At 63.7% G+C, this 114544-nt stretch carries 101 protein-coding genes, 1 tRNA gene and 1 pseudogene (2 of these 103 running past the window's edge); 46 read left to right on the forward strand and 57 right to left on the reverse strand.

Annotated features, from left to right (window positions below):
• From fabB to QQL24_RS06985, 4 genes are all read right to left on the reverse strand, one after another.
• On the reverse strand, positions 1–536 hold the start of the coding sequence (gene fabB / locus QQL24_RS06970) for a beta-ketoacyl-ACP synthase I (RefSeq protein ID WP_284311183.1). The gene continues 691 nt to the left of window position 1, outside the view; only the first 536 of its 1227 coding nucleotides appear in the window; its start codon is at positions 534–536; the stop codon falls past the left edge of the window.
• 342 nt (positions 537–878) lie between these two features.
• Positions 879–1385 carry a 3-hydroxyacyl-[acyl-carrier-protein] dehydratase FabA gene (gene fabA / locus QQL24_RS06975; protein WP_284311184.1) on the reverse strand — a complete coding sequence of 169 codons (507 nt, stop codon included), beginning with the start codon at positions 1383–1385 and terminating at the stop codon, positions 879–881.
• 169 nt (positions 1386–1554) lie between these two features.
• The gene (locus tag QQL24_RS06980) at positions 1555–1839 is read right to left on the reverse strand and encodes a type II toxin-antitoxin system RelE/ParE family toxin (protein ID WP_284311185.1); all 285 of its coding nucleotides are present in this window, start codon (positions 1837–1839) and stop codon (positions 1555–1557) included.
• Positions 1829–2137, reverse strand: coding sequence for a CopG family ribbon-helix-helix protein (locus tag QQL24_RS06985; RefSeq protein WP_284311186.1), 309 nt, complete (start codon positions 2135–2137; stop codon positions 1829–1831). Before QQL24_RS06985 ends, QQL24_RS06980 begins: the two co-directional genes overlap by 11 nt.
• A 152-nt stretch (positions 2138–2289) precedes the next feature.
• Here QQL24_RS06985 and deoA point away from each other — a divergent pair, with 152 nt between their 5' ends.
• The 5 genes from deoA (at position 2290) to QQL24_RS07010 (ending at position 6948) form a co-directional block, all read left to right on the forward strand.
• On the forward strand, positions 2290–3609 hold the full coding sequence (gene deoA, locus QQL24_RS06990) for a thymidine phosphorylase (RefSeq protein ID WP_284311327.1): 1320 nt from the start codon (positions 2290–2292) through the stop codon (positions 3607–3609).
• Position 3610: 1 nt separating this feature from the next.
• Positions 3611–4825 carry a phosphopentomutase gene (locus QQL24_RS06995; protein ID WP_284311187.1) on the forward strand — a complete coding sequence of 405 codons (1215 nt, stop codon included), beginning with the start codon at positions 3611–3613 and terminating at the stop codon, positions 4823–4825.
• Between the two features lie 154 nt (positions 4826–4979).
• A complete protein-coding gene (locus QQL24_RS07000) occupies positions 4980–5723 on the forward strand; it encodes an SDR family NAD(P)-dependent oxidoreductase (RefSeq protein WP_284311188.1) in 744 nt (247 codons plus the stop codon).
• A gap of 5 nt (positions 5724–5728) precedes the next feature.
• Positions 5729–6646, forward strand: a complete 918-nt coding sequence (locus QQL24_RS07005; RefSeq protein ID WP_284311189.1) for an RNA polymerase subunit sigma-70 — start codon at positions 5729–5731, stop codon at positions 6644–6646.
• A gap of 131 nt (positions 6647–6777) precedes the next feature.
• The gene (locus QQL24_RS07010) at positions 6778–6948 is read left to right on the forward strand and encodes a hypothetical protein (RefSeq protein ID WP_284311190.1); all 171 of its coding nucleotides are present in this window, start codon (positions 6778–6780) and stop codon (positions 6946–6948) included.
• A gap of 103 nt (positions 6949–7051) precedes the next feature.
• Here the strand turns inward: QQL24_RS07010 and QQL24_RS07015 are convergent, their stop codons facing one another.
• The 5 genes from QQL24_RS07015 to QQL24_RS07035 all read right to left on the reverse strand — a co-directional run bounded on the left by QQL24_RS07015 (position 7052) and on the right by QQL24_RS07035 (position 12259).
• The gene (locus QQL24_RS07015; RefSeq protein ID WP_284311191.1) at positions 7052–7468 is read right to left on the reverse strand and encodes a cytidine deaminase; all 417 of its coding nucleotides are present in this window, start codon (positions 7466–7468) and stop codon (positions 7052–7054) included.
• Positions 7468–8445 carry an ABC transporter permease gene (locus QQL24_RS07020; protein ID WP_284311192.1) on the reverse strand — a complete coding sequence of 326 codons (978 nt, stop codon included), beginning with the start codon at positions 8443–8445 and terminating at the stop codon, positions 7468–7470. The genes QQL24_RS07015 and QQL24_RS07020 overlap by 1 nt, the downstream gene beginning before the upstream one ends.
• Before the next feature lie 4 nt (positions 8446–8449).
• Positions 8450–9523: an ABC transporter permease gene (locus QQL24_RS07025; protein WP_284311328.1), complete on the reverse strand. Its 1074-nt coding sequence runs from the start codon at positions 9521–9523 to the stop codon at positions 8450–8452.
• 104 nt (positions 9524–9627) lie between these two features.
• Complete coding sequence (locus QQL24_RS07030; RefSeq protein WP_284311193.1) at positions 9628–11145, reverse strand: ABC transporter ATP-binding protein; 1518 nt, start codon at positions 11143–11145, stop codon at positions 9628–9630.
• Between the two features lie 100 nt (positions 11146–11245).
• On the reverse strand, positions 11246–12259 hold the full coding sequence (locus tag QQL24_RS07035; RefSeq protein ID WP_284311194.1) for a BMP family lipoprotein: 1014 nt from the start codon (positions 12257–12259) through the stop codon (positions 11246–11248).
• A 175-nt stretch (positions 12260–12434) separates the two neighbouring features.
• On the opposite strand from QQL24_RS07035, the gene QQL24_RS07040 reads away from it, so the two are divergent.
• Positions 12435–12827 (forward strand): methylglyoxal synthase, encoded by a 393-nt coding sequence (locus tag QQL24_RS07040; protein WP_284311195.1) that lies wholly within the window; start codon positions 12435–12437, stop codon positions 12825–12827.
• A 40-nt stretch (positions 12828–12867) separates the two neighbouring features.
• Here QQL24_RS07040 and QQL24_RS07045 read toward each other — a convergent pair whose 3' ends face one another.
• On the reverse strand, positions 12868–13152 hold the full coding sequence (locus QQL24_RS07045) for a helix-turn-helix domain-containing protein (protein ID WP_284311196.1): 285 nt from the start codon (positions 13150–13152) through the stop codon (positions 12868–12870).
• Positions 13153–13498: 346 nt separating this feature from the next.
• A pseudogene (locus tag QQL24_RS07050) lies at positions 13499–13807 on the reverse strand (autotransporter outer membrane beta-barrel domain-containing protein); the annotation flags it as partial.
• Positions 13808–15062: 1255 nt separating this feature from the next.
• On the opposite strand from QQL24_RS07050, the gene dnaK reads away from it, so the two are divergent.
• The 3 genes from dnaK to QQL24_RS07065 all read left to right on the forward strand — a co-directional run bounded on the left by dnaK (position 15063) and on the right by QQL24_RS07065 (position 19168).
• Positions 15063–16964 (forward strand): molecular chaperone DnaK, encoded by a 1902-nt coding sequence (dnaK, locus tag QQL24_RS07055; RefSeq protein WP_284311197.1) that lies wholly within the window; start codon positions 15063–15065, stop codon positions 16962–16964.
• An 84-nt stretch (positions 16965–17048) separates the two neighbouring features.
• Complete coding sequence (gene dnaJ, locus QQL24_RS07060) at positions 17049–18197, forward strand: molecular chaperone DnaJ (protein WP_284311198.1); 1149 nt, start codon at positions 17049–17051, stop codon at positions 18195–18197.
• 101 nt (positions 18198–18298) lie between these two features.
• Complete coding sequence (locus QQL24_RS07065; protein WP_284311199.1) at positions 18299–19168, forward strand: SDR family oxidoreductase; 870 nt, start codon at positions 18299–18301, stop codon at positions 19166–19168.
• 308 nt (positions 19169–19476) lie between these two features.
• On the opposite strand, the gene QQL24_RS07070 is transcribed toward QQL24_RS07065, so the two are convergent.
• From QQL24_RS07070 to QQL24_RS07105, 8 genes are all read right to left on the reverse strand, one after another.
• Positions 19477–19653, reverse strand: a complete 177-nt coding sequence (locus QQL24_RS07070) for an SH3 domain-containing protein (RefSeq protein WP_284311200.1) — start codon at positions 19651–19653, stop codon at positions 19477–19479.
• A gap of 316 nt (positions 19654–19969) precedes the next feature.
• Positions 19970–23164, reverse strand: coding sequence for an ATP-binding protein (locus tag QQL24_RS07075; RefSeq protein WP_284311201.1), 3195 nt, complete (start codon positions 23162–23164; stop codon positions 19970–19972).
• Entirely contained in the window at positions 23161–24795 is a 1635-nt protein-coding gene (locus QQL24_RS07080) for a B12-binding domain-containing radical SAM protein (RefSeq protein ID WP_284311202.1), read from the reverse strand. Before QQL24_RS07080 ends, QQL24_RS07075 begins: the two co-directional genes overlap by 4 nt.
• Positions 24796–25098: 303 nt before the next feature.
• Positions 25099–26853 (reverse strand): amidohydrolase family protein, encoded by a 1755-nt coding sequence (locus QQL24_RS07085; RefSeq protein ID WP_284311203.1) that lies wholly within the window; start codon positions 26851–26853, stop codon positions 25099–25101.
• A gap of 619 nt (positions 26854–27472) precedes the next feature.
• A complete protein-coding gene (locus QQL24_RS07090; RefSeq protein WP_284311204.1) occupies positions 27473–28198 on the reverse strand; it encodes a pyrimidine 5'-nucleotidase in 726 nt (241 codons plus the stop codon).
• Between the two features lie 158 nt (positions 28199–28356).
• Complete coding sequence (gene argB, locus QQL24_RS07095) at positions 28357–29247, reverse strand: acetylglutamate kinase (RefSeq protein WP_284311205.1); 891 nt, start codon at positions 29245–29247, stop codon at positions 28357–28359.
• 71 nt (positions 29248–29318) lie between these two features.
• Positions 29319–30800, reverse strand: coding sequence for an MDR family MFS transporter (locus QQL24_RS07100; RefSeq protein ID WP_284311207.1), 1482 nt, complete (start codon positions 30798–30800; stop codon positions 29319–29321).
• 185 nt (positions 30801–30985) lie between these two features.
• Positions 30986–32242, reverse strand: a complete 1257-nt coding sequence (locus QQL24_RS07105; RefSeq protein WP_284311208.1) for a cyclopropane fatty acid synthase — start codon at positions 32240–32242, stop codon at positions 30986–30988.
• A gap of 337 nt (positions 32243–32579) precedes the next feature.
• Here QQL24_RS07105 and araD1 point away from each other — a divergent pair, with 337 nt between their 5' ends.
• The gene (gene araD1 / locus QQL24_RS07110; RefSeq protein ID WP_431310647.1) at positions 32580–33578 is read left to right on the forward strand and encodes an AraD1 family protein; all 999 of its coding nucleotides are present in this window, start codon (positions 32580–32582) and stop codon (positions 33576–33578) included.
• Positions 33579–33723: 145 nt separating this feature from the next.
• On the opposite strand, the gene dapE is transcribed toward araD1, so the two are convergent.
• Both dapE and dapD read right to left on the reverse strand, forming a co-directional pair.
• Complete coding sequence (gene dapE, locus QQL24_RS07115; protein ID WP_284311209.1) at positions 33724–34890, reverse strand: succinyl-diaminopimelate desuccinylase; 1167 nt, start codon at positions 34888–34890, stop codon at positions 33724–33726.
• Positions 34891–34980: 90 nt separating this feature from the next.
• Entirely contained in the window at positions 34981–35838 is an 858-nt protein-coding gene (gene dapD, locus QQL24_RS07120; protein WP_284311210.1) for a 2,3,4,5-tetrahydropyridine-2,6-dicarboxylate N-succinyltransferase, read from the reverse strand.
• A 544-nt stretch (positions 35839–36382) separates the two neighbouring features.
• On the opposite strand from dapD, the gene QQL24_RS07125 reads away from it, so the two are divergent.
• From QQL24_RS07125 to sucD, 6 genes are all read left to right on the forward strand, one after another.
• Positions 36383–37624 (forward strand): aminopeptidase, encoded by a 1242-nt coding sequence (locus tag QQL24_RS07125; protein WP_284311212.1) that lies wholly within the window; start codon positions 36383–36385, stop codon positions 37622–37624.
• Between the two features lie 348 nt (positions 37625–37972).
• A complete protein-coding gene (locus tag QQL24_RS07130; protein ID WP_284311213.1) occupies positions 37973–38596 on the forward strand; it encodes a response regulator transcription factor in 624 nt (207 codons plus the stop codon).
• 424 nt (positions 38597–39020) lie between these two features.
• Positions 39021–40214 (forward strand): aminotransferase class V-fold PLP-dependent enzyme, encoded by a 1194-nt coding sequence (locus QQL24_RS07135; RefSeq protein ID WP_284311215.1) that lies wholly within the window; start codon positions 39021–39023, stop codon positions 40212–40214.
• A 23-nt stretch (positions 40215–40237) separates the two neighbouring features.
• A complete protein-coding gene (locus QQL24_RS07140; RefSeq protein ID WP_284311217.1) occupies positions 40238–41203 on the forward strand; it encodes an HpcH/HpaI aldolase/citrate lyase family protein in 966 nt (321 codons plus the stop codon).
• 23 nt (positions 41204–41226) lie between these two features.
• On the forward strand, positions 41227–42411 hold the full coding sequence (locus QQL24_RS07145; RefSeq protein ID WP_284311218.1) for a malate--CoA ligase subunit beta: 1185 nt from the start codon (positions 41227–41229) through the stop codon (positions 42409–42411).
• A gap of 11 nt (positions 42412–42422) precedes the next feature.
• On the forward strand, positions 42423–43307 hold the full coding sequence (gene sucD / locus QQL24_RS07150; protein ID WP_284311220.1) for a succinate--CoA ligase subunit alpha: 885 nt from the start codon (positions 42423–42425) through the stop codon (positions 43305–43307).
• A gap of 69 nt (positions 43308–43376) precedes the next feature.
• On the opposite strand, the gene upp is transcribed toward sucD, so the two are convergent.
• Positions 43377–44006, reverse strand: a complete 630-nt coding sequence (gene upp, locus QQL24_RS07155) for a uracil phosphoribosyltransferase (RefSeq protein WP_284311221.1) — start codon at positions 44004–44006, stop codon at positions 43377–43379.
• A 217-nt stretch (positions 44007–44223) separates the two neighbouring features.
• Here upp and rpoN point away from each other — a divergent pair, with 217 nt between their 5' ends.
• The 4 genes from rpoN to QQL24_RS07175 all read left to right on the forward strand — a co-directional run bounded on the left by rpoN (position 44224) and on the right by QQL24_RS07175 (position 48241).
• Positions 44224–45756 carry an RNA polymerase factor sigma-54 gene (gene rpoN / locus QQL24_RS07160; RefSeq protein ID WP_284311222.1) on the forward strand — a complete coding sequence of 511 codons (1533 nt, stop codon included), beginning with the start codon at positions 44224–44226 and terminating at the stop codon, positions 45754–45756.
• A 381-nt stretch (positions 45757–46137) separates the two neighbouring features.
• A complete protein-coding gene (locus tag QQL24_RS07165; RefSeq protein WP_284311224.1) occupies positions 46138–47085 on the forward strand; it encodes a 3-hydroxyacyl-CoA dehydrogenase in 948 nt (315 codons plus the stop codon).
• Position 47086: 1 nt separating this feature from the next.
• Positions 47087–47560 carry an MmcB family DNA repair protein gene (locus QQL24_RS07170; RefSeq protein ID WP_284311226.1) on the forward strand — a complete coding sequence of 158 codons (474 nt, stop codon included), beginning with the start codon at positions 47087–47089 and terminating at the stop codon, positions 47558–47560.
• A 177-nt stretch (positions 47561–47737) separates the two neighbouring features.
• Positions 47738–48241: an SRPBCC family protein gene (locus QQL24_RS07175; RefSeq protein WP_284311228.1), complete on the forward strand. Its 504-nt coding sequence runs from the start codon at positions 47738–47740 to the stop codon at positions 48239–48241.
• 134 nt (positions 48242–48375) lie between these two features.
• On the opposite strand, the gene trmB is transcribed toward QQL24_RS07175, so the two are convergent.
• The 9 genes from trmB to QQL24_RS07220 form a co-directional block, all read right to left on the reverse strand.
• Positions 48376–49143, reverse strand: a complete 768-nt coding sequence (gene trmB, locus QQL24_RS07180; RefSeq protein ID WP_431310648.1) for a tRNA (guanosine(46)-N7)-methyltransferase TrmB — start codon at positions 49141–49143, stop codon at positions 48376–48378.
• A 58-nt stretch (positions 49144–49201) separates the two neighbouring features.
• Positions 49202–50398, reverse strand: a complete 1197-nt coding sequence (gene metK, locus QQL24_RS07185; RefSeq protein WP_284311230.1) for a methionine adenosyltransferase — start codon at positions 50396–50398, stop codon at positions 49202–49204.
• Between the two features lie 287 nt (positions 50399–50685).
• A complete protein-coding gene (locus QQL24_RS07190; protein WP_284311231.1) occupies positions 50686–51096 on the reverse strand; it encodes a helix-turn-helix domain-containing protein in 411 nt (136 codons plus the stop codon).
• A gap of 233 nt (positions 51097–51329) precedes the next feature.
• On the reverse strand, positions 51330–52973 hold the full coding sequence (lnt, locus tag QQL24_RS07195; protein WP_284311232.1) for an apolipoprotein N-acyltransferase: 1644 nt from the start codon (positions 52971–52973) through the stop codon (positions 51330–51332).
• Positions 52970–54118, reverse strand: coding sequence for a hemolysin family protein (locus tag QQL24_RS07200; protein ID WP_284311234.1), 1149 nt, complete (start codon positions 54116–54118; stop codon positions 52970–52972). Before QQL24_RS07200 ends, lnt begins: the two co-directional genes overlap by 4 nt.
• An 11-nt stretch (positions 54119–54129) precedes the next feature.
• Positions 54130–54633 (reverse strand): rRNA maturation RNase YbeY, encoded by a 504-nt coding sequence (ybeY, locus tag QQL24_RS07205; RefSeq protein WP_284311236.1) that lies wholly within the window; start codon positions 54631–54633, stop codon positions 54130–54132.
• On the reverse strand, positions 54630–55664 hold the full coding sequence (locus QQL24_RS07210; protein WP_284311238.1) for a PhoH family protein: 1035 nt from the start codon (positions 55662–55664) through the stop codon (positions 54630–54632). The genes ybeY and QQL24_RS07210 overlap by 4 nt, the downstream gene beginning before the upstream one ends.
• 88 nt (positions 55665–55752) lie before the next feature.
• The gene (gene miaB, locus QQL24_RS07215) at positions 55753–57213 is read right to left on the reverse strand and encodes a tRNA (N6-isopentenyl adenosine(37)-C2)-methylthiotransferase MiaB (RefSeq protein WP_431310652.1); all 1461 of its coding nucleotides are present in this window, start codon (positions 57211–57213) and stop codon (positions 55753–55755) included.
• 86 nt (positions 57214–57299) lie between these two features.
• Entirely contained in the window at positions 57300–58025 is a 726-nt protein-coding gene (locus QQL24_RS07220) for a hypothetical protein (protein ID WP_284311241.1), read from the reverse strand.
• A 192-nt stretch (positions 58026–58217) separates the two neighbouring features.
• Here QQL24_RS07220 and QQL24_RS07225 point away from each other — a divergent pair, with 192 nt between their 5' ends.
• Positions 58218–59165: an alpha/beta hydrolase gene (locus QQL24_RS07225; protein ID WP_284311243.1), complete on the forward strand. Its 948-nt coding sequence runs from the start codon at positions 58218–58220 to the stop codon at positions 59163–59165.
• Positions 59166–59176: 11 nt separating this feature from the next.
• A complete protein-coding gene (locus QQL24_RS07230) occupies positions 59177–59608 on the forward strand; it encodes a GNAT family N-acetyltransferase (protein ID WP_284311244.1) in 432 nt (143 codons plus the stop codon).
• A 154-nt stretch (positions 59609–59762) separates the two neighbouring features.
• Here the strand turns inward: QQL24_RS07230 and QQL24_RS07235 are convergent, their stop codons facing one another.
• The 6 genes from QQL24_RS07235 to QQL24_RS07260 form a co-directional block, all read right to left on the reverse strand.
• The gene (locus QQL24_RS07235; protein WP_284311330.1) at positions 59763–60383 is read right to left on the reverse strand and encodes a 2-hydroxychromene-2-carboxylate isomerase; all 621 of its coding nucleotides are present in this window, start codon (positions 60381–60383) and stop codon (positions 59763–59765) included.
• 225 nt (positions 60384–60608) lie between these two features.
• Positions 60609–61151 (reverse strand): GcrA family cell cycle regulator, encoded by a 543-nt coding sequence (locus QQL24_RS07240; protein WP_284311245.1) that lies wholly within the window; start codon positions 61149–61151, stop codon positions 60609–60611.
• A 280-nt stretch (positions 61152–61431) separates the two neighbouring features.
• A complete protein-coding gene (locus QQL24_RS07245; protein WP_284311247.1) occupies positions 61432–62316 on the reverse strand; it encodes a transporter substrate-binding domain-containing protein in 885 nt (294 codons plus the stop codon).
• A gap of 105 nt (positions 62317–62421) precedes the next feature.
• Positions 62422–63003, reverse strand: a complete 582-nt coding sequence (locus QQL24_RS07250) for an SCO family protein (protein ID WP_284311248.1) — start codon at positions 63001–63003, stop codon at positions 62422–62424.
• Positions 63004–63456 carry a MerR family transcriptional regulator gene (locus QQL24_RS07255; RefSeq protein WP_284311250.1) on the reverse strand — a complete coding sequence of 151 codons (453 nt, stop codon included), beginning with the start codon at positions 63454–63456 and terminating at the stop codon, positions 63004–63006.
• Positions 63457–63616: 160 nt separating this feature from the next.
• Positions 63617–64078, reverse strand: a complete 462-nt coding sequence (locus QQL24_RS07260; RefSeq protein WP_284311251.1) for a hypothetical protein — start codon at positions 64076–64078, stop codon at positions 63617–63619.
• Between the two features lie 186 nt (positions 64079–64264).
• On the opposite strand from QQL24_RS07260, the gene QQL24_RS07265 reads away from it, so the two are divergent.
• Positions 64265–66346: a hypothetical protein gene (locus QQL24_RS07265; RefSeq protein WP_284311252.1), complete on the forward strand. Its 2082-nt coding sequence runs from the start codon at positions 64265–64267 to the stop codon at positions 66344–66346.
• Between the two features lie 190 nt (positions 66347–66536).
• Here QQL24_RS07265 and pdeM read toward each other — a convergent pair whose 3' ends face one another.
• From pdeM to QQL24_RS07285, 4 genes are all read right to left on the reverse strand, one after another.
• Complete coding sequence (pdeM, locus tag QQL24_RS07270) at positions 66537–67226, reverse strand: ligase-associated DNA damage response endonuclease PdeM (protein ID WP_284311331.1); 690 nt, start codon at positions 67224–67226, stop codon at positions 66537–66539.
• Position 67227: 1 nt separating this feature from the next.
• A complete protein-coding gene (locus QQL24_RS07275) occupies positions 67228–69861 on the reverse strand; it encodes a ligase-associated DNA damage response DEXH box helicase (protein ID WP_431310649.1) in 2634 nt (877 codons plus the stop codon).
• A 67-nt stretch (positions 69862–69928) separates the two neighbouring features.
• The gene (locus tag QQL24_RS07280) at positions 69929–70249 is read right to left on the reverse strand and encodes a hypothetical protein (RefSeq protein ID WP_284311254.1); all 321 of its coding nucleotides are present in this window, start codon (positions 70247–70249) and stop codon (positions 69929–69931) included.
• Between the two features lie 106 nt (positions 70250–70355).
• The gene (locus tag QQL24_RS07285; RefSeq protein WP_284311255.1) at positions 70356–71267 is read right to left on the reverse strand and encodes a class I SAM-dependent DNA methyltransferase; all 912 of its coding nucleotides are present in this window, start codon (positions 71265–71267) and stop codon (positions 70356–70358) included.
• A gap of 299 nt (positions 71268–71566) precedes the next feature.
• Here QQL24_RS07285 and QQL24_RS07290 point away from each other — a divergent pair, with 299 nt between their 5' ends.
• The 4 genes from QQL24_RS07290 (at position 71567) to QQL24_RS07305 (ending at position 75881) form a co-directional block, all read left to right on the forward strand.
• Positions 71567–72580: a ligase-associated DNA damage response exonuclease gene (locus QQL24_RS07290; RefSeq protein WP_284311256.1), complete on the forward strand. Its 1014-nt coding sequence runs from the start codon at positions 71567–71569 to the stop codon at positions 72578–72580.
• Positions 72577–74232 (forward strand): cisplatin damage response ATP-dependent DNA ligase, encoded by a 1656-nt coding sequence (locus QQL24_RS07295; protein WP_284311257.1) that lies wholly within the window; start codon positions 72577–72579, stop codon positions 74230–74232. The genes QQL24_RS07290 and QQL24_RS07295 overlap by 4 nt, the downstream gene beginning before the upstream one ends.
• A 3-nt stretch (positions 74233–74235) precedes the next feature.
• On the forward strand, positions 74236–74514 hold the full coding sequence (locus QQL24_RS07300) for a DUF6460 domain-containing protein (RefSeq protein ID WP_284311259.1): 279 nt from the start codon (positions 74236–74238) through the stop codon (positions 74512–74514).
• 185 nt (positions 74515–74699) lie between these two features.
• Complete coding sequence (locus QQL24_RS07305; protein WP_284311261.1) at positions 74700–75881, forward strand: aminotransferase class V-fold PLP-dependent enzyme; 1182 nt, start codon at positions 74700–74702, stop codon at positions 75879–75881.
• A 22-nt stretch (positions 75882–75903) separates the two neighbouring features.
• On the opposite strand, the gene QQL24_RS07310 is transcribed toward QQL24_RS07305, so the two are convergent.
• Positions 75904–76230 carry a nuclear transport factor 2 family protein gene (locus QQL24_RS07310; protein WP_284311262.1) on the reverse strand — a complete coding sequence of 109 codons (327 nt, stop codon included), beginning with the start codon at positions 76228–76230 and terminating at the stop codon, positions 75904–75906.
• A 60-nt stretch (positions 76231–76290) separates the two neighbouring features.
• Between QQL24_RS07310 and QQL24_RS07315 the strand changes: the two genes are divergently transcribed.
• Both QQL24_RS07315 and QQL24_RS07320 read left to right on the forward strand, forming a co-directional pair.
• Positions 76291–76689, forward strand: a complete 399-nt coding sequence (locus tag QQL24_RS07315) for a winged helix-turn-helix transcriptional regulator (protein ID WP_284311263.1) — start codon at positions 76291–76293, stop codon at positions 76687–76689.
• 186 nt (positions 76690–76875) lie between these two features.
• Positions 76876–78222: an MATE family efflux transporter gene (locus QQL24_RS07320; RefSeq protein ID WP_284311264.1), complete on the forward strand. Its 1347-nt coding sequence runs from the start codon at positions 76876–76878 to the stop codon at positions 78220–78222.
• 64 nt (positions 78223–78286) lie between these two features.
• On the opposite strand, the gene rhmD is transcribed toward QQL24_RS07320, so the two are convergent.
• The gene (gene rhmD / locus QQL24_RS07325) at positions 78287–79459 is read right to left on the reverse strand and encodes an L-rhamnonate dehydratase (RefSeq protein ID WP_284311265.1); all 1173 of its coding nucleotides are present in this window, start codon (positions 79457–79459) and stop codon (positions 78287–78289) included.
• 288 nt (positions 79460–79747) lie between these two features.
• Here rhmD and QQL24_RS07330 point away from each other — a divergent pair, with 288 nt between their 5' ends.
• Together QQL24_RS07330 and QQL24_RS07335 are read left to right on the forward strand one after the other, a co-directional pair.
• On the forward strand, positions 79748–80521 hold the full coding sequence (locus QQL24_RS07330) for a FadR/GntR family transcriptional regulator (RefSeq protein ID WP_284311267.1): 774 nt from the start codon (positions 79748–79750) through the stop codon (positions 80519–80521).
• Between the two features lie 60 nt (positions 80522–80581).
• Positions 80582–81331, forward strand: coding sequence for an SDR family NAD(P)-dependent oxidoreductase (locus QQL24_RS07335; protein ID WP_284311268.1), 750 nt, complete (start codon positions 80582–80584; stop codon positions 81329–81331).
• A gap of 151 nt (positions 81332–81482) precedes the next feature.
• Here QQL24_RS07335 and QQL24_RS07340 read toward each other — a convergent pair whose 3' ends face one another.
• From QQL24_RS07340 to QQL24_RS07375, 8 genes are all read right to left on the reverse strand, one after another.
• Entirely contained in the window at positions 81483–81737 is a 255-nt protein-coding gene (locus tag QQL24_RS07340) for a hypothetical protein (protein ID WP_284311269.1), read from the reverse strand.
• A 75-nt stretch (positions 81738–81812) separates the two neighbouring features.
• The gene (locus QQL24_RS07345) at positions 81813–82808 is read right to left on the reverse strand and encodes a Gfo/Idh/MocA family protein (RefSeq protein WP_284311270.1); all 996 of its coding nucleotides are present in this window, start codon (positions 82806–82808) and stop codon (positions 81813–81815) included.
• Positions 82805–83686, reverse strand: coding sequence for a sugar phosphate isomerase/epimerase family protein (locus QQL24_RS07350; RefSeq protein WP_284311272.1), 882 nt, complete (start codon positions 83684–83686; stop codon positions 82805–82807). The genes QQL24_RS07345 and QQL24_RS07350 overlap by 4 nt, the downstream gene beginning before the upstream one ends.
• A 187-nt stretch (positions 83687–83873) precedes the next feature.
• The gene (locus QQL24_RS07355) at positions 83874–84707 is read right to left on the reverse strand and encodes a carbohydrate ABC transporter permease (protein WP_284311274.1); all 834 of its coding nucleotides are present in this window, start codon (positions 84705–84707) and stop codon (positions 83874–83876) included.
• Positions 84704–85624, reverse strand: a complete 921-nt coding sequence (locus tag QQL24_RS07360; RefSeq protein WP_284311275.1) for a carbohydrate ABC transporter permease — start codon at positions 85622–85624, stop codon at positions 84704–84706. The genes QQL24_RS07355 and QQL24_RS07360 overlap by 4 nt, the downstream gene beginning before the upstream one ends.
• Before the next feature lie 243 nt (positions 85625–85867).
• Complete coding sequence (locus QQL24_RS07365; protein WP_284311277.1) at positions 85868–87094, reverse strand: ABC transporter substrate-binding protein; 1227 nt, start codon at positions 87092–87094, stop codon at positions 85868–85870.
• A gap of 40 nt (positions 87095–87134) precedes the next feature.
• Positions 87135–88136, reverse strand: a complete 1002-nt coding sequence (locus tag QQL24_RS07370; protein ID WP_284311278.1) for an alpha/beta hydrolase — start codon at positions 88134–88136, stop codon at positions 87135–87137.
• Entirely contained in the window at positions 88133–88849 is a 717-nt protein-coding gene (locus QQL24_RS07375; protein WP_284311279.1) for a GntR family transcriptional regulator, read from the reverse strand. The genes QQL24_RS07370 and QQL24_RS07375 overlap by 4 nt, the downstream gene beginning before the upstream one ends.
• Before the next feature lie 152 nt (positions 88850–89001).
• On the opposite strand from QQL24_RS07375, the gene QQL24_RS07380 reads away from it, so the two are divergent.
• The 3 genes from QQL24_RS07380 to QQL24_RS07390 all read left to right on the forward strand — a co-directional run bounded on the left by QQL24_RS07380 (position 89002) and on the right by QQL24_RS07390 (position 91652).
• On the forward strand, positions 89002–90066 hold the full coding sequence (locus tag QQL24_RS07380) for an ABC transporter ATP-binding protein (protein ID WP_284311280.1): 1065 nt from the start codon (positions 89002–89004) through the stop codon (positions 90064–90066).
• Positions 90067–90133: 67 nt separating this feature from the next.
• A complete protein-coding gene (locus tag QQL24_RS07385; protein ID WP_284311281.1) occupies positions 90134–91153 on the forward strand; it encodes a histone deacetylase family protein in 1020 nt (339 codons plus the stop codon).
• A gap of 304 nt (positions 91154–91457) precedes the next feature.
• Complete coding sequence (locus QQL24_RS07390; RefSeq protein ID WP_284311282.1) at positions 91458–91652, forward strand: hypothetical protein; 195 nt, start codon at positions 91458–91460, stop codon at positions 91650–91652.
• A 9-nt stretch (positions 91653–91661) separates the two neighbouring features.
• Here QQL24_RS07390 and QQL24_RS07395 read toward each other — a convergent pair whose 3' ends face one another.
• Positions 91662–91898: a hypothetical protein gene (locus tag QQL24_RS07395; RefSeq protein WP_284311283.1), complete on the reverse strand. Its 237-nt coding sequence runs from the start codon at positions 91896–91898 to the stop codon at positions 91662–91664.
• A gap of 284 nt (positions 91899–92182) precedes the next feature.
• Between QQL24_RS07395 and QQL24_RS07400 the strand changes: the two genes are divergently transcribed.
• The 3 genes from QQL24_RS07400 to QQL24_RS07410 all read left to right on the forward strand — a co-directional run bounded on the left by QQL24_RS07400 (position 92183) and on the right by QQL24_RS07410 (position 98738).
• Positions 92183–93673 carry a C45 family autoproteolytic acyltransferase/hydrolase gene (locus tag QQL24_RS07400; protein WP_284311284.1) on the forward strand — a complete coding sequence of 497 codons (1491 nt, stop codon included), beginning with the start codon at positions 92183–92185 and terminating at the stop codon, positions 93671–93673.
• A 399-nt stretch (positions 93674–94072) separates the two neighbouring features.
• Positions 94073–95497, forward strand: a complete 1425-nt coding sequence (locus QQL24_RS07405) for a hypothetical protein (protein ID WP_284311285.1) — start codon at positions 94073–94075, stop codon at positions 95495–95497.
• Between the two features lie 22 nt (positions 95498–95519).
• The gene (locus tag QQL24_RS07410) at positions 95520–98738 is read left to right on the forward strand and encodes an ATP-binding protein (protein ID WP_284311286.1); all 3219 of its coding nucleotides are present in this window, start codon (positions 95520–95522) and stop codon (positions 98736–98738) included.
• 724 nt (positions 98739–99462) lie between these two features.
• Here QQL24_RS07410 and QQL24_RS07415 read toward each other — a convergent pair.
• A complete protein-coding gene (locus QQL24_RS07415) occupies positions 99463–99588 on the reverse strand; it encodes a hypothetical protein (RefSeq protein ID WP_284311288.1) in 126 nt (41 codons plus the stop codon).
• Between the two features lie 509 nt (positions 99589–100097).
• Between QQL24_RS07415 and QQL24_RS07420 the strand changes: the two genes are divergently transcribed.
• The 4 genes from QQL24_RS07420 (at position 100098) to QQL24_RS07435 (ending at position 102467) form a co-directional block, all read left to right on the forward strand.
• On the forward strand, positions 100098–100568 hold the full coding sequence (locus tag QQL24_RS07420; RefSeq protein ID WP_284311289.1) for a cupin domain-containing protein: 471 nt from the start codon (positions 100098–100100) through the stop codon (positions 100566–100568).
• A 281-nt stretch (positions 100569–100849) separates the two neighbouring features.
• Positions 100850–101101, forward strand: coding sequence for a hypothetical protein (locus QQL24_RS07425; protein ID WP_284311290.1), 252 nt, complete (start codon positions 100850–100852; stop codon positions 101099–101101).
• A gap of 518 nt (positions 101102–101619) precedes the next feature.
• Positions 101620–101928 carry a hypothetical protein gene (locus QQL24_RS07430; RefSeq protein WP_284311291.1) on the forward strand — a complete coding sequence of 103 codons (309 nt, stop codon included), beginning with the start codon at positions 101620–101622 and terminating at the stop codon, positions 101926–101928.
• A gap of 215 nt (positions 101929–102143) precedes the next feature.
• On the forward strand, positions 102144–102467 hold the full coding sequence (locus QQL24_RS07435; RefSeq protein ID WP_284311292.1) for a hypothetical protein: 324 nt from the start codon (positions 102144–102146) through the stop codon (positions 102465–102467).
• Positions 102468–103442: 975 nt separating this feature from the next.
• Here QQL24_RS07435 and QQL24_RS07440 read toward each other — a convergent pair.
• Positions 103443–103682: a ribbon-helix-helix domain-containing protein gene (locus QQL24_RS07440; protein ID WP_284311293.1), complete on the reverse strand. Its 240-nt coding sequence runs from the start codon at positions 103680–103682 to the stop codon at positions 103443–103445.
• A 428-nt stretch (positions 103683–104110) separates the two neighbouring features.
• On the opposite strand from QQL24_RS07440, the gene QQL24_RS07445 reads away from it, so the two are divergent.
• Positions 104111–106687 (forward strand): autotransporter family protein, encoded by a 2577-nt coding sequence (locus QQL24_RS07445; RefSeq protein WP_284311294.1) that lies wholly within the window; start codon positions 104111–104113, stop codon positions 106685–106687.
• 242 nt (positions 106688–106929) lie between these two features.
• Here the strand turns inward: QQL24_RS07445 and QQL24_RS07450 are convergent, their stop codons facing one another.
• Positions 106930–107193, reverse strand: coding sequence for a hypothetical protein (locus QQL24_RS07450; protein ID WP_284311295.1), 264 nt, complete (start codon positions 107191–107193; stop codon positions 106930–106932).
• 724 nt (positions 107194–107917) lie between these two features.
• Between QQL24_RS07450 and QQL24_RS07455 the strand changes: the two genes are divergently transcribed.
• Both QQL24_RS07455 and QQL24_RS07460 read left to right on the forward strand, forming a co-directional pair.
• Positions 107918–110185: a YadA family autotransporter adhesin gene (locus QQL24_RS07455; RefSeq protein ID WP_284311296.1), complete on the forward strand. Its 2268-nt coding sequence runs from the start codon at positions 107918–107920 to the stop codon at positions 110183–110185.
• A 234-nt stretch (positions 110186–110419) separates the two neighbouring features.
• Positions 110420–110833 (forward strand): hypothetical protein, encoded by a 414-nt coding sequence (locus QQL24_RS07460; protein ID WP_284311297.1) that lies wholly within the window; start codon positions 110420–110422, stop codon positions 110831–110833.
• 696 nt (positions 110834–111529) lie between these two features.
• On the opposite strand, the gene QQL24_RS07465 is transcribed toward QQL24_RS07460, so the two are convergent.
• Positions 111530–111604 (reverse strand) — tRNA-Gly (locus tag QQL24_RS07465).
• Between the two features lie 154 nt (positions 111605–111758).
• The gene (locus QQL24_RS07470; RefSeq protein ID WP_284311298.1) at positions 111759–112784 is read right to left on the reverse strand and encodes a hydroxyacid dehydrogenase; all 1026 of its coding nucleotides are present in this window, start codon (positions 112782–112784) and stop codon (positions 111759–111761) included.
• A 280-nt stretch (positions 112785–113064) separates the two neighbouring features.
• Here QQL24_RS07470 and QQL24_RS07475 point away from each other — a divergent pair, with 280 nt between their 5' ends.
• Positions 113065–114228 carry a YbfB/YjiJ family MFS transporter gene (locus QQL24_RS07475; RefSeq protein ID WP_284311299.1) on the forward strand — a complete coding sequence of 388 codons (1164 nt, stop codon included), beginning with the start codon at positions 113065–113067 and terminating at the stop codon, positions 114226–114228.
• A gap of 31 nt (positions 114229–114259) precedes the next feature.
• On the forward strand, positions 114260–114544 hold the 5' portion of the coding sequence (apaG, locus tag QQL24_RS07480; RefSeq protein ID WP_284311301.1) for a Co2+/Mg2+ efflux protein ApaG. Its footprint extends 108 nt past the window's final position; 285 of the gene's 393 nt are visible here — the first part of the coding sequence; it begins with the start codon at positions 114260–114262; its stop codon lies off the right edge, out of view.

Raw genomic sequence — 114544 nt, forward strand, 5'->3', positions numbered from 1 at the left:
CCGTACAGGATCTGCTCATAGGAATTGCCGATACAGTGATTCGAGGTCGCGCAGGCCGAGGAGATCGAATAGTTGACGCCCTTGATCTTGAACCAGGTCGAGAGCGTGGCGGAGGCTGTCGACGACATCGCCTTGGGCACGGCGAACGGGCCGACCTTCTTGGAGGAGCCGGACTCCCGGGCCTTGTCGGCGGCTTCGACGATGGTACGGGTGGACGGGCCGCCCGAGCCCATGATGATGCCGGTACGCTCGTTCGAGACTTCGTTCGGCTCGAGGCCGGAATCCAGGATGGCCTGGTCCATGGCGACATGGTTCCAGGCCGTGCCGCCGCCATGGAAGCGCATGGCGCGCCGGTCGACCACCGAGGCCGCGTCGAGGGTGGGTGCGCCGTAGACCTGGGAACGGAAACCATGCTGGGCGAACTGTTCCGCCCGCGTGATACCGGACCGGGCTTCGTGCAGGCTGGAGAGGACTTCCTGCGTCGAATTGCCGATCGAAGACACGATACCCATGCCGGTAACGACGACACGTCTCATGGCGATCCCTTCTCGTTTCGCGTCCGGCCCGGTGCGCTTCTGGGAAGCGCAAGCGGGCTGGTCCGCGCAATACCAGCACGACCGGAACAGGGCACCTGCCTCGTCCCGGTCACCTCATAACAAAGCGTCAGCCTCGACACCGCATCAGGCGGGCCAAGGGCCGCACCCCCGGTTCATGTCAAAGCACATTGTTTCAGGCAAGCCAATTCCAGTTCCGCCCAAAAATGCGTCAGATCGACGTGAAATCCGAGGCATGGTCACAGCCCCCATATCACCCTGCGCTGGGTACTTGTCGAGAGTGCCGCGACACCCGGAAGGTCCCCGATGGTGCGGCACTGCGCCTCAAGCCTGGAACAGGCCGACCCGCAGATCCTTGGCCTCATAAATGGTGGTGCCATCCGCCTTTAGCCAGCCATCGGCAATGCCCAGGATCAATTTTCCCTTGAAGACGCGCTTGAAATCGACCCCATATTCGACGTTCTGGACGCTGGGCAGCACCTGGTTGGTGAACTTGACTTCGCCGACGCCCAGCGCGCGGCCGCGGCCGGCCTGGCCGAGCCAGCCGAGGAAGAAGCCGGTCATCTGCCAGAGGGCGTCGAGGCCGAGACAGCCGGGCATGACAGGATCGCCCTGGAAGTGGCAGGAGAAGAACCACAGGTCCGGTTTGACGGCGAGCGTGGCACGCACATGCCCCTTGCCGTTCGGCCCACCGGTCTCGGAGATTTCCGAGATGCGATCGAACATCAGCATCGGGGGGAGCGGCAATTGCGCATTGCCGGGGCCGAACATCTCGCCGCGCCCGCAGGCCAGGAGATCTTCATATTCAAAGCTGGAACGGCGCTCCGCCATTGCGTCTCAGTCCTTATCGACCTGTCAAAACCGTGCGGCCGGGCGATACGCTGCCCGCTCCACGGCCTCCCCTTAACATAGCAATCCCCGGACAGGAAAGCCGGGGGAGGGATGGATGCGCGGTATGTATCGTTAATATTGCCGTAGGTGGGAGGCGGTGCTTCGTCCCTTATAGCCTACGAGGCCATTTGCGGGCGCCATGGAAAATGCGCAGGATACGAATGCGTTCACCGATGATCCGGTAGATCGCGATATAGGAGGTATGGGCGATGACCAATTCACGAGTGCCCGGGATTCGACCCAGGCGCCCCAGCCGAGGATGATCGATTAGCATGGAGACCTGTCGCTGGATTTCGTCGGAGATCGCCAAAGCCGAGGTAGGACTATCGATGTTGATGTAGTCGGCTATCTCGAATGTGTCATTTTGCGCTCTGGGATGCCACTCAATCTCCACGCTTTGAAGCTCTCGCAATCCGTGCTTCTAAACGCTCGCGCATCTCCCGCATGACCTGCTCGTGGGGGACGCCGGGACTGTCATCGTCAAAGACTTCCTGGACCTGCTGGCGAAACCACTCATCGTAGCCGGGTTCCGGTTTGTTACGCCGGTCGACATAAGCGCGCATGAATTCACGTATGACCTGGGCGGCCGGTCTATCCTCGGCCTCGGTGGCGGCCTTAAATTCGGCCTTGAGGTCCGCGGGGATCCGGAAGTTGAAGTTCTCTTCCTTGAGGCGATTACGGGATCGAGGCATCATTCTCTCCTGAATCAGGACCTGAGCGATGATAATGCAATTGCATTATCATCGCCAGATAGATCTGTAAATCGCCAAGCACTGGCGCTATGAAGCAGGCAGAAAACCAAGGGCCCTTCGGATATAGGGCTAGGGAGAATGCTGTCTTGACCATCCTTCCCCAGGAAATCATCCGCAAGAAGCGCGACGGGGCGGCCTTGGCCCCCGCCGAAATCGAGGCCTTTGTGCAGGGGCTCGTCGCCGGCAGCGTCACCCATGCGCAGGTCGCGGCCTTTGCGATGGCGGTGTATTTCCGCGGCATGAGCATGGAGGAGCGTATCGCGCTGACCCGGGCGATGACGCAATCCGGCACCGTGCTGGATTGGCGCAGCCTGGGCCTGCCCGGGCCGGTGGTGGACAAGCATTCCACCGGCGGCGTCGGCGACAATGTCAGCCTGATGCTAGGCCCCATCGTGGCGGCGTGCGGGGGCTATGTGCCGATGATTTCGGGCCGCGGCCTCGGCCATACCGGCGGCACGCTCGACAAGCTCGATGCGATCCCGGGCTATGCCACGCAGCCTGATCTTGCCCTGTTCCGCAAGGTGGTGAAGGAGGAGGGTGTCGCCATCATCGGGCAGACCGCCGATCTCGCCCCGGCCGACAAGACCGTCTACGCCATCCGCGACGTGACGGCGACGGTTGAATCGATCGCGCTGATCACCGCCTCGATCCTTTCCAAGAAGCTCGCTGCCGGGCTGCAGGCGCTGGTGATGGATGTCAAGACAGGCTCGGGCGCCTTCATGCGGACGCTGGAGGATTCGCGCGAGCTTGCCGCCTCGATCGCCACGGTGGCGACCGGCGCCGGCCTGCCGACCGTCGCGCTGATCACCGCCAAGGACCAGCCGCTGGCCAGCGCCGCCGGCAATGCCGTGGAAGTGCGCAACGCGGTGGAGTTCCTCACCGGCGCCCATCGCGACGCACGCCTCAAGGCGGTGACGCTCGCTTTGTGCGCCGAGATGCTGGTGCTCGGCAGGCTTGCCGATGGCATTGGGGAGGCGCGGGCCAAGGTCGAGCGGGCGCTGGACAGCGGCGCCGCGACCGAGCATTTCGCCCGCATGGTCACGGCCCTCGGCGGGCCGGCCGACTTCGTCGAGCATCACGAGCGCTATCTGCAGGTCGCGCCGGTGGTGAAGCCGGTCTTCGCCAGCGAGGCCGGCCTTATCGCCGCCATCGACACCCGGGCCGTCGGCCTGGCCGTGGTGGCGCTCGGCGGCGGGCGGACGCGCCCGCAGGACGCGATCGACCATGCCGTGGGCATCACGGATCTGGCGGAAATCGGCGAGGAGGTCGGCGGGGACCGGCCGATCGGCTTCGTGCATGCCCGCAGCGAGGAGAGGGCCAGGGCGGCGGCCGAGACGCTGAGCGCCGCCTATCAGATCGGCGAGAGCCAGGAGGCCCTGCCGCCGGTTCTGGAACGCATCGTGGGAGCGTGAAATGGCACGCGCCTTCATTCTGGTGATGGACTCCTTCGGCATCGGCTCAGCCGATGACGCAGTCCGCTATGGCGATACGGGCTCGAACACGCTTGGCCATATCGCCGCTGCCTGCGCCACCGGTTCCACCGGCGAGAAGCGCCGGCGCTCCGGGCCGCTGCACCTGCCGGTGCTGGCGGGCCTCGGGCTCGGCAAGGCCGCCGAGGCTGCATCCGGCTTGGCTCCGCCGGGGCTCGCCACCGAGACCATCAGCGGCCTGTGGGGCTATGCCGCGGAGATTTCCAGGGGCAAGGACACGCCATCAGGCCACTGGGAGATCGCCGGCTACCCCGTGCCGTTCGACTGGGGCTATTTCCCGGCTACGATCCCCTGCTTCCCGCCCGACCTCATCGCGGCCATCGTCAAGGAAGCCGGCCTGCCGGGCGTGCTCGGCGAGAAGCATGCCTCGGGCACCGAGATCATCGCCGAACTCGGCGCCGAGAGCGTCCGGACCGGCAAGCCGATCTGCTACACCTCCGCCGACAGCGTGCTGCAGATCGCCGCCCATGAGGAGGCCTTCGGGCTGGAGCGCCTGCTCGACCTCTGCCGGATCGCACGGCGCCATGTCGATGCGCTCAACATCGGCCGGGTGATCGCGCGGCCCTTCGTCGGCGATGAGGCTACCGGCTTCAGCCGCACCGCCAACCGGCGCGATTTTGCGGTGCCGCCGCCGGCCGATACACTGCTCGATGCGGTGGAAAAGGCCCGGCGTACCACCATCACCATCGGCAAGATCGGCGATATCTTCGCCCATCGCGGCACGGGCGAGAACATCAAGGGCCCCGATAATGATGCCCTGATCGACCGCACGCTCGAAGCCATGAAGCGCCTGCCGGAAGGTGGCTTCCTTTTTGCCAATTATGTCGACTTCGACACGCTCTACGGCCACCGCCGCGATATTCCGGGCTACGCGGCGGCCTTGGAGGCGTTCGACCGCCGTCTGCCGGAAATCCTGGCGCGGCTCAATCCCGACGATCTCCTGATCATCACCGCCGACCATGGCTGCGACCCGTCTTGGAGGGGGACCGACCATACGCGCGAATTCGTGCCGGTCCTGGCAAGGCTCGGCGGACGCAGGGGCTCCGTCGGCCGCCGGGAGACCTTCGCCGACATGGCCGCAAGCGTGGCGGAGCATCTCGGGCTGGCCTGGCGAGGGGCGGGGCAGTCGTTTCTGTAGCGCGCTCCGGGGTGTCCAGCCATATCCGAAGCAGCCTTGCCATAGGGAAGGCATTGGAACAGCCCAAGCACGGAAAATAATTCTGGCAAAGCGCGATGCATGAGGGGACGCGCGGACGTCCTACTCCATGTCACTATCATGGAGGATCTCTGCAATGGTCGATTTGTCCCGTACTCCGATTACCGTCATCGGCGCCAGCCGTGGCCTCGGGCGTGTCCTGGCTGAAACTTTTCATCGTCTTGGCGCACCGGTGCTGGCCGTGGCGCGGGGGCAGTCCGGTCTCGACGCCCTTGCGCGCGATATGCCCGGCGTGGCGGTTCTCGCCTGTGATGCGTCGGCGGCCGATGCGCCGGAGCACGTCTTCGCGGTTCAGACGCCGCGCGTGCTGGTTCTGTGCGGCGGCGCCATGCCACCATGCAGGCCCTTCCCCGAGCTGGACTGGGAGGCATTCAGCGACAACTGGAACACTGATGTGCGCATGAGCTTCCATTTCCTGCAAGCGGCGCTGGCACGGCCTTTGCCGCCTGGCACGACCGTGGTCACGATCACCAGCGGTGCCGTGCGCCAGGGCTCACCGATTTCCGGCGGCTATGCCGGCGCCAAGCAGATGCAGATCTTCATGACCGGCTATGCCCAGAAAGCGGCGGAGCGCGCCGGCCTTGACCTGCGGTTCCTGTCACTGGCCCCGGCGCGCCTCATGCCCCAGACGGATATCGGGGCGGCAGGAGTCAGGGGCTATGCTGCCTATAACGGCACCACCGAGGCTGCCTTTCTGGAGGCAATGGGACCGGGCTTGAACCCGCAGCAAGTCGCGGACGCGCTGCTCGATCTCATCGGGGAGGCAAAGCCGGGCGGCAATTTTATCGTTTCTCCCGAGGGCGTGGCGGCGCTAGGCTGATGCGAATGGAGAATGCGATCACCCTCCCTGATGCTTCGAGCGCCTTTTCCGCTCTGGCGAGCACCATGCGCGACGAACTGAAGCGACACTGCTATCGCATGATGGGCGGCGTGCAGGATGCCGAGGATTGTGTGCAGGAGACCCTGCTGCGCGGCTGGCGTGAATTCGCCAGCCTGCGCGAGGAGGCGGCAGGGCGCTCGTGGCTCTACAGCATCGCCACTCGCGTCTGCCTCGACGCACAGCGCAGCCGCCGCCGCCGGCAGACCTTGTTCGGCCCCAGCCTCGATGAGATCGAGCCGGGAGCGGAACCTTGGATCGAACCATGGCCGGGCGGGGTTGCGCCATCCGACCCACAACGCAGGCAAGACATCCGGCTGGCGTTTGTCTCGTTGTTGCACGGGCTTTCGCCGCGAGCCCGCGCCATGCTGCTGCTCCATGACGGCGTGGGCATGACGGCGGCGGAAGCCGCAGCCGCGCTTGGCATCAGCGTGCCAGCAGCGCGCAGCGCCCTGCAGCGGGCGCGGACGGCCCTGCCGCCGCAGGATGTCGCGGCGAGAGAGGAGGCTCCGATAGAAGCCTATGTCGAGGCTTGGAATGCGGGGGATGTCGATGCGCTGATCGGTCTGCTTCACAGGGATATCATCATGACCATGCCGCCGTGGCACCGCACCTTCATCGGCCGGGACGAGGTCGCGCGTTTCATGACCGGCGTCTGGCCACGCTACAGCGGTTTCCGCGCCATGGCCGTTATCGCCAATGGGCAGCCCGCAGCGGCTGTCTACACCCGCCGCGACGACGGGCCTTATCTGCCACACTCGCTCCATGTCCTGGCGGGTGGCGGGCAGGTTGGTGAGATCGTTCTTTATGCCCCTCCGTTGGGTCCGAACCTTTTTGCCTTTTTTGGCCTGCCGCCGACAGCCTGAAGCAAGATGGGCGCCGTGGGCTTCGCTCTCCCCAACAGAGGCCTGCGCGCTCACACCTTCTCAACCATGATTTGAGACCGGATTGCGAATTCGGCGCCCGTTAACGCCTCCGCATCATCGGCCCTTCCATCATGACGCTGGACTTCGTTGAGTTGAGCGGTTTCATGATCGAGCGCATGCATTGGACATTGAAGGGCGGAATTGCGGCCGGAGACAAGGCGCAGTTCTGGGTGGGACTCGTGCTGGCCGTGGCGACCGCCATCCTGCTGTTTGCGAGCTTCCTCGATCTGGTGATGATCTGATTTTCCCGGGTGCGCGGACGTCCCGTCCGCCTCTTCCTATCTTGCACCCGCGGCGTTTCCAGAGTGCGGACGGGACGTCCGCGCACCCGGGAAACGCTCCCAGCTACCCCAGATTCTCCGGCCCGAAGCTCTCCGGCAGCAATTCGTCCAGCGTGAAGCTGCGCCTTATGCCCTCCGGTCCGGCAATATGGATCGGCGTGCCGGGCGCTGCGAATTCGCGGATGCGCTGGCGGCAGCTCCCGCACGGCGTGGTGAGGCCGGGCGCGTCGGGATGGGCGTCCATCCAGCCCAGCACCAGGATCTCGGCGATCTCAGTTTCCCCGCTCGCCACCATCAAGGAGATCGCCCCGCCTTCGGCGCAGGCGCCGACTGGGTAGGCGGCGTTCTCTACATTGCAGCCGGGATAGATCTTGCCGGAACGGCCACGGATGGCCGCGCCCACCTTGAAGCGCGAATAGGGCGCATGCGCCTTTTCGCGCACGGCCCTGGCGGCCTCGAAGAGATCGGCGAGCCTATCCATCACCGTTCCTTGACATAGGGTACGCCTGCAGCCTTGGGCGGGTGAGCGGTGCCCACGAAGCCGGCGAGCATCAGCACGGTGAGGATATACGGCATGGCGTCGATCAGCTCCGACGGGATGTTGCCGATGCCGGGAATCACCATGTTGGAGCCCATCTGGTTGGCGATGGCGTTGAGCAGACCGAAGAGGAGGCAGGCGCCCATCGACTGCCAGGGCCGCCATTTGGCGAAGATCAGGGCGGCGAGGCCCATATAGCCGCGCCCGCCCGTCATGTTGGGCACGAAGGCGGCGGAGTAGGAGGTCGACAGGAAAGCCCCGGCAACGCCCGTCAGCACGCCGCAGATGATCACGGCCCGGTAGCGCAGCCAGGCCACCGAGATGCCCGCGGTGTCGACGGCCTGCGGATTTTCACCGACGGCGCGCAGGCGCAGCCCGAATCGCGTCCGGTAGACCGCCCACACCGTCAGCGGCACGCACAGGAAGGCGAAATAGGTCAGCGGGGACTGCTCGGAAAGAGCGCCGCTATAGATGGGGCCAATGACCGGGACGTGCGCAAGCGCCGCGGCGCCCGGCAGGTCGATCGGCAGGAAGCGTGCGCTGCCTGAGAGATCCGGCGTGCGCCCACCCTGGCCATACCAGGTATTGCCCAGAAAGGCGGTAAGGCCGACAGCCAGCTGGTTGATGGCCACGCCGGAGACGATCTGGTTGCCGCGATAGTTGATCGAGGCGATGCCGTGCAGAACCGCGAAGGCGATCGCGGTGATGATGGCCGCGGCCAGGCCGAGCAGGGCGGAATCATAGGTGGAGGCCACGACTGCGGCGGCGAAGGCGCCGGCGAGCATCTTGCCCTCCAGGCCGATATCGACGATGCCCGAACGTTCGGAATAGAGGCCGGCCAGGCAGCAGAGCAGGAGGGGAGTCGCAAGGCGGATGGTGGCGGCGGGTGCGGTGATGCCCAGCGTCATCAGGAAGTCCATGGCGTCAGGCTCCTTTCGGCTTGCGATGCAGGAAAGGTCCGAGCACGGCAACGAGCTGCGGGCGCACCATCAGCTCCAGGGCGCCGACGAACAGGATGATCATGCCCTGGATCACCTCGATGAGATGGCGATCGAAAACGGGATAATCGAACACCAGCTCCTGCCCGCCCTGGATTAGGGCGCCGAACAGGATCGAGGCGAGTACGATGCCCACGGGATGGGAACGGCCCATCAGAGAAACCGCGATGCCGATGAAGCCGGCCCCGGCGGTGTAGTCGATGAACATGCGATGCTGGTCGCCCATCAGCACATTGGTGCCCATCAGCCCCGCCAGAGCGCCCGAGACCAGCATGGTGACGATGATGATGCGGGCCGGCGAGATGCCGGCATAGACGGCCGCGGTCTTGTTGTGGCCGACGGTACGCATGGCATAGCCGAAGCGTGAACGCCAGATCAGCAGCCAGACCAGGAAGGCGGCAAGCAGTGAAAGTGGGAAGGCGAGGTTGACCAGCGTGAGGTCCAGGTTGACGCCGAAATAGGCCAGCATGTCGCTAAGCGTCGGCAGGCTCGCATTATCCGGGAATAGCTCCGACTTGGGGTCGCCGGTGCCCGGTTTCATCAGCACATGCACGATCAGATATTGCACCAGGTCGGTGGCGATGTAGTTGAACATGATGGTGGTGATGACGATATGGCTGCCGCGCTTGGCCTGGAGATAGCCGGGCAGGAACGACCACAGCGCGCCGAAGATCATCGCCGCGACAATGCCGATGGGAATGGTGAGAAACCAGGGTAGTGCGGTCGCATGCAGGCAGGCAAAAGCGATGCCGAGGCCGGCGACCTGTCCCTGTCCGTCGACGCCGATATTGAAGAGGCCGGCATGGAAGGCTACGGCGACCGCAAGGCCGGCGAAGATGTAGGTCGTGGCATAATAGAGCGTGGTGCCGATGCCGTTGGCGTCGCCGAAGGCTCCCTGGATCATGGTGGTGCCGACGGTCAGCGGATCCGCGCCGACGAAGGCCCACACCACGATGCCGGAGACCATGAAGGCGATCAACAGGTTGATCAGCGGCAGCATGATGGTGTCGGCCCACCAGGGCAGCGGCGTCAGCGAGCTGGCATTGGCCGAGAAGGCCTGAATGAGAAGGCGATGGAACTTCTGGGAGGGAGTGTCGAGCGCGCTCATGCCGCTTGCTCCGAAACGCCCGCCATCAGCAGGCCGAGTTCGTTCTCGGTCGCGTTCCTGGCCAGGCGCTCCCCGGTTATCTGCCCCCCGCACATCACGAGAATGCGGTCGGACAGGCCCATGATCTCCTCCAGCTCCACCGAGACCACCAGAATGGCCTTGCCGGCATCGCGCATGGCGATCAGCCGGCGATGGATGAATTCGATGGCGCCGATATCGACGCCGCGGGTCGGCTGGCCGATGATGAGCAGCGAGGGATCGCGCTCCATCTCGCGTGCGAGCACGATCTTCTGGGCGTTGCCGCCGGAGAAATTGGCGGTCTTGAGCTTGGGATCGCGCGGGCGGACGTCGAAGCGCTCCATCTTGCCTGCGAGGTCGGAGATGATGCGGCGATAGTTGAGCAGCAGGCTGCCGCCGAGCTTGGGATCCTTCTGATAGCCGAGGATCGAGCTCTCATAGGCTGCGAAGGGCTTCACCAGCCCCATGCGCATGCGATCCTCCGGCACATGGGCGAGCCCGAGATTGCGCAGATGCGCCGGATCGGCCTCGGCGATATTTTTGCCGCGCAGGATGATCTGCCCGGACGCCACCGGGCGGATGCCGGCGATGGCTTCCAGCAGTTCCGACTGGCCGTTGCCGGCCACGCCCGCCACGCCGACGATCTCGCCGGCCCGCACGGTGAAGGACACGTTGTCGACGCGCGCGACACCCTTCTCGTCCTTCACGGTGAGGTTCTTGACCTCGAGGATGACGTCGCCGGGCTTGGCCTCGGCCTTGTCGACACGCAGGAGCACCCGCCGGCCGACCATCAATTCGGCAAGCTCGGTCGCGTTGGTCTTGGCGGTCTCGACGGTTGCCACCATCTCGCCGCGCCGCATCACCGAGACGCGGTCGGTGACGGCCATGATCTCGCGCAGCTTGTGGGTGATGAGGAGGATGGTCTTGCCCTGCTCACGCAGGACCTTGAGGATTTCGAAGAGCTGATCGGCTTCGGAGGGCGTGAGCACGCCGGTCGGCTCGTCGAGGATGAGAATGTCGGCGCCGCGATAGAGGGCCTTCAGGATCTCCACGCGCTGCTGGTTGCCGACCGGCAATTCGCCGACGATGGCATCCGGGTTGACTTCGAGATGGTAATTCTGCTCCAGCGTGGCGAGCTCGGAGCGGGCATGAGCCATGCCACCAGCCAATATCGCGCCGCCTTCGGCGCCGAGCATGACATTTTCAAGGACCGTGAAGGGATCGACCAGCATGAAATGCTGGTGCACCATGCCGATGCCGGCCGAAATCGCGTCCTGCGAGGAGCGAATCGCCATCTCCTTGCCGTTAACCAGGATTTCACCGCTGTCGGCCTCGTAGAACCCATAGATGATCGACATCAGGGTGGACTTGCCGGCGCCGTTCTCCCCGATGATGCCGTGGATCGTGCCTTTCTCAACCGTGAGGTCGATCGCCTTGTTGGCATGGACAGGGCCGAAACGCTTGTCGATTTGCTTCAGTTCGAGGGCAGTAGCCAAAGCGGCCTCGCAAGATGACCGGAAAGGTCAGGACTGTTGATGCAAGGTTCGATAGAAAAAGGCCGACGGCAATGGCGCCGTCGGCCTCTTGCCGTCAGACTCAGTTCACCGGGCAGGCGTTGTCGGCCTGGTAGTCATGCACGACAGTCTTGCCGTCGACGATGTCCTTGGTCACGGCATCGATGGCTGCCTTGTTGTCGGCGCTGACCAGAGACTTGTTGTTGTCGTCCATGGCCAGGCCGACGCCGTCCTGCTTCAGACCGAGCACGTTGGTGCCCGTCTTGAAGGTACCGGCTGCACCCGACTTGAAGCCCTCATAGATGGCTTCGTCGACATGCTTGAGCACGGAGGTCAGCACCTTGCCGGGGTGCAGGCCATTCTGGTTGGAGTCGACGCCGATGGAGAGCTTGCCCTCGTCGGCCGCGGCCTGCAGCACGCCGAGGCCCGTCTGGCCGGCCGCGGCGTAGACGATGTCGGCGCCCTGGGCCATCTGCGCCTTGGCCAGCTCGCCGCCACGGCCCGGGTCGTTCCAGGCGGCCGCGGTGGTGCCGGTCATGTTCTGGATGACCTTGATGCTGGGATTGGCGGCCTTGGCGCCCTGCACATAGCCGCAGCCGAAGGAGCGGATCAGCGGGATGTCCATGCCGCCGACGAAGCCGATGGTGCCGCTCTTCGAGGTCTTGGCAGCGAGATAGCCGGCGAGATAGGAGCCTTCGTCGGCCCGGTAGATATAGGAAGCGACGTTGGGCAGGTCGACCACATCGTCGACGATGCCGAACTGGGTCTTCGGATAGGCCTTGGCGACGGCGGTCAACGCGTCCTCATAGGCAAAGCCCAGTACGATGATCGGGTTGTTGCCGTCCTTGGCGAAGCGGCGCAGGGCCTGCTCGCGCTGGGAGGCGTTGGTGATCTCGAATTCGCGGTAGGTCTTGCCGCTTTCCTTCTTCCAGCGCTCGGCGCCGTTATAAGCGCCTTCGTTGAAGGATTTGTCGAACTTGCCTCCCAGGTCGTAGATGATGGCTGGGCCGGGCTTGTCGGCAGCCGAGGCTGTCGTCGCAACACCGGCTGTGCCGAGGCTCAGCAGGACGGCCAGGCCAAGAAGGGTCGATTTCATCACGCTCTCCCGCGCTTATTCTCGTTGGTGGATGGAGGGCAATCCCGGTTTACCCGCGACAGCCTTCGCGTGAACATGGCATGGCAGTTACACTATTGAGAAGGGGTGTCGTGCGTTCACCCTTACTTTTCACACAAATCCGGCGGGAAACGCGGGTTCAGGATGAGGATTTCCGATGGCCAAGCTGATCAAGCGCACGCTCGCTCTCATTGCCCATGACCAGAAAAAGGACGAGATGGTCGCCTTTGCCGAGACCCATCGCGCCATCCTGGCGAAGTTCGACCTCGTTGCCACCGGCACGACCGGCGGGCGCGTGCTGGCCGCCTGCCCCGAATTGTCGCTGACGGCGCTGAAGAGCGGACCGATGGGCGGCGACCAGCAGATCGGCGCCTTGATCGCGGAGGGGCAGGTGCACGGCCTGTTCTTCTTCGTCGACCCCCTGACGGCCATGCCGCATGATGTCGACGTCAAGGCGCTGACGCGCCTCGTCCTGGTCTACGACATACCGATGGCCTGCAATCCTTCGACCGCCGACATGATCATCCGGCAGATGACCCATCTGAACTGACCGGGCGGCACAGCAAGGGCCTGTGGGCCGAGGCGGCCGCCTACGCGGGTGTGGCCAAGACATAGGTATAAAGGTCGATATCGAGCATGATCGTGAGCGTCAGCAGCGTCTCGACGCCGCAATGGGTGCCGTGAGACTCGAGGCGGGAAATCGAGGAGTGGCTGAGGCCGTGCGATTCGGCGATCTGCCGCAAGGTGACGTTCCGCTGCAGCCGGCGCGTGCGGATGTCCCCGCCGAGGCGCTTCCAGTCCATGTTCACGAGCAGCAGCGTCCCGTCTCCCGTCTTCGAACTCGGCTTACCTGCAATCGGCTTTCTGGCATTCATCGCGACAGTCCAAGGTTGCGGCCTGAAGCCCATTGGATATTGGGCCCCTGGCGAAAGCAGTTTTGTTACATTCCCTTATGGCAGGTAAAGTCTAGCAGCATGTCACGACAGCCGCTTGATCATTTTTGGTGGTATTTTTAAGGCAAGAACCGGTCGCTTACAGCTATTTCCCGGGAGCGCGGACGTCCCGTCCGCTCTTGAACCGCTTCGCGAAACCAGAAGGGCGCGGCCTGTGATTGAGGACGCGCCCTTTTCATGGTCTACCCTCTGTTGCCGCCCCGGCTGTCCCGGAACGGTATCGGTTCAAGAGCGGACTGGAAGTCCGCGCTCCCAGGGGTGCTCCCGGCTACCACATATCGCGCAGGCCGGCGGTGCCCTTGACGATGTAGTTGTCCTTGCCGCCATGGCCGCTGAGCGCGGTTGAGATGTCGGCCTCGCCATAGACGCTCCACTTGTCGTTCCAGGCATAGGTGCCGCCGACGCCGACTTCGCCCCAGAGCTTCTGGTTCTTCTGGTGCACCGTGGTGCCGGCCACATCCATGCTGGTGCCGCCCAGGAACTCGTAGCTCAGATTGGCGATGCCGTAGACCTGCAGGCGGCGCATCTTGCCATCGTCGCCCTTCCAGCTCGACAGGTTCTCGAGCCGCACGCCGGCCCGGCCCTTGAGGCGCTAAAGCAAAGCGCGTTCAAGCGTGAACGCTTCTTTGCTCTAACTCTTTGTTTCGACGCGTCTTTGTGATTCTTGACGATTCCGTCAAATCGCAAAACGCTTTAGTGCTCGTGTCAATCGACGGTGCTCCGCATGGCATCCTACCCCGCCGATGACGCAGGCGTTGGATTGCGTTGAACATAAAAAGTACAAATATTGACTTTCGTTCGATCCCATGCTTTATTCCCTAACGGAATGAGGCGTCAGCAGCCGGCGTATGATCAACTCGGCTCCGAACGCCTCCATCCACCCCGACAGCCTGTCCAAGCGGCAGGCGCGCGGCGGTCCTGCTTCTCTCGAAGCCGGCCTCCAGGGGTGATGAGCGGGACAGAGGGATCGGCACCCCATGGAAGTGCCACGCGATCCCTGGACGGAGCGTGAAGGGCTTGAGCCCGGCAACGCCTTCGTCCCCACGTCCCGCCGATGCGGTGAAGACGGCTGATGCCACTGTCCGGCCAGGACTGCAGCGCTGAGCCCCTTGACCGAGCCGGCTGGCTCAGGTTCGGATGGTCCGTGCCATCCGCTCCCGGCTCGCCTCCGCCTTCATAAGGCGGAAAAACAGGTGGCCTTGCACGCCTTGTCAGCGTGCCAGGCAACCGGAACGGGGCGATGGCGGCCTGCACCGACAGTGCGGCCTGCATCTTCCATGATCATGCTTTCACGGCTGCTCCGCAGCCGCCATCGCCCGGTCTCCTCATCAACCCAGCCCGGGAGGGCGTGGGAACGAGGGCGTTTGTGCGTTGTGGTGAGAAAGCGGCGGAGGCGAAAGTGCTGGGTGAGGCACGATTGGAGTGTCGATCTCCACAATCACATCGGCGGGGCCGATGTGATGAGATCGACATTCTTGGAAACGAGGCGCTTATCGGGAAGGAAGATGTCGATCTCGCTCCATCGAATGATGGAGCCGTGGAGATCGACACTCCGCGTCTGGTGCACCTCACCTCGCGAAGTTAGCGTGGACGCCTCCGCGCGAAAACCGGCGATGAAGGCGAAAAACCTTTCTGGGGAGCGTCCTTCCAAGGCTTGCGGCACGGGAAAGCCCCCCTTATATACCCGCCGAACCCGTGAGTTTCCTGGCAACACGAACCAGTGCTCTTCATGGGGTTTCCGATAGGGACCGGCCGGGTTCCTGAGGGCTTTCCCGGCCTAGGCGTTGCTGCTTCGGGGCGCGTCGGTCTGCTGCACAGGAAGGATGAGACATATGGCTAAAGTTATTGGTATCGACCTTGGAACCACCAATTCGTGCGTCGCCGTGATGGAGGGCACGACCGCCAAGGTTATCGAGAATTCCGAGGGCATGCGCACCACGCCCTCGATCGTTGCCTTCACCGACGATGGCGAACGCCTCGTGGGCCAGCCGGCCAAGCGCCAGGCTGTGACCAATCCCGAGCGCACCTTCTTCGCCATCAAGCGTCTGATCGGTCGCACTTTCGACGACCCGATGACGCAGAAGGACATGGGCCTGGTGCCCTACAAGATCTCCCGCGCCAGCAATGGCGATGCCTGGGTCGAGGCGGACGGCAAGTCCTACTCCCCTTCGCAGATCTCGGCCTTCACCCTTCAGAAGATGAAGGAGACGGCGGAGGCTCATCTGGGCCAGACCGTGACGCAGGCCGTCATCACCGTTCCCGCCTACTTCAACGACGCCCAGCGCCAGGCCACCAAGGACGCCGGCAAGATCGCCGGTCTGGAAGTGCTGCGCATCATCAACGAGCCGACGGCGGCTGCGCTCGCCTATGGCCTCGACAAGAAGAAGGCCGGCACCATCGCGGTCTATGACCTCGGCGGCGGCACTTTCGACGTCTCGATCCTGGAGATCGGCGACGGCGTGTTCGAAGTGAAGTCCACCAACGGCGACACCTTCCTCGGCGGTGAAGACTTCGACATGCGCCTGGTCGAGTATCTGGCGGACGAGTTCAAGCGCGAGCAGGGCATCGACCTCAAGAAGGACAAGCTCGCTCTCCAGCGTCTGAAGGAAGCGGCCGAGAAGGCCAAGATCGAGCTGTCGTCCACGGCGCAGACCGAGATCAACCTGCCCTACATCACCGCCGACGCTTCGGGTCCGAAGCATCTGGCGCTCAAGCTCTCGCGCTCCAAGTTCGAAAGCCTGGTCGATGACCTCGTCCAGCGCACCGTCGAGCCCTGCCGCAAGGCCTTGAAGGATGCCGGCCTGGCCGCTGGCCAGATCGACGAAGTGGTGCTGGTCGGCGGCATGACCCGCATGCCCAAGATCCAGGAAGTCGTGAAGCAGTTCTTCGGCAAGGAGCCCCATAAGGGCGTCAACCCGGACGAAGTGGTCGCCATCGGCGCCGCCGTCCAGGCCGGCGTGCTGCAGGGGGACGTCAAGGACGTGCTGCTGCTCGACGTGACCCCGCTGTCGCTGGGCATCGAGACGCTGGGCGGCATCTTCACCCGCCTGATCGAGCGCAACACCACGATCCCGACCAAGAAGAGCCAGACCTTCTCGACCGCCGAGGACAGCCAGACGGCCGTGACCATCCGCGTCTTCCAGGGTGAGCGCGAAATGGCCGCCGACAACAAGGCGCTCGGCCAGTTCGATCTCGTCGGCATCCCGCCGGCGCCCCGCGGCATGCCGCAGATCGAGGTGACCTTCGACATCGATGCCAACGGCATCGTCAACGTCTCGGCCAAGGACAAGGCGACCGGCAAGGAGCAGCAGATCCGCATCCAGGCTTCCGGCGGTCTTTCCGATGCCGACATCGAGAAGATGGTCAAGGACGCCCAGGCCAACGCCGAAGAAGACAAGAAGCGGCGCGAACTCGTCGAGGTCCGCAACCATGCGGATGCGGCGGTTCACCAGGCCGAGAAGTCGATCAAGGAGCTTGGCGACAAGGTCTCCGCAGCCGACAAGTCGACCATCGAGTCCGCCATCGCGGCCCTCAAGTCCGCGCTGGAAGGCGATGATGCCGAGGCTATCAAGGCCCGCACCAACGACCTGCAGCAGGCTTCCATGAAGCTCGGCGAGGCCCTCTATCAGCAGCAGCAGGCTGCTGGCGCCGAGGGCGGCGAGGCTGGTACGAAGAACGACGATGTTGTTGATGCCGACTTCGAGGAAGTCGACGACGACAAGAAGCGTGCGTAATATAGGTCGATAGCGTGAGGGCCCTCGCCAGAAATGGCGAGGGCTTTCGCACACTCAATAGTTGGGATGCTCCGAGCGGTTCTTATGGCCAAACGTGACTATTACGAAGTGCTCGAGGTTACCCGCGAGGTAACCGAAGTCGAACTCAAGGCTGCTTTTCGCAAGCAGGCCATGAAGCACCATCCGGATCGCAATGCGGGCAACAAGGACGCCGAGGCCAAGTTCAAGGAAGTGAACGAGGCCTATGAGGCGTTGAAGGATCCGCAGAAGCGCGCGGCCTATGACCGCTTCGGCCACGCTGCCTTCGAGCAGGGCGGCATGGGCGGGGGAGGTGGCTTCGGCGGCGGGGCGGGCGGCGGCTTCGGCTCCTTCTCCGACATTTTCAACGATATTTTCGAGGATCTGGCCGGGCGCGGCCGGGGCCGCAGCACTGCCGGTGGCCGCGAGCGCGGCGCCGATCTGCGCTACAACATGGAGATTGGGCTGGAGGATGCCTTCCACGGCAAGACCGCCACGATCAAGATCCCGACTTCGGTGACCTGCGAAGCCTGTCATGGCTCCGGCGCCAAGGCGGGCTCCAAGCCCAAGACCTGTTCGACCTGCGCCGGCCATGGCCGCGTGCGGGCTACCCAGGGCTTCTTCTCGATCGAGCGGACCTGCCCGGCCTGCCAGGGCCGTGGCGAGGTGATCGACAATCCCTGCCCCTCCTGCGGCGGCGCCGGCCGGACCACGCGCGAGCGCACCCTCTCGGTCAACATCCCCGCCGGCGTCGAGGACGGCACGCGAATCCGCCTTGCCAATGAGGGCGAAGCCGGCTCGCGTGGCGGCCCGTCGGGCGATCTCTACATCTTCCTTTCCATCGCGCCGCATGAGTTCTTCCAGCGCGACGGCGCGGATCTCCACTGCCGCGTGCCGATCTCCATGGTGACGGCCGCACTCGGCGGCGAGTTCCAGGTGCCCACCGTCGAGGGCAGCAAGGCCAAGGTGGTGGTGCCGGAGGCGACCCAGACCGGCAAGCAGATCCGCCTGCGCGGCAAGGGCATGCCGGTGCTGCGCTCGCGCGAGCATGGCGACATGTATGTGCAACTCTTCGTCGAGACGCCGAAGAACCTCACGCGCCGCCAGCGCGAGCTCCTCGCCGAGTTCGACGAGCAGTCGTCGAAGGAGACGCAGCCGGAGAGCTCGGGCTTCTTCGCCAAGGTGCGCGATTTCTTCGACGGGCTGGGGCAGTAGCTCCTGTCCCGGGTGCGCGGACGTCTCGTCCGCTCTTCCTTTCCGGCGGATGCCACCGGTTCCAAGAGCGGACGAGACGTCCGCGCTCCCAGCAGGGCCTCATGAACCTCCTCATCTTCGGCCTCGGCTACACCGCCTCGCATTTCGCGGCCCGCTACGGCCGGCGCTTCGCCCATGTCGCCGGCACCTACCGCTCGCCGACGCCCGGCGAGAGGCTGCCCGATCTGCCCGATGTCGAGCGCCTTGAATTCGACGGCCTGAAGGCGTCGTCCGCGATCGAGGCCGTGGTCGCGAGCGCCACCCACATCCTCACCTCCATCGCGCCGGACGATGAGGGCGATCCCGTGCTGCGCCATTTCGGCGGGGCGATCGCGCAGGCGCCGCATCTGGCCTGGATCGGCTATCTGTCCACCGTCGGCGTCTACGGCGATGCGGATGGGGCCTGGATCGACGAGACCGCCCCGCTCCGGCCGACCCTCGAGCGCAATGGCGTGCGGGTGAGAGTGGAGCAGGCATGGCTCGACCTCGCGCGCAGGCGCGGCGCGGATGCCCAGATCTTCCGCCTTGCCGGCATCTATGGTCCCGGGCGCAACGCCATCGTCAATCTCCGGCGCGGCACGGCCCGGCGTGTCGTCAAGCCGGGCCAGGTGTTCAACCGCATTCATGTCGAGGATATCGCCGGCACGGTGATGGCCGGCATCGACCATCCCAAGGCGGGGCCGTTCTTCAACGTCACGGACAATGAGCCCGCGCCGCCGCAGGATGTCGTGACCTTCGCGGCCAGGCGCCTGGGCGTCGAGCCGCCGCCGGAAATCGCCTATGAGGCCGCGCAGATGTCGCCGATGGCGCGCTCCTTCTATGGCGAGAACAAGCGCGTCTCCAACCGGCGCATCCGGGAGGATCTCGGCTACCGGCTGCGCTATCCGACCTACCGAGAGGGTATTCACGCCTGCTTCCAAGCGGATGCGTGACGGCGTCGCCGCAAGTTTACCGTCAAGGTTGCCACGACGGAAATCCGGCATTCGGTGTCGCTGAGCCACCGCTTGGGCGGATGGCCCTCCGCTCTTTGCGGGGTGACTGGCTGCGTGGTGCCGATCGGCTTTCCGAGCCGGCTGGGGCGGGAACCCCGGGCGGCGATGATGGGGCGGACGGCCCCCGGGCGGGCCGACAACCTGCGGACGCGGTCGAAAGCCTGGCTTGTGATGCGGTGGCCGCGGTAGGGCATGCGCCACCAGGTACGGTACCAGGGGTGCTTTGAATAATGGCGATCCCGAAAGGCTTAGCTGAATGCGATAGCCAGTATCGCCAGCTCGGCGATGCCGACATTGCTGTTGGCGGCGGACGACAGATATTTGTTCGAGGACCAGCCACGATCGCCGCGGAGGGAAATGTCGCACGAAAAGCGATCGGCGAGGCAGCCGTGGATGAGGACGGGCTCGCCAGGCCGAAGCGTCATGACGGCCGGGTAATGGGTGCCGGGATCGGCAGTAGATTGACGTTGGCGGTGGCGTCGCCGCGGACGGCTCCCGGGCTCCCGTTGCCAGCAGGATAAGGCCACCGCCGGCCGGTAGGGCAACGATCAAGGCTCGAACGAGGCCGTGGATACGAGCAAAGAGACCTGTCGGAACGGGTTGAAATGAGGGCATCGTGCGACCCCATGTGGTGGAAGCCGCTCTTCGGCGAGCCGAAGCGTCCTTACGAGCGACAATGCAATGCGGGCACGCCTTCGCCAAGTGACCTGGCCAAATATTTCGGTATCATTCGCTAGACGGTCAGCCCGGTGTCGCGCCGCGATGACGCTGGTGCCGGGCCTCGGTCACATTCGCCGACAGCGGCTCGAGCGCCGACAACAACTCGATTGTGGAGGTGACGAGGCGCATGGCGAGGTGAGCGACCCTCGTGCGACGGAGATCGAGCGCCAAACGCAGAAGCTCGGTGGTGCTGCGCAGCATGAAGGTCGGCGACTGGTTTTCCCAGGCCATGCGAACCGACTTCAGCGCAGCCAGTAGCGTGACGGCCGGCGGCAATCCCCGACGTTGCAGCAGAACGGCCTTCACCCGCCAGCATTCGGATTTGAACCAGACCTCGCCGCCGGTCGCGATGATCCGCAGGGCCTCCTCGATGGCTGCATCGGCCGCTTGGAGATCGCCGGCGAGCATATGGCCCTCCGCCATCCACGCCAAATAGGTCGGGCACCAATAGACAAGATTCATCTGACGAAGGGGCAACAGGCCACCGGTCAGCAGATCCATTCCTTTCTGAACCTGTCCCTGCTGCAGGCATTGCCAGCCTGAAAAGCCGGTGGCAATGACGCCCCAGAACGGGAGCTGCCGGCTTGTGGCGAGATGGCGCAACTGTTGGACGAGCAGTTCCAAGCCTTTCACGTCCTCCGTGAGGACCCGCAGCATACAAAGATGGGTGAAGGCGTAGCCTTGCGTGTTGGCATGATCGAAGGCCAAGGCCGCATGATAGGCTTTCTCTCCCATCCGCATTGCTTCGTCCGCCCGCCCTTCGAGCCAAAGCGTCAATGCAAGATGGCATTCGCTCATTATGCCGAAGTCCGTGCCATAGAGGTAAGCCAAGTGGCGCGGCCTGGTCCTGTCATAGAGGGCCAGTGCGGCGACAAGATGAGCCTCCGCCTGCTGCAGGTTCCCTCCGAGCAAGTGGGAGGTCCCTACCAGACGGTGAGCGATGATCAAGCCATGTTCCGAATGGCTCGCTTCAACACGCTGCAGGAAGGAATGGGAGAGAGCTGCAGCCTCCCGGATCCGGCCCGTGACCTGCAGATGCGACCACTCGCTGTAATAAAGTAAGAAGGGCTCGTTACCGTTGTGCAGAAGCTCTTTGCCGTGGCGATCCAACAGGCTTAGGGCGTGGCTGGTCAGGGTGGCGACTTCAGGCGAGCCATAGCCGCCCGTGGCGATCACAGGCGCGATTTTCACCAGGCAGGCTTCGAATTCCAGCTTGTGCCGGCCGAAGGTGTCGTCGATCCTGGGCAGGAGTTCGAGCACAAGGCCGATCTGCCGCAGAGCTTCCTGGTTGGCGGACCGGCTCACGGACAGGCGTGCCGCTCGCATGCCAAAGTCGGCTGCTTGCGGGAAATCACCAGCATGGCGCCAATGATTGGCGATCCGCTCAGGTTCCTCCTCGCTCAACTGCCGAAACTCGGTGACCAGAATTTGCGCCAGGACGCGATGTATCACTAGCCTTTGCGATTTCAGCAGCGACTCATAGGCGGCGTCGCGGATCAGGGCGTGCCGGAATGCCAGAAAGGCCTGTTTCTCCGGCACCGAACTTTCTTCGATGATGCCTGACTGCAGGAGCGTATTGATGACGCCATCGAACTCGTCGCTGCCCAGACCCGATAATTTCGCAATTACGGCCAAGGGGAAAGTTCGCCCGTACACAGCGGCCAGCTGCGCCACGCGCTTGGCGGAGCCGAGCCGGTCAAGACGTACCATCAGGGAGTCACGCAAGGTTGCCGGCACGGTTTCCTTCTCGCTGGCCAATTTGCCGGCGGGTTGCGCCTGCTGTTGTGTAATACCTGTCTCGAGATAGCTTCGAGTGACCTCTTCGATGAAGAGGGGGATGCCGTCGCTGCGTTCGGCAATGGAGGCAGCGATATCGGGCGGCATCGCCTGAGGGCCGACGAGATCATGGATGAGGCCTAAGGCGGCGGCCGGTGCTAACCGCTTCAAGGACAGAATGTGGCCCAGATGTTGGAGTGGCGCGCTCTGTAGGGCAGATCTGGTGGTAATGACGAGCAAGAGCTGGCGGGTGGGAAATGTCGAAGCAAGGTTTTCCAAAAGCTCGATCGTGGAGGGGTCGAGCCACTGGGCATCTTCAACGATGACGAGGCGGCGCCCTGTTTGCTCTTGACCCGCAAGCACGGAGAGAAGGATCTTCTTGAGAGCCAGGCGTCGCTCGGGGCCGAAGAGGCGTCCTTGGACGGCAGAGCCGGTCGCCAGCTTCAAACCCGAGATTTCTTCCAGAAGCTGCGCCGTCTCCTCGCCACAGTCGGGCCCAATAAGCCCTTCCAGGGATTTGGCATTCACCAAGCCATCGGGCGACGTTGCAAAGTCCAATCTCTCCTTCAGAAGGCGCAGAAGAGGGTGAAACGCCGTATTCTGGTAATGGCTCGAAGCCAGAAGCCTGAGATCGGCGGTGACGCCAAGCACTCGCTCGAATTCCCTTAACAGACGGCTCTTGCCGATACCGGCTTCTCCTTCGACAATTGTGAGGCAACCACCTTGAGTGGGGATACCGTTCCACAAGCCCATAAGTGTCGAAAGCTCGCTCGAGCGCGCCGTGAAGAGATCCTTCTGACTAGCGGGATTCGACCTCTTTTCGGTAACCCAACGCCGCTCGCTGACGACCGAATAGGCATCGATCGGTCTGCTCATACCTTTGAGCGTGAGGTTACCAAGCGGCTCGAGATCGAAGGCATCCTTGAGAAGGGCGCGCGTGGTGTCACCCACCACGGTGCTGTTGGGCGCCGCAAGTGCCTGTAACCGCGCCGCGACGTTGACAGCCTCACCCACGACCGAACTGAAGACGTTCGTGCCGGCTAATCGTCTGTCGCTCACCACGACGATGCCTGTGTAGATTCCGACCCTGATCTCGACGCCCTCGCCATATTGCCTGCGCAGGTCGATGGCGAGCGAACGTATGTCCTCGATCACTGCCAAACCTGCCCTGACGGCGGATTCTGCGGAATTCTCCAGGGCTAGGGGAAAGCCAAATTTGGCCAGGATGCCGTCGCCGCTGAGATCGGAGAGCGTGCCTCCGAAGCGTTCGATAGCAGCGATCGCCACAGTCCGATATTCCTCAAGGATCTGCCCGACGGTTTCGGGATCCTGGCGCCCGGCAAGTTGGGTGAACTGCACTATGTCGCTGAACATCACGGTCAATTGCCGGCGTTCGCCCGCGACATCCCAGCACTGGTAGCCGTCAAGGGAACTGTTCATTCTGTCATCCTCGCAGTGACGTTGGTGACAGCCACCCGTGGCCGAAAATGCCGGTTCTCCTGCCCGGTCTGTTCCGGCCTGGCAGCCCTGATCCAACCCTCCACGGCGCCGTTATCATCCGTCACCATGACCGGATCGAAATATCGTATCCGGTCGGCCGCCGATATGCCGACGGGATATTCGGAATATTGCGGGTCCAGACGGTCCCGACCGGCAATATAGCTGCGGGAATCGGCATGCTGGTAGCTGTTGGCATACCCCAGATAGCGAGCGATCGAGCCCAGGGCGGCGATCCAATTCAAAAAGGATCCGAACCCGATATTCCGGAGCCGGTGAAGCGTCGTGACCGCGATGCTTCTGCGGTTGAAGAGGCGGCCGGGCGCAGCGTGGAGCATGCGTGAGAGCTCCGTCAGGGATCGATCGTCGTCGCGCGCATTGCTGAAGACAATGCATTCGCCGTCCATATCCCGCAGCCTGATATTGGGGCGCAATTCCCCTTTGTCGACACTTTCCCAGAACGTCGCAGTACCTGGCAGCGGGATGAGGGCGCTGCAAAAGGCGGGCAGGGGCGTGCCGCGGCTCCGTGCGATGGCCCCGAGCTGGGCGCGGATGTCCTCGACCGTGGAATAGCGCGGATCGAACAGGAAGCCATAGGCGAGGGTGATGCCGATGGATTCGGCATAGAGCATGTCCGAGATGACACTGCCGACGTTGGCGAGGTTCTGCTTCTTGTTGGAGCGCCTCAGAAACTCGATATCGAGAGATTCTAAGCCGGCAAACAGCATGCGGCATTTGCGAGCTCGCAATGTCGCCAAGAGCTTTCGATCCTTCAGAATGTTCTGGGTCACCAGGGCACCCCAGGCTCGCACGCACTTATCTCGCCCCATGAGATCGCTGACTTGCATGAGATGTTCGGCCGAATCCGACGCATTGTTGTCCATCAGCCAGACGATCGGATACCAGCGGCGCAGGCTTGTCCAGGGAGCCGAGGAGAGTGCTCTGTCGAGGGAGAATTGCAAACTGTCGAGGCTATAGGGCGCGTGATGCGCCTGCTCGGCCGGTATGACGCAGAATTTGCAGCGGAAAGAGCATCCGCGCGAGGCCTCCAACAGATGAAAGGGCAGGTTCAGGTCGTTGCCGTCAAGAAGCTCGTAAGGTACCTCATGCACCGGCGTGATAGCCTGCGAACTGCGGTAAATGCGCTGGACTTGTCCGGCTTCGTAGTCCTGCAGCAGAGTACGGATGCTTTCGACACCACCGACGCAAACGCAATCGAAGAACTGTGCAGCAAAATCCGGAAAGAGCGTGCAGAAATTGCCGCCTGCAACGACCACGGCGCCCTGCCTGCGGAAATGATAGGAGAGCTGGCGCATGCGATCGAAATCGGCATGAAGGCCGGTGAGGAAGACGAGTGCGCAAGATGGGCAGCGGCTTGTGTCGAAGGGGCCGTGCCAGTTCTCGTGATACAGGACGACCTCATATTGATCGGGATCGATGAAGGAAGCGATATGAAGACCGGTAATCGGCTGGAGCGGATCGCGCGAGCGCCGCTTGGATCGGTCGCGGCGCAGATGCGTGCAGATGACCACGATACGAGGCCGGAACCGGTTCTCGGCAACGGAAATGAACATGGCGGCACCTTCCGCGAGAGGACGAGTTACGGCATCGGCCCGCGTGGCTGATTTCGATGCGATATCGTAAGGCTTTGGCGCTGCGTCGGTTTCGGCAGAGAGCCAGCAGCAGTCATTGCCAGCGATGCTTTGGACAATGGAAAGTCGGCAACGAAGCTTGGCACAGGTTGCCCTGACACTTGCCACGGACGGATACGAAGCTCAGGCCAATGGGGCCAGGCCGATAATTGTTCGCTCGAACGAATATTCCGTACTGGAATTCCGTATCGAATCTCGTAAGGGCTCGATCCAGCAGACCAAACGCTAGGTAAGACTCGCAATCCGCGGATGATAGAATTTATCGAGGATGGAATCATTTTTTGAATTCGCCTTGTAAAATGCCTTCAGTCTTCCTCGTGTTCCCTTATCATCGGAAAGGCCTAGAAACGCTGCCGCATTGCCTGAAAAGAAATTGTCAAGGTCGGCGCCAAGCACAGGCCCCATCGCGGTCCGCATGGCGTCTCTGTACGTTCCTGCTTCGCCATAACGGCCCATCAGCAGCCAGTCCGTGCCGTACATCAGCCTTGCCTTGGCGCAATCGGGGAGCTTGCTCACATTGGCGAGGATGGCATCCTTCTGCGCCTTATCCTTTCCGCTCGTGGCGGTGACGATCGCGAGATCGCTGACATCGGCATAGAGGTTGGGGTAGCGACCCAGCATGTCCGCGACCTCGTTCGTCCAGACATTGCTGTCGGTTGGCTTGTCGTAGTCGAAAATGCCCCCCGCATGGCCAAGGTTCAAACGTAGGCTGCGGAACTTCGGAATATCCAGGAGCCGGCGCCAGTAACGAGGATGAGCCCGCTGCATCGCCCTGTCGTCCGGCCCCTGCGAGTGGGAACAATGCGTTAGGATCGGAACATCGTTGTCGACGCAGTAGCTATAAAGTTCCGTCAGCGCCCGATCGAGAAGGACACCGAGATGCTTCATTCTGACGTGAGGAGGGAAGCAATCGTCACCGAGATCGGCGTTGCCGATCGCCCTGAAACCCATAGGAGGATAGACTTTGACGCCCACGAAACCTTGCGTCTCGACCGCCGCCCTCACGATGGCCAGGGCATCCTGACTGTTGCCCTGCTGCTGATCCTTGATGTAGCGTAGCGGATCGAAACCTATATAGCCATGTACCGCGACCCCGGGCGGCTGAACAAGGGAAATCAACCGCATGATACGCGCCTGCTGTGCAAGCGATGTCGAGGGTGGGCTCTTGTAGCCGGGGTCGTCGGGAAGCCAGTTGCCCGAGTCCAAGATGGCCGGGGCGACGAAACGAATAGGCTCGTTGGGGCCCGCGACGTTCTCCAGCTGCGATGCCAGACGATAACGGTATTTCGACCAGAGCGGGGCCCATGACTTGATGAAATTGACGACTTCGTCCCAAGTCGGCAAGCTTAGGCGGCTGGTCACTCTAGGATGCCTGTTCGTGCCGGCCTGCGTCGCAATTCTTGCCGCATTGATGCGATAATAGGCAAGTTCGGCCTCCGCATCCAGCAACAGCCCGTTCTGAGGTGGGAAGCGCGGGTACTGATATAGAAATCGCAAAAATTCCAGATTGTTGTCGCGGGCCAGAAGTCCTCTTGGTTGGCTCTCGATATGCTCGTCGATGAACCTATTAACGCCCTCAACGAACATCTGCACGGGGTCACGCCTTGGGTCATCCGTGCCGACGCTGCTGCCGCTCAGGCGCATCAGCTTCAACTGCTTCTCTTCCATTTCGCCCGTCGGTGCCCGGGACGTGACCATTGAGACAATGAACAGGGCTGCGGGTGACAGCCATTTGCCGAGTTCGCCCGATAGTTCGACTTTGGTGAGAAAGTTGTAGATCGGCAGGTCATGGACGTTGAAGATATGGCTATGGACATCGATCTCGGGTGGCCGGTCTGGATCGGAGGGGTATACTTTGTAGGCTGGATCGGACGCGCAACCCGACAGAATGGGAAGCAAAGCACTGCCAGCGCCCTGGAGAAAAGCTCGTCTCGACAGCCGATCGCTGTGTATCATTGCTGAATGACGATGGAGCATCATCTGGTTCCACGTGCAGCTAAGTTCGTACTGTGGCGCCTTTGTGGCAATTTGACAACTATCACAAAGAGATCAAAGTATACTGGCCTCTGAGACCTTCGAAGCGGTACGGGCGGCCAAAGACCGGGTGACTGTTTTTCTTTGAGACGCCGGAAATCTATGTTAATGTGTGCCTATTGTCCAAAATATGAGTAACAGACAATAAAAAGCCGCATTTTCTCTATGATTTTCGGCCAAGAGGCGCTAATATAAATTTATAATATATCCACCATGAGGTAAACAGCGAAGGTATATTGCTAGATGGTAGGAAATTGTTCGAGCATGATTATCTGATTTCAGATATAAGCTGGACAATTGGCCAGAGATATTGCTCATTGCCAATACGGGAACGGGTCGGCGCGCTGTCGCGGCAAGGGTGGCTACGGATGCCTTGGCCGCGAGCGTCATCCATAATGATGATGCTTGGATTTTTCCGCTACGCTCCTGGCTTGGCGCAGGCACATGAGCGGCAGCGCTGTCGAGGCTGTCGGGACAAATCCTGGAGTGACGAAATCGAGCTCTACCTCCGCGGGCCTGTCTCACGAGGAGCGTCCGTGATCGCCTGAGAAGCAGCGCTCCCAGGTTACCCCAGCGCTTGCGCGAGATCGGTCACGAAGCCCGCTATATCGTCGGTGATGTAGTCGACATGCTCGGCCTTGGCGCCGTCCAACTCCCAGGCGTCGCGCTCGATCCGGGCATCGCGCCGGGGCACCACCAGCACGGTGCGCATGCCCCGCTGATGCGGCACGATCAGGTTGCGCGACAGATCCTCGAACATCGCCGCCCGGGCGGGATCGACATCGTGGCGCGCAAAGAAATTGATGTAGGTGTCCGCTGCCGGCTTGGGCAGGTAGTCGGCCGAGACGATATCGAAGACGTCGGCGAAGTGCTTCTCGACGCCGAGCTTCTTTACGATGTTCATGGCATGGCGGGTGGTGCCGGAGGTGAAGATCAGCTTGCGGCCCGGCAGCAGGCTCAGCGCCGTGCCGAGCAGGGGATTGGGCTCCAGCGGCGAATGGTCGATATCGTGGGCAAAATCGAGGAAATTGGCGGGATCGAGGCCTTCGTCGATCATCAGCCCGCGCAGGGAGGTGCCATAGCGCTGATAGTAATATTTCTGCAGGCCGCGCGCGCTGAGCCCGTCGACACCGTAGAAATTGGCCATCCAGGTGGTGATGCGATTGTCCACCTGCTCCCAGAGATTGGCGTGATGAGGATAGAGCGTGTTGTCGAGATCGAACACCCACGTCTCGACATGGGCGAAATCGATCGCCAATTTCTCTTTGCTTGAATAAACGGTCTGATCCATCACCTGTCTCTATCCGCAAGATATGACAGTATCCTGCGGCAATGTTAAGGACGGATTGCGCGGCGTCGTCCTGTGAGCGGAGAAGGGCGCCCTAACATTGTACGGTCCCGAATCCACGAAGCGTCACTGCGTGCCGCATCGCGTTCGGGATGACTGCACTATCGTCTGATCAGCGTGCCCGCGCCGTGATTGGTGAGGAGCTCCAGCAGCACCGCATGCGGCACCTTGCCGTCCATGATCACCACGGCTTCCACGCCCCGTTCCAGCGCGTAGATGCAGGTCTCGACCTTCGGGATCATGCCGCCTGTGATGGTGCCGTCGGCGATCAGGCGGCGGATGCCTTCGACGTCGATCTCCTCGATCAGATTCTTGTCCTTGTCGAGGATGCCGGGCACGTCGGTGAGCAGGAGCAGGCGCGTCGCCCCCAGCGCCCCGGCGATGGCGCCGGCGAAGGTGTCGGCATTGACGTTGAAGGTGCCGCCATCGGCCGAAGCGGCCACGGGAGCCAGCACCGGGATGATGTCGGACTTGATGATTTGGTCCAGAACCGTGGTGTCGACCTTGTCGGGTTCGCCGACGAAGCCGAGATCGACCACCTTCTCGATGTCCGAATCCGGATCGTAGATGGTGCGCGTCGCCTTCCTGGCGATCAGCATGCGGCCATCCTTGCCGGAGAGGCCGACGGCCCGGCCGCCCTCGGCATTGATGAAGCCGACGAGCTGCTTGTTGATGGAACCTGCCAGCACCATCTCGACGACCTCGACGCTGGCCGCATCGGTGATGCGGTGGCCAGCGGCGAATTCGGACTTGATGCCGAGACGCTGCAGCATCTCGGAGATCTGCGGGCCGCCGCCATGCACCACCACCGGGTTGAGGCCGGCCTGTTCGAGCAGCACGATGTCGCGGGCGAAGTCGCGGGCGACCTGCTCGCTGCCCATGGCGTGCCCGCCATATTTGACGACGATGGTGGCATCGTCGTGCTGCTGCATATAGGGCAGGGCCTCGGAGAGGATCTCTGCCTTGTCGTGGACGCTGAGATTGGGGCTCATGGCTTGGCGATTCCGGGGAAGGTTGGAAGGGCTTTTACAGCATGCTGCGGGCATGAAAAGGGGGATTGCGCTCACTCCGCCGGCGCGGCGCCGACCTTGGTGCGCAGCGGCCGCTCCTCCATCACGATCAGGCTGTAGAGCGTGAGGAGGATGCCGAGCGCCGCGGCGCCGAACACGAAGCGGAAGACGGTGCCGATGTCGCTGCCGCCGGAGGCGAGGGTGGTGGCGAGATTGTCCATGGTGACGGTGGCCGCCTTGCCGGCCGGCAGGCTGCCCATCACGATGGCGCCGAAGCCGGCGACGATGATGGCCCCGCCCAGCGAGCGGAAGAAGTTCATGGTGCCGGTCGCGGTGCCCATCTGGTGTGGCATCACGGCGTTCTGGATTGCCACGGTGGTGACCGGCAGCACCGTGCCGATGCCGACGGCCGCCACTGCGAAGATCACCTCGATCACGGCCAGCGGCAGGCCGACGGGCCGGGCCGCCACGATGGCGAGGGCGATGACGGAGACGGTGAGGCCGATCATCGGCGTGCGCTTGTAATGTGTCATATGCGCCATCAGGCGGCCTGAGAAGGTGGCGCCGGTGACGGTGCCGACCATCAGCGGGATGAGCGCGAGGCCGGACTGGCTGGCGGTGAGGTTGTAGACGCCTTCCAGATAGATCGGCGTGTAGATGGTGAGGCCGATGAAGACGCCCATGCCGAAGCAGGCCGCCAGCGTGCCCATCGCCACCACCTGGTTCTGCAGCACCTCGGGCGGGATGAGTGGTTCCGGCGCCGTCAGCAGGCGGGCGACGAAGGCGATCCAGAACAGCACGGAGCAGCCGACGAGCCCGAGGATGGTGAGCGAGGTCCAGGCATAGCGCGGCCCGCCGAGGCTGAGGGCAAGCAGCAGCGCGACGGTTGCTGTTGTCATCAGGGCGGCGCCGAGGAAATCGAGCTTGTGCGGCCGTTCATGCCGCGGCAGCTTCTTCAGAAGTGAGTTCGTCATCCAGAAGGCGAGCAGGCCGAGCGGCAGGTTGATCCAGAAGATCGCGGACCAGTGCAGCTTCTCGGCCATGAAGCCGCCGAGCACCGGGCCTGCGATGCTGGAGGTCACGAAAACGCCGGCGATCAGGCCCTGGTAGCGCGGGCGCTCCTTGGGCGGGACGATATCGGCGATGATGGTCTGGGCCAGCGAGATCAGGCCGCCGCCGCCAAGGCCCTGCAGCGCGCGGGCCAGGATCAGCACCAGCATGCTCGGCGCCAGGGCGCAGAAGATCGAGCCGACGACGAAGACGGTGATGGCCACCAGCAGCGTCACCCGCCGGCCGGCGATGTCGGACATCTTGCCGTAGAGCGGCGTCACCGCGGTCGAGGTGAGGAGGTAGGTGGTGACGACCCAGGGCAGGTTCTCGAAATCGCCGAGGCTGCGGCCGATCGTCGGCATGGCGGTGGCGACGATGGTCTGGTCCAGTGCCGCGAGCAGCATCGCAACCATGATGCCGATGATGATCGAGCGCACCTCGCTGGGGCTCAGCGCGGCTGCCGTCGCCGGTTCTGGGTGGGTCATTGGGGATGTCCGAGAAGAAGACTTGAAAAGGGCTTGTGGTATGAAAGTCGGATTATCGTGGAAACATGATCATAGTTTGATCATCCGCTCTAAAGGGCAACGCGCACCCGAGGATTTCGGATGCGCGCCTGTCGAAAATCTGCAAGAGACGGGCAGGTTGACAGCGCCTGGCGGCGGTCTTGGCCTTACTCCGCCGCTTCGCGTGCTGGGGCGGGGACCGGCCGGAGATCGAGCGGGAGGCGCCTTTCCGCCTCGCCGATATAGTCGCGCGTCAACGGAACCGCATTGATCGATTTCGCCACCTGGATCTGAAAGACCATGTGACCGCCCCAGCGGAACGTCGCCTCGGAGGAAGCCAGATACATCTCCCACATGCGGCAGAAACGGTCGTCATAAAGGGCGCGGATCCGCTCGAGGTTGCGGTTGAAGCGCACACGCCAATGCCTGAGCGTCTCGGCATAATGCAGGCGCAGGATCTCGATGTCGGTGACGACGAGGCCGGCCCGTTCGATCGCGGGCAGAACTTCCGACAGGGCAGGGGAATAGCCGCCCGGGAAGATATATTTCTGGATCCACGGATTGGTGGCGCCCGGACCGTCGGAACGGCCAATGGCATGCACAAGCGCCACGCCATCATCGTTGAGCAGTTCGGCGATCTTGCGGAAATAGGCATCGAAATGGTTGACGCCGACATGCTCGAACATGCCGACCGAGACGATGCGGTCGAATTTCTGCGTCACCTTACGGTAGTCGATCAGTTCGAAGCGCACGCGATCGGCGATGCCGGCGGCAGCCGCACGGGCATTGGAGACCTTGTGCTGCTCCTCCGAGAGCGTGATGCCGGTTACGTCGGCCTTGGTGACGTTGGAAATGTAGAGCCCCAGGCCACCCCAGCCCGAGCCGACATCGAGCACCTTCACGCCCGGCTTCAGCAGAAGCTTGGCCGCGATATGACGCTTCTTGTAGGCCTGCGCCTCCTCCAGCGTGACGTCGTTGGAGGGGAAATAGGCGCAGCTATATTGCCGGTCATCATCGAGGAAGAGATCGAACAATTCGTCCTTCAGGTCATAGTGATGGGCGACATTGTTCTTCGAGCGACTGGCGGGATTGTACTGGGCGAGGCGTCGACCGACCTTGCGGGCCGTCGAGCCGATGCTGCTCAACGGGCCGATATGAACGGACCAGCCGATATTCTGCATGAAAAGGGCGATCATGTCGTAGACATCGCCCTTTTCGATCACGAGCCGGCCATCCATATAGGCTTCGCCGACTTCCAGCTCGGGGTGCGTGAGAAGCTTCCAGGCCGTCGCCTTGTCGGTAATTCGGATTGCGCTCGCAAAACCTTGGCCGCTCCCGTAGCTATGTACACGCCCGTCGGGATCGATAACCGTAAGTGCGCCCTTCTTGACCAGGCGCTTCAACATTGTATCGAGAATAAACATCTGCAAGACCCTAGCGGATACATGTCGCTGGAGCCTGTTCTGCCGCACACCGCATATAGTCACGCCCGGCGGACGAACTCTGTGCGGCTGGCAGATTCGACACGATCCGTTCCTAAATTGAACGCAATTTCGTGAGCGATGCAATGGTTTTTCTACGGGCGAAGCTGATTCGGCCTTGCTGTTATGCATGGCAGGCCTCGAATACATTCATAGCCTCAGATTTTGTGCAGTGCAGCGATTGTTGCCAATCCGGCCAAGGCCGCATTTTGCCGTTGCGCCATGCCAAAGGATTTCTATGATGCGCGCGCCAAGAACAATTGTCTGAGGAATGCGCTCCGTGGCCCACTCGTCTCTTCGTCTCGCCCAGATCCACCGTGACGGCCAGCGCGCCGTGGTCGCCACCGAGGGTGGTGCCTCTCGTGTCGTCAAGAACACGGCCAGCGTGCTGGAGCTGGCGCAGGCCGCCATCGCCGCCGGGCGCTCGCTACAGGCAGAGATCGAGACGCGTGGCCTCGGCGAAGGCGTCGATCTCGCAGCCCTGCTGAAGGCCGGGCAGGTACTCGCGCCGATCGACCACCCCGATCCCAACCATGTCATGGTGGCTGGCACCGGCCTCACCCATCTCGGCAGCGCCGAGGGGCGGGACAAAATGCACAAGGATCTGGCCGATCTTTCCAAGGCCACCGATTCCATGAAGATGTTCCGCATGGGCCTCGATGGCGGCCGCCCGGAACACGGCACGGCGGGTGTGCAGCCCGAATGGTTCTACAAGGGCGACGGTTCCACCCTGGTGCCGCCGCAGGGCGCGTTTCCCTCGCCCTCCTTCGCCCTCGACGCCGGCGAGGAGCCGGAGCTTGCCGGCATCTATGTCAACGGCCCTGACGGCACGCCCTGGCGCATCGGCTTTGCGCTCGGCAACGAATTTTCCGACCATGTCACCGAGCGGCAGAACTATCTCTATCTCGCCCATTCCAAGCTGCGGGTGTCCTCGATCGGGCCGGAACTGCTGGTCGGCGAGCCGCCTGCCGATATCCGCGGCACCTCCCGCATCCTGCGTGATGGCAAGGTGGTCTGGGAAAAGCCCTTCCTTACGGGCGAGGCGAACATGTCGCACACCCTCGCCAATCTCGAGGGCCACCATTTCAAATACCGCCTGTTCCGCCAGCCCGGCGACGTGAACGTGCATTACTTCGGCACGGCGACGCTGAGCGTGTCCGATGGTTTCCAGACGCGCGAGGGCGATGTCTTCGAGATCTCGGCCGAGCCTTTCGGTCTGCCGCTGGCCAACGCGATCGGCCGCGCGGAGGCGCCCTGGCCGGTGGTGAAGGTGCTCTGATTGGGAGCGTCCCTGGGAGCGCGGACATCCTGTCCGCTCTTGAAACGGCTCGGCAACAGAAAAAGGCGGATCGCTGACGACGAGCGATCCGCCTCTTCTTTCAATGCTTGTGGTTCAAGAGCGGACAGGATGTCCGCGCTCCCAGTTAGGAAAAATATTGCCCCAGGATGCGCTGAAAGATCCGCGCCAGGCTCTCCAGATCGATGATCGCCACGCGCTCGTCGGTCTGATGCATGGTCTTGCCGACTAGGCCGAACTCGACCACCGGGCAGATATTCTTGATGAAGCGCGCGTCCGAGGTGCCGCCGGAGGTGGAGAGCGCCGGCTTGCGGCCGGTCTCCGCCTCGATCGAACTCACCACCGCGTCGACGAAGGCGCCCGGCGGCGTGAAGAAGGCTTCGGAAGAGGAGCGCCCGAACTCCAGGGCGTAGACGATGTCGTTGCCAGCCGCGCCGTCGAGCTTGCCGCGCACCCAGACTTCCAGCTTCTCGCGGTTCCAGTGGTCGTTGAAGCGGATGTTGAAGATGGCGCGCGCCTCGCCGGGGATGACGTTGGTCGCCTTGTTGCCGACGTCGATCGAGACGACTTCGAGGTTGGAGGCATCGAAATGCGCGCTGCCATGGTCGAGTTCGTCCGCCATCAGGCCGGCGAGCAGGCGCACCATCTGCGGCACCGGATTGGTGGCGAGATGGGGATAGGCGACGTGGCCCTGCTTGCCATAGACGGTGATGGTGCCCGACAGCGAGCCGCGGCGGCCGATCTTTACCATGTCGCCGAGCTTGGCCGGGTTGGTCGGCTCGCCCAGCACGCAATGGCCGATGCGGTCGCCCTTCGCCACGGCCCAGTCGAGCAGCTTGACCGTGCCGTTGATGGCAGGGCCTTCCTCATCGCCCGTGATCAGGAATGCAATGGGATCATCCGGATGCTCTTCGAGGTGGCGCAAGCTCGCCGACACCGAGGCGGCGACACCGCCTTTCATGTCGACCGCGCCGCGGCCATAGAGCTCACCATTGACGATATCGCCCGAGAACGGCCCCCGGCTCCAGCGTGCCTCGTCGCCCGGCGGCACCACGTCGGTATGGCCGGCAAACATCAGGGCCGGCCGGTGGGCCGGGCCGACATGGGCGTAGAGATTGGCGACGTCAGGCGTATCCTCGTCGCTGAAGGAGACGAGATGGGTCTCGAAGCCACGGGCCTGCAGGATCTCGGCGAGGAGATGCAATGCACCGCCTTCCTCCGGTGTGACGGAGGGACAGCGGATCAGGGCCTGGGTGAGGGCGACGGGGTCGCGGGGGTCGAAGGTGAAGGACATCGATATCCTGGGATCGCAGGCATCCTTGCCTGCTGGAAACGCCGCGCTTGAAGGATGGGAAGAGCAGGCAGGGATGCCTGCGATCCCAGATTAATCCCGCAGCAACTCGTTGATGCCGGTCTTCGAGCGGGTCTGCGCGTCCACCGTCTTGACGATCACGGCGCAGTAGAGCGAGGGCCCGGGAGCACCATTGGGCAGCGGCTTGCCGGGCAGATTGCCGGACACCACCACCGAATAAGGCGGCACATAGCCGCGATAGGTCTGGCCGGTGGCGCGGTCGATGATGGTGGTCGAGGCGGAGATGAACACGCCCATGGCGATCACCGAGCCCTGGCCGACAATCACGCCTTCCACCACCTCCGAACGCGCGCCGATGAAGCAGTCGTCCTCGATGATGGTGGGGTTGGCCTGCAGCGGCTCCAGCACGCCGCCGATGCCGACGCCGCCCGACAGATGCACATTCTTGCCGATCTGCGCGCAGGAGCCCACCGTCGACCAGGTGTCGACCATGGTGCCGGTATCGACATGGGCGCCGAGATTGACGAAGGATGGCATCAGCACCACGCCCGGGGCGATATAGGCGGAGCGGCGCACCACGCAGTTCGGCACGGCGCGGAAGCCGGCATGGCGAAATTCGGTGGTGCTCCAGCCTTCGAACTTGGAGGGCACCTTGTCCCACCAGGTGGTGCCATGCGGACCGCCGGGAATGGCCGCCATGTCATTGAGACGGAAGGACAGCAGCACGGCCTTCTTCAGCCACTGATGCGTATGCCAGCTCTCCTTGCCGGTGGCGCCCGCCACCTTCTCGGCCACGCGCAGCTTGCCTTCGTCGAGCAGGCCAAGCGTGTGGTTGACGGCGGCGCGCAACTCGCCCTTGGTCTCGAAATTGACCTGGGCGCGGTCTTCCCAGGCGGCATCGATGACGGTTTGCAGACGGGCGATTTCCATAATGTCTCCTCACAAGCTTTCGCCGCAATTGCCGTGCGAAAGCGGCCTGTGTCAAGCATTAGCGACGCTGAACGGCGTCAGGAATAGAATGCCTGATAGCGAGGAGAGCGTTCAGTATCGGACCGAAACCGTCCTGATTTTTCCGTGTTGCGGGCACCGGCGTTTCGGAGGCCCCGAGGGGGTATATCTCGATGTCGCCGAGATTATTGTGTCGCGACGATATCCTTGCGCAGTTCTGAGGTGTCTGTGCCGGAGGCCATACCTTCCCCCACCATGCAGGGCTCCCCCATAAGCTGAACAATAGATGATCACGCGTGAGGTAACCGTGACCGCATAGACCATGCTTATGCCTCATCTTGCCAGCAATGGTTTGAAAGACCAGCGGAGCGCGGTTCTCTCTGAGCTATCCTTCTACCCCATATCCACTGACCGGCTTGCCGGCTTGATCGTTGGCTTCGCTCCCCGCTCTCGCCCACAAAACGCTTGACGGCGCGATGCATCGTTGATGGTCTGCGCGCCTGTTTCGATCCCAAAGAGGTTTTCCATGCACAAGCCCATTTCGACCCATGACATGCGTCTCGACAAATTCGCCGAGACGGCAGTGAAAGTCGGCCTGGGCCTGGCGCATGGCCAGGAACTGGTGATGACGGCCCCGATCGAGGCCCTGCCGCTGGTGCGGCGCATCACCGAGCATGCCTACAGGGCCGGCGCCAGTCTCGTCACCACGCTGTTCTCCGACGAGGAAGCAACCCTGGCGCGCTACCGCTTCGCGCCCGACGATGCCTTCGACACCGCTACGGGCTGGCTGTTCGACGGCATGGCGGCGGCCTATGCCAGGGGGGCGGCGCGCCTCGCCATCGCCGGCGAAGACCCGGCGCTGCTGGCCAGCCAGGACCCCGCCAAGGTCGCGCGCGCCAACCGCGCCCGCTCGGCCGCCTACAAGCCGGCGCAGAAGCTGATCGTCGGCTTCGACATCAACTGGAACATCATCTCCTATGCCTCGCCCGCCTGGGCGCGCACCGTGTTCCCGAACGAGAGCGAGGAGGTGGCGGTAGCGAAATTGTGGGATGCGATCTTCGCGGCCTCCCGCATCGACGCGGAAGACCCCATCGCCGCCTGGACCAACCATAACGACAGTCTCCACGCCCGCGCCGCCCATCTCAACAACAAGCGCTATTCGGCGCTGCATTTCACCGGACCGGGCACCGACCTCACGGTCGGGCTTGCCGACGAGCATGAGTGGCATGGCGGTTCGGCCAGGGCCAAGAACGGCATCACCTGCAATCCCAACATCCCCACCGAGGAAGTCTTCACCACACCGCATCGCGACCGGGTCAGCGGCCATGTCTCCTCCACCAAGCCGCTCTCCTACCAGGGCACGCTGATCGACAAGATCTCGGTGCGCTTCGAGAGCGGCAAGATCGTCGAGGCGGATGCGGCTAACGGCAAGGACGTGCTGTCGAAGGTGCTGGAGACCGATGTCGGCTCGCGGCATCTGGGCGAGGTGGCTTTGGTGCCCTTCTCCTCGCCGATCTCGAAGAGCGGCCTCTTGTTCTACAACACACTGTTCGACGAGAACGCCGCCAGCCATATCGCGCTCGGCCAATCCTACAGCCAGTGCTTCATCAATGGCGGCTCGCTCAGCCCCGAGGAACTCGCGGCGCGCGGCGCCAACAACAGTCTGATCCATATCGACTGGATGATCGGTTCCGGCGAGATCGACGTCGACGGCATCACCGCCACCGGCAAGGCCGAACCACTGATGCGGAAGGGCGAGTGGGTGTAGTGGTGGGAGCGCGGACTTCCAGTCCGCTCTTTAACCGCCTCCACCAGCAAAAAGGGCGCGACCGTCATGGTCTGCGCCCTTTCTCTTATCGCCTGCGTTTCCAGGAGCGGACTGGAAGTCCGCGCTCCCGGGACGGCCGGGAGGCAGGCGAAGCTGATGTCCTTGCCTTCGAGACCCTCCTTCGGCCCATGAAAATGCGAGCGGCTTCGCCGGCAATGGCCCTTTTCTCGAGATTTCCCGGCAGCGAGGCGAATTCCGAATGGCGAACAGCGTCCGGACGATAGAAGTTTCCCCGAATTCCGGTCATGCTATATAAGGAAACAAATATTCCTGGGGAGAAAGGCGCCTATGGCTGCACGCGAAACGCCCCGTCTGGCAATCGCTGACGCGAACCCGCTGGTCATGGTGGCTTTGCGTGAATTGTTCGAGCGGGAGGGACGTTTCAAGGTCGTGCACACCTGCACCGGCGGCGCCGCGCTCGTCTCAGCCTTGTTGCAGTCGCGCTGCGACGTGGCAGTCGCCGGCTGGCGCCTGTCCGACATGACGGCAGCCGACCTTCTTGGCCGGCTGAAGTCCGGCGCCCCGGCAACCCGGGTAATGGTCCTGTCGAGTGACCACGATCCGACGATCCTGCGGCGCTGCGTCAAACTTGGAGCCATGGGTTTCTGCTGGCAGAGCGATGCTCCTTCGGTGCTGATCGAAACCGTCGAGGCGGTGCATCACAACCGCATGAGCCTGCCCTATATCGATGTCTCCAAGATGGATGACACGCCGCTGTCGGCGCTGACCCCGCGCGAGCGCGATCTCCTCAAGGCGCTCAGCGACGGCTGGAACAATCTGCAGATCGCCTCGCGTTTCGGCGTCTCGCAGAACACGGTCAAATACCACCTGAAGAACGTCTACGATAAGTTGGGGGTCAAGAACCGGGCGATGGCGATCACCTTGTTCGTGAGTGAAAACCGCCGCGGGTGAGCTGTTCCGGCCTTTGGGAACCGTCGATCGCATTAGGAAACGTTGGAAAATAAGTGCTCCTGTCATCCCCGGCCGAGCGAAGCGAGGGGAAGGGGATCCAGGGGCCAAGGTTCTCGACTATTAAGCCCCTGGATTCCCTTCCCGCCGCCTGCGGCGGCGCCGGGAATGACAGCCTCTAAGCGATTCATTGATTCTGCGAAGTTTCCTTATCGATCACCCTCGCCCTGCAACCGTTCGGTGCCCAACCGGGTAGGAAGCAACCTACCCACCTGGCCCGGCAGGGCATACCCGCTGGTGTGAAACGGGCTGCCCGATCGTCGCGATTTCCTATCCGAGCGGGTGTTGTGGCTGGCCGGCAAGCCGCCGATGCTCCCCCCATGGCGGCGAGTGTTCAACCAAGCCGCGATCTCTGGGAGAATATCGAATGCCTGGTTACACGCACCTCTTCACGCCCGGACCGACCAATATTCCCGAGGTCGTGCGCCAGTCGATGAACCTGCCGATGGAGGATATGCGCTCGCCGACCTTCCCCGATTTCACCTTGCCGCTCTTCGCCGACATCAAGAAGATCTTCCAGACCGAGACGGGACGGGTTTTCATCTATCCATCGTCCGGCACGGGTGCCTGGGAAGCGGCGATCACCAACACGCTCAATCCAGGCGACAAGGTGCTGATGTCGCGCTTCGGCCAGTTCTCCCATCTGTGGGCCGACATGGCCGCGCGTCTCGGCCTCGATGCAGAGGTGATCGATGTCGAATGGGGTGCCGGCGTGCCGGTGGAGGCCTATGCCAGCCGCCTGGCCGCCGACAAGGGCCACGCCATCAAGGCGGTCTTCTGCTGCCACAACGAGACCGCCACGGGCGTGACGAGCGACATCGCCGCGGTGCGCGTCGCACTCGACGACGCGGGCCATCCTGCGCTTCTGTTCGTCGATGGTGTCTCCTCCATTGGCTCGATTGACTTCCGGATGGACGAATGGGGTGTCGATTGCGCCGTGTCCGGTTCCCAGAAGGGCTTCATGCTGCCGACCGGCCTCGGCTTTCTGGGCGTCAGCCAGAAGGCGCTGCACGCGTCAAAGGCGGCGACCATGCGCCGCTGCTACTTCAGCTTCGACGACATTTCACGAGCCAATGACAGCGGCTACTTCCCCTATACGCCTCCCACGCAGCTGCTGCGCGGCCTGCGGGTATCGATCGACCTCCTGCTGGCGGAGGGCCTGCCAAACGTCTTCGCGCGCCACAGGCGCCTGGCGGAGGGCGTTCGCAAGGCAGTCGACGCCTGGGGGTTGAAGCTTTGCGCCAAGGAAGCGAAATGGCAGTCGGATACGGTGAGCGCCATCGTCGTGCCGGATGGCATCGACAGCGCCGAGGTGGTGCGGCGTGCCTATCATCGCTACCAGATCTCGCTTGGCGTCGGCCTTGCCAAGGTGGCCGGCCGCGTCTTTCGCATCGGTCACATGGGCTCCTTGAACGAGGTGATGGTCTGCGGCGCGATCGCCGGGGCCGAACTCGCGCTTATCGATGCCGGCGTCGCCATCAAGCCCGGCTCCGGGGTTGGCGCTGCGATCGAGCATTTCAGCCTCACGCCTCACCACGCCGCCCTCGCGGCCGCCGCCTGATCAACCGGGACCGGAGACCGACCATGAGCCATACCCTTCATCCCCTGCGCAAGCCGCGCCTGCAGCGCAGCGAGTTGGCCGTGCCGGGTTCGAACCCGACCATGATCGACAAGGCCGCCTCCAGCGCTGCCGATTTCATCTTCCTGGATATCGAGGACGCCGTCGCTCCGCCCGACAAGGACAGAGCGCGGAAGAACATCATCCAGGCGCTCAACGACATCGATTGGCGTGCCAAGGGCAAGACCATGTCGGTGCGCATTAACGGTCTCGATACCCACTACATGTATCGCGACGTCGTCGACGTGATGGAACAGGCAGGCGACCGGCTTGATACCATCCTGGTACCGAAGGTCGGCGTTCCCGCGGATCTCTACATGGTCGAGGCTCTGGTCAGCCAGATCGAGGCGGCAAAGGGCTTCGGCAATCGCGTCGGCCTGGAGGCCCTGATCGAGACGGCACTCGGCATGGCCAATGTCGAGGCGATCGCCGCCTTCGGGGGGCGGCTCGAGGCCATGCATTTCGGCGTCGCCGATTATGCGGCCAGCCTGAGGGCGCGCACCGTCAACATTGGCGGGCTCAACCCGGATTATCCCGGCGACCAGTGGCATTTCGGCCTGGCGCGCATGACAGTGGCCTGCCGGGCCTATGGCCTGCGCCCCATCGACGGTCCGTTCGGCGATTTCAGCGATCCGGAAGGCTACCGCCTTGCCGCCAGGCGCGGGGCGGCGCTCGGCATCGAGGGGAAATGGGCCATCCATCCCAGCCAGATCGACCTTGCCAACGAAGCCTTTTCTCCCCCGGACAAGGAGGTCGACAGGGCCCGGCGCATCATCGCAGCCCTGAAGGAGGCCGAAGAGCAGGGCAAGGGTGCCGCCGCCCTCGATGGCAAGATGATCGACGCCGCCTCCGAGCGCATGGCACGCAATGTCCTGCTCATGCACGACGCCATCATCGCTTCGACCCCCAGCCACAATGCCGTTCCGGCCTGACCGCAGCCAAGGAAGCCTCTTCGATGGACATTCATGAATATCAGGCCAAGGAGATCCTCTCCCGCTTCGGAGTCGCCATTCCGCGCGGCGGCCTCGCCTACTCGCCCGAGCAGGCGACCTATCGCGCTCGCGAGATCGGCGGTTCGCGCTGGGTGGTGAAAGCCCAGATCCACTCCGGGGCCCGTGGCAAGGCTGGCGGCATCCGCCTCTGCGCAAACGATGTCGAGATCTCCGATGCGGCCGATGCCCTGCTGGGGCGGCGCCTCGTCACCTCGCAGACCGGGCCGCGCGGCAAGCTGATCTCGCGCCTCTATGTCGAGGCGGCCTCGGAGGTCGACCGCGAATATTATCTCGGCTTCGTGATGGACCGCACCTCGGAGCGGATCATGATCGTCGCTTCGGCCGCAGGCGGCATGGAGATCGAGGACATCGCCGAGAGCAAGCCCGACTCGATCATCCGCCAGACCGTCGACCCCGCCGTCGGCATGCAGCCTTTCCAGGCCCGCGAGATCGCCTTTGGCCTCGGGCTCGAATCCGACCTGATCGGCAAGGCGGTCGATACCATCATGGGTTCCTTCCGCGCCTTCAGGGACCTCGATGCCGCCATGCTCGAGATCAATCCACTGGTGGTCGCCAAGGATGGCTCCCTCGTGGCGCTCGACGCCAAGATGTCGTTCGACGACAACGCCTTGTTCCGGCGTCCACAGATCGCCGAACTGCGCGACAAGTCACAGGAGGATGCGCGCGAGACCTATGCCAGCGACCGCGGTTTGGCCTATGTCGGCCTAGACGGCCAGATCGGATGCATCATCAATGGCGCGGGGCTCGCCATGGCCACGATGGACATGATCAAGCTTGCCGGTGGAGAGCCGGCTAACTTTCTCGACATTGGCGGCGGTGCTTCGCCGGAGCGGGTGGCCAAATCGTTCCGCGCGGTGCTGTCCGACAAGAATGTCGAGACGATCCTCGTCAATATCTTCGCGGGCATCAACCGCTGCGACTGGGTGGCCGAGGGCGTCATCAAGGCGATCGAGGAGGTCGGGGTGAATGTGCCGCTGGTCGTGCGCCTGTCCGGAACGAATGCCGAGAAGGGCCTCGCCATCCTGCGCAATTCCGGGCACGCCATCACCACCGCCGAGACGCTGGCGGAAGCCGCGCAAAAGGCCGTCGCCGCCTGGCGCGCCAGCACGATGAAGAAAGCAAGCTGAGGATTGATGGGATGAGCATTCTGATCGACAAGACCACCAAGATCATCATCCAGGGCTTTACGGGCCGCCTCGGCTCCTTCCACGCCCAAGAGATGGTCGACTATGGCAGCCGCGTGGTCGGCGGCGTGACCCCTGGCAAAGGTGGCTCGACCCATTTGGGCCTGCCGGTCTTCAACACCGTCAAGGGAGCGGTAGCGGAAACCGGCGCCACGGCGAGCCTCGTCTTCGTGCCACCGCCTTTTGCCGCCGACTCCATTATGGAAGCGGCGGACGCCGGCATCAAGACCTGCGTCTGCATCACCGACGGCATCCCGACGCAGGACATGATCCAGGTGAAGCGCTTCATGCGCCGCTACCGCTTCGAGGAGCGCATGCGGTTGATCGGGCCCAATTGCGCCGGCGTCATCACGCCCGGCCAGGCGATGATGGGCATCATGCCGGGCCATATCTACAAGCCGGGCCGTATCGGGATCGTCGGACGCTCGGGTACGCTTGGCTACGAGGCCGCCTCGCAGATGAAGACCCTCGGCATCGGTGTCTCCACCAGCGTCGGCATTGGCGGCGATCCCATCAACGGTTCGTCCTTCAAGGATATTCTCGAGCTCTTCGAGGCCGATGACGGTACCGACGCCGTGGTGCTGATCGGTGAGATCGGCGGGCCGCAGGAGATGGAGGCGGCGGATTATATCCGTACGTCGATGACTAAGCCGGTCATCGCCTATATTGCCGGCCTGAGTGCGCCGCGCGGCCGCAAGATGGGGCATGCCGGCGCGATCATCTCGGCATTTGGGGAGGGCGCCGCCGAGAAGGCGACGATCCTGCGCGAAGTCGGCGCGGCCATTGCTCCGACTCCCTCCGACATCGGCTCCACCGTCGCGCGGGCGCTTGCAGCGTGAGAACGGCGTATCGAGCCGGCTACAGCGATTGCGATTTTCCCGATCAGGCTCGGGAAAGTCCGCCCCTGGCTACTTGGTCCCGTAGATCCGGTCCCCCGCGTCCCCCAGGCCCGGCACGATATAGCCGTGATCGTTGAGGTGGCTGTCGACCGCGGCCGTCCAGATCTTCACGTCGGGATGGGCTTCGCGCAGGCGCTTGATGCCCTCGGGGGCGGCCAGGAGGCAGACGAAGCGGATGTCCTTCACGTCGCGCGCCTTCAGCCGCTCGATGGCGGCGACGGCGGAGTTGGCGGTGGCGAGCATCGGGTCGAGCACGATGACGAGGCGCTCGGCCACATCGGGCGGGGCCTTGAAGTAATATTCGACGGCCTGCAGCGTCTGCGGGTCGCGGTAGATGCCGATATGGGCGACGCGGGCCGAGGGCACGAGGTCGAGCATGCCTTCGAGGAAGCCTTCGCCGGCGCGCAGGATGGGGGCGAGCACCAGCTTCTTGCCGGCGACGCGGGGCGCCATCATCTTCTCCAGCGGCGTTTCGATCTCGACCTTTTCGAGCGGCAGGTCGCGCGTCACCTCGTAGCAGAGCAGGCGGCCGACTTCGTTGAGCAATTGGCGGAAGCCCTTGGTGGAGCGGTTCTTGTCCCGCATCAAAGTGAGCTTATGCTGCACCAGCGGGTGATCGACGACTGTCACGCCTTCCATCGGGGTCTCCCTTAATCGGCCATTCCCTCTACCTAGCCGATTTCGCGCGCGGGGTAAGGCGTCGCGACGCGCCTTCCACGTCTTTCATCATCGAGGCGTGACATTTTGTGACATGCATGCCAAACAGGTGGCGCGAAACTTGCATCGAGCTGTCGCCTGGAAGGCGTGGCCCGTGCAGGATCGTTCCCGACCCTGGCAATCTGAACGGGCCCCGAGTATGGCGTTGTCGCAAAGGCTTGAGTTCCGCCAGACGCAGTCGCTGGTGATGACGCCGCAGCTGATGCAGGCGATCAAGCTCCTTCAGCTCTCCAATCTCGATCTCAACGCCTATGTCGAAGCCGAGCTCGAGCGCAATCCCGTGCTCGACCGCGCCGACGGCGAGCTCTCGCGCGAGCCGGAAATCCTGGCGCCGGCCCCTGCAAGCGATCCGGCCGATGGCGACTGGCTGCACGAGGACATGGCCCCCTCGCGCGAGGCGCTCGAGCAGGGACTCGGTACCGATCTCGACAATGTCTTCCCGGATGAGCGCCCGCCCGAACGCGCGCAGGCGCCGGCGGCGATCGAGCAGCTTTCTGGCAGCGACCCCTATGTCTCGTCCTGGTCCAATGTCGGGGCCGGCGGTCATGGCGGCGAAGACGACATCAATTTCGAGGGGCTGGCGGCGGCGGAGATCTCGCTCGCCGACCACCTGGAGGAGCAGCTCGCGCTGGCGGTGGAAGACCCGCGCCGTCGGCTGATCGGCCATTTCATCATCGATCTCATCGATGAGACCGGCTATTTCACCGGCAGCGTCGAGGAGATCGCCGAGCGGCTTGTAGCGTCGCCGGGTGAGGTGGAGGCGGTGCTGCGCGTCGTGCAGGGCTTCGAGCCCTCCGGCGTCGGCGCGCGTTCGCTGAAGGAGTGCCTGGCGATCCAGCTTGCCGAGCGCGACCGGCTCGATCCCGCCATGGCCGTGATGCTCGACAATCTCGAACTCGTCGCCAAGCGCAACATCGCAAGCCTGCGCCGCCTGTGCGGCGTCGACGAGGAGGATGTCGTCGAGATGATCGCCGAGCTGCGCGCCCTCACACCGAAGCCCGGCCTCGCCTTCGGCTCGATGCCCATCCAGCCGGTGGTGCCCGATGTGCTGCTGCGCGCCGCGCCCGACGGCACCTGGCTGGTCGAGCTCAATGCCGACACGCTGCCGCGCGTGCTGGTCAACCAGACCTATTATTCCAAGGTGGCGCGCACCGCCCGCAACGAGGCGGACAAGATCTTTCTCGCGGAGGCCCTGCAGACCGCCAACTGGCTCACCCGCAGCCTGGAGCAGCGCGCCCGCACCATCCTGAAGGTCGCCACCGAGATCGTGCGCCAGCAGGATGCCTTCTTCGCGCTCGGTATCCAGTATCTGAGGCCGCTGAACCTGAAGACGGTGGCCGATGCCATCGGCATGCATGAATCGACGGTGTCGCGCGTGACGGCCAACAAGTTCATCGCCTCAGCCCGCGGCCTGTTCGAGCTCAAATATTTCTTCACCGCCTCGATCTCCAATGCCGAGGGCGGCGAGGCGCATTCCGCCGAGGCCGTGCGCCACCGCATCCGCCAGATGATCGACGCCGAAGCGCCCGATGCTATCCTCTCCGACGACACCATCGTGACCCTGCTGCGCGAGGCCGGCATCGACATCGCCCGGCGCACCGTGGCCAAATATCGCGAATCGATGCGGATCTCCTCCTCGGTCGAACGGCGGCGGGAAAAGGCGGGGCGATAGGGGAAGAGGTCGGAAGGCACACACGATTGGGCGAGATGAGACGTGTGAGAAAAAAGGTGCGCCGTCGAAGTCCCCTCGCCCCGTTCTTACGGGGAGAGGATAGAGGTGAGGGGCTGCGTGACATTGGCGGGATTATTTTCTTAAATAAATCAAAGAGATAAGATGCGTCGGTGCGTCACCCCGATTTATATCACGCCAATCCCAGAGGTCCTGCACTGCCCCTCACCTCTATCCTCTCCCCGTAAGAACGGGGCGAGGGGGCGCAACCGGCCCGCCTTATTCCGAGATGCCCTATCTCGCTCAGCCGAATGACAGCGTTGTCTCTATCGTCAGCACCCGGCTAAGCTGGCACGAAAGAACCGCACGCAGCAGGAGGAACCGATGGCCAGAATCGCCATCGTCGGAACGGGATTTGTCGGCCGGGCCTGGGCGATTTCCTATGCCCGCGCCGGCTATGACATCGCGCTGTGGGATCAGGATGCGGACGCGGCCAGGAAGGCGCTGGACTACATCGTCGGCGTGCTCCCGGATCTCGCGGCCAACGATCTGACCGATGGTCAGGCGCCCGAGGTCATTCTCGACCGTCTCAAGCCCGTGGCCAGGCTCGCCGAAGCGCTGGAAGGCGTTGACCATGTCCAGGAGAACACGCCGGAGAACCTGGAGGTCAAGCGCGCCGTCTTCGCCGAGCTCGACCGGCTCGCCGCGCCCGAAGCCGTGCTGGCCTCCTCGACCTCGGCCCTGCTGCCATCCGCCTTCACCGAAGGCCTGCCGGGCCGGCGGCGTTGCCTGGTCGTCCACCCCTTGAACCCGCCTTATCTCATCCCCGCCGCCGAACTGGTGCCGGCGCCCTGGACGTCGCCGGAGACGATGGAACGTACCGCGGACCTGCTGCGCCGGGCCGGGCATGCGCCGATCGTGATGAAGCGCGAGATCGATGGCTTCCTGATGAATCGCCTGCAGGGGGCGCTGCTGGAGGAGGCCTTCCGCCTGGTGGCAGACGGCTATGCCTCTGTCGAGGACGTCGATATCGGCCTGCGCGACGGGCTGGCGCTGCGCTGGTCCTTCATGGGGCCGTTCGAGACCATCGATCTCAACGCGCCGGGCGGGGTGCGCGACTATGTGCTGCGCTACCAGCAGATCTATTCGAACATCTTCCCCTCGATGCAGCGCCGGGTCGACTGGGCCGGCCCGGTGATCGAGACCGTCGAGGCCGACCGGCGCAAGCGCCTGCCGCCCAGCGATCTCGGCCGCCGCGCCATGTGGCGCGATCGGCAACTAATGGCGCTCGCCGCCCATAAGAGACGCACTCGAAGGGAACTCGGAGACTGACGTGTCGCTGCCGGTCCTGCCCGTCGACGGCCGCCAGTCGGCCGCTGCCCTGACCATCCAGCGAGGTGCCAGCCGTCTGTTGCGCCAACATGGCCTGGCGCCGGTGCCGGAGGTGACGCTGCCGAACGGGCGGCGCGCCGATCTCGCCGCCATCGGCCGCAAGGGCGAGATCTGGATCGTGGAGATCAAGTCCTCGGTGATCGACTTCCAGGTCGACCGCAAATGGCCCGATTATCTCGGTTTTTGCGACCGCCTGTTCTTCGCCGTCGGCCCCGATTTCCCGCTGACGCTCCTGCCGGAAGAAGCCGGCGTCATGGTCGCCGACGCCTATGGCGGCACGCTCCTGCGCGAGGCGCCCGAACAGAAGCTCGCCGCGCCCACCCGCAAGGTGATGACCCTGCACCTCGCCCGCCTCGCCGCCGCGCGCCTGCATCAGGCGATGGATCCGGAAGGGGCGTTCGGGTTCGGGGAGTGAGGAACTCGGAATGAGGCGTCCGAGCAGAAGGCGGGAACCATGGTGCCTGATCCAGTCGATGTTGCCGCTCTCCGCTTGCTCCCGCCCGGCGCATCGTGATCTATGGAAGGAGCGGGCGCGAGGGCTGCCGCAAGGCTCCATATGGGAGAAGGCCGTCGCCCGAGGAGGAATATGTCCATGGAAATGAGCGGTTCGCAGCGCATCGAGGCTTCCCGTGAGAAGGTCTGGGAAGGCATGAACAATCCCGAGATTCTCAAGCAGTGCATTCCGGGCTGCGAGTCGATCGAAATGACTTCGCCCACCGAGATGGTAGCCAAGGCGGTGCTGAAGATCGGGCCGGTGAAGGCGACCTTCAACGGCAAGGTCACCCTGTCGGATCTTGATCCGCCCAATGGCTATACGATCACGGGCGAGGGGCAGGGCGGCGTCGCCGGCTTTGCCAAGGGTGGCGCCAAGGTGCGGCTCGAAGCCGAAGGCGAGGGGGCGACCATTCTCCACTACGACGCCAAGGCCGATGTCGGCGGCAAGATCGCCCAGCTTGGCGCCCGCCTGATCGACGGTACCGCGAAGAAGCTGGCGGGGGATTTCTTCGAGAAGTTCGGGCAGGCGATTGCGCCCAAGGCGGAGGGGGAGGCTCCGGCGGAGCCGGAGAAGAAGAAAGGCTGGTTCGGGAAGAAGTAACCTGGGAGCGCGGACATCCTGTCCGCTCTTGAAACGATAAATTAGAAGAACTGGGGCGCCCTTGTTAAAGGCCGCGACCGTTTCAGGGCTCGACATGGGATGATCGCCGAGCCCTCTCCGGCGTGCGGGTCGTTTCAAGAGGCAGACAAGATGTCCGCACTCCCAGCAATTCGCCGGAATGTGAAATACGCACCCCGCCGCCCCTCGCGCAGCGCTTTCGCCTCATATCGCGTCGAGCGCCAGCCCTCCCAGGGCGTCAGCCAGTCGGACTGGCGCTCCGCCGTCCAGACGAAATCCGGCGAGCGGGCGATGCGGGCCAGCGCATAGGCGGCGTAATCGTCGATGTCGGTGGCGAAGCGCAGCTCGCCGCCCGGCTTCAGGATGCGGGCAAGGCGCGCCAGCATGTCCTCGCCCAGGAAGCGGCGCTTGCGGTGGCGGCGCTTGGGCCAGGGGTCGGGATAGAGCAGGTAGATGCGTGCGATCGATGCCTCGGGCAACCATTCCACCACCGCCTTGGCGTCATCGTCCCACAGGCGGATATTGGCGAGCCCGTTCTGCTCGATCTGGGACAGCATCTTGGCGGTGCCGTTGATATAGGCCTCGCAGCCGATGAAGCCGACATCCGGGTTCTCGCCGGCGCGCTGGGTGAGATGCTCGCCGCCGCCGAAGCCGATCTCCAGCCAGATGTCGCCGACGGCGGTCGGGAACAGCGTGCGCAGATCGGTGGGGGCAGAGGTGTCGAGATCGAGCCGCAGGTCCGGTAGGGCGCCCGCCATCAGGCCGGCATGGCCCTTACGCAGAGTCTTGCCCTTGCGCCGCCCGAAAAAGGCGCCGTGGCCGCGCTGCGGTGGCTCCACGCCATTCTGCGTGTCGTCGTTTTCGACCGTCACTGTCGTCCCCATAGAAAAAGCCTTCCCCACTAACGCGGGAAAGGCTTCTTAATGCAGTTGGCTGTGAAGATTAAGCGCGAACCGCCTTCTTCAGCGCGTCGGCGAGATCGGTCTTCTCCCAGGAAAAGCCGCCGTCGCGTGCCGGCTTGCGGCCGAAATGGCCATAGGCGGAGGTGCGGGCATAGATCGCCTTCGAGAGGCCGAGATGCTCGCGGATGCCACGGGGGGTGAGGCTGACGACTTCGCGCAAGGCCTTTTCCACCTTGTCCTCGGACACCGAGCCGGTGCCGTGCAGGTCGACATAGATGGCGAGCGGCTCGGAGACGCCGATGGCGTAGGCAAGCTGGATGGTGCAGCGGTCGGCGAGCTTGGCGGCCACCACGTTCTTGGCGAGGTAGCGCGCCGCATAGGCGGCCGAACGGTCGACCTTGGTCGGATCCTTGCCGGAGAAGGCGCCGCCGCCATGGGGGGCCGCGCCGCCATAGGTGTCGACGATGATCTTGCGGCCGGTGAGGCCGGTATCGCCATCCGGACCGCCGACGACGAACTTGCCGGTGGGGTTGACGTGCCAGACGGTGTCGCCATTCACCCAGCCTTCCGGCAGGGTCTTGCGGATATGGGGCTCCACCAGCTTCTTGATGTCGCCGGAGGTCAGAGTCTCGTCGAAATGCTGGGTCGAGAGCACGATCTGGGTCACGCCGACCGGCTTGCCGTTCTCATACTTCACCGTGACCTGGCTCTTGGCGTCCGGGCCGAGCATGCCGAGTTCGCCGGACTTGCGGGCCTTGGTTATGTCCTCGAGGATCTTGTGGGCGTAATAGATCGGGGCCGGCATCAATTCCGGCGTCTCGCGGCAGGCGTAGCCGAACATGATGCCCTGGTCGCCGGCGCCCTCATCCTTGTTGCCGGCGATGTCGACACCCTGGGCGATATCCGCCGACTGGGCGTGCAGCAGCACTTCAATCTTGGCCGTCTTCCAGTGGAAGCCGGACTGCTCATAGCCGATCGCCTTGATGGCGCGGCGGGCGGCAGCCTTGACCTTGCCCTTGGTGATGCTATCGGGGCCGCGATATTCGCCGGCGATCACGACGCGATTGGTGGTTGCCAATGTCTCGCAGGCCACGCGAATCTGGGTGGGATCCATGCCGGTCTTCACGGCTTCGCGATAGAACAGGTCGACGATTTCGTCGGAGATACGATCGCAGACCTTGTCGGGATGGCCCTCAGCGACGGATTCGCTGGTGAACAGATAGTCGGAACGAGACACGAGAATTTCTCCACGCCAAAACGGAACCATATCTCCCCGTTTTGGCGAGGGCCGACGCCCGCGTCAAGCGGCAAATCGTACGTTTTGTTCGTTTAAAGGAACGGTAGAGACGATTCTTGGAAGTGGGAGCGGTTTTCCGAAGCCTGACCAAGAAGCCTGACCAAAAGGGCGGCTAAGCCGAATGAGGCGAGCCGCCTCCTGAGTTGGGATCCCTGAGGGCACAATCAAAAACAAAAACCTTCCCGAGCCAACAGGAGCGGGAAGGCTGCAAAAAACCGATCGGTACTTCAGGCCGCTGTCTCGTTGCTGAGCGTCGAGACGAGGTCGACGACCCGGCGACGCACCTTCGGATCCTTGATCCGGGCGAACGCCTTGTTGAGCTGCAACCCCTCGGTGGTCGAGAGGAACTCGATGACATGGGAGGTATCGCTCTCATCCATCGCCTGGGCACGGGCCGCGCTGGTCTCGGAGGGAAGGCCCTCGAAAAAGAAGGAGATGGTAACGCCGAGGATCGATGCGATGTGCTGGAGACGGCTCGCCCCAATGCGGTTCGTGCCCTTCTCGTATTTCTGCACCTGCTGGAAGGTCAGGCCGAGGGCCTCGCCGAGCTTTTCCTGACTCATGCCCGTGAGGACACGGCGAATCCGGACACGGCTGCCCACATGTTGGTCAATGGGATTAGGTGCTTTCTTGATCATCAAATTTACTCCGGATCACATGCAAGTATTTGAAAATACGCATACTATTCTAAAAGGAATTGTGGCTAAACCGTGGCAAAAGTACGGTAACCCAAGGACACAATTGTGAAACTACAATCTGAGGTAGTTTGAGTCCGCGGCTGCACGCTGCGACAGGGAATATATGCTTATAAGCGATAAAATCCATACCAATACGCGGCATGAACGCGCGGCTAGTTCACAATAATGTGCGTTCAGGCGCGTTTTTGCTCACGCCAAAGGCCGTAAATCGCGCCGATTGTGGCAAGCAGAAACAGTGTAGCAATAATTGTATTCCCGGCCTTGACAAACACCGTCGGTGGCAAGCCTTCCGGCAGGCGCGAATCGAGCACGCCGCTCACGCCCAGGGGGAGGCTGGCGACGATGCGGCCAACCGGATCGATCACCGCCGAGATACCGTCATTGCCCGCGCGCACCAGCGGCAGGCCCTCCTCGATCGAGCGCGCCCGCACCTCGACGAAATGCTGGTAGGGCCCCGGCGTCATGCCGAACCAGGCGTCATTGGTGACGTTGAGCAACCATCCCGGCCGGTTGGCGGGATCATAGGCCTCGCCTGGGAAGATCGCCTCGTAACAGATCAGCACGCCCACCGGCGGGGCATTGGGGATATCCAGCGTGCGTAGGCCGGGCCCCGAGGTGAAGCCGCCACGCTGCTCGGTGAGCTGCTGCAGGCCGATCGATTCCAGGAAGGACTGGTAGGGCAGATACTCCCCGAAGGGAACCAGATGCACCTTGTCGTAATTGCCGATGATCGTGCCGGTGGCGTCGATCACGTGCAGCGAATTGAAGAAGCGCCAAGTGCCACTATTAGAAGTTTCGCCGCCATCGGGATTCCCGCCGTCGTCAAGGTTCTCCTCGGCCCTGCCGGCGCCCGTCAGCAGCACAGCATTGGGGGCCACCAGATCGCCAAGCGCCTTCAGCGCGTCGTCGTCCTGCGCCACCAGGAAGGGAAAGGCTGATTCCGGCCAGATCAGATGGGTGACCTTGGCCATGCCGTCGACGCCATCGGGCGTGGGCTGGCGCGACAGGGCCAGATATTGCGCCATGATCTGGTTGCGCATGCCCGGGTTGAACTTGGCGTCCTGCGGCACGTCCGGCTGCATGATGCGTAACTGCACCTTGTCGACGAAGCGGGTGGGATATTGGTCGAGGCGCCAGGCGCCGAAGCCGGCCAAGGCGGCGAGCACCACCAGGGACAACACGGGCCAGCGCCAGCCGTCACGCTCAGCCAAGGCGACAGGGGTTGCGAACAGCACCAGGGCGAGCAGCGTCAGGCCGTAAATGCCGAAGATGGCAAGGCTCTGCGCCAGATGGATCTCGGCCGCCAGGCCATAGCCGAACAAGTTCCAAGGAAAGCCGGAGAAGATATGGCCCCGCAGCCATTCGGTGGCGAAGATTGAGGCCGCGAAGGCAAGGATGCGCGCCTTCCCCCGCGACCAGGCGAGGCGCGCTAGGGCGAAGGCGGCGGCCATGAAGAAGGCGAGACCCGCCGGCAGCAGCAGCACCGCGAAGGGCAGGAGCCAGGCGAACTGGTCGGCATCGACGAGGAAGGCATTGCCGATCCACCAGAGCCCTGCCAGGAAGAAGCCGAAGCCATACCACCAGCCGAGCCTGGCCGCACTCCAGAGGCTGCGCAGCAGCGAGGGCCTTGGCTCGTCCGGCGCGCCGAGGGCGATGCCGTCCAGCAGCCAGATCGCCAGGGGAAAGCTGATGGCCAGCACCGGAAAAATGTCGAAGGGCGCCATGGCAAGCGCCGCCACCGCGCCAGCCAGGAAGGCCACGCCGGCCCGGCGCCACCCCTTCAATGCGGCAATGTTGGAGGCGAAGCGGACGATCACGTGGCGCCGTCGGTGCCTGCCTGGCCCGCCGCTGCTTCTTCCATGGGCACGGCTTCGGCGGGAGCCGTCGCGCCCTTCCTGTCACGCTTGCTCTTGTCGCGCGGCCTGGCGCCGCTGCTGCCCAGGGTGTGGATGCGCACGCGCTTCACACGCCGGGGATCGGCATCGAGAATTTCGAATTCCAGCGTGCCCGGCCCCGGGACGATCTCGCCGCGCACCGGTACGCGGCCCGCCAGCGTGACCAGCCAGCCGCCCAGCGTGTCGACATCGGCCTCGATGTCGTCGTCATGCAGCTGGATGCCGACGGTTCCCGTCACATCGTCGAGATCCGCCCGTGCATCGGCGGTAAAGATGCCCTCGCCCGAGGCGACGATCATGTCGCCGCTGTCCTCGTCATGCTCGTCCTCGATATCGCCGAGCACGATCTCGACGATATCCTCCATCGAGACGAGGCCATCCGTGCCGCCATACTCGTCGATGACCAGTGCCAGCTGGGTGCGGGTCGTCTGCATCTTGGCGAGCAGATCGATCGGCGGCATCGAGGGTGGCACGAACAGCACGTTGCGCATCAGCGAGCGCACGGAGCTCAGCGGCGCCGTGAGCGAGATGTTGCCGAGCGCGAGAGCTGCCTCCTTCGGCGAGGCGGGCTTGGCCGGCCCCTCGCCTTCCTTCGGCGGCTCGCTCTGCCTGACTTCACTCTCTCGGGCCTTGCGGCTCTTGCGGGCCGCGATCGCAGCCCGGGAGGCGAGCCAGGCCACGAAGTCGCGGATATGGACCATGCCGCGCGGATCATCGAGCGTCTCGTTATAGACGGGCAGGCGCGAATGGCCGGCGGTCTGGAACACCTTGAGCAGGTCGCCGAGCGAGATGTCGAGCGGCACGGCCACGATGTCGGCGCGCGGCACCATCACGTCATCGACGCGCTTGCCGCGCAGCCCGAGGATGTTCTTGAGCATGGCCCGCTCCTCCGGGGAGAAGCTGGAATCCTCCGATGCCCGCGAGTCCTCGAGCGCATCGGCGAGGTCTTCACGGATGGAAGGATGGGATTTGAGGCCAAGCGCCGATTTGATGCGCTCGAACAGGCCCTCGGGGGCCTCATGAGAGTTGCTGGTTTGGCTCGTACTTCGGTCGTTGCTATCGGACATGGTGGCTTGGGCTAGCTTGCTTCGCGCAGCAGAGGCGCGTCGGCATAGGGGTTGTCGATGCCGAGCGTGGCGAGGATGCGCACTTCCAGCGCCTCCATCGCCTCGGCTTCGGCGTCGGTGAGATGGTCATAGCCAAACAGATGCAGGAGGCCATGAACGGTGAGATGGCTGAGGTGGTTCTCGAAGCTCTTGCCGGCCTCCACCGCCTCGCGGGCGATGGTCTCATGGGCAAGGATGATGTCGCCCAGCATCGGCGCCCTGGCGATGGCTTTGCCCTCGGCCTGGGGGAAGGACAGCACATTGGTGGGCTTGTCCATGTGGCGCCACTGGGCGTTGATCGTGCGGATCGAGGCATCGTCGGTGAGCACGATCGAAAGTTCGGCACCCGGCGCGTGCTTGAGCTTCGCGACGGCGACACCAGCCGCCACGGCTGCGCTTATTCGATCCTCGATGGCATCGAGGTCCTGCCATAGATCGCTTTCCTGCGCGATCTCGATGGCGATTGCATCGCTCATGGCCTGCTTTCACCCAAGGGCTTGGTTTCGCTCTTCGCCTCGTAGGCCCGCACGATCTTGGCGACCAGTTCGTGGCGCACCACGTCGGCGGCATTGAAGCGACAGATGGCGATTTCCGGGATGTCTTTCAACAGATCGATGGCTTCCACCAGGCCGGATTTCTGGCCGGGCGGTAGATCGATCTGCGTCGGGTCGCCGGTGATGATCATGCGAGAGCCTTCACCCAGGCGCGTGAGGAACATCTTCATCTGCATCGCCGTGCAGTTTTGCGCCTCGTCGAGCAGCACCACGGAATTGGCGAGGGTGCGTCCGCGCATGAAGGCGAGCGGCGCCACCTCGATCATGCCGGAGGTCAGCCCACGCTCGACCCGCTCGGGCGGCATCATGTCATAGAGCGCGTCATAGAGCGGGCGCAGATAGGGATCGACCTTCTCGCGCATGTCGCCGGGCAGGAAGCCGAGACGCTCGCCTGCTTCCACCGCCGGGCGCGACAGGATGAGGCGGTCGGCCTCGCCCTTCTCGATCAGGGCGGCGGCATGGGCGACGGCGAGATAGGTCTTGCCGGTACCGGCCGGGCCGGTGGCGAAGACGAGCTCGTGCTTCTGCAAAGCGCGGATATAGGCATCCTGCGCCAGAGTGCGGGCGGCGATAGTCTTCTTGCGGGTGCCGACCGAGGCGGCGCCGCCCGTCGCGGCGACTTTCGGCTTGCCCTCCGGCGTGAACAGCACGCCTTGCGAGCCCGCCATGCGCAGGGCGCCGTCGACATCGCCCAGCGCGATCTGCTGGCCGGCGCGCAGGCGCTGATAGAGGCTCTCGAGCACGCGCCTGGCTTGCTCGACGCTGTCCTTGGCGCCGCGCAGGGCGACATGATTGCCGCGTGCCGTGGCCTCGATGCCAAGCTTGCGCTCGATAAAGGCAAGGTTCTGGTCGTGCTGGCCGAACAGCAGCGTTGCGAGGCGATTGTCCTCGAAGGCTGTGACGATCTCCGCCGGCACGTCCGTCGCCGGCAAGGATTGAGGCTGTGATGTCATCCGTGTTCGCCGTTCCTCGTCAACCTTCAAGCAACTGCCTCCGTAAGCGGAATTTTGGAGCCCATGGCTCAAAAATTGCCGCGTCTTCTTAAAGTTCTAACAAAGACTCACGCGTCGGAATTGGATTCCAGCCCGTGAGTCTTGGTTTTGGACTTGAGCCTGCCAGAATACCATGAAGCGACCAGGCGCCGGTGGTCGTAATCTCGACCGGCGCCACCGTGCCGATCAGGCTCTCGTCGGCATCGACCTGCACGGCCTGCAGATAAGGCGAACGCCCGGCGATCTGGCCGGGATGCTTGCCCTTGCGATCGAACAGCACATCCATCGTGCGGGCGATGCTCGCCTGGTTGAAGGCCTTCTGCTGGCCCTCGGTCAGCGCCTGCAAGCGGGCGAGGCGCTCGGCCTTCACGGCCTCGTCGACCTGATCGGCCATGCCGGCGCCGGGCGTGCCGGGGCGCGGCGAATATTTGAAGGAATAGGCCGACACGTAGGAGACGTCTTCGATCAGCCGCAAGGTCGCCTCGAAATCCGCATCCGTCTCACCGGGGAAGCCCACGATGAAGTCGGAGGAAAAAGCCATGTCGGGCCGGGCATGCCGAATCGTCTCGATCAGCCTGAGATACTCCGCCGATGTATGCTTGCGATTCATGACATCCAGAATGCGGTCCGAGCCCGACTGCACCGGAAGATGCAAATACGGCATCAGAGCCGGCAGGTCGCGATGAGCCTCGATCAGGCTGTCGTCCATGTCGCGCGGATGCGAGGTGGTGTAGCGCAGGCGCGTTACCGGCTCAATGCGGGCGAGACGATGCAGAAGCTCGCCCAGCGTCCAGATGCGGCCATCGGGGCCTTCACCGTGATAGGCGTTCACATTCTGGCCGAGCAGGCTGATCTCGCGTACGCCGGCCTCGGCCAGGCGCTCGACCTCGGCGACAATGCTGGCAACGGGGCGCGAGGTCTCGGCGCCGCGCGTATAGGGCACCACGCAGAAGGTGCAGAACTTGTCGCAGCCTTCCTGCACGGTGACGAAGGCGGAGGGCCCGCGCGCCAATGTCTTCTCGCGCCGCGGCGCCGGCAAGACCTGGAACTTGTCCTCGACGGGGAAGTCGGTGTCGACGGGCTTTTTCGCACCCCTTGCCTTCGCGATCAGATCCGGCAGGCGATGATAGGTCTGCGGACCGACGACGAGATCCACCGCCGGCGCCCGACGCAGGATCTCCGCGCCCTCAGCCTGGGCCACGCAGCCCGCCACGGCGATCTGCATGTCGCCGCCCGCACGGCGGCGTTCGTCGCGCGCCACGCGCAGGCGCCCGATCTCCGAATAGACCTTCTCGGCCGCCTTTTCGCGGATATGGCAGGTATTGAGGATGACGAGATCGGCGCCCTCGGGGCTCGACGTCTCGACATAGCCAGCCGGCGCGAGCGTATCGGCCATGCGCTGGCTGTCATAGACGTTCATCTGGCAGCCATAGGACTTGATGAAGACGGTTTTCGTGCCGGTATCACCTTGCGGGAGCGCGGGGCGTTCGGTCTTGGTCTCGTCGGGAATCATGGGTCTCGTGGTGGCCGCCTATTAGGGGAGAAGGGATAGCCGGTTTTGGGGGGGATGAGAAGGGCTGTGATCGGAGGGGCGGCTCACCGTCCAAAATCCACCGTCGCAATGATCTTCGCCGGTCTGCCCGGATTTACGCGAGGCGTTCCAGGCGCCAGATTGAAGCTGTGCAGGAGCCTGGCTTCGGAAACGCCGGGTAATGCAGCCTTGACTTGCGCCAAGTCCGCCGGCTTGATCGTGCTGATCGGATCCTCGCATTGACCGTGTGCGTCCCATTGGTTCTTCGCCACGAAGCTGCCGACCGCTGCGGTGATGGCGCTGGCGGCGACATCATCTTTCTTGACCTGGTTTGAAGCAACCAGAGCCCTTATCGCTTCCCCGAGGATCTCGACCGAATTTGTGAAGTCGACATTGCGGACATCCTTGAAGCGGCCGTCATCCTTGTTGTCGACAATGCAATGGCGAGCAACGAACAGCCAGTCATGGATCATATAGGCGGGGGCATAGCCCCACGGTGACAAGCCTTTGAAAACCTGGGCGATGCGGGGAATCGAGCCGCCATCCGTATACATCATGCCAGGTTGGATGAAGGCGCCGGGGCTATTGGGGTTCTGCCGGCGAAAGATTAGGGGCTGGTTGGGATCAGGAACGAACAGGAAGTTCCCGTCGCCGGATGAGCCGCCTTCGCCGACCCACATCACGAACACACGTCCGCTGAAACTTCCAGGCGCGAGACTGGCGTAATTGACCGAAACGCACCCACCTAGCGAGATTAGCAGGCCCAGCGCGATCGCAAGGCAGCGCAACATCGTCCCTCCCGGAATATTGGCCCGCTCCCCACGTGGCGATCAAGGCGCGCAAGGGCAAGTTATCCTAGTTTTCGTATCTCACAACGGGGATCCGGCGATCTGATCCCATCCAGCCGCAAGCGCGTGTTTGCCCTTGCCAGCCCCGCTTCGATCCCTGCACTCTGCGCCATCCTTCCAAGGCGATTCAAATCCATGCCCCCTGCCGATCCTGCCGTGTTTTCCGATGAGGCCGTGGCGCCTGCCACCGCGGCGCTCAATGCCGATATCATTGCGAAGATGACGGCCCTGCCCGATCTGTGGGCATTTCCGCCCGAACTCGTGCGCGAGAACCGGCGGCAGGGGCGGGGGATCTTTCCGCTGCAGGCCAAGAGCAAGCGGGCAGAGGTGATCGAGATCGAGGGCAAGCACGGTAAGGTGCCGATCCGCGTCATCGCGCCCGACAAGCCCAGCGGCGTCTACATGCACATCCATGGCGGGGGCTGGATGTTCAACCAGTCCGACTTCCAGGACGAGTCCCTGGAAAAGATCGTGGCCGAGACGGGCATGGCATGCATCTCGGTGGAATATCGTCTCGCGCCCGAACATCCCTTTCCCGCCGGCCCGGACGATTGCGAGACGGCAGCGCTCTGGCTGGCGACCGAGGGCGCAAGGCGCTTCGGCACGGATCGCTTCTTTATCGGCGGCGAGAGCGCTGGGGCTCATCTCTCCGCCGTAACGCTGCAGCGCCTGCGCGATCGGCACGGCCTGACGCCCTTTCGAGGCGCCAATCTCATCGCGGGCTGCTACGATCTCGGCATGACACCGAGCGCGCGCAACTTCAACCGTGGCAAGCTGATCCTGACACCGCGCGACATCTTCCTGTTCACGCGGGCCTGTATCCCGCCGGGCGTCGATTTGCGCTCGCCCGACGTCTCGCCGCTCTATGGCAGCCTGGAGAGCATGCCTGCCGCTTTGCTGTCGGTCGGCACCCATGACGCGCTGGTCGACGACAGCGTGTTCATGGCCTCGCGCTGGCAGGCGGCGGGCCGGGAGGCCACGCTGAAGCTCTGGCCGGGCGGCTGCCATGTCTTCCAGGGCTTCGACTTCCCGATGGCGCATGAAGCCTTCGCCACCGAGGTCGCCTTCTTCAACAGCCACTGAGGGTCAGCGGTATGGCCAGCGATGGACGGATTTCGGTTTCCGACACGTCTTCGCTCGAGGATCTGCACCACCTCGATGATTTGCTGGACCAGGACAATATAGAGCGCACCGGCATCCGGGACGCGCGGCTTCTGGCTGTCATGCTTCGCTCCGCGGATGGCGACCTCTACGCCGGCTTGCACGGCCATAGCTGGGGCGGCTGTTGCGAGATAAGGACACTCTGGGTCGCTGAAGGCCATCGAAGGCAGGGTATCGGCACGCGCCTCATGGCAGCCGTGGAGGAAGAGGCAGTGAGACGGGGATGTGGCCTCATCGTGCTGACCACCCATAGCTTCCAGGCGCCCGCTTTCTATGAGAAACGCGGTTTCCACAGGCTCGCTTCGGTCGAGGATTATCCGCGAGGATATGCCAACATCCTGATGGTGAAACAGCTGAGCCGGTAATATTTTTCCGGGTGCACCTGCATCTTGCCTGTTCTCCCCATCGTAGGAAGCGTGCCGATTCAAGAACGGGCAAGATGCCCGGGCACGCCCTGCTCCCAGTCGCCGGCCATGATCGAGCCGTAAGGGGGACAGTGTCGGCGTCACGCAAGCGATCTTACGGTGGGTCGCTTCCATTCGCCTCGGGACGGAAAGGCGGGCGGCCGGAGATCAGTGCCTCTTCCAGCAGGCCGAGCCGGTCCTGACCCCAGAAGACCTCGCCGTCGAGGACATAGGCGGGCGAGCCGAAGACGTCAGCCGTCACGGCGTCCTGGAGGTTCTGCCGGTAGGTCTCGGCCGTTGCCTCCGACTGGGCCTGTGCCAGGAGGGCAGAGCCATCGAGGCCTTCCTCGTCGGCAAGGCGCTGCAGTGTCGCTTCGTCCGCCAGGTTCTCCTGCTTCTCCCAGAAGGCCGAGCTGGCGCGAGCGAAAAAGCCCAGCGCGTCGCCTCCGCTTCGTTCGATGGCGATGATCAGGCGGTCGGCCAGCGCAGGGTCGAAGGGCCAGTGGCGCGACCGGAGATGGAAGGACAGGCCGAGATTGTCGCGCCAGCGCTGCAGCTCCACGAGGCGGTAGCGCTGGCGGGCAGGGTGGCGCTTGGCCAGCACCGGGCCGCCGGTCTCGGCGAAGACATTGCCGAGCAGCACGGGCTTGACCCGGACGCCGAGGCCATGGCGTTGCGCCATAGCTTGGAAGCGGCCATGGCCGAGATAGGCCCAGGGGCCAAAGCGTTTTGCGATTTGACGGACTCGGCAAGAATCGCAAAGACGCGTCGAAACAAAGAGCCAGAGCAAAGCAGCGCTTACGCCTAAACGCGCTTTGCTCTGGAGAGCGAGAGGTAGTAGTCGATCCTGCGCGGCACGCGGCTCACCCCAAAAGAAAAGGCAGGGAAATCCCTGCCTTCTTAAGCATCATGCCGGGCTTCCTGTATCGGATTCCGGCGCCCGCGATGCGACAAAAAATCTTCAGGCGCGGGCGGTGCGGCGCTCCCTGTCGCGATCGCGGCGGCGATCCAGCACGGGCTGATAGGCGATCGAGGCATGATGGCTGCAATAGGGGCCGGTAGGGCCGACGCGGCTGCCGCAGAAGCGGAAATCCTCCCGGCCGGGGTCGCCCAGCGGCCAGCGGCACATGTGGTCGCGCAGCTCCATGATGGTGACCCGTTCGGACATCGGGATCACCACCTCCTCGATGGGGCGCAGTTCAGGCTCCGGACGCTCCTCGATCACGGCGAGGGGAATGATCTGGGTAGCGAGGGCGGTGTTGCCGCGCACCACCGGAGCGGTGGTCTGCGGGCGCAACGGATGGGAAGGTGCGCGGGTCGGCTTGACACGACGTTGCGGTGCCGGCGCTGGCGCCTTGGCGCGGCCAGACAAACCAAGCCTATGTACCTTGCCGATCACGGCATTGCGTGTGACGCCGCCAAGTTCTGTGGCAATGGCGCTAGCAGAAAGACCTTCTGACCATAGCTTTTTCAGAAGTTCTACCCGCTCGTCTGTCCAGTGCATCAGCCTCTCCTGCATTCCGCCTTGTTTTCGCCCGAATTGCATACGCCGAATCCTTTCCCTTCAGCCGCGATGTCGACGTGACATCGTTGCGTGTTCACGCTGGGAGCTGATTGGAGTTACGAGACGCCGCACGAGATGTCGTGCTTAACGAAGCCTTAACTACAATAGGCAGTGACTCCGGCGCAAGAGTCCACCTGAACTCAGGCGCGTTTTCCCCAGCTTCAGTGCGAAAGTGAGTCTTTTCGGCAACAGCGTTTGATTGTTTCAATTGCCGCTTACGTCACGGAAGCTTCGCGAATGGGTCGATAGGGAACCAGCGCCTCGCGATATCGGCATACAGACCCTGTTCCCAGATCTGGAAAAGGGCGTAGTCAACGGCCTGGCGCAAATCATTGTCCTCCCGGCGCATCGCCATGCCGATGCCGTCTCCGAAGAAATGGCTATCGAGATAGGGCGAGCCCGCGAAGGTGCAGCAGCCTTTCGCTTCCGAACCGTTGAGCCAGAACGAGAGGCCGATACCGTCGCTGAAGATGAGGTCGACCTCGCCGTTTTTCAAGGCCGCCCGCAAAGCGTCGTCGCTGGAGAAGGGCACCAACCGGGCGGTGGTGAGATAGGTCTTCGCATAGGCCTCATGCGCGGTGCCGGCCACCACGCCGATCCGCCGGCCGGTGAGGCCCTGCTGGGTGAGGATGGGCGGCGGATCCTGCCGCCGTGCCGCAAAGCGGGCCGGCCGCAGATAATAGGGGCGGGAGAATTGCAGGCGTTCCCGCGCCTGCGCGGTGGGCACCAGCGAGGCGGCGATGACGTCGGCCTGGCCTTCCTCCAGAGCCGCGACGATGGTGTCCCAGCGTCGCGCCTGGATGGTGCAGGGCACTTTCAACTGCAGGCAGATGGCGCGGGCGAGGTCGACATTGAAGCCTTCCAGCGATCCGCTCGCACCTTGGAAGTCGAAGGGCGGGAAGTCGTCCTCGGTCAGGAAGCGGATCTGCCGGATCGATCTGAGATCGGGCTTCTCGGGACGGCGATGCGGATCCCACAGGCCGTAGGGACCGGTCGAGGGCGCCTCGGCGGCGCGCGCGCTGCTGGCGCCGGGCAAGGCGGCAAGTAGGAGCAGCGCGAGCACTGTCAGGCACATACTGCCGAGCTGGAGCACGGTTCCAGCCAAGGCGTGTCCGCCGGGATTGTGCGAAGACGCGGCAATCTTCGAGTCAGTCCGAAGGGTAGACTCGGAGATTGTGCCAGGCCTGCGGGTTTTCAAGCTGCGACATTCCTATGCCAGCAGGGCGCGGACATCGGCCAGCGCCACCTCCAGCTTCGTGTTCAGGTCGAAAGTCGACCTGAAGCGTCCGCTTTGGTCAAGCAGGAAGACGTCGCTGGTGTGGTCCATGTTGTAGTTCGAGCTGGTGGTGGGCACCACCACGGCCTCGATGCCATAGATATCCCAGGCCACCGCAAGATGAGCGCGATCGCCCGTCAGGCCCCGCACGGGCGGGTAGGCAGTCAGATAGGATTTCATCTGGTCCGGCGTGTCCCGGTCGGGGTCGACGGTGATGAACAGAGCATTGATCCGGCTGGCGTCGGGGCCGAGCCGGTCAAGCACCTGCGACATCAGGAACAGTGTCGTGGGACAGATGTCAGGGCAATGCGTGAAGCCGAAATAGACGAGGCTCGGCTTGCCCTGGATATCCTTGAAGGTGAAGGGGAGGCCATCAGCATCCACCAGCTGAAAAGGACCGCCGACTTGACCGGCGGGACTCTTCGTCTGTGGCCAGAACAGCCAAAGGCCTGCGCCTGCCAACGCACAAAAGCCTGCGATAGCCGCAAGGCTTTCTCTGCGTGTTAAGGTAGCCACTTACCGCGACAGGGCGTTGGCCAGACCTTCATAGCTGCGGCGCAATTCCACCAGCGCTTCGTCGATCTCGCGACGTTGGCGTTCCAGATGCTCGATCTGGTCGCGAACGGTGTTTGCACTGATGTCGAGGCTCGCGCCCCTACCTTCTCCGTGATGGGCGATCATCTCGCCAATCTCCACAAGAGTGAAGCCAAGACGCTTGCCCTTGAGGATAAGCTGAAGGTGTTCACGATCCCGTGCACTGTAAAGCCGGGTTAAATTGTCCCGGGTGGGATTTAAAAGGCCCTTGTCTTCATAGAAGCGCAAGGTGCGCAGCGTGACACCAAACTCTCGCGCAAGATCCCCTATCGTATAGGTGATCGCGCCATTCGAGGCTTTCTCGTGATCTGCCATGAATACAGTCACGGGTTGCCCCTTTGCATTTGTCGCCGATGAGGCTTCCAACTTTGACATGGTCTCTCTCTCATGCCTGATACAGGCCAACAGCACCGCAACTCAAGATGTGACAGCCGGTAGCATCATACGAAATCTTGTGGGCTTCAGCAATTAATATATTACCAAACAGTCGCCCAAATCTCCAGCAGAGTGACCATATCCCTCACTCTGCTTCATTTCAAGGGTAACGCACAAAATTAGTGCGAAATAAGCGTTCCAAATAACACGTTCCCAAAGTGAATATAAACCTTTTTGCAAAGTCTAATTCGGGTTCTTGCAAGGTATCCCACTTTCCTGTCCAGGCCGCAGCTTGGTCCTCGCCAATGTCGTCAAAAAAAGCGCTTTGAATGCTGGGTAATGTTGGCCCCTCCTCCAAAAGCGTTAGGGCAGCCTGAGTTAACGCGATATTTACCCTGTTGAACGAAAACCTGTTGATGAGGGCATGGCGTTTCGCTGCCAATTCTCGAATCGGCGTCGCGGTGGCGCGCAGGACCAGGAGGCGCGAGAATCGGGCGGATTCGCCGATTTTGCGTAGGATTTGATGAGTCAAAGCGTGCCATGGAGTGTCAAGGGAGTGGATCCCGAGACGCGCGAGACCGCCCGGGTCTTGGCGCAACGCTCCGGCATGACGCTTGGCCAATGGCTCCAGAGCTTGATCACGGAGCGGAAAGAGCCGGAAACACCGCTCTTTCGCGACCTCGACGGGAGTGGCGAGTCACCACTGGCACGCATTGCGCGTCAATTGGAATCAGCGGATAAACGGTATCATAGTAGCGATAGTCTGAGTCGATGGGCAGGAGAAAAGGCGGTAAGTGTAAGCGCCGCCGTGCTCGCCCGTCACATCCGCGCCAGCGAGGCCCGCATGGCCGGCCTGGTCGAACGGCTGATCCGCCGCCAGGAGGAGAGCGAGGCCCATATCGCCGCTCTGGTCGATGCCGTGGTGGACGGCTTTGCCGGCCGGCAGGCCGAGCCCGAAGCCGCGCCGCAGCACCGGAGCGACAATGCCCCTGACTATGGCTCGGTGGAGGATCTCGAGCGCCGCTTGGCCGAGATGTCTGCAGGGCTTGAGGTCGCGCCGGCCCAGCCCGAGGTCGAGCCGCCGCCGGTCGATGCCCTGAGCGAGCAGATCGCCGCCCTCACGCGTGAGATCGCCGAACTGCGCCGCGCCAATATGGCGTCCGCCGCGGGCAAGGGGGACGTGGCGGATCTGCGTGCCGACATCGCCGCGCTCGGCCAGCACCTGACCGGCATGGCGACGCCGGCACACATTGCCCAGATCGACCGGAAGCTCGACTTGCTCGCCCGGCAGGCGCAGGACCCGACCGTGCTTGCCTCGATCCAGCGCGAGACAGCCGATATCCGCACACGCCTTGGCGATCTGGCTCGTCAGCCCGATCCCTCGCAGCGTCTTGAACAGAAGCTCGATGCCCTGCAACTGGCCGTGGAGGATGGGCAGGCCGCGACCTCTTCCTCCCTGTCCGCCCTGTCGACCCGGCTTGAGGCGCTCGACGCCCCTGGTCATGATGATGCCGCCCTTACCGCCCTCGAGCAGCAGATCGCGGCCATGGGCCGCTCCATCGAGGCGCTCGGCCAGGTGAAGCCCGATCTTTCCGGCCTGGAGCCGGCGCTGCGGACGGCGTTCGCCCAATCCGCGCTCCAGACCCTGCCCGAGGAGCTCAGGCGCCATTATCGCGAACTGCGCGGCCTGCAGGAGGGCGAAGTCCGCGAGGGCCGCAAGGCGCTCGATGCCCTGCAGACGCTGCTCCACCAGGTCGCCAGCCGGCTCGCCGCGGTGGAGGACTTCGTGCGCGCCCGCACCATCGGCACGCTGGTACCCGGGCCGCCCGAGATCGGGGACGTGCCGTCCCTGTTCAGCCGCGAGCGTCCCGACGATATCGTCTGGTCGCAGGAACTGCCGCGTTCGCTCGCTGGTGATGCGCCGTTCGACGCGGTGGCGAAGGTACCGCTGGATGGCCGCCCGAGCCAGGTTTCCGTACTGGCCCGAGGCGGTTCCGTTTCGACAGGCAATACCCGCGGTGCCTTTATCGCTGCGGCACGGCGCGCCGCCCGTGCGGCAGCCGAGGCAGAGGGCAGCCTTGCTGCCGAAGAGACAGCCAAGCCGGGAGGAAACCATGAGCCGTTCTACAAGCGCCACAAGCGGCCCATCCTGCTGGGGCTGGCGGCCGTGACGATGATGATGGGCGCCCTGCAGGGTGGAAGGGCTCCGACAGCGCCCAGCAATGGCCGTCAGGTCACGCGGGCGGTTCCCGCCGTGCCACCGCCAGGGCCTAGCACCAGGCTGGGCCGCACCGCAACTGCTCCCGAGGTGGGGCCGGCGGCTCTGGAGGACCAGGCGCCCGTCGCCTCGTCGTCGCTGCAGCCGGCTCCCCGCAACGAGGCTGTCTCGCTGTTCGAGGAAGCGCGCCAACTCGATACGTCGCAGGCCTCCACCCTCGATCTCGCCAAGGCGGCGGGCCTCTACAGGCAGGCCGCGCAACTGGGCTATGCGCCCGCGCTTTTCCTGCTCGGCCTTGCCTATGACAAGGGACGCGGCGTCGGTCATGACGCCATGCTGGCGGGCCTGTGGTATCAGCGCGCCGCCGAGCACGGCTCGGTGAAGGCGATGTACAACTTGGCGGTGCTCTATGCCGGCGGAGCGGTGATGGGCGTGCCCGATTACGAACAGGCTGCCCGCTGGTTCCACCAGGCCGCCGAGCAGGGCCACGTCGCCAGCCAGTATAATTTCGCGCTGCTCGCGGCCCAGGGGCTGGGCACCCGGCGCGATCTCGTCACGTCCTACCAATTCCTCGCGCAGGCCGCCGCCAAGGGCGACCTCGACGCTCTCGCCAAGCTGAATGAGATCGAACAGCGCATGACACTGGACGAGAAGGCCAGGGCGAAGGGGTAGCCGGGAGCACGTCCCCGGGAGCGCGTCCGTGGGAGCGCGGACGTCTCGTCCGCTCTTGAAACAGTGTGAGTTCAGGACGAAGCGGAGGCTGTTTTCGGTTCAGCGACCGAAATCAAGTACCACCTTATCTTTCAACCTGGGCGGTTCAAGAGCGGACGGGACGTCCGCGCTCCCAGGGACACGCTTCCAGTTATCCCCCCAGGCACCTCGCCTTCGGGAAGGCGAAGACGCGTTCGTCCCCCATCAGGTGGGCGGTGAAACCGTTGGGAAAGAGAGGCGCGAACGCGGCGTCACGCACGTTGAGCCCGCCCGCATAGGCGCCGAATGCGGGCAGGATCGCCCGGCTGCCGTCGCAGGCAAAGCAGCGCCGCCGCAGCGAGCGCCCGCGCGTCGCCACCCTCGCCACGGGGTGGAGGTGTCCCGCAATCTCGCCAGGCTCGGCGTCTTCGGTGGGCTCGTGGCGGAACAGCACTGGACCGATGGCAAGCTCCGGCGTCGCCGTCCCGGTGAAGCCCGAGGGCGGATGCGGGTCGTGATTGCCGGCGATCCAGAACACCTCGCGCCGGTGAAGGCAGTGGGAAAGGGCCTCGCGATCGCGCGCGGCGATGCGGCTATCGGCCCTGCGGTCATGAAAACTGTCGCCGAGGAAGATCAGGCGCCTTGCCGCGAAACGGGCGAGCAGGCGAGCCAGGCGCGCCAATGTGGCGGCGGTGTCGTAGGGCGGCAACAGCTGGCGTCGCTCAGCAAAGGAGGAACCCTTTTCGAGGTGGAGGTCGGAGACCACCACCAGGCTCTCTTCCAGCCAGACCAGCGCGCCGTCGGCTGTGGCGAGGAATTCGCTGCCGGCGACGCTGAGCACGGCTTCGTCGCGCCGGATCATCTCAGGCTCCGCCTCCTGTTCCTGCTGCACCGTTGCGTCCAACCATGGCCTCCGCGATCAGATCCTCTGCTGCCCCGGCAAGCGCACTGTCGGTGCCCTCGCCATAGACCGGCTCCCGGCCGATCTCGAGCATGATCGGCACCGCCAAGGGCGTGATGCGATCGAGATCCTTATGAATGATTCGGCCCTTGATACGCGAGAGCATGGTTGAGAGGCGGGCGAGATCGAGCAGGCCGGTGCGCGCGTCGTCCCAGGCGGCGCGCATCAGGATATGGTCGGGCTCGTGCTGGCGCAGCACGTCATAGACGAGGTCGGTGGAGATGCTGATCTGCTTGCCCGTCTTCTCCTTGCCTGGGGCACGGCGCTCGATCAGGCCGGAGATGATGGCGCAGGTGCGGAACATGCGCTTCATCAGGGCGGATTCGGCCAACCATTCCTCCAGATCGTCGCCCAGCATGTCCTGGTCGAAGAGTTGGCTCATCGCGCCCCGGCTCATATCGCCGACGCCCCAGACAGCGAGCGCGTAGTCGTTGGCGACGAAGCCCATCGGCTTGAGCCCGGCGCGCTCCAGCCGGCGCGTCAGCAGCATGCCGAGCGTCTGGTGGGCAAGGCGCCCCTCGAAGGGATAGCAGACGAGGTAATAGCGATTGCCACGCGGAAAGGTCTCGACCAGCAGGTCGCCGGCCGGAGGCAGGCGCGAGATATCGCGCTGCAGGCGCAGCCAGTCCGCGACCTGGTCGGGCAGGGCGCTCCAGCTCTCGGGATTGGCGAGGATCGAGCGCACGCGCGCGGCAAGATGGGTCGAGAGCGGGAACTTGCCGCCGGCGAAGGAGGGGATCTTCGGGTCCTTGCCGGGCGGGGCGCGGGTGACCAGCACATCCTCTTCCGAAATGCCCTCGAAACGCAGGATCTCGCCGGCGAACAGGAAGGTGTCGCCGACGCTCAGCCCTTCGGCGAAATATTCCTCCACCTCGCCGAGCACGCGCCCGAAGCCGCGGCGCGGCGCGGCGTCGCCGGGCTTCTTCCGGGGCGGGCCGGAGCTCTTCGGGTCCATGAACCAGGGCAGATAGGGCGTCGGCTTGTCGGCGGACATCCGCGTCGGCTCGCGCGGGCCGCGATTGGAAAGCCGCACCTTGAGCAGGGCCTCCTCCACGATGGTGCCGACATTGAGACGGTAAGCCTGCGCCACCATCGGGTTGGAAACGCGCCAGAGTCCGTCCTTTCCCTGGCGGATCTTGGCGAAGCGGTCATAGGTCTTCAGCGCATAGCCGCCGGTGGCGACAAAAGAGACGATATCGTCGAAGGTCTTGCGGTCGAGTTTGGCGTAGGGTTCCGCGGAGGTTACTTCCTCATAGAGATGCGTCGCCTCGAAGGGCGCGCCGCAGGCAACCCCGAGCACATGCTGGGCAAGCACGTCGAGCGCGCCTGTGCGGGCGACTGGCGTGTCCTGCTCGCCGGCATAGGCGGCATCGACGGCAGCCCGGCATTCCAGCACCTCGAAACGGTTGCTCGGCACCAGGATCGCCTGCGAGGGCTCGTCCAGCCGGTGATTGGCGCGGCCGATGCGCTGCAACAGGCGCGAGGCGCCCTTTGGCGCGCCGACATTGATGACGAGATCGACATCGCCCCAGTCGATGCCGAGGTCGAGGGTGGAGGTGCAGACCACCGCCTTGAGCTTGCTCGCCGTCATCGCCTCCTCCACCCGGCGGCGCTGGCCGACGTCGAGCGAGCCGTGATGCAGAGCGATCGGCAGGGCGTCCTCGTTCACCCGCCAGAGTTCCTGGAACACGAACTCGGCCTGCATACGGGTGTTCACGAAGACGAGCGTGGTCTTGTGCGATTTGATCAGAGCATAGAGCTCGGCCATGGCGTGGCGCGCCGTATGCCCGGCCCAGGGCAACCGCTCCTCGGTCTCCAGGATGTCGAGTTCCGGCGCCGCACCACCCGCGGCGATGACGAGATCGGCCATCTTGGTTTGGCCGGGGCGTTGCGGCACGATCCAGCGGCACAACTCGTCGGGATCGCGCACGGTGGCGGAGAGGCCGACCACTTCAACATCGGGCACGAAGTCGCGCAGCCGCGCCAGGCCGAGCGCCAGCAGATCGCCGCGCTTGGAGGTGACGATGGAGTGGAGTTCGTCCAGCACCACGCGCTTCAGCGAGCCGAAGAGATCGGCCGCTTCCCGGCTTGCCAGCAGCAGAGCGAGCTGCTCGGGCGTGGTGAGCAGGATATCCGGTGGATCGCGCTTCTGGCGCTGGCGCTTGGCCTGGGGCGTGTCGCCGGTGCGCGTCTCGATCCGGGTCGGCAGGCCCATCTCGCCGGCGGGCCGTTCCAGGTTGCGGGCAACGTCGACGGCGAGCGCCTTCAACGGCGATATATATAAGGTGTGGAGCGAGGCTGGCGCATTGGCGCGGCGAGGTGCAAGATCGATCAGGCTCGGCAGGAAACCAGCGAGCGTCTTGCCGGCGCCGGTGGGGGCGATCAGCAGGGCCGAACGTCCGGCCCGCGCCTTTTCGACAAGCTGAAGCTGATGGGCGCGGGGGCTCCAGCCGCGGGCCGCGAACCAGTTCGCAAACAGGGGAGGGAGGGAGGAGACATGATCCTGTGAGGCCATGTCTCCAATTTGTCTGTTCATGCCGCTATCGCTGTTTCAGGCAGCGATATTGGGTGGCCTTACGCATAAGTCCAGAGCGCAGGACGACTTAGGAGCACTTGTAGAAGGTCGACAGCATGTACATGCGATCGCTGTTGATTTCGATGGTGTTATTGTACCGGGGAGTGGCACCACTAAGGCAGCCGGTGTTGCGGGCAACCCGGTTGAACAGGCCGACGAGGGCGGCCTTGCTCTTGTGCCGCCCGTTCCAGGCGATGGTGCTGACCATCAGGCCGCCATCGGCGCGGCGGTTTATGTGGATGCTTTCGCCGCCGTTCTCGATGCTGCCGATACGGGTCAAGCCGGAGCTGGTCGCGCAGCTTGCGCAGGCGAGGCCAAGCATCGCCAATAAGGAAAGTTTCAGATACACGTATTGCCCCTGATGAGATCTTCGCGATCAAGCAATGCTGCAATCCAATGATTCGCAGCCGTGCCCCGAGGAGACGATTACGTTAGGGAATTCCGTTTGCCAATACCTATCGCTTGAATATGGCGACCATGCCGGGTACGGGGCTGCCGCGATCCTGCCGAGCCCAGTCGTCGTTCCGGCGGAGAAGGGTCAGCCCTGCCGCCCTGGCCCAGCTCTCGATGCTGGCATGGGAGTGCGCATAGCGCATGTCATGGTTGAGGATGAAGGGCTCCGGCCCGTCATGGCGCTGCGCCGTGAAGGCGAAAAGGCCATTCGGCTCAAGCACCCGCGCGACTTCACGGAACAGCGCTTGCAAATCGCCGAGATAGACGAAGACATCGGCGGCAAGCACCAGCTCGGCGCTTGCCGCTGGCTGGCTTTCGAGAAAAACGAGGGCATCCTTGCATAGGAGACCGCGATAGAGCCCTTTGCTGCCGGCCTTGGCCAGCATGGCCTGCGAGAGGTCGACGCCGATCATCTCGCCGCAGAAGGCCTGGAAGGCCTCGCCCGCCAGGCCCGTGCCGCAGCCCAGATCCAGCATCCGCCGGAAGGCCAGGGGCTGGCGCAGGTCGGAGAGTGCGGCCTTGAGCAAGGCCGGCCCGCGATAAGCGAGGTCGCCCACCAGCGAGCGCTCGAAACGCGGTGCATATTCGTCGAACAAGGCAGCGACGTGCGAGGTGGTCATCGCGCCATCGGCGGGACGTTCTCCGAGCCTGGCCAATCTTGCGCCGGCGCCGGCAACATCTCCGGCGTCGAGGGCAAGGCTCTGGCGATAGGCTTCGATCGCCTTGCCCCGCTCGCCGGTTTCCTCCCGCAAGTCACCGAGCGCGTACCAGCCGGCCGCCCAGCGAGGCGCACAATCCAGGGTCTGCTCCACCAGCTCCGCGGCGGCCGCAAGGTCGCCCCGCGCCTTGTAGTCCATGGCATAGGCGAAACGGCGGTCGGCGATGGGGTCGCCGGAGGTGTGGAAAGAGGGCATGGCGGGGGTATAGGGCAGGCGGAAAGGAAATGGAAATGGGGAGGTGCGCGCACAGGAGAAGTGGGGGAGGCTTCCCGCGCTAGGTCTGATACCGCGCCAGTTGCTCCTCCAATCCCGGCTCGCGCCGCGATGTTCCCCGCCGTGATGGCGACGACCCCCTAGCGGCAGGGCAAAGTCCTGCCTGAGCTTGCGGGCGAAGGCGCCGAGTTCCGCCGCCTCGCTTTCCAAAACCAGTTCGGAGTCCTGCGATGTTTCGGGGAAATCTTGGCTAGCACCGCCGTTATACCTATCTTCCCCCCATGCGGCCATCCGATTTGCTGATTCCGACGCCATCCGGACTCTATTGTCCGCCTGCCGATGTCTATGTCGATCCGGTGCGTCCCGTCGATAAGGCGCTGATTACCCACGCCCATTCCGACCATGCCCGCGCTGGGCATTACCAGGTGCTGGCGACGCAGGAGACGCTGGCGATCATGGCGGCGCGGCTCGGTGAGGAATTCTGCCATACGCGGCAGGTGGCTAGATACGGTGAGACGCTCGATCTCAACGGCGTCAAGGTCTGCTTCCATCCCGCCGGCCATGTGCTGGGATCGGCGCAGATCGCCTTCGAGGCCGAGGGGCTGCGCATCGTCGCCTCCGGCGACTACAAGCGCCAGGCCGATCCGACCTGCATGCCCTTCGAGGTGGTGCCCTGCGATGTCTTCATCTCCGAGGCCACCTTCGCCCTGCCGGTGTTCCGCCATCCCGATCCCGCCCATGAGATCGCCAAGCTGCTCAACTCCCTGGAGCTCTTCCCAGAGCGTGCCCATCTCGTCGGCGCCTATTCGCTCGGCAAGGCACAGCGCGTGATCGCCATGGCGAGGGAGGCTGGTCACGATGCGCCGATCTATCTGCACGGCGCCATGGAGAAGGTGACGCGGCTCTATGAGCAGCACGGCATCGCTCTCGGCGAACTGCATCTGGTGCGCGACACCAAGCCGGCCGAGCTTGCCGGCGCCATCGTGCTCTGTCCGCCGAGTGCCGCGCAGGAACCCTGGTCGCGCAAGATGCCGGAGCCGCTCAGCGTCTACGCTTCGGGCTGGATGCGCATCCGCGCCCGGGCCCGGCAGAGCGGCGCGGAGCTGCCTCTGGTGATCTCCGACCATGCCGATTGGCCGGACCTGCAGCGCTCCATCCTGGAGACCGGCTGCTCGGAGCTTTGGGTCACCCATGGCCAGGAGGATGCGCTGGTGCACTGGGCACAAAGCCGGGGCCTCAAGGCCAGACCCCTTCACATGGTTGGTTACGGCGACGAGGAGGCAGGAGAGGCATGAACCGCTTCGCCGCGCTCCTCGACCGCCTCGCCTATGAGCCCGGCCGCAACGCCAAGCTCCGTCTGCTGACCGATTATTTCCGCGCCACCCCGGATCCCGACCGCGGCTATGCCCTGGCCGCGATGACCGGTGCGCTCACCTTCCGCAATGCCAAGCCGGCGCTGCTGCGCGAGCTCATTGCCGAGCGCACGGATCCCGAACTCTTCGCGCTCTCCTATGACTATGTCGGCGATCTCTCCGAGACCATCGCGCTGATGTGGCCGGTGCGGCCCGGCGCCAATCACTCGCCGACGCTCACGGAGGTGGTCGAGGCTCTCACCCATGCCGGCAAGGCGGCCATGCCGGGGCTGATCGCCCGACATCTCGATGCGCTCGACGAGACCGGGCGCTGGGCCTTTCTCAAGCTGATCACCGGCGCGCTGCGCATCGGCGCCTCCGCCCGCCTCGCCAAGAGCGCGGTGGCGGCCCTGGGTTCGCTGGCGCCCGACGATATCGAGCTGGCCTGGCCCGGCCTTACGCCGCCCTATGAGGGCCTGTTCGCCTGGGCCGAGGGCAAGGGCGAGCGGCCCGAGACAGGCAATCCCGCGCCCTTCCGGCCGGTGATGCTGGCGCATGCGCTGGAGGAGGGTGATCTCCCGGTCATGCTGCCGGAGGATTTCGTCGCCGAATGGAAATGGGACGGCATCCGCGTCCAGGCCGTGGGGGCCACAGCGCATGGCCTGCCGATGCTCCGGCTCTATTCGCGCACGGGCGAGGATATTGCGCCGGCCTTTCCCGATCTCGTCGAGGCCCTGCGCTTCGAAGGCGCCATCGACGGCGAGTTGCTGGTGCGCCGGGAGACGCGCATCGAGAATTTCAACACGCTGCAGCAGCGGCTCAACCGCAAGACCGTCACGACGAAGATGGTGGCGGAGTATCCCGCCCATATCCGCGCCTATGACCTTCTGGCCGAGGGCGAAGAGGACCTGCGCGGCCTGCCCTTCGTCGAGCGCCGCGCGCGGCTGGAGGCCTTCGTCGCACGGCTCGCCTCGCCCCGTCTCGACCTCTCGCCGATGGTGGCTTTTGCGACGCCGCAGGAATTGGCCGCGGCGCGCTCCGATCCCCTGGCCGCCGGAGCGGGGGAGGATGCGGATGCCGTCGAGGGCCTGATGCTGAAGCGGCGCGACAGTCTTTATGTGCCCGGCCGCCCCAAGGGGCTGTGGTTCAAATGGAAGCGCGAGCCCTACCGCATCGACGCCGTGCTGATGTATGCCCAGCGCGGCCATGGCAAGCGCTCCTCCTTCTATTCCGACTACACCTTCGGCGTCTGGAGCGGGAATGAGCTTGTACCTGTCGGCAAGGCCTATTTCGGCTTCACCGACGAGGAACTGCGCGACATCGACCGCTTCGTGCGCAACAACACCGTCAACCGCTTCGGCCCGGTGCGCGAGGTGACGCATACGGCCGAGACGGGGCTGGTGGTGGAGGTCGCTTTCGAGGGGCTGGCGCGCTCCACCCGCCACAAATCCGGCGTCGCCATGCGCTTTCCGCGGCTGGCGCGCCTGCGCTGGGACAAGCCTCCCAGCGAGGCCGACCGCCTGGAAAACTTGACCGCCCTGCTTGACCGAACGCCCGCCACACCCGAAATAGAGGCCGGTTCGGCAGGAGACTAGGGCATGGCAGGCGGGGTTGAACGCTTCATGGGCGGCTCGATGACGAACACCATCATCAAGCTGGTGGTGATCTCGATCGCCGTTGGGCTCGTGCTCGGCTGGCTCAACCTGACGCCATGGGAGCTGCTCGAAAACATCAGGCGCTCGCTGGAGCATCTCTTCGCCCGCGGCTTCGGCATGGTGCGCGACCTCTTCGGCTATTTCCTGCTGGGCGCGGTGATCGTGATCCCGGTGTGGATCATCCTGCGCCTGCTGCAATCCAGCCGGGGCGGGGGGAAGTAGAGGGCGGCCCGGGTGCACGGGCATCCTGCCCGTTCTTGGAACCTGGGACTTTTGGAAAGGGAAGAACGGGCAGGATGCCCGTGCACCCGGAAAAAGCTTCCCTCCCTCTACAAGCCGGCTTGCGGCGCAGCGCGGCGTCATTGCATGGTCTCTTCAGGACAGACGAGAAAGACGGCGGGTGCCAGATGGACGGTTCCAAGACGATCGCGCTCGGCGGCGCCATCCGGGCTGAATGGCCGCTCGACTGGAGCAAGCTCACCGTCAACCACGGCGCCTATGGCGCAACGCCCAAATGCGTGCTGGCGGCCCAGGAGATGTGGCGCGATCGCATGGAGGCGCAGCCCAGCATCTTCATGCGCAGCATCCTGCCGGATGTTTTGCGCACCAATGCCGGCGCCCTCGGCTCCTTCCTGAACGCGGACGCGCAGGACATCGTCTTCGTCGACAATGCGACGACCGGCTGCAATGCCGTCCTGCGCTCCCTCGATTTCAAGCCAGGCGACGAGATCGTGCTGCACGGCCAGATCTATGGCGCTGTCGGCAAGACAGCCCGCTATGTCGCCGGGCGCACGGGTGCCAGCATCGTCGAGGTGCCGCTGGCCTTCCCAGGTGGGGATGCTGCCGCTTTCATCGAAGCCCTCGGGGCGAGGCTGAATGATCGCACGCGGCTCGTCATCGTCGATCACATCACCTCGCCGAGCGCCCTGGTCCTGCCGGTTGAAGCGGCGGTGCGCCTCTGCCGCGATGCCGGTGTGCCCATTCTCATCGATGGCGCGCATGGCCCTGGCCAGATCGAGGTCGATCTCAAGGCCATCGATGCCGACTGGTATGTCGGCAATTGCCATAAATGGTTGGCGGCGCCGAAGGGCTGCGCCTTCCTGTGGTCGCGCCGCGACCGGCAGGTCGGACTGCATCCGACCACGATCTCGCATGGCTTCCAGCAGGGCTATCTCAGCGAGTTCGACTGGACAGGCACGCGCGACGCCACGGCCTTCCTTGCCATCGAGACCGCGCTCGCCTTTCACGAGAAGCTGGGCGGCATGGCCCTGCGCCGGCGCAATGCCGATCTCGCCCATCAGGCCGGGCGCCTGCTGGCCGACCATTTCGGCACCGCCTATGGCAATGAGGCGCATCCCGTCGCCATGGCCATGGTCCGTCTGCCGTTCAGCGGCGCCACCTCGGCGGAGCGGGCACTCGCACTGCGCGACCGGCTGCTCGACGAATTCCGCTGCGATGCCCCGCTGATCGCCCACCCCGACGGCATCTGGGTACGCGTGTCGGCGCATGCCTATAACGAGATCGGCGACTACGAGAGGCTGGCAGGGATTCTGGACCGATTGATCCGTACGGATCGGGCGGCCGACTAAGGCGCTTGGAGACCACCGCACATCAGTGAATCTCCAGGCTGGAGATCAGCCCATCCGTCAGCCCGAAGCTGAAGTCGAGATCCACCGGGCTGCCGGGAAAATTGCCCGTCACCTTGCCGACGACGACGGTGCGGCCGCCCTTCTGCGAAACGCGGAGCGGCTCGATGCTGTGCTGGTATTTCGCCTTGGAGGATGCCTTCCATTCGGCGATGGCCCGCAAGCCCCTGATGTCCCGTCCTTCGTCATGAACCACGGCGTCCGGCGCGAAGCAGCCCGGTATGACGGAGGCGTCGCCGCTGTTTTCGATGGTGAAGTAAAGTTCGATGGCTCTTGGCAGGTCGAGGGCCATATCCCTATCCTGAAAAAGGTTGCTGTTGAGACAGGCCGTATCTGAGCCTAAGCTGCAGAAATGACAAGAACGCACGAAAAAGTAGGGTACTTACCTGAAAGTAAGGAAGCTCAGCACACGCTCGACAGCGCCGTCGACGGTGTGGAGCAGATCTTCCGGCTGTTGGAAGGACGCTGGAAATTCGTGATCCTGTTCCATCTGTTCGGGGGCAAGCTCAAGCGTTTCTCCGAGCTGGAGCGGGCGATTCCGGGCGTTTCCCAGAAGATGCTGATCCAGCAGCTGCGCCAATTGGAGGCCGACGGCATCGTGCGCCGCATCGTCCATCACCAGGTGCCGCCCAAGGTGGAATACGGCCTCACCGAGTGGGGCCAGGCCCTCTGCCCGGCTCTGGACGCACTGCTGAAATGGCATGCGCAACGGGAGAGGCTGGGAGCAGGAGAGGGCAGGGCAAAGGCGTGAACCTTTCCAAGATGACCTGGCCCATCGTCATTGCGAGCGCAGCGAAGCAATCCAGGGGCGGTATACGCGCCCTTGGCCCCTGGATTGCTTCGCTGCGCTCGCAATGACGGCGGGTGTTTGCGCTTGGAAATTGCCTGCCCACGGGATAGCTAGGAAGAAGCACTCCCAGGACTTTTTCCAATATCCATGACCGCCATTTCCTCGCCCGAAGGCGCTGCCGTCCGTCCGGTCGCCGTCAGTCACCGCGTTGTCTTCGGCATTGCCGCGCCGATGACGCTAGCGCATCTGTCGACGCCGCTGCTCGGTCTGGTCGACACCACGGTGATCGGCCAGATCGGCGATGCAGCGCTGATCGGCGCGGTGGCGCTGTCGGCCGTGTTGTTCGACTTTCTATTCTGGGGCTTCGGCTTCCTGCGCATGGGCACCGCCGGCCTGACGGCGCAGGCGCTCGGGGCCGGCGACAAGCTCGAACAGCGCGCCGTCTTTCTGCGCGCCTTGGTGATGGCGGCGGTGCTCGGCCTGGCGCTTATTGCGCTGCATGACCTGATCGCCACCGTGGCCTTTCCGTTCTTCGAAGCCTCGCCGGCGGTCACCGACGCGGCCCGGCTCTATTTCGCCATCCGCATCTGGTCGGCGCCCTTCGCTTTCGGCAATTATGCCGTGCTGGGCTGGCTGATCGGCATGGGGCGCACCACCACCGGCCTGTTCCTGCAGATCGGCATCAACATCATCAACATCCTGCTCTGCGTGCTCTTCACGCTGGGCCTGGGCTGGGGTGTCGCCGGCACGGCCTGGGCGACGCTGCTGGCGGAAACCGGCGGCGTGCTGGTCGGGCTGGTCGTGGTGGCCCTGCATTTCGGCGGCGAGTTCGGCGTGCCGCGCGCTTTGGTGTTCGATCGCGCCAAGTTCATCCGCATGGCGGCGGTCAACCGCGACATCATGGTGCGCACCGTGGCGCTGCTCGCCGCCTTCGTGTTCTTCAGCCGGGAGGGGGCGAAGGCGGGCGACACCACGCTCGCGGCCAACGCCATCCTGAACAATTTCTTCCTCGTCGGCGGTTATTTCCTGGATGGCATCGCCACGGCGGCCGAGCAGCTCTGCGGCCGCTCGATGGGTGCCAACAACCGCCCCTCCTTCGAGGCGGCGGTGCGCTATTCCGTGTTCTGGAGCCTGGTGCTGGCGGTGGCTATGTCGCTGCTGCTGTTCGCCGCCGGCGGCGCCTTCATTGACTTCATGACCAAGAGCGCGCCTGTGCGCGAGGAAGCGCGGCTGTTCCTGCCCTTTGCCGCGGTGACGCCGCTGGCCGGCGCCCTCGCTTTCACCTTCGACGGGGTCTATGTCGGCGCCACCTGGAACGGTGCCATGCGCAATTTGATGCTGGTGGCGCTGGCCTGTTTTTTCGCCGTGTGGTGGCTGTTGCAGAGCTGGGGCAATACCGGTCTGTGGATCGCGCTGGTGAGCTTCCTGGTCGCGCGCGGAGCAAGCCAGGGCATCGCCTATTTCAGGCTGATGCCGAAGGCGTTCGGGAGGTAAGGGCGACGGGCGAGGGCACCACGAAGGCAAGGTCCGTTTTCAAACATCTCATCTCGCCCAGCCCTTATCCCGCCTCCATCAGCACGGCGTCCCGGCTCTTGATCAGACCAAAGCCGGGGGTGTCGGGCACATCCAGGCGGCCGTTCTCAGGCACGGGTTCGTTCGAGAACAGCGGTCCGAACACTGGCAGCACGCTCTGCCCGTCGGCGCTGTTGGCGACATATTCGCAATAGGGTGAATGGGGCTGCGACATCACGAAATGATAGCTGAACGGGCCGCTGCCATGCGGCACCACCGGGATATCGTAGGCCGCTGCATGGGCCGAGATCCGGAGCAGTTCGGTAAGGCCGCCGACCCACATCACGTCGGGCTGCAGAATGTCGATATTGCGGCCCTCGATCAGCTTGCGGAAGCCGTAGCGGGAATATTCATGCTCGCCGGTGGTCCATTTGGTAGCGGGCAAGGCACGCTTCAGCAGTGCATAGCCGTCGAAATCGTCGGGATGCAGGACCTCTTCCCACCAATAGATGCCGAGATCCTTGCAGGCGGTGGCGAGTTCGATGGCATAGGGCACGTCGAGCGCCATGTAGCAGTCGACCATCAGCGGGTAATCGGGGCCGATGGTCTCGCGATGGGCCTTGAGGAAAGCGACATTGGCGCGCAGCCCCTCGATGCCGTCGGCTGGGCCATGGGGCAGGGGCACCTTGCCGCCCCAGAAGCCCAGACGCTTGGCCGCCTCCGGGCGCGGGCCGGTGCAGTAGAAGGTGATCTCCTCCTTGGTGCGCCCGCCGATCAGCTTGTAGACCGGCTCCTGCCTGATCTTGCCGATCAGGTCCCAGAGTGCGAGGTCGATCACGCTGATGGTGGCGAGCGTCAGGCCCTTGCGGCCGTAATACATCGACGCGCGGAACATCTGGTCCCACAGGCGATTGAGGTCGCGCGGGTCGGCACCTTCCAGGAAGCGCTTGAAGTGATGCTGCACCAGCCAGCAGGCGGGCTCGCCGCCGAAGCCGGTGGCGAGGCCCACATGGCCGCTCTCGCTCTCGATCTCCACCACGACTGAGCCCATGATGTTGATGCCCCAGGAGGCGCGCGAGGCCTTGTACTCCCCGTAGCCCGACATCGGGTTGGCGATCAGCGTGTCGATCAGCCAATGACCCTGCTTCTGGCTGAAATAATCGCCGCCGCCCGAGCCGACGAGATAGGTCCGCACTGCCTTGATGCGAGGGGCGGTCATACCGGCTTCCTTCTGGTGCTGGGACAGTAGAACTGTGAAACGAAGGAAGTTGTAAGTCAAGTTTTCTTGGAGCACCGACGCCTTGGCGAGCTGCTTCCTCTCCTACGCGTAGTGCTTCCAAGCAACTGGGATGCCCGCCGATCCCAAGGCGCATCGCCCGGCGGCATCTACGTCCAGGTTGACTGACAAATTTTGGGATGCCACCTTCAATCCTTGCGTACCCGTCCTGATTTGTCGGATGATACGCCTCTGATTCCGGTCCTACCCGGGGGAAAAGGGAAGACCGCAATGTCGGTGCTCGAAAGCATTGAGCCGTTCAGCCGCAAGCCGATCGCCGAGCGCGTAGCGGACCGCCTGCTCGAGCTGGTGCGCTCCGGCAATCTCAAGCCGGGCGACAAGCTGCCGACCGAGAACGAGCTCGCCGAGGCAATGCGCGTGAGCCGCCCGGTGGTGCGCGAGGCCCTGCGCGGCCTTTCCATCCTCGGCGTGGTGGAATCGCGCCAGGGCGGCCGCTGCTATGTCACCGATCTCGCCCCCTCGCGCTTGCTCGGGCCGCTGGAACTGGTGCTCTCGCTCGACGAATCCAATGTCGATGCCCTCTACGACGCCCGCGTCGTGGTCGAGTGCGGCCTGATCCGCCGGGCTGCCGTCAAGGTCAGCGACGCCGAGCTCACGCAATTGCAGGACCTTGCGGTCGCCGGCTACAAGCTCGCAGCCGATCCCGTCAGCTTCCGCGTGCTGGACCAGGAATTTCACACGCTGCTCATGAAGATCGCCAGCAATCCGGTGCTGGAGCGCGTGGCCGCCAGCCTCTATCAGCTCGGCATGGAATATCGCCGTGTGGCTTCCGAGACGCCCGGCGTGATCGAGCGCAGCGCGGCCGAGCATGACGCGGTGGTGAAGGCGCTGGCGAAACGCGATCCCGACAAGGCCGACGAGGCCATGCGCGCCCATCTTCAATCGATTAACCGCACCACCTATGATGCCATGCGCAAGCTCGCCGGCGAGCGGCGCGGCGAAGAGCCGGCCCCGATGATCGAGCGCGCCAAACTGCCTTTCTGAACCACCTTTCCGACGTCTCCAAAAGCCCAACATTTTTCGATTTTCAAAGGGAAGAAACGCATGACCACGATCATTCGCTATGAAGGCCGCGGCGCCGTCATCACCGGCGGGGCCTCAGGCATCGGCCGCAAAACGGCCGAGCGCATCGTGGCCGAGGGCGGCTCCGTCTGCATCTGGGATGTCGATGCCGCCCGTATCGAGGCGGTATGCAACGAGCTCGGCCCCAAGGCCCATGGCGTCGCCGTCAACATCACCGATCCGGCGGCGGTGGAGAAGGCGGCGCAGACGGCCGAGCAGCATCTCGGCCGCATCGACGTGCTGGTCTGCTCGGCCGGCGTGGCGGGCCAGAACGAACTGGTGGCGAAGTACCCGATCGACGAGTGGAAGCGCGTCTTCGATATCAACGTCAACGGCCTGTTCTATTGCAACCGCTTCATCGTGCCGCTGATGCAGAAGCACGGCTATGGCCGCATCGTGAACGTGTCGTCCATCGCCGGCAAGGAGGGCAACCCGACGGCCTCGGCCTATTCGTCCTCCAAGGCGGCGGTGATCGGCCTCACCAAATCGCTCGGCAAGGAGCTGGCCAAGGACGGCATCACCGTCAACGCCATCGCGCCGGCCACCGTCGACACGCCGATCCTGGCGCAGGTGAGCCAGGCTCATATCGACTATATGCGTTCGAAGATCCCGATGGGCCGCTTCGGCACGGTGGACGAGCTGGCCTCCATCATCACCTGGCTCGCCAGCGAGGAATGCTCCTTCACCACGGGTGCGGTGTTCGACATCTCGGGAGGACGCGCGACGTATTGAGCCTGGAGCCCCGTGGGATAAACGCGCAATGTCATTCCGGGTCTCCGCTTCGCTGCCCGACCAAACCCAGGTTTGGTCGTGGGAATGACGGCGGTGCCGATCCAATGATTCCGCCAAAACCCAAACGAAACCAGCGCGAGGCACCACCGTCTTAGTGGCTGTGCCTGTCCGTGACGCTCAACTCGAACACCAGCACCGCGAGCGCTACAGCGCCGATAAGAAGCGCCGTCAGCATCGCATCGGTGCTGGTGGCGGCGTAGCAGGGCACCGCGCCATGCGCGTTCGGCAGGCAGGGATCGAGGCGGTTAGTGAGCTTGCCGAAATAGCCGCCCTTGTTTTCGAAGTAGAGGAAGGCCGCGCAGGCAAAGGCCAGCGCGGCAGAGAAGGCGATGCTGAGTGACCTCATGGCCGTGGCTCCAGCGTTAGCCATATGTATATAAGTATGGTTAACGCCGGTTGCATCAGGGGGCTGTTCCACCAGCTACAGGGCCAGGGCCTTTCGGAGCGCCTCCAGCCTTTCCATGGCGACGACGCCGTCATGAATGGTCGGCGCGGGCGTCTTTTCGCCCTTCAGCGCCGGCACGACATCGGCGAGCAGGGCGTGGTAGCCCTTGAAATCCTCATTGGCGGCGGCGGTGAAATTGGGCTTCCAGGTCAGGCTGTCCTGGCCGTCGCCGAGCGTCGCCGCCGCGTCCGCCGTCTTGAAGGGCGGATCACGGTGCCAGCGCACCTCCACGACGTCTTCGATCTCCAGGCGCTGATGGTCGCCCATGATTTCGATGCGCTCGACCGGCGTGCCGCGTGACTGGATGGTGCCCATGGCGATGGTGCCGATGGCGCCGCAGTCGAAGTCGAGACCGATATGGAAGAGCACGCGGCCGGGAGTCTTCTCCACCTTGCGCGCCGTCAGCCCGGTGACAGGTGAGACCAGAAAGGAGACGAGGTCCATATAGTGCACGCAATGGTGCAGGAAGAAGCCGGTATAGTCGACACTGCCGGCGAAATAGCCCGGGGCCGTCATGTAGTAGCCGGTGAGGCCGAGCACCGGCCCGAAGCGGCCCGACTTCAGGATGTTGTGGGCGATCTTGTTGCCCACCGAATAGCGCTTCATGAAGCCGAGCAACAGCGGCTTGCCGGTGCGCTCGGAGGCATCGCGCAGGGCGCGCGCACCTTCGGCCGTGCCGGAGGGCGGCTTTTCCATGAAGACGGGCAGGCCATGCTCGAGGGCGGCCTTGCCGAAGGCGAGGTGCTGGTCGGGCCCGACGGCCATGCCGACAGCATCGATGCCCGGGGTGCGGATCAGGTCCTGCGCGTCGCTGAGCAGCGTCGAGACGCCGAACTGGCGGCCGGCATCGGCGAGGCGGGCAGCATCGATATCGCAGAGGGCGGCGATCCTAACGTCATGACGCACCAGTTGGGGCAGGAGCATCTGGGTGGCATGCACGCCGCAGCCGATCCAGCCGATATTCAAGGTCATCTGCGATATTCCGTGAGCAGCAAATGGGATCTGATGAAGGAGGCCGAGGCGGCGAGACGCTCGCTCTCGTCCTCGTGGGGCGGCCGCCATTGCGCGAGGGGCACGCCGAAACGGTCGTCATTGCGGCGGAAAGGCTCTAGCGAGATCGGGCCGGAATAGCTGACGTTGTGCAGCGCCCGCATCACCTCCACCCAGTCGGTCGCGCCTGTGCCTGGAAAGCCGCGATGGTTCTCATTGGCCTGGAAATGCACCAGGCGCCGGCCGGCGAGGCGGATCGCTTCGGGGATGGAAGCCTCTTCCATATGCATGTGGAAGGTGTCGAGCATCAGCCTGATTGCGGGATGATCGACGGCGTCGAGCAGCTCTATCGCCTGCTGTGTGGTGCAGAGCACATCGCTTTCGAAGCGGTTGAGCGGTTCGACCGCAAGGGTGACGCCGACGCGGGCGGAATATTCGCCCGCTTCCTTCAGACCGGCAACGCAGCGCGCCTTGCGGGCGAGGCGCTCATCCTCGGAGACCGGCTGCGGCGGGCGGCCGGCAAAGACCAGCGGATTGCCGGTGAGCGGGCCACCCACCAGTGTCGCCCCGAGATCGGCGGCGGAGTCGGCGGCATATTTCAGATAATCGATGCCGGCGCGATGGCTGGCGGCATCCTCGGAGGCAAGATTGCGCTGCAGGTTGACGCGCGCCGCCAGCACCACGCCAAGGCCGGCATCGGCCAAGGCGGTGCGGGCCGCGCCGAGACGCAGCTCGCCCGGCTCGGGCACCAGCAGCTCGACGAAATCATAGCCGAGCGCCTTCATGCGGGTGAACAAGGGAAAGTGCTCGGCCGTGAAGGGCCGGGCATATTGCATGGAGATCAAACCGATTGGATTCATTGGGTTATTTCACATTGTCCGTGAGAGTTGGCGGAACGTATGTGGCGTTCCTGGGACCGCAGGCGTCTCGCCTGCATCTTGAACCGCCCCGTTTCCAAGAGCAGGCGAGACGCCTGCGGTCCCAGGAGCGTTGGTTCACGCGGCGACTCGTCCTGCTTGCCCGCAAAGCGGTTGTGTTCCATCCCCCTCATCCCTTCACCGCCCCCTGTGTCAGCCCACCCACCAGGCGCCTCTGCACGACCAGGAACAGCAGCGTCGCCGGCAGGGCGCCGACCACACCCCCCGCGGCAAGCAGGCCCCATTCGATCTGGTATTCGCCGATCAGGGTCTGGATCGCCACGGTCACCGTGCGCACGTTCTTGCCGCCCAGAGTGAGAGCGTAGAGATATTCGTTCCAGGAGGTGATGAAGATGTAGATGCCGGTGGAGATGATGCCGGGCATGGCGAGCGGCAGCACCACGCGACGCAGGGCCGTCAGCCGTGAGCAGCCGTCGATCATCGCTGCCTCGTCGAGGCTCCGTGGGATGGCGCCGACATAGCTGGTCAGCATCCACACCGCGAAGGGGATGGCGACGGTGGCATTGGCGAGGATCAGGCTGAGATGGGTGTCGAGCAGGCCGAGCCGGCGCATCAGCACGAAGAGCGGCAGGATCAGCAGCACCACTGGGAACATGTTCACCAGCAGGAACTGCAGCATGATGGCCTTGCGGCCGAAGAAGCGGAAGCGCGAGAAGGCATAGGCCGCCGTCACCGAGACGCCGAGGCCCACCACCACCGTGCCGAGCGCGATGATCAGGCTGTGGCCCATATTGCCGAGGAAGGAGGTCTGCTCGAACAGGCGGGTGTAGTTGTCGAAGCTCCAGCCCGTGGGCGAGAGCGAGACGCCGCTCGCGGCGATACGATCGGATGGGGTGAGCGAGGTGAGGATCATCCAGGCGAAGGGGCCGAGAGCGAAGAGGACGATCAGCGCCACCGGCAGGTCGGTGGTCAGAATGCGGCGGAGCGTCGATGGCCTGTTCATCGTTCGACCTCCTTCATGGTGCGGATGATGTAGACGGTGACGAAGGCGCCGAGCAGGATGGTGAAGGTCACCGCGATCGCCGTGCCATAGCCGAAATCGAGGTTCTGGCGCGCCTTGATGAAGGCATAGAGCGGCAGCGTGTGGGTGGCGTAGCCGGGGCCACCGCCCGTCATCACGAAGATGACGTCCATGGAATTGGCGACCCAGATCACGCGCAAGAGTCCCGCCGTCGCCAGCACCGGCCCGATGCCGGGCAGGGTGACGTTGACGAACTGGCGCCAGGGCGTGGCGCCGTCGATGGCGGCGGCTTCATACTGGCTGCGCGGAATGCCCTGCAGGCCGGCGAGGATCATCACCGCGAAGAAGGGGAAGCCCTGCCAGGTGAGCGTGGCGATCACCGCGTAGAGCGCGACATTCGGATCGGCGAGCCAGGGTATGGCGGTCTGGATCATGTGCATGCTGAGCAGCATCTCGTTGAGCACGCCGGTGTTGGGGTCGTAGATCCAGCGCCACATCAGCGCGATGACGACGCTCGGCAGCGCCCAGGGGATGATGATCAGGGCGCGGGCGAGGCCGCGCCAGGGAAATTCCCGGTTGAGCAGCAGGGCGGTAACGAGGCCGAGGCCCATCTGCAGGGGTACGGTGAAGCCGATCCAGACCACGGTGTGCCAGAGCGCCGTCCAGAACACGGGATCGGCGAAGAGCTTGATGTAATTGCCGAACCAGACGAATTTGGCGGCGTTCGGCTTCCAGAGCACGAGGTCGAACAGGCTCGTATAGACAGCCTCGATCATCGGCACGAAGACGACGACGAACACCACCAGCAGCGCCGGCGCGACCAGGGCATAGGGCATCAGCCGCGTCCGCAGGGGAACGGCGAATTCCCGGTCGAGCTGCGAGGTGGTGAGGAGCGACATGGCCTGGGCCTCACAAGAGAGTGGCAGTGAACGGCTGGGCGAGACGAGGCCTTGCAGGCTTCGCTCGTCCGTGAAGTCCCCTCGCCCCGTTCTTGCGGGGAGAGGATAGAGGTGAGGGGCTGCGTAGGCCTGTCAGGCAGGAGTCCCGCAAATACGCCCCACTTTTGAAAAGTCACGCTGCCCCTCACCCTTACCCTCTCCCCGTAAGAACGGGGCGAGGGCGTGGTCGGCGTCGCGCCCTTCCTAATTCTCGAACAGCGTCTGCAATTGCTGCATCATCTGCTCCGGTGTCTCCGCCCCGGTCAGGGCCTGCTGCATGTTGGTCTGCCAGGCGGTGTTGACGAATTCGGCGGTCGCGGTGTTCTGCGGCAGCGCGGCGGCGAAGGGCAGGGACTGTACGGTGGCGTCGACAAAGCGGCGCTCATGCTGCGTCCAGTTGGCCGAGCCCGACTTGGTCACCGTCATCTGTCCCGTCGCCTTGTTGAACTCGACATTGTTCTGGCCCTCGGCGAGGAAGGAGATCCATTTCCAGGCCGCATCCTTCACCTGCGAAGAGGAGAAGATCGCCAGCGATTCATCGCCGTAGGAGGTCCATTGCTTGCCGTTGCAGGCCGGGGCCGGCACGGCCGAGACCTTGTCGCCCAGGGCTTTGACGAGGTCGTTGGACGAGCCGATATGGTGGATGGTCATCGCGGTCTTGCCGGCCTTGAAGGCGGCGATGATCTCCTGAAAGCCGTCATTGGGCGCCGAAGGTGGGATCGACTTGTCGACCTGGAACATGTCGACCAGCCATTTGTTGGCGGCGATCGCCTCAGGCGTCACGAGGCCGCCCGGCTCCAGCTTGGCGCCCTGCGAGAACACGAAGGTGCCCCACTGGTCCCAGCCGCCCTTGCCGCCGCGCAGGCCGAAGCCATAGGTGTCGGGCGCCTTGGTCAGCTTCTTGGCGTCCTCGCGGAATTCATCGCAGGTCTTGGGCGGCTCGAGGCCGGCGGCCTTGAACAGGTCGGTGCGGTAATAGAGGTAGAGCACGACATATTGGATCGGCAGGTAATATTGCTTGCCGTCCGGGCCTTTGTTGAGGCGAAGAAGGTTGTCGAGCAGGTCCGCCTTGCCGGACCAGGCATCGATGCGGTCGCCGATCGGTTCCAGCGCACCCATCTCGACGAGGCGGGGCTGGGCGAACAGCTTCACCATCGCGGCGTCAGGCGCATTGCCGCCGACGACCGAGGTGTAGAGATTGTCGTAATAGGAGTTCCACGGCACGTTCTCGGCTTCGATCTTGATGCCGGGATTGGCGGCCTCGAACTTGTTGACGAGGTCGTCCATCGGATTGGCCGGATTGTCGAAATGATACCAGAAGTGCACGGTCTCTGCCTGCGCGCTGCCGAAGGTTAGTCCGGCGGCCAGTCCGATAGCCAAGCCACAGGCGGCGCCGATGGTCTTGAGCGTCTTTGTCAGTCCTGTCTTCATCGTTTCCTCCCCCTAGGATTTCAGGTTCGAGCCGCCCGGTTCAGCCGGACGTGATCATGGCTTTGGCCGCTGCGGCGGCTGTCTTGAGGCCATCTCGCGCGGCCGCGAGGTGAAGCGTCATCTGCAGGAAGCCGTGCGTGACGCCCTCGACGACATGCATTTCGGCCGGGCGCCCGAGAGCGCGCAGGCGCGCTGCGAAATTGAGCGTGTCGGACAGCAGCGGATCGATCTCCGCTGCCAGCAGGAAAAGCGGCGGCAGGGCACGCAGCGCCTCGTCGCCGGCACGCAGGGGCGCGGCGAGCGGCGCCGTCCTCGCGGTCTTGTCGGCGAGATACCAGTCCCAATAGCGCTGCATCCGCCCGGTGGTGAGGCCGGGGCCTTCGGCGAAGCGCTGGTAGGAGGGCGTCTCGAAATCGGCGTCGTAGACACCGTAGAAGAGCAGGGCGCCGTCGACCGGCTTGCGCTCCCGGGTCTGGCTGAACAGCAGCGCCGCGAGCGCCAGATTGGCACCGGCCGAGTCGCCCGCGACCAGCAGGGGGCCGGGCCGGATGCCCAGCGCCGCGGTACTTTCGAAGACGTTGCCGAGGCAGGCCACGACATCGTGCAAGCCGGCCGGGAAGGGGTGTTCGGGCGCGAGGCGGTAGTCCGGCAGCAGCACGGGCAGGCCTGTTTCGGCGGCGAGCACGCGGGCACAGCGTTCATGCGTCTCCGGGCTGCAGAAGGCAAAGCCCCCGCCATGGACGAAGAGGAGAGCACCGTCACCGGACTGGGGCGGGATCAGCACCTTCACGCGGCAATCGGCCGAAGCCAGCACGGGATCGGCCGGGATGACGATCTCGCTGACCGCAGCCATGGCCGGCAGGTCGCCGTTCCAGCGCTGGTTGAGCCTGGCGGCGAGGGCGCGGCCCTCGGCGGGTGGCAGCATCGTCGTGTCGGGCTGCGGGCCGATTTCGGCGTCGATGGCGGCCAGCAGCCGTGCCAGCTCGGGCGACAGGCGCCCCGGCAGATGCTCCACGGCAGGGTCGCGAACCAGGGTGTTCATTGCCCGGCTCCCGGAAAGACGTTGGGGCCGAAATCGACGATGGTGGCGATGTGATGCTCGAGGGAGGCCAGGGCCGCGGCGCTGTTGCCGGCCTCGATCGCCGCCACCAGCGGCCAATGGCGCTGGGCAGTGAGCACGAGATCGCGCCTGCCCTCGCTGCGCGAGATCTTGAAGCGGTGATTGTGGATCAGACAGCGATGCAGGATCGGATCGAGCGCCGGCAGATCGGCATCGCGGAACAGGCGGCGGTGGAAGTCGCGGTCGAAGGCGGCGAGCTCCATCTCGTCATCGTCCCGCGCGGCGTTCTCCATGGCTTCGACCAGCCCCTTGAGATCGGGGACCAGGCCGCGGCTCGGATTGCGCAGGGCGCGCAACACGCCGGCACATTCGATCTGCTGGCGCACGCGGAACATCTCCACGGCTTCGTCCGCCGTGCAGTCGGAGACCTGCGTGCCGCGATGGCCGCGCCGACGCACCAGCCCTTCCTCCTGCAACTGCAGCAGGGCCTCGCGCACCGTGCCCTGGCTGCAGCCGAAGCGGGCGGCGAGTTCCAGTTCCACCAGTGGTTCGCCGGCGGCGAGCTCGCCGAGCATGATGTCGTGCTTGAGGGCATCGAAGGCGGCCGCGGAGCGTGCGACTGAGACTGCGCGGCCGTTCCGGCCAGCCTGCAGCGGCGGATCGAAGCGGCGGGATGATGTGGGCCGGTCGCTCATGTCTCTCCCTTCCGCAGGTCGTTCTCCGGCCGGTCCTCGTTCTCCAAGCCCGGTCGGCCGGTTGCCTCTTGCAATTATCATTATTGATATTGATAATGGCGTCAAGGGCCATAAAGGCTCCAAGGGATAAAGGCGGCATCGGGGAGGATGGCATGGCGGGCATTGCCCTCAGTCGGATTCGCAAGTCTTACGGCGGCCACACGGTGATCCACGGCGTCGATCTCGACATCGCCGAGGGCGAGTTCCTTGTGCTGGTCGGCCCCTCGGGTTGCGGCAAGTCGACTTTGCTGCGCATGATTGCCGGGCTGGAGGAGATCACGGGCGGGGAGATGCGCATCGGCGGCAGGATCGTGAACGCGCTCTCGCCCTCCGAGCGCAACATCGCCATGGTGTTCCAGGACTACGCGCTCTACCCGCATATGACGGTGGCCGAGAATATGGGCTTCGGCCTGCGCATGCGCGACGAGAACCCGCAGGTGATCGGCAAGCGCGTCAAGGAAGCCGCCGATACGCTGAAGCTCGCCCCTCTGTTGGAGCGGCGCCCGGGGCAATTGTCCGGCGGCCAGCGTCAGCGCGTGGCCATGGGCCGCGCCATCGTGCGCGCGCCGCAGGCCTTCCTGTTCGACGAGCCGCTCTCCAATCTCGATGCCGGGCTGCGGGTGGAGATGCGCCTGGAAATCGCCAAGCTGCACCGGCGCATCCAGGCTACCACCGTCTATGTCACGCATGACCAGGTCGAGGCGATGACCTTGGCCGACCGTATCGTGGTGATGAATGCCGGGCGCATGGAACAGGTTGGCCCGCCGCTCGACCTCTATCACCGCCCCGCCAGCCTGTTCGTCGCCCGTTTCATCGGCAGCCCGACCATGAACACGCTGTCCTTGCCTGCGAGTGGCGGCGCGGAATTGGCGGTCGGCAAGGCAAAAGTACCGACGCCTGGCCTCGCGGTGGCGCCGGGCACGCCCATCGTGCTCGGCGTGCGGGCCGAGGACCTGTCGCCCTGCTATCCGGATGAAGCCTGGTTCACCGGCGAGCTCGCCATGGTCGAGCGCCTGGGCGGACAGACCTTCGGCTACCTCGACAGTGGTGGCGAACGCATGATCACCGTGGAATTCCCACGCAGCAGCCCGGTGAAGGTGGGCGATGTCGTTTCCGTCAAGGGCGATGCCGAAGTGCTGCACTTCTTCGACGAGGAGAGCGGCCGCCGGCTGAACTGAACGGTCTTCCGCAGGCAGACTTTTCGGCTAAGACTTCCGCCGATTTCCTGACGGGAGGCGAGTCGGCATGAAGGTCGTGTTCAGCGAGGCCCAGAGGCGGCACGATCCGACCTTCTTCCTCTCCAGCGGTGCCCAGCGTCCCAATCCGGAAGTGCCGCGGCGTTGCGACATCCTGCTGGAGGCCGCGCTCGGGCTCGGCCTGGCCCAGGTCGCGCCCCCCGATACCGGCCTTGCGCCGGTCGCCGCCGTGCACACGCCGGACTACATCCATTTCCTGCGCCGCATCTATGAGCGCTGGCAGCATATCGAGGGCGCCTCGGCCGAGGTGATCCCCAACATCCATCCCGACCGCCGCGAGGGCGCCTATCCTGCTTCCGCCGTCGGGCAAGCGGGCTACCACATGGCCGATACGGCCTGCCCGATCTCGGCTGAAACCTATGAGGCCGCTCTGGCAAGCGCACACACGGCCTTCCATGCCGCGCAGCTCGTGCTCGGCGGCGAGCGGGCCGCCTATGCGCTCTGCCGTCCGCCCGGGCATCACGCCTTCGCCGATCTTGCGGGAGGCTTTTGCTATTTCAACAATTCCGGCATTGCTGCGCAGGCGCTGAGGGCGCGGCATGAGCGCGTCGCCATCCTCGATGTCGATCTTCATCACGGCAACGGCACGCAAGGCCTGTTCTACGGCCGGCGCGACGTCTACACCGTCTCCATCCATGCCGATCCCATCCGCTTCTATCCCTTCTTCTGGGGCCATGCGGACGAGCGCGGCGAGGGCGAGGGGCTCGGCTACAATCTCAACCTGCCGCTCGCCCGCAAGACCGGCGACCAAGGCTTCCTCGCCGCCCTCGACAGGGCGCTGGAGCATATCGCCGCCTTCACGCCGGGCGCGCTGGTGGTGGCACTCGGGCTCGACGCCTTCGAGGGCGACCCCTTTGGCGGGCTCTCGGTGACCACGCCGGGTTTTGCCGCCATCGCCGGGCGCATCGCTGGGCTCGGCCTGCCGATGGTGATCGTCCAGGAAGGCGGCTATGTCTGCGATGAACTCGGCGCAAACCTCGCGAGCTTTCTAAAGCGTTTTGCGATTTGACGGAATCGTCAAGAATTGCAAAGGCGCGTCGAAATAAAGATCCAAAGTAAAGCGGCGTCTACGCGTAGACGTCCTTTTGTATGGTCGAAGCCGTTATTGAAGATCCGCTAGGGAAATATCGATAGCGGCGTTTCCAGAGTCTGGAAGCGAGAATCGCCATCTCGGAAGGCATTCTTGGCCAAAAGCACGGCTTTATTGCCGCCTTTTAATCCTGAATGACCGTTTATGACATCAAATTGCCCGGCTGAGCGCGCATTCTTCCTGCTTCCTCGTATCTTGTCGAGGAAAGGTTGGAGACGGTCGGATGAACAGCTATCTTGAGGAGGCAGCCGCCCTCCTGGCTGCATTCTGGCTGCCCTATTTTTGGAAGATCCTGATGGCCGACGTCGCAATCGCGGTGGTCGTCCTGTCAGGCTATATCTGGCTGAGGCACGCGGAGCACTGCGTCTCTGCGCCCACCGAATTCAAGTGGACCGACAAGCGGCATCATCGCCGGTGAGCGAAAGCGTCAATGCCGGACCACGCCCCCCGGCGCGGTCCTCGACATCCATGTCACCAGCGCCGAGCTGAACGAGGCAACCACCTCGCTGGCGATTGGTATGCGAATGATGGTGCCGCCTTCGAACTCGAACTCGGCGACCGCGAAACGGCGATGATCCGGCGTGGTCAGGCCTCGAAACCGGGTCAGGAGCGGCGTGACGACCGGGCAATCATTGCCTTCATGCAGATCCGTGGGATTGCTCATCGCACCACCCGATTCCGTATATGCATTGATCCCCATCTCGTATGGGGAAATCCTGTGACACGCCTGTGATTTAACAACAAGATTTTGAATCTTCATCCGATTTTACGAAACGTCAGCTCATGCGCGGAAGGTATCATGATGCCTGATGGCGTGGGGCTGGATGGCCTTGCCGATTTTGCGGATGGAATGTTGCAGCAGTGCAACCTGAGCGAGATGTCAAGCGGCTTGCGCAGGGCGGGCCGCAACTATACCGTGAAGATGGAAGATCCTGGAGCTATTCTGCAATGTCCCTGGACAAGAAACTGCAGTCTCCAACCACCGGCAGGTCCGGATCGGGGTCTCTTTGTCAATATAAGGGCTGGCTGTATCTTCACGTCGAAGGGGAGCCTTATGATCGGGGCTGGCATCACGGCTTTCTTCTTGCCGCAGAGATAAGAAGTGCACTGGACAGTATCAGCGCATTATTATGGCAGGATACGGGGCTGCCCTTCTCCTGGTATGCTGCCAATGCCCGCGCGATGTGGCTCGACCGCCTGGCTGGTGACGACCAGGGCAGGCTGGCGGACGGTTCCGGCCGCGCGGCGATCGAGGAACTGCGCGGCATCGTCGATGGGGCGAACGCCAATCGCGCGGCCGATGCTGCCGAGATCACCATCGACGAAATTCTGGGCTGGAACGGCTATCCCGAACTGATCTGCCAATGGCTGCCGGCAGTGATGTCCGGGGCGCTCAAGCCGGCCGTCCCTGTTCCTGGCGATCCCGGTCGCCTGGAAAAGATCGTCGCCAGCGGACGCTTTTCGACGGTTCATCATTTCCACCCACACCATTGCAGCGCCTTCATCGCCACGGGGGCCTGGACCGGGGATGGGGAGATCGTGGCGGCGCACACGACATGGCAACGCTTTGCCAACGGCGATTTCTACAACGTCGTCATCCACTTGGTGCCGCCGACGGGCGAGGGGATGCCGATCCTCATGCAGAGCGTGCCGGGCTATATCGCCAGCAGCATGGATTTCGGCCTCAATGCGGCCGGGCTCGTCGTCACCTCCACCTCGATCTCGGCGTCCGGCTTCGATCCGGAGGGATTGCCCTATTTCTTCAGGGCGCGCCGCGCCGGCCAGCGTGCGGCAACGATCGAAAATTGGGTCGAGCTGTTCCGGCAGGGCAACAATGGCGGTTACGCCAATAGCTGGCTGCTGGCAGAGGCTCCGAGCCGGCGCATTGCCGCCTACGAACTCACCAAGGCCCACGAGGAGTTGCAGCCACCGCTCACTTCAGGGGCCTATTGCAGTTGTAACATCCCGCTGTCGGTGCCGATCCGGGTGCTCGACACCGGCGGCTCTGGATACGACAACATCCTTGAAAGCGGCGGGCGACGCGTCCGGTTCGACCAACTGATGGCCGAGCACAAGGGCCGCATCGACGCCTCCGTTGCCCGCGCCATCCTGGCCGACCATCGCGACCTCTACACTTGCAACGACCTGCCGAGCGGGCGTACGATCTGCGGCCATATCGATGTGGATCCCGGCAATTTCGGCGGCGGCCACGCTCCCTACTATCCCTGGGGTTCCCTCGACGGCAAGGTGACCACCGGGGCCATGGCAAGGGAATTGTCGCTGCAGGGACGCTGGGGGCGGGCGTGCGGCACGCCGTTCCAGGCCTCGGCTTTCTTCGCGCGCGCGCCCCAATATGACTGGATGAGGACTCTGACCCGCGATCGGCCGAGCCAACCCTATTGCCTCTTCCGGGCAGGTGGAGAGCCGATCGGCCTCTAATCTTTCGGTTTTAAATAATTTTGATCGTTTCTTGAGGGTTGTGCTTATAAATTGGGCATTCTGGCCGTCGGAGCGCAGTTGTGAAGGCGTTGTTGCCGGCATTACACTCCGCATGGGCTGGTTTCAATTGCCCTTCAGTTTTGAATTTCGCTATTTGGATAAGAAGGGCTTTCGCAAAAATTGAGAATAAGTATGCTGTCTTGATTCCATGCTGGAGTAAAATGGTTGTCAGGTTGAAATTTGCTGTACTGCCTTCCGATTTTGGTAATGGTGGAAGATTGTTCGTATCAATATCGTCCCTGTCGTAACAAATGTGCCGTGTGACCTTTCAATTCGCGGAGATGAGCTGCCATGTCAGCCTGGAGACGAGCCTTAAGATATAGTATACGTGACCTGGGATTGGCCGCGGTCCTGATTTTCACCGGCTTTCTCTGGGTAATGCCGGACGCCTTTGCTGCGGATCCCTTTGCCGCCAACAATGGTCTCTACCCAACCGCGCAGGAGTGGCAGGGTCCCTACCGTGTCTCCAACTACAATTATCCGGAGACGGCGGAGAGTGCGTGGCTCAAAAAACTCGAAGACCTCAGGCAAAAGCAGCCGCAGTTGCGTGGCAAGCTCACACCGGACACGGCCGGGCTCTACGTCGATGCGCTGAAGCAGTTCCTCGAGCCTTCGATGGAAGCGATGATCGACAGGCCGGACAAGTTCGACCCGGCGGCGACCAACTGGTACAGCATGCCCTGGACTGGGGAAGGCAGCCCCACGAGCACCGGCGCCACCGATTCCACCAGTGGGCGCGAGGCCATCCTCGGCTCCTTCTCCGGGCAGGTCATCCAGGGCAGCAGTTTCAAGCTACAAGCCATGGCCATGATGCTGAAGACCGGGCAGCAGATGCAGCTGGCCTATCCCGACCTGCTCGCGGATATGCAGAACCATACCGTCATCTACTACGATCCCGTCGCAGCCCTGATGCTTCGCAAGGTCTGGGCCGATCCCTTGAATCCCAATGCCCGGGCTGCTGACTTTCCCGAGGGGGCCCTCGTCATCAAGGCCGGTGCGGTGACGGCCACCGAGAGCCAGTGGCCGGTGGTCAAGGGCTCGGCCATCTGGCACGTGTTCCGGCCGCCCTTCCAGCCCTATAATGATCCCAATCCTCCCTCCAATACGCCGAAGGTGACGGAACTGCGCGTGCTGCAGTTCGATGCCATCGTGAAGGATTCCATCGCCTCACCCGACACCGGGTGGGTGTTCATCACCTGGGTCTATAAGTTCAATGCGCCCGGCCCACGGCCTTGGGACCGGCTGGTGGCGCTGGGCGCCATGTGGGGCAACGATCCCGAACTTGCCCAATATCCCGATGGCGTCGGCCCTTCGGGCAAGCTGCAGGAGACCTGGATCAATCCAGACGCTCCCGACTATGCCAGGAAGACCCTGGGGTGGGGCGGCCGGTTGTCGGGGCCCATCGACGTGTCCCTGCGCCATGGCATCGTGTTCACCAACGGCCAGATTCCCGGCAGTGGCGTGCGCGCTTCCTCGTGCATGAGCTGCCACGGCACGTCGCAATATCCTTTCGTCGCCAATCTCTATCCCTCGCCCAACAAGATCTTCCCGAAGGACGGCGACACCTTCCTGCTCTATCCGCCGGGTTCGCGCGAATGGTCGTGGTGGTTCGCCAACCGGCCAGGCAAGGAGGCGCAGAACAAGGCCAACGACGTCAGTGCGGTCGGGCTCGACTACGATATGCTGTTGACCTTCGCCCTGAGTAATTTCAACAATGCGTCGGGTCATCCGGCGCTCGTCCAGCCCCGTTTCAGGGTGCATTGATGGTTGCGGAGGTGCCAGGCGCGTGAGCAGGATCTGCCGGGAATGTCTCTATGTGAATGCCGCCGCGGCACGCTTCTGCGGTGGCTGTGGCGTTCGTCTCGAGGAGGAGGCGCCGCTGCCGGTGCTTGAAAAGGCTCCGGACGGGAGGGCGGCCAATGTGGCGCAGCTCTCCTTCGGCGAACGCCGCCTCCTGACCGTGCTCTTCGCCGATGTGGTGGGCGCCACCCAGCTCGTCGACAGGATGGATCCCGAGGATCTCGTCGACCTGATGGACGGCTACCAGAGCACCATCACCGCCGTGGCCGCGCGTCATCGCGGCGTTGTCAGCGCGCGGCTCGGCGATGGCATGCGCATCCTGTTCGGCCATCCCGTCGCGCTGGAGGACGCCGCCCATGCGGCCGTGCGCGCAGGCCTCGATATCGTGCGTGCCGTCGAGAATCTGGGCGAGCAGTTCGGAGCGCCCGAGGATGTGGCGCTCCAGGTCCGGGTCGGTATTGCCACCGGCACGGTCGTTGCCTCCCAGAAGAATGCGGCCGAGGGCCTGGAGGACAATCTCGTCGGTTCCCCGCTCAATCTTGCGGCCCGCCTGCAGCATGTCGCGCCGCCCAATGGCGTGGTGATCGCCGAGTCGACCTACAAGCTGGTCTCGACCTCCTTCGCGCTCCGCGACATCGGCCTGCACGATCTCAAGGGCTTCCAGCAGCGCGCCCGCGTGTTTGTGGTGGGTGGGGAAATCCGCGACCAGAGCCGCTTCGAGCGCCGGCTGCGCCAGGCTCGCACGCCGATGATCAACCGGGCCCATGAGCAGGAGATCCTGGCGCAATGCTGGGCGCGTGCGCGCCAGGGCCAGTCCGAATTCGTCTCCATCTATGGCGAGGCCGGTATCGGCAAGTCCCGCCTTGCCAATGCCCTCACCGAGCGGCTGGCGGACGAGCCGCATCTGGTGCTGTGGATGCAGTGCCAATCCACTTTGGTGAACACGGCCCTGCATCCGCATATCGACCTGCTCGAACGTATCTGCGGCATCGAGGCGGATGACGGACCGCCGGCCCGCATTGCCAAGCTGCGCACGTTGCTGAGCGATGAGGACGAGGAAAGCGAGGAGGCCCTCGCCTTGCTGGCGCCTCTCCTGTCGATCCCGCCCGGCCCGGATGTGCCCCGTCTCGTGATGAGCCCGCATCTGCAGCAGCAGCGCACCTTCGATTTGCTGCTGCGCCTGCTGACGAGCGCCGCCGCCCGGGCGCCGGTGCTGCTCATCTATGAGGACCTGCACTGGATGGATCCCTCCTCGGGAGCCCTGGCGGCGCAGATCGCCAGCCAGGCGCGGGCCGCGCCCCTGATGGTGGTCGGCACCTCCAGGCCTGGCCGTCCCTTCCCCTGGGGCGAGGGGCGCAATGTCACCACCCTCAATCTCGGCAGGATGAGCAGCAGCGAAAGTGCCGCCATCGTTTCCTCCTTTACGGCCGGATCGAGCCTTGCGCCCAAGGTGGTCTCCCGCATCGTCGCCCATACCGATGGCGTGCCGCTCTTCGTCGAGGAGATGACCCGCATGATCGTCGATGCCGGCCAGGACGGCGTCGATTCCGACCTGCCCGAGACCCTGCGCGACCTGCTCACCGAAAGGCTCGACAGGCTGGGCCGAGCCAAGACCGTCGCGCAAATCGGCGCGGTGATCGGGCGCGAGTTCCCCGTCGAGCTGGTGGCCGCGGTCGCGCGCGTCCCGGCGGCCTCCCTCGCGGACGAGATCACGCAACTGCTCGAATCCGGCCTGGTCACCGGCTCCGAGGAGAGCGATGTGCTGGCGTTCAAGCACGCACTGGTGCAGGACGCGGCCTATTCCTCCCTGCTGGCCCGCGATCGCCGCGAGTTGCATGCCCGCGTCGCCGCGCAGCTGATAGCGGATGCCGAGAACAGCGTACCGGATTCGCCCGAACTGGTGGCGCGTCATCTCAAGGCGGCGGGCGATCCGCTGGCTGCGGCGCAATGGTGGTTGCGCGCCGGCGTGCAGGCCATCCAGCATGGCGGCGTGGCCGAAGCCGTGGCGCATCTCGAGACGGGCCTGGAGGGCCTCGGCGAGGCGAAGCAGGGGGAGGCGCGGCAACTGGCGGAACTCGATCTGCTGGCGCTGCTGGGCCCGGCCCAGATGGTGCGGAACGGGCCGGGCAGCCCGCTGTTCGGGGATGTGCAGCGGCGCGCCTTCGACACCATGAAGCTCCTGCCAGGCCAGCCGGCCCAGTTCCCGGTTACCTACGGCCTCGCGCTCTTCCACTGGGCGCGCACCGAGCTCGATCTCGCCGAACGCCTGGCGCTGGAACTGGTGGCGACGGCGCAGACGCAGCCGACGCCTGAATTCGTCATGGCCGGCAACAACATGCTCGCCATGGTGCTCTTCCACGCCGGCCGGCCTCAGGAGAGCCGCCGCCTGCTGCAGCAATCGGTGGGCCTTTACGATCCGCCCGAACATGGCGGGCTCTATCCGCGCTACATGATGGATTTCGGGGTGTTCGGGCGCTTCTATCTTGCTCTGGCGAGCTTCGCCTGCGGCGATGCCGAGACGGCGCGGGCCCTGGTGAAGGAAGCCCTGCCGCTGGCCGAACAGCTGCAGCAGCCCCATTCCCAAGGCTTCGCCATGCTGGCGAATTTCGTGATCGCCTGCATGCGCCGCGACATGGAGCATGCCCTGTTTTATGCCGAGCGCTGCATTGACTTCTCCGGCGAGCAGGGCTTTCCCGAATTCGTCGCCATGGCCACCATCGTCAAGGGCTGGGTGATCGCGCATCGGGGTTATATCGCCGAGGGACTGCCGATGCTCGAGCGGGGCATCGCGCTTTGGAAGACCACCGGCTTCGAAGCCTGGCAAGCCTGGTTCGGCGCGCTCAGGGCCGAGCTCCTGGTGAAGGCCGGCAGGGGCGGGGAGGCGCTCGAGGAGATCGCGGCTCAGGAAGCGCGCATCGCCCGCAACGGCGAGCGGCAGTTCGCCAGCATCCTGGAGGTCACCAAGGCGCAGGCCCTCGAACTCGAAGGCGCCGCGCCCGAGCTGATCGGCAGCACCTATGACAGGGCGCTCGACATCGCCAGGAGCCAGCAGGCGAAGGGCTGGCACTTCCTGGTCTCCACCGCCCATGCCGGCTGGATCCAGCGCGTCGGCCAGTTCAAGCAGGCACGCCTGCTTCTCGCCGGCGCCATCGCGCTTCTTCCAGCCGGTGTGGTACCGGCGGATCTGATTGCGGATTGGCTGTGAAGGAAATCCGAACGTTCGTGCGTTTTGCCGTGCGTTTTCGTTGGAGCCGGGCAAAACAAGGCGATGAGAGAGGGGGTGCGCTGAAGGTATGATCAAGAACCATACCTTTGGCATGGCCCCCGATCTTGACCACCGCGCCGCGCCGGCATCATAAATTTGTCTGACAAGAAGAAATATTGAGGGCCTGGCACGGTGATAATAGACGGTTCGACTCCACTGACATTGACGATTGGGATTCTGCTTGCTGCTTCGCTGGTTGCGGCGATCCTGGTGCGCGTATCCGATCACTGAGCCACTCGCGAACTTGGAGCGTTTTACTTTCAGATCGAATCACCAGGAATCGCAAAATGCTTCTGATACCAGTGAGTTAATTTCGAAATCCGCTCCTGCCTGAACGCATTTCGCTCTAGGGATCGTTAAAAAATAAGTATTTTCAGCGCGACGTTTTCTCACCGCAATGCGCAAACGCTCTCGTTCCCACGCCCTCCCGGGCTGGGTTGATGAGGAGACCGGGCGATGGCGGCTGCAGGGCAGCCGTGAAGGCAGGATCATGGAAGATGCAGGCCGCACTGTCGGTGCAGGCCGCCATCGCCCCGTTCCGGTTGCCCGGCACGCTGACAAGGCGTGCAAGGCCACCTGTTTTTCCGCCTTCTGCAGGCGGAGGCGAGCCAAGAGCGGATGGCACGGACCATCCGAACCTGACCAGCCGGCTCGGTGAAGGGGCTCAGCGCTGCAGTCCTGGCCGGACAGTGGCATGAGCCGTCTTCACCGCATCGGCGGGAGATGGGACGAAGGCGTTGCCGGGCTCAAGCCCGTCACGCTCCATCCAGGGATCGCGTGGCACTTCCATGGGGTGCCGATCCCGTCTGTCCCGCTCGTCACCCCTGGAGGCCGGCTTCGAGAGAAGCAGGACCGCCGCGCGCCTGCCGCTTGGACAGGCTGTCGGGGTGGATGGAGGCGTTCGGGGCCGGGTTGTTCCTGCGCCGGCTGCTGACGCCTCGTTCCGTTAGGGAATAAAACATGGGACCGAATGAAAGTCAAGATCCGTTCTCTTTTTGTGTCAACGAACGCCAACGGTGTATATCACCGGCGGAGGAGGTCGCGCGGCGTGTTGTCGATTGATCTGGTCGCTGACGAGGGTTTGACCGGGTAACCGAGGGATCGTTTAAGAATGAGCGCTTCTAGTGCCGCGCCTCTCATGCAATCTTAATACCCACATTCCGATTCACTTATTTTTAACGACCCCTTGGCGAGCGAGGGCGAAGGGAAGGACAGCCTACAAGGCGATGCACTTATACTCTGAAGTTTACTGAGTTATGCTAGCCATAGGCCCTGTCAGCGAAGATTGGGAGGCTCGGCATGCCCAGGATCGACCTTGCAGTTGTTCCGCAACGCCAGGGCTCGGGATATCCCCCACCGTTCGATGGCCCCTGTGCCGAACGCGTGCGCCAGCGACTGGGCAATGCCGGCGGCCTCATCGATTTCGGGATCAATCTGATGCATCTGCCGCCGGGCAATTGGTCGAGCCAGCGGCATTGGCATTCGCATGAGGACGAATTCGTCTATGTGCTCGCCGGCGAACTGACACTGATCGAGGATGACGGCGAAACCCTGCTGCGCGCCGGGGATTGCGCGGCCTTTCCCAAGGGCTCCGGCAACGGCCATCATATGATCAACAGATCGGGCGAGATGGCCGTCTACCTCGAAGTCGGCTCGCGTCATCCCGCCGACCTCACCACCTGTTCGGACATCGACATGATGAGTGCCAACGCCGACGGCCGGTTCGTGCACAAGGATGGCACGCCCTATGAGACCGATCGGCATGGCTGAAGGGCGTCAGAGCTGAGGGTTTTCAAGGGGTGGCCCGCAGGGAGGGGCGAGCCACAGGAAGCGGCCGACCACCGCTTGGAGTCGATGGCCGGCCGGTATCTGTAGGAGCCGATGTCGGGCATTCGGCAAACAAAACCGTAATACAATTGCGGAGATCTTCAACTTACGGTTTTGTAATTTCCGCCTGACCAACTATTTTGTAATATCCGCAAAGAGCACTAGTCGGCTAAAGATTTGGCGATTATTGTTGCCAGTCGGAACTCGATAGTTGGGAGCTATCCGTGTCTGCGGATACCTTTTACGTGGTCGTGCCCTTTGTTCGGGACGAGCGTAATGAATTGGTGGCGCTGGAGCCTAAGTCGGCGCCTACCCGCTATGCGGCATTTCGGGAAGCCTCCTTTTCGGTTGGAAGAACTGAAGGAGATGTCTGCATCGTCGGCGCCGTGGTGTTCTCCAGAGACAGGGATGACAGCGGCGCCTTTGAGGACATCGTCGTTCTTGCCCGCTACGGAGAAACGCCGACCGGCGATTAGAGCGCTTTACTTTCAGATCGAATCACCAAGAATCGCAAAATGCTTTTGATACCAGCAAGTTAATTTCGAAATTCGCTCCTACCTGAACGCATTTTGCTCTAGCGTTGCGGTCCGCGCGGATGCCTTCAATTGCCTCCCCGCCAGCCAGCGCGCGTTTGCATTCGGCATCGGCAAAGGTCGTTCGGGCTGGTGGGGCTTTTGTGTTCATGATCCAATGGCCCCGCAGCGCCTTCTGGCAGGTCCAGTTGCCGGCGCGCAACAGAGCGGCAAAATAATAACGATAAGCATATTGCTTTACCGCTAGAGCAAAATGCGTTCAAGACGAAACGTTTTTCTAGCCTAGCTCATTGAAATCAGAAGCAATTTGCGATTCTTGCTGATTCGGTTTGAATGTGAAACGCTCTAAGGCCAGTTTCTGCGACTTTCACGTGTACCGCGCGGCACTGACGGGGCACAGCAACTTTGCCAATCTTAGGCTGCAATCCATCTATCGGGTTGAACCTAGGAGTTGGCTTGAAATGACAATGATCACTCATTCCAAAGTCGTCGCATTCGTCGCGACCTTGGCATTTGTGGCGATCAGTTCTGTCGCCAATGCACAAGGTCCCTACATCGTAAATGGCGCGCAACCGACACCCAGAATCGCAGCTCTGATGGCTCGCGCCAATTTGCCGCCGGGCTATTACTGGTGGGATTCCCAGACCTGCGCCTATGGAAGGGGCACCAATCCCCTCCCGCTCGGCAAATATTGCCCCGGCGAAGACCCTGGCAATGATCCAACGCTTCGTGGGGACAGCCCCTTAACGCTTTGGGACCTCATGCACTGAGCCAAGGAGGTCCGCGGTTCCGTGAAAAACGGCGCCGCGGGCCGAAGATCAGCCTCTTCTCGCAATCCCTTGAACGAGGCATGTCGCTGCGTCCGATCATCCGTCCAGCCGCGGAACTCGATCCCGGCGAGCGTGAACGCCGAGGAACTTTTTTGTTCAGGTGGAATTCAATCTTCGAACGCTACTGTGGCGTGCACCTCAAAAAGGAGGCGAAGATGTCTCGATTACTGCAATTTGGTATTTTTACGGCGGGCCTGCTTGCTGCAAGCTCGGCACTGGCCGTCCCAACAGCCCCGCTCTCGTCCTCGGATTCGAAGTCGACCGTCGAAGTTCGGTACCATGGGGGCTACTGCCCGCCAGGCTCCAAGCTCACGAGCAAGGGCGGTTGCAAGGTCACGGATTGGACCAGGCATCATCCGGCGCAGAACCCCAACCGCTACTACAATGGGGGCTACTATGACGACTACAACTACAACTACAATAGACCCCCGCCATACGGATATAGAAGCCCGCCGCCGTCTTATGACGATGGCTACTAAGCACAACGTCACTTTTGACGCCAACAGTTGGGGCTAATTCTGTGGCGAGTCATCGCCACAGCTTGGGCGAACAAATGCAGACGCCGAAGCGGCGCCCCGCGGGATATCGGGCTGGGCATGCGTCGGGCGAGGAGTGCGGGGCGTGGCCATGTCAGAATTGTGCCGCCACGCGGCGGCAGGACGAGGCAGGTTAAACTATATGGTAAACATCAGGTTGCGGTGGGTCAGTCTCGGTCAGCTTGGCAATAAGAGAGCACTGTGCGGCGTCAGATCAAGGTAAGGAACTGTCAAAGGAGCTAGATACATTTCCGAAACTGCACACGCTACCTGTTCCCTGCATCGCCACATCTGAATCTGACGAACTGCTCGTGAAAGCGGTGTCACACGTGTTTGTTGTTGTATCGCCAAACGATCCATTAGACCCGACGCTTGTTCTGTCACCGTCAGTAACGGCGTTCTCGGCGCTGCGCTGTTCAGCGAGTTCATAACCTAAGACGGCGCCAATAACGGATCCGCCAGCTAAATATCCCAGCGCAATATTATCGGTTGCGTCAGCTACGAGGACTGATAGCGCAAAGTTAGGCTCGGAATCTGTAATCGAAGGGTTTACCGGCGATGTCGAGGGAGAAGGCGTTGCACCCTTTGCTCCGACGCCCAATCGAGTCGCCGGTTCTTGATCTGCGGGGGCGGGGCCACAGGAGGCTGGTTCTGTGGCGCTATCGATGACGGACGCGCGCCTTCGCGTCATGTAACTGGCGATTGCCGCCAGCAACAGGACGCCTAGAGCGAGAATGAAAAGCTGCATGCTCGCCTCTCGAAGCCTGTCCAGGTCGTGAGATCCCCGGCTCTGCCGATCTCCCGCATCAGCCTTGGTAAAATTAGACTATCTGCCTCAATGCAAGGAAGACAACTGCATTCGATGGAGATGCCACAAAAAGTGGCGGCTGATCCTCCTCTCATCCAGCGATACCTGCATTACCCACTGCGATCACACCGCCGTCGCCACGCTCTGCGCATCCCAGAGGCCACCACCACGAAGGTGAGAGGTTGGTGTTCATGCGTCCGATCAAGCAGATCCATGAGTTCCCGACGGCCAATCCCGCGCGTATTCGAGATATCTTTGCGCGCCTGCCAGAACGCGTCTTCGAGCGAAATGCTCGACTTGCGTCCATTGAGCGTGATGGAGAGGGCAGGCATTTCACTGGGCTTGTTCATATTCCCCACTATTGGCGACGGCCAATGCAATCTCGGCCGTCCCCCGTTCGCTCACGCTGCCAGCTTTCGATGATAGAGCGACGCGACCTGGTACGGGGTGTTGCCGGAGCGCTACATCGTTAAACATAGCGTATCACTTTACCGCCTGCATCTTGTCTGACAAATGCGTTCCTGCCACCAATGCTGGCATTTAAGCCGCTGATTTGGGGGAATTTTTTATGCGACCGCTAGGACGCGCTATTGGTATTATTTTACTTAAATCCGCGAGGAAACGGCTCCTGGCAAACGCCTGCGGCGCCGCGCTGATCCTGGGTTGCTGGCCCTCGGCGCTGGCTTTAGCCGCGGAATACACAGCGGACAGCCAGGCGGCACTCCAGGCCGACATCGCCCTTGCCAACACCAACAATGATCCGAACCCGGTCATCAAAATGACCGCCAGTTTTGGAATAACCGGCACTATATTACCCGCCTCGAATAATCCGATTACCATCGACACCCAAGGGTTCACCCTGGTGGGGACGCAGTTCAATGGCGCGACACATCCGGTAAGCGTGTTGGGTAACTTGGTCGGCGCCAATGGCGTTACGGGATCCAACGGGGCTAACTTGGCGAATGGCTCGATCCTGATCAACGGCGGCACGATAACGGGCGGGACCGGCACCGGAAATCCCCCAGGCGCTGGAGCCGGAGGAAGCGGCGTGCAACTTAGGTCCGGATCGTCGCTGACCAACAACGGCACGATTCAAGGTGGGAGCAGTGTACTCGGCGGCGGAGGCGGCGGGGTCGACTTCGGCGGGCTCGGTGGTACGGTCACTCTGACGAACAATGGAACGATCCGCGGCGGGGCGGGCTTGCTCAGCAATGGCGTAGCAATATTTGCGCGCACCGGGGGCGGCCAGATCGTCAATACAGCGAGCGGCACGATCGAGGGTGGGGCTGGGACGCAAGCCATCATCACCAACTCCAGCAACAATCTCGATATCATCAACAGCGGCACCATCAGCGCTGGCGCCGGGCAGGCCAACGCCATTCAGCTTGCTGTGGGGTCGGCGGGCCATATCAGCCTCGAACTCCAGGCCGGATCGGTGATCAACGGCAATGTCGTGGGAGGAAGCGGCAACGCCAACACGCTCACCCTCGGCGGGGGGGCAAACGACACCTTCGATGTCTCGACCATTGGCACGCAATACCAGAATTTCGACAGCTTCCAGAAAACCGGCACCAGCACCTGGACCCTGACGGGCACAGGCACGGCCGTCACGAACTGGGTGATCAGTGCAGGCACGCTGCAATTGGGCAATGGTGGAACGTCCGGCTCGATCATCGGCAATATCACCAACAACAGCGTGTTCGCCTTCAATCGCTCCGACACCCTGACCTATAGCGGCGTCATCTCCGGCACCGGCACGGTGCGCCAGGATGGCACCGGTACCACCGTGCTCACGGGCGCTAACACCTACAACGGCCCGACGCAGGTGAACGCCGGCACCCTTCGGGCAGGCGCTGCGGGCGCCTTCAGCGCCGCCTCGACCTTCAGCGTCGCGCAGGGCGCCCAGCTCGACTTGGCCGGTATCGACCAGACCGTCGCCGGCCTCACCAATGCCGGCCTAGTGTCGCTGAACACGGCGAATGGCACGCCGGGAACGACGCTCACCGTGACCGGCAACTATGTCGGCCAGGGCGGCACGATCGCCCTGAACACGTATCTCGGCGCTGACGGGTCGCCCACCGATCGCCTCGTCATCAACGGAAACGCATCGGGCAGCACGCTGCTCGATATCCGCAATGTGGGTGGGCCTGGCGCGCTGACCGCGGCCAATGGTATCCAGCTTGTCCAGGTCGACGGCACGTCGACGGCGGATGCCTTCCGCCTTGCGCATGCGGTCGCCGTAGGCGCCTTTGACTATGGCCTCTTCATGAATGCCGCCGACCAGGACTGGTATCTGCGCAGCGCCGGCGCGAATGGCGGCCCGACCCTCAACGCCTCCGCACAGACCACCGCACCCTATGCCGACATCCTCGGCAATTATGCGCTGGCCAGCCTCGGCACGCTGGCCCAGCGCGACGGCAATCGCGTCTGGCCTGGGGGCACGCCGCCCCAGCTCGCCGCCGACCTGCCGCCCTCCGAGGCGATGCGCTACGCGCCCGCCGGGCCGGTGATCTACGGCGCCGGGGCCTGGGGCCGGATCGTGGGGCAGTATTCCTCCTATGACCCCAAGACGGGCTCGTCCTACACCCAGAGCCTGGGCTTCACGCAGGCCGGCTATGAGGGCACGGCCTACGAATCCGCGGCCGGCGATCTTTCGCTTGGCGCCTATGCCACTGTCGGCACCTCGCGGGCGGACATCGACCTGACGCGCGATCCCGTGACGGGCGCGGCACGTGGCACGGCCCATATCACCAGCACGGGCTACGGCCTCGGCGCGACCACGACCTGGCTCGGCAGCGACGGGCTCTATGCCGACGGCATCGGCCAGTTCACCTGGTACGACAGCGACCTTTCCAACCAGACCACAGGCAATGACGAGGGCTGGTCCTCGGCGCTGAGCCTGGAAGTCGGCCAGCGCTTCGCCATAGGCTCTGGGTGGGCCGTGGTGCCGCAGGCCCAGCTGGCCTGGACGCATGTCGACTTCGACAGCTTCACCGACGAGAACGGCTCGCTCAACGAACTCGGCAAGGGCGACAGCCTGAGGGGACGCGGCGGCCTGCGCCTCGAGAAACTCGACAATTGGAAGGATGAGGACGGCCAGACGAGGCGCCTGCAGCTCTATGGGGTCGCCAATCTCAGCTACGAGTTCCTGGACGGGACCTCGGTGGAGGTCGACAGCACCGAGATCGACCAGGAGGAGAAGAGGCTGTGGGGCGAGATCGGCCTCGGCGGGACCTATGCCTGGAATGACAAGTGGAGCCTGAACGGCGAGGCCAGCTATGGCGCGGCCCTGGCCTCGGATGCCGGCAGCAATTACGCCGTCAAGGGCACCGTCGGCCTGCGCTACAGGTGGTGAGGCTCGTCGCACCCGCTGGTCTGGTCGCAGCCCTGGTCGCAGCGCTCCCTCGTGACCAGAAAGTGGCCAGCACGTGTCAAAATAGTGGCAACGCTCTCTCAACCGTGCTATTGTTTGCTAGTCGGGAAACAGTAAAATATTACCTTCTGGGACCGGTCAGGGTGTCTGTACCCAACCGCGGCTGCCTGGCCGGGACCCCTGGACATTAAACCTCGACCTGGTGGGGCGCGTCGGGGCCCCTTTCACATCCCCTCCACATCCTCCGGCGTCTCGCCATAGCGCGCCAGAATTAAAGCGTCTTCGAAGCGGCCGGTCCCAAGATCGCCCGATCTCGAGAAGGCGACGGCGCCGACGATGGTGTCCTCGCCTCTTGTATCGCCCACCATGTTGAATGCATGGATCTTCGCCTTCGATACGTCGGGCGCTTCTTCGGCCTCAAGGCCGAGCAGCTCACCCTCGGGCGTGCGGATGAAGGGAATAACGACGTAGTAGGTGATGCGGGACATGATTTTCACCCCCAGCATAATATCCCGGAACTGAGCTCCGCTTTCTAACATGGCGCGGCTCGATCTCAACGCGAGAGAACATGGGCGAACCGCCATGGGATTTTTTGTCCCGAGCCTGCATCGGGCTTCCCGCAATTTTCCGATCCGTTTCTATGCTCATTTTTGAGCAGCACAGAGCGCTTGCTTGCTGTCGACAAGCACGAAGCGTCGACCGCTCCAGTATTGAGTTTACAAGTTCTAATCCATATAGCCGTAGCCCCCTTACCATTGAGTATATTTCGAAATCCTTTCCTCATCTTAGCAGTAGCTCAAACCGCTTGCATTGGATTCTCGATATTGTCTTCGACGGAGATCTGACGCGATTACAAGCCGGTCGCGGCCAGCAGAACTTGGCTATTGCCAAACAACGGCAATGAACCTCGTCCGACGGGCCGGCGACAAGCACAGCCTCAAGGTCCGCCGAAAACGCGCTGTACGCGATCCCGACTATCGGGAAAACCTCTCGCGATATAAACGGCGTTGACCTGAGCAGATTCCCTTGAGTCATAGGCCGTAGCGATATTTATCGAATTGTAAATAAAGATGGACACACCCCTTGCGATTCGCTGGCTTTATGACATTGAATGGGCTGCCATAACCTTGGGGAATCTACATGCTGAGGGTCGGACGCCTGCTTTTGAATACCAGTGTGGCCACCGGGCTCGTTTGGAGTCCGACGCAGAGTATGATCCTTTCCGCCAGCACCATTACAGTTTCTGCCTTTGCGGTACCGCGGGCCACCGCCAGCACCTGCGTCACGGGCGTGACGGCCGGCTTTACCAATGTGGTCGACAGCGTGAATGCCACCACCGGCAAGGCGGTGACCGCCGTGACCCCGACCTTTGGGAACGCCGTCAACAGCGTCAGCACCACGTCCACCGCTGATTCCTTTCTGAAAAGCGCGGCCTTTGATGGCAGTTCCGCTAATGCCGTGACTGGCGTGACCCTCAACAGCACGACGGGCTCGGTGCTGACGGGCGGTTCGGTGAACACCACGACCGGCAATGCGCTGACCGGTGTTTCGACGACGTCGACCACCGGCTCCTTCCTCCAGGATGCCACGCTGAACGCGGCGACCGGCAATGCGCTGACCGGGGTGACCACCACCAGCACGACGGGTTCGGTGCTGACGGGCGGCTCGATCAGCGCCACGACCGGCAATGCGTTGACCGGTGTTTCCACCACCACCACCAATGGCGCTTTCGTGCAGTCGACGAGCCTCACTGCGGCCACGGCAAATGCCGTTACGGGCGTGTCGGCCGGGTCGACGACCACGGTCAGTTATCTCGCCGGCGCGACCCTTCAATATGTACCTGTCAGCCCGACGCCGGACTGGTATCAGGACGGCAACAGCCCGGTGGTGAAAAGCGGGGCTGCGATCACCAGCGGCACGGTACTCAGCGGCGGAACACTGACGTCGGTCGATGTGGTGACCGGTATCTCCTCGACCTCCGGCTCGTTCCTGACCTCGGGCACGACGATCTCGTCCACCACCGGCAATGCGGTGACGGGGGTGAACACCACCTCGACCAACGGCGCCTTCGTCACCGGCGCGAGTTTTAGCGGCACCACCGGCAATGCGGTGACGGGCGTCAGCACCACCTCGACCAACGGCTCGTTCCTGACCGCCGGTACCACCCTCTCGACCACGAGCGGGAATGCCGTGACCGGCGTGAACACCACCTCGACCAACGGCGCCTTCGTTACCGGCGCGAGTTTTAGCGGCACCACCGGCAATGCGGTAACGGGTGTCAGCACCACCTCGACCGACGGCTCTTTCCTGACTGCCGGCACCACCCTCTCGACGACAAGCGGCAATGCCGTGACCGGCGTGAACACCACCTCGACCAACGGCGCCTTCGTCACCGGCGCGAGCTTCAATGGCACCAGTGGCAATGCGGTGACCGGTGTCGGTCTGACCTCGAACGCGGGCTCGTTCTTGACCAGCGGCTCGGTCACTACCGGTAGCGGCAACGCCCTGACCGGGGTGAACACCACCTCGACCAACGGCAGCTTCGTCAGCGGGGTCGCTTCGACCAATGGCGATTTTGTCACTGGCGTCAATGCAGGTACAGCCAGTGTGGTGAACGCCATAACCGCCGACAACAGCGGCGCCAATGCGCCCTCCACCTCCTCGCTCGGCTGCGGCAATGGGGCGACGGCCACCGGCAATAATTCAGTCGCCATGGGGGCTGGCGCCTCGACCGGTGCATTCGACAATGCGGTCGCCATCGGTGCCGGTGCCATTGCCGGCGACAAGGCGGTGGCGCTTGGCCAGGGCGCCAAAGCCTTGGGTACCGGCGCGGTGGCGCTGGGTCAGAATGCCAACGCAGCCGGCACGGGTGCCGTGGCACTCGGCCAGAATTCCAGCGCCGGTGGCGCCGGGGCGGTAGCGCTCGGCCAGAATACGGTCGCCAACGGCGCCGGGTCGACCGCGGTCGGCAACGGTGCGTCGACGGGCTCCTTCACCAATGCCACGGCGATCGGCAATGGCGCGACCGCGACCCGCAACAATCAGGTGGTGGTCGGCACCGGCACCAACACCTATACGATGCCCGGCATTGCCTCGGGCGCCAGCAAGGCCGCCCAATCCGGCGCCTTGCAGGTCGTCACCACCGATTCGAACGGCAACCTGGCCACCGATGGCGGCGCCATTTTCAACGCCCTCAACAACATCAACAATATCGCCAACAATGTGAACCAGTTGAACCAGGCGGTGAAGCGTCTCGATGGCGGTGTCGCCATGGCCTTCGCCATGGGCGGCATGTATCTGCCGGAGAACAAGCAGTTCGCCATCACCACCAATGTCGGCTTCTATCAGAGCGCCCAGGCCTTCTCCATGATGGGCATGTACCGGGTGAATCCGAACGTCGTGCTGAACGGCGGCATTGCTGGCAGTTTCAACGGCAAGCCTCAGATTGGCGGGCGAGTCGGCATGACGTTAGCGTGGTGACCTGCTCGCCAACGATTGCCGCGTATGATTGATGGGTTTGACGTGTTGAGACGTTTTGGCTTGGCTGTTGGCCTACTGCTGCTTGGACTTTGCCAGGCAAGTGCCCAGACGGCTCCGCCGGCAAGCGAAATCACTCCGCAGCCTCAGCCCGCCCCACAGGGTTCGCCGCCGCCACTTTCTGTCGCGTTGCCGGCGAGCGCTCCGGCGATACCGGCACCGGAGCAGTTGCTGACCATGGTGAGGACGGTGCTCCTGGCGGTGAACGATGCCAATCTCACCGGCAATTACACCGTGCTGCGCGATATATGCGCCCCGGATTCGCAATCCCTCAATTCGCCGGAGCGGCTGGCCGCCAGCTTCGAGAACATGCGCCAGCAGGGCTTCGACTTTTCGGTGGTCGGCATCGCAACAGCGAAGTTTTCGCAAATGCCGGCGATGACCCCCCAGGGCTATCTGCGGGTCACCGGGGAATTCGACAGTTCGCCGCGCGTAACCTTCGACATCTTCTACCAGCATGTCGTCAATCGCTGGCGGCCTTACGCCATTGGCGTGGGTCTGGTGCCCGTGGAGGCCGCGCCTCCGCCGGTCGTCAAGGCGGCGCCGAAGCCTCAGTCGCAAAGCAAGAAGCAGCGCGGCAAGCCGAAATGAGGCGATACAAAACGGATGCAACGGCCGCCCGCGACCTCAAGCTCGGCCCGCTGGTGATGGACGGATGGACGTCATCAACCGCGTGCCGCCGGCGGCACGGAGAGGCCCGCTGATTATGGATGAACGGCAGGTCGCTCCTACGCCAAGTGCGCTTACGGATCGCCGGGAACGCTGCGCCTTCTACCGAGCACTATGCGACTTCCGCCAGACGTTGAGCGACGCACGCCACCAGCAGACCATTGGCCAAGGCACGACCCGGCACATCGTCTTGTGCTTCAAGACAGATGCTACGGCGCAGACCTTCCGGGAGCGGTTTGGCGGCTTCAGGATCGAGCCGACGCATGAGGCGCGCCGCCCGGCAGCGGAGCGGTTGCGCGGCGAGCACGCTTCGCTCGTGGACGGTGTCGCCCATCCAACTCAGAATTTTGCGTCAGAGACAAAAACCCCCGGCCTATCGGGTGAAGGCCGGGGGTGCGCAGCCGCCTCCACGTGGTGGTGGCGGGCGCATGACCGTCTGGCAGGTCAAGGGGGCAGTTTGCATGACCCCCGCGACATACTACTTCTGGTTGAAGCAAGAAATTGACGAATTTACCCCGAAACTAAACAAAAATAGCCAGCACCCGGCCTGGATGGGCGCCTGTTGGTGATCGAAAACGGCCGGGTGCTCGCTAAGCTTGATATCTTAAGGGGATTTCTTGGAGCGGGCGATGGGAATCGAACCCACGACATTCAGCTTGGGAAGCTGACGTTCTACCTCTGAACTACACCCGCGCCAGCCGTCTTGTATCCTGTTTCTAGCGAGACAGGCAAGGGTCATCCCTGGAGCAAAGCGCGTTTAAGCGTAAACGCTGCAATGCTCCAACTCTCTGTTTCGACGCGCCTTTGCGATTCTTGCCGATGCCGTCAAATCGCAAAACGCTTTAGCTCACGTCCTGCTCACCGGCTGGGAGCGCAGGCGGGCGGCGATGGTGGGGTCGGCGCGGCGGCAGAGTTGCGGTGGCAGGCCGCGCAGGATGAGTTCGAGATCGGCGACGGCCATGCTGCCGATCTGGAGGAGGGCGTCGTTGGTGCCGCCGGAGCGGTGCGCCGAGAAGATCATGTTCGGCGTGGTGCGCACGGGATCGTCCGCCGGTACCGGCTCCACCGGAAAGACATCGGTGGCGGCGCGGATATGGCCGCCTCGGGCCGCATCGAGCATCGCCGGGAAATCCACCACCGCGGCGCGGCTCATCAGGAGGAAGGCGGTGCCCTTGCGCATCAGGGCGAATTCCCGCGCGCCGATGAAATGGGCGTTTTCCGTCGTCACGGAGGCGAAGACAACCACGAACTGGCTCTCGGCGAGCAGCGTATCGAGATCGCTTTGCCGGCAATCCATCCGCTCGATGATCTCGGCGGGCAGCCAGGGATCGAAAACCCGCACCTCGTTGCGGAAGGGGCGGATCAACTCGCGGAACTTGCGGCCGAGATCGCCGAAACCGACGATGCCAACGGATGAGCCCTCGAAGCGGATCGTGTCGACATTGGCCTCCAGCCCGTAGGTTTCCGTGCCTTCGCGAAAGGCGCGGTCGGCCGCGCTGATGCCGCGGGCAAGGTCGATGCACAGGCCGAGCGTGGTCTCGGCCACCGGCGCGGCGAAGGCGGAACCGGGCGTGATCACCCAGATGCCGCGCTCCTGGCAGGCGGCGTAGTCGATATTGGGCAGGAAATTCGTCTCGACATTGATGATGGCCTTCAGCTTCGGCGCCCGCTCCAGCCGCTCGCGCGGCATCGCCGTCTGGCCGAGGATCGCCACCGTCTCCGGCAGCAGCCGTTCGATCTCCTCCTCGCTCATCGGCTGCTCCTCCGAGATGACAAGGCGTCCAAGCCTTTCGAGGCGCGCCCGCACCGGCGGCGTCATGATCAGGTCGAGCGTGCGGGGGAGGGGATCGACGAGAATGACGGGCTCGGACATGGGGATGGTCCTGTGAAGGGGTGGTCGACCCGCAGCATGGAGTCTCGCCGGGGAGTCGGCAATGCGCGGTGTGCCGATCCGTAGACAGCCCCTCCGACCTGGATTGCTTCACTGCGATCGCAAGGACGGAAGCGGACCGCCACAAGCTCGGAACATCCTGCCGCTTTGTCTCGCCTGCCATTTCTTGCTAGCACGGTCTCAAGCCTTTTCAGAACTCGCGACTGCCACAGGTCTTTCATGCATCCCTTTGCCGCTCATATCCTTTACAGGGCCTGACGTCATGGCCCGGAACCAGCCCAATTCCCTTGCCGTCGGCGGTCTGGCGGCATTGGCCGCCGGGCTTGGCGTCGGCCGCTTCGTCTATACGCCCATCCTGCCGGGCATGATGGCCGATCTCGGCCTCACGGGCGGGCAGGCGGGGCTGATCGCCTCCGCCAATTTCGTCGGCTATCTCGCCGGGGCGCTCGCCGCCGCGCTGCCGATACCAGGTTCCCGCCGCCTGGTGCTCGCCGCCTGTCTTGGCGTGAGCTGCCTCACCACGCTCGCCATGGCGGGCCTCTCCGATTTCTGGGCGATGATGGCGGTGCGCTTCATCGGGGGCTTTGCCAGCGCCGGCGTGCTGGTCCTTGCCAGCGGGCTCGTGCTGGAGCGCAGCGCTGCCCGCGGCGACAAGCGGGCGCCGGGTATCCTCTTCGCCGGTGTCGGCGTCGGCATCGCACTATCGGCTCTCCTCGTGCTGATCGTCGAGCAAGCAGGGCTCGACTGGCGCACAGACTGGCTGCTCACCGGCCTGGTCTCGATCCTCCTGGCCGGCATGGCGGTGGCCAAGATCGACGAGGAGCCGCCCAGGCAGGCCGCGCGCCAGCCGGCCAAGGCGCGGTTCAGCGGCGGCCTCGCCCCCCTCGTGCTGGCCTATGGACTGTTCGGTCTCGGCTACGTCGTGACCGCCACTTTCCTGGTCGCCATCATCCGCGCCGATCCCAAACTCTGGGCGATCGAGCCCTATACCTGGTTCCTCGTCGGCGCCAGCGCGGCCTTCTCCGTCACGCTGTGGCTGGTGATCGCCGCCCGCCAGGGCACGCTCGTCGCCTTTGCCGCCGCCTGCATCATCGAGGCCATCGGGGTGGGGGCCTCCGCGGCCGTCGCGACGGAAGCGGGCATGCTGCTGGCCGCCGTGCTCCTGGGCGGCACCTTCATGGGCATCACGGCGCTCGGCCTGGTGGCGGCGCGCGAGCGCATCAGCGGCAATCCGCAGCGCCTGCTGGCGGTGATGACGGTGGCTTTCAGCGTCGGCCAGATCGTCGGCCCTTCCGCCGCCGGCCATCTGCATGACGTCACCGGCGATTTCACCCTGGCGTCCTATGGCGCGGCCGGGGCGCTCGTGCTCGCCGCGCTGTTCGCTCTCCTCGCCCAGGGCCTGTCGCGTCCGGCCGCGAAGGTTTGACCGAAGCCCCGCCTCGGGCGTAAACCAAGGCATGTACACCCGCATCACGCGCCACATCAAAGTGACGGTCCGGCCGAAATACGTGCCCGGCGAGTCGCGGCCGTCCGACGGGCGTTATTTCTGGGCCTATACGATCGAGATCGTGAATATGGGCCCGGAAACAGTGCAACTGCGCTCACGCGCCTGGCAGATCACCGATGAGAGCGGCCGCCGCGAGGAAGTGCGCGGACCCGGCGTGATCGGCCAGCAACCGGTGCTCGATCCCGGCGAGCGCTTCGAATATACCTCGGGCTGCCCGCTCGGCACGCCGTCGGGC

It is taken from the genome of Labrys miyagiensis (genome assembly GCF_030160835.1).
GTDB classification, from domain to species: Bacteria; Pseudomonadota; Alphaproteobacteria; order Rhizobiales; family Labraceae; genus Labrys; species Labrys miyagiensis.

What these genes read in the sequence shown, in the direction of transcription:
- QQL24_RS07420 (WP_284311289.1), top strand. Translation starts at nt 100,098, where the DNA reads ATGCCCAGGATCGACCTTGCAGTTGTTCCGCAACGCCAGGGCTCGGGA.
- QQL24_RS07340 (WP_284311269.1), bottom strand. Translation starts at nt 81,737, where the DNA reads ATGAGGTCACTCAGCATCGCCTTCTCTGCCGCGCTGGCCTTTGCCTGC.
- QQL24_RS07440 (WP_284311293.1), bottom strand. Translation starts at nt 103,682, where the DNA reads ATGAACAAGCCCAGTGAAATGCCTGCCCTCTCCATCACGCTCAATGGA.
- QQL24_RS07225 (WP_284311243.1), top strand. Translation starts at nt 58,218, where the DNA reads ATGCCCCCTGCCGATCCTGCCGTGTTTTCCGATGAGGCCGTGGCGCCT.
- QQL24_RS07295 (WP_284311257.1), top strand. Translation starts at nt 72,577, where the DNA reads ATGAACCGCTTCGCCGCGCTCCTCGACCGCCTCGCCTATGAGCCCGGC.
- QQL24_RS07065 (WP_284311199.1), top strand. Translation starts at nt 18,299, where the DNA reads ATGAACCTCCTCATCTTCGGCCTCGGCTACACCGCCTCGCATTTCGCG.
- QQL24_RS07210 (WP_284311238.1), bottom strand. Translation starts at nt 55,664, where the DNA reads ATGACATCACAGCCTCAATCCTTGCCGGCGACGGACGTGCCGGCGGAG.
- QQL24_RS07020 (WP_284311192.1), bottom strand. Translation starts at nt 8,445, where the DNA reads ATGGACTTCCTGATGACGCTGGGCATCACCGCACCCGCCGCCACCATC.
- QQL24_RS07400 (WP_284311284.1), top strand. Translation starts at nt 92,183, where the DNA reads ATGTCCCTGGACAAGAAACTGCAGTCTCCAACCACCGGCAGGTCCGGA.
- QQL24_RS07360 (WP_284311275.1), bottom strand. Translation starts at nt 85,624, where the DNA reads ATGTCGCTCCTCACCACCTCGCAGCTCGACCGGGAATTCGCCGTTCCC.
- QQL24_RS07105 (WP_284311208.1), bottom strand. Translation starts at nt 32,242, where the DNA reads ATGTTTATTCTCGATACAATGTTGAAGCGCCTGGTCAAGAAGGGCGCA.
- argB (WP_284311205.1), bottom strand. Translation starts at nt 29,247, where the DNA reads ATGAGCCCCAATCTCAGCGTCCACGACAAGGCAGAGATCCTCTCCGAG.
- QQL24_RS07190 (WP_284311231.1), bottom strand. Translation starts at nt 51,096, where the DNA reads ATGATCAAGAAAGCACCTAATCCCATTGACCAACATGTGGGCAGCCGT.
- QQL24_RS07165 (WP_284311224.1), top strand. Translation starts at nt 46,138, where the DNA reads ATGGCCAGAATCGCCATCGTCGGAACGGGATTTGTCGGCCGGGCCTGG.
- dapE (WP_284311209.1), bottom strand. Translation starts at nt 34,890, where the DNA reads ATGTCCTTCACCTTCGACCCCCGCGACCCCGTCGCCCTCACCCAGGCC.
- QQL24_RS07430 (WP_284311291.1), top strand. Translation starts at nt 101,620, where the DNA reads ATGACAATGATCACTCATTCCAAAGTCGTCGCATTCGTCGCGACCTTG.
- QQL24_RS07315 (WP_284311263.1), top strand. Translation starts at nt 76,291, where the DNA reads ATGACAAGAACGCACGAAAAAGTAGGGTACTTACCTGAAAGTAAGGAA.
- QQL24_RS07175 (WP_284311228.1), top strand. Translation starts at nt 47,738, where the DNA reads ATGGAAATGAGCGGTTCGCAGCGCATCGAGGCTTCCCGTGAGAAGGTC.
- QQL24_RS07255 (WP_284311250.1), bottom strand. Translation starts at nt 63,456, where the DNA reads ATGTCAAAGTTGGAAGCCTCATCGGCGACAAATGCAAAGGGGCAACCC.
- QQL24_RS07290 (WP_284311256.1), top strand. Translation starts at nt 71,567, where the DNA reads ATGCGGCCATCCGATTTGCTGATTCCGACGCCATCCGGACTCTATTGT.
- QQL24_RS07300 (WP_284311259.1), top strand. Translation starts at nt 74,236, where the DNA reads ATGGCAGGCGGGGTTGAACGCTTCATGGGCGGCTCGATGACGAACACC.
- QQL24_RS07220 (WP_284311241.1), bottom strand. Translation starts at nt 58,025, where the DNA reads ATGTTGCGCTGCCTTGCGATCGCGCTGGGCCTGCTAATCTCGCTAGGT.
- QQL24_RS07375 (WP_284311279.1), bottom strand. Translation starts at nt 88,849, where the DNA reads ATGAGCGACCGGCCCACATCATCCCGCCGCTTCGATCCGCCGCTGCAG.
- QQL24_RS07305 (WP_284311261.1), top strand. Translation starts at nt 74,700, where the DNA reads ATGGACGGTTCCAAGACGATCGCGCTCGGCGGCGCCATCCGGGCTGAA.
- QQL24_RS07435 (WP_284311292.1), top strand. Translation starts at nt 102,144, where the DNA reads ATGTCTCGATTACTGCAATTTGGTATTTTTACGGCGGGCCTGCTTGCT.
- QQL24_RS07350 (WP_284311272.1), bottom strand. Translation starts at nt 83,686, where the DNA reads ATGAATCCAATCGGTTTGATCTCCATGCAATATGCCCGGCCCTTCACG.
- sucD (WP_284311220.1), top strand. Translation starts at nt 42,423, where the DNA reads ATGAGCATTCTGATCGACAAGACCACCAAGATCATCATCCAGGGCTTT.
- QQL24_RS07070 (WP_284311200.1), bottom strand. Translation starts at nt 19,653, where the DNA reads ATGACGCTTCGGCCTGGCGAGCCCGTCCTCATCCACGGCTGCCTCGCC.
- rhmD (WP_284311265.1), bottom strand. Translation starts at nt 79,459, where the DNA reads ATGACCGCCCCTCGCATCAAGGCAGTGCGGACCTATCTCGTCGGCTCG.
- QQL24_RS07045 (WP_284311196.1), bottom strand. Translation starts at nt 13,152, where the DNA reads ATGAATGCCAGAAAGCCGATTGCAGGTAAGCCGAGTTCGAAGACGGGA.
- QQL24_RS07025 (WP_284311328.1), bottom strand. Translation starts at nt 9,523, where the DNA reads ATGCTGCCGCTGATCAACCTGTTGATCGCCTTCATGGTCTCCGGCATC.
- QQL24_RS07450 (WP_284311295.1), bottom strand. Translation starts at nt 107,193, where the DNA reads ATGTCCCGCATCACCTACTACGTCGTTATTCCCTTCATCCGCACGCCC.
- QQL24_RS07135 (WP_284311215.1), top strand. Translation starts at nt 39,021, where the DNA reads ATGCCTGGTTACACGCACCTCTTCACGCCCGGACCGACCAATATTCCC.
- trmB (WP_431310648.1), bottom strand. Translation starts at nt 49,143, where the DNA reads ATGGGGACGACAGTGACGGTCGAAAACGACGACACGCAGAATGGCGTG.
- pdeM (WP_284311331.1), bottom strand. Translation starts at nt 67,226, where the DNA reads ATGATCCGGCGCGACGAAGCCGTGCTCAGCGTCGCCGGCAGCGAATTC.
- QQL24_RS07145 (WP_284311218.1), top strand. Translation starts at nt 41,227, where the DNA reads ATGGACATTCATGAATATCAGGCCAAGGAGATCCTCTCCCGCTTCGGA.
- QQL24_RS07275 (WP_431310649.1), bottom strand. Translation starts at nt 69,861, where the DNA reads ATGAACAGACAAATTGGAGACATGGCCTCACAGGATCATGTCTCCTCC.
- QQL24_RS07385 (WP_284311281.1), top strand. Translation starts at nt 90,134, where the DNA reads ATGAAGGTCGTGTTCAGCGAGGCCCAGAGGCGGCACGATCCGACCTTC.
- QQL24_RS07330 (WP_284311267.1), top strand. Translation starts at nt 79,748, where the DNA reads ATGTCGGTGCTCGAAAGCATTGAGCCGTTCAGCCGCAAGCCGATCGCC.
- QQL24_RS07370 (WP_284311278.1), bottom strand. Translation starts at nt 88,136, where the DNA reads ATGAACACCCTGGTTCGCGACCCTGCCGTGGAGCATCTGCCGGGGCGC.
- QQL24_RS07455 (WP_284311296.1), top strand. Translation starts at nt 107,918, where the DNA reads ATGATCCTTTCCGCCAGCACCATTACAGTTTCTGCCTTTGCGGTACCG.
- QQL24_RS07365 (WP_284311277.1), bottom strand. Translation starts at nt 87,094, where the DNA reads ATGAAGACAGGACTGACAAAGACGCTCAAGACCATCGGCGCCGCCTGT.
- QQL24_RS07230 (WP_284311244.1), top strand. Translation starts at nt 59,177, where the DNA reads ATGGCCAGCGATGGACGGATTTCGGTTTCCGACACGTCTTCGCTCGAG.
- QQL24_RS06985 (WP_284311186.1), bottom strand. Translation starts at nt 2,137, where the DNA reads ATGCCTCGATCCCGTAATCGCCTCAAGGAAGAGAACTTCAACTTCCGG.
- QQL24_RS07475 (WP_284311299.1), top strand. Translation starts at nt 113,065, where the DNA reads ATGGCCCGGAACCAGCCCAATTCCCTTGCCGTCGGCGGTCTGGCGGCA.
- QQL24_RS07015 (WP_284311191.1), bottom strand. Translation starts at nt 7,468, where the DNA reads ATGGATAGGCTCGCCGATCTCTTCGAGGCCGCCAGGGCCGTGCGCGAA.
- QQL24_RS07140 (WP_284311217.1), top strand. Translation starts at nt 40,238, where the DNA reads ATGAGCCATACCCTTCATCCCCTGCGCAAGCCGCGCCTGCAGCGCAGC.
- QQL24_RS07320 (WP_284311264.1), top strand. Translation starts at nt 76,876, where the DNA reads ATGACCGCCATTTCCTCGCCCGAAGGCGCTGCCGTCCGTCCGGTCGCC.
- QQL24_RS07355 (WP_284311274.1), bottom strand. Translation starts at nt 84,707, where the DNA reads ATGAACAGGCCATCGACGCTCCGCCGCATTCTGACCACCGACCTGCCG.
- QQL24_RS07085 (WP_284311203.1), bottom strand. Translation starts at nt 26,853, where the DNA reads ATGATGCTCCATCGTCATTCAGCAATGATACACAGCGATCGGCTGTCG.
- dapD (WP_284311210.1), bottom strand. Translation starts at nt 35,838, where the DNA reads ATGGAAATCGCCCGTCTGCAAACCGTCATCGATGCCGCCTGGGAAGAC.
- QQL24_RS07100 (WP_284311207.1), bottom strand. Translation starts at nt 30,800, where the DNA reads ATGACCCACCCAGAACCGGCGACGGCAGCCGCGCTGAGCCCCAGCGAG.
- dnaJ (WP_284311198.1), top strand. Translation starts at nt 17,049, where the DNA reads ATGGCCAAACGTGACTATTACGAAGTGCTCGAGGTTACCCGCGAGGTA.
- QQL24_RS07310 (WP_284311262.1), bottom strand. Translation starts at nt 76,230, where the DNA reads ATGGCCCTCGACCTGCCAAGAGCCATCGAACTTTACTTCACCATCGAA.
- QQL24_RS07240 (WP_284311245.1), bottom strand. Translation starts at nt 61,151, where the DNA reads ATGCACTGGACAGACGAGCGGGTAGAACTTCTGAAAAAGCTATGGTCA.
- QQL24_RS07380 (WP_284311280.1), top strand. Translation starts at nt 89,002, where the DNA reads ATGGCGGGCATTGCCCTCAGTCGGATTCGCAAGTCTTACGGCGGCCAC.
- ybeY (WP_284311236.1), bottom strand. Translation starts at nt 54,633, where the DNA reads ATGAGCGATGCAATCGCCATCGAGATCGCGCAGGAAAGCGATCTATGG.
- QQL24_RS07345 (WP_284311270.1), bottom strand. Translation starts at nt 82,808, where the DNA reads ATGACCTTGAATATCGGCTGGATCGGCTGCGGCGTGCATGCCACCCAG.
- QQL24_RS07075 (WP_284311201.1), bottom strand. Translation starts at nt 23,164, where the DNA reads ATGAACAGTTCCCTTGACGGCTACCAGTGCTGGGATGTCGCGGGCGAA.
- QQL24_RS07010 (WP_284311190.1), top strand. Translation starts at nt 6,778, where the DNA reads ATGACGCTGGACTTCGTTGAGTTGAGCGGTTTCATGATCGAGCGCATG.
- QQL24_RS07395 (WP_284311283.1), bottom strand. Translation starts at nt 91,898, where the DNA reads ATGAGCAATCCCACGGATCTGCATGAAGGCAATGATTGCCCGGTCGTC.
- upp (WP_284311221.1), bottom strand. Translation starts at nt 44,006, where the DNA reads ATGGAAGGCGTGACAGTCGTCGATCACCCGCTGGTGCAGCATAAGCTC.
- QQL24_RS07040 (WP_284311195.1), top strand. Translation starts at nt 12,435, where the DNA reads ATGGCCAAGCTGATCAAGCGCACGCTCGCTCTCATTGCCCATGACCAG.
- QQL24_RS07200 (WP_284311234.1), bottom strand. Translation starts at nt 54,118, where the DNA reads ATGTCCGATAGCAACGACCGAAGTACGAGCCAAACCAGCAACTCTCAT.
- QQL24_RS07090 (WP_284311204.1), bottom strand. Translation starts at nt 28,198, where the DNA reads ATGGATCAGACCGTTTATTCAAGCAAAGAGAAATTGGCGATCGATTTC.
- QQL24_RS07000 (WP_284311188.1), top strand. Translation starts at nt 4,980, where the DNA reads ATGGTCGATTTGTCCCGTACTCCGATTACCGTCATCGGCGCCAGCCGT.
- QQL24_RS07035 (WP_284311194.1), bottom strand. Translation starts at nt 12,259, where the DNA reads ATGAAATCGACCCTTCTTGGCCTGGCCGTCCTGCTGAGCCTCGGCACA.
- QQL24_RS07390 (WP_284311282.1), top strand. Translation starts at nt 91,458, where the DNA reads ATGAACAGCTATCTTGAGGAGGCAGCCGCCCTCCTGGCTGCATTCTGG.
- rpoN (WP_284311222.1), top strand. Translation starts at nt 44,224, where the DNA reads ATGGCGTTGTCGCAAAGGCTTGAGTTCCGCCAGACGCAGTCGCTGGTG.
- QQL24_RS07080 (WP_284311202.1), bottom strand. Translation starts at nt 24,795, where the DNA reads ATGTTCATTTCCGTTGCCGAGAACCGGTTCCGGCCTCGTATCGTGGTC.
- QQL24_RS07445 (WP_284311294.1), top strand. Translation starts at nt 104,111, where the DNA reads ATGACCGCCAGTTTTGGAATAACCGGCACTATATTACCCGCCTCGAAT.
- fabA (WP_284311184.1), bottom strand. Translation starts at nt 1,385, where the DNA reads ATGGCGGAGCGCCGTTCCAGCTTTGAATATGAAGATCTCCTGGCCTGC.
- QQL24_RS07005 (WP_284311189.1), top strand. Translation starts at nt 5,729, where the DNA reads ATGGAGAATGCGATCACCCTCCCTGATGCTTCGAGCGCCTTTTCCGCT.
- QQL24_RS07335 (WP_284311268.1), top strand. Translation starts at nt 80,582, where the DNA reads ATGACCACGATCATTCGCTATGAAGGCCGCGGCGCCGTCATCACCGGC.
- QQL24_RS07415 (WP_284311288.1), bottom strand. Translation starts at nt 99,588, where the DNA reads ATGGAAGTGCCACGCGATCCCTGGATGGAGCGTGACGGGCTTGAGCCC.
- QQL24_RS07130 (WP_284311213.1), top strand. Translation starts at nt 37,973, where the DNA reads ATGGCTGCACGCGAAACGCCCCGTCTGGCAATCGCTGACGCGAACCCG.
- QQL24_RS07460 (WP_284311297.1), top strand. Translation starts at nt 110,420, where the DNA reads ATGGTGAGGACGGTGCTCCTGGCGGTGAACGATGCCAATCTCACCGGC.
- QQL24_RS07285 (WP_284311255.1), bottom strand. Translation starts at nt 71,267, where the DNA reads ATGCCCTCTTTCCACACCTCCGGCGACCCCATCGCCGACCGCCGTTTC.
- QQL24_RS07125 (WP_284311212.1), top strand. Translation starts at nt 36,383, where the DNA reads ATGCACAAGCCCATTTCGACCCATGACATGCGTCTCGACAAATTCGCC.
- QQL24_RS07470 (WP_284311298.1), bottom strand. Translation starts at nt 112,784, where the DNA reads ATGTCCGAGCCCGTCATTCTCGTCGATCCCCTCCCCCGCACGCTCGAC.
- QQL24_RS06995 (WP_284311187.1), top strand. Translation starts at nt 3,611, where the DNA reads ATGGCACGCGCCTTCATTCTGGTGATGGACTCCTTCGGCATCGGCTCA.
- dnaK (WP_284311197.1), top strand. Translation starts at nt 15,063, where the DNA reads ATGGCTAAAGTTATTGGTATCGACCTTGGAACCACCAATTCGTGCGTC.